The 115,343-nt window shown below is 55.3% G+C and carries 93 protein-coding genes and 1 pseudogene (2 of these 94 only partly in view); 51 read left to right on the top strand and 43 right to left on the bottom strand.

The genetic code is table 11. The annotated features are described in order from the left end of the window. The 6 genes from J2X14_RS04570 to rstA form a co-directional block, all read right to left on the bottom strand. Positions 1-800 carry the 5' portion of a trypsin-like serine peptidase gene (locus tag J2X14_RS04570; protein ID WP_352409997.1) on the bottom strand. The gene continues 16 nt to the left of window position 1, outside the view, so only the first 800 of its 816 coding nucleotides appear in the window; it begins with the start codon at positions 798-800; the stop codon falls past the left edge of the window. Between the two features lie 121 nt (positions 801-921). Next, entirely contained in the window at positions 922-1,002 is an 81-nt protein-coding gene (gene ydgU / locus J2X14_RS20995; RefSeq protein WP_502889967.1) for a small membrane protein YdgU, read from the bottom strand. Positions 1,003-1,145: 143 nt separating this feature from the next. Continuing rightward, positions 1,146-1,562, bottom strand: coding sequence for an acid resistance repetitive basic protein Asr (gene asr / locus J2X14_RS04565; RefSeq protein ID WP_352409996.1), 417 nt, complete (start codon positions 1,560-1,562; stop codon positions 1,146-1,148). A gap of 154 nt (positions 1,563-1,716) precedes the next feature. Then, positions 1,717-3,207: a carboxypeptidase M32 gene (locus J2X14_RS04560; protein WP_352409995.1), complete on the bottom strand. Its 1,491-nt coding sequence runs from the start codon at positions 3,205-3,207 to the stop codon at positions 1,717-1,719. Between the two features lie 18 nt (positions 3,208-3,225). Beyond that, positions 3,226-4,530: a two-component system sensor histidine kinase RstB gene (gene rstB / locus J2X14_RS04555; RefSeq protein ID WP_352409994.1), complete on the bottom strand. Its 1,305-nt coding sequence runs from the start codon at positions 4,528-4,530 to the stop codon at positions 3,226-3,228. Beyond that, positions 4,527-5,252: a two-component system response regulator RstA gene (rstA, locus tag J2X14_RS04550; RefSeq protein ID WP_352409993.1), complete on the bottom strand. Its 726-nt coding sequence runs from the start codon at positions 5,250-5,252 to the stop codon at positions 4,527-4,529. Before rstA ends, rstB begins: the two co-directional genes overlap by 4 nt. A 177-nt stretch (positions 5,253-5,429) precedes the next feature. Between rstA and J2X14_RS04545 the strand changes: the two genes are divergently transcribed. Further along, positions 5,430-5,843, top strand: a complete 414-nt coding sequence (locus J2X14_RS04545; RefSeq protein WP_352409992.1) for a hypothetical protein — start codon at positions 5,430-5,432, stop codon at positions 5,841-5,843. Here J2X14_RS04545 and J2X14_RS04540 read toward each other — a convergent pair whose 3' ends face one another. Then, on the bottom strand, positions 5,844-7,235 hold the full coding sequence (locus J2X14_RS04540; protein ID WP_352409991.1) for a basic amino acid/polyamine antiporter: 1,392 nt from the start codon (positions 7,233-7,235) through the stop codon (positions 5,844-5,846). A gap of 211 nt (positions 7,236-7,446) precedes the next feature. Next, positions 7,447-8,400 (bottom strand): DUF1471 family protein YdgH, encoded by a 954-nt coding sequence (gene ydgH / locus J2X14_RS04535; RefSeq protein ID WP_352409990.1) that lies wholly within the window; start codon positions 8,398-8,400, stop codon positions 7,447-7,449. A 513-nt stretch (positions 8,401-8,913) separates the two neighbouring features. On the opposite strand from ydgH, the gene pntA reads away from it, so the two are divergent. Both pntA and pntB read left to right on the top strand, forming a co-directional pair. Next, positions 8,914-10,443, top strand: coding sequence for a Re/Si-specific NAD(P)(+) transhydrogenase subunit alpha (pntA, locus tag J2X14_RS04530; RefSeq protein WP_352409989.1), 1,530 nt, complete (start codon positions 8,914-8,916; stop codon positions 10,441-10,443). An 11-nt stretch (positions 10,444-10,454) separates the two neighbouring features. Next, the gene (gene pntB / locus J2X14_RS04525; RefSeq protein ID WP_352409988.1) at positions 10,455-11,846 is read left to right on the top strand and encodes a Re/Si-specific NAD(P)(+) transhydrogenase subunit beta; all 1,392 of its coding nucleotides are present in this window, start codon (positions 10,455-10,457) and stop codon (positions 11,844-11,846) included. 124 nt (positions 11,847-11,970) lie between these two features. Here pntB and J2X14_RS04520 read toward each other — a convergent pair whose 3' ends face one another. The 4 genes from J2X14_RS04520 to fnr form a co-directional block, all read right to left on the bottom strand. Next, the gene (locus J2X14_RS04520; RefSeq protein ID WP_352409987.1) at positions 11,971-12,561 is read right to left on the bottom strand and encodes a hypothetical protein; all 591 of its coding nucleotides are present in this window, start codon (positions 12,559-12,561) and stop codon (positions 11,971-11,973) included. Next, a complete protein-coding gene (ssp4, locus tag J2X14_RS04515) occupies positions 12,561-13,520 on the bottom strand; it encodes an Ssp4 family T6SS effector (RefSeq protein ID WP_352409986.1) in 960 nt (319 codons plus the stop codon). Before ssp4 ends, J2X14_RS04520 begins: the two co-directional genes overlap by 1 nt. 261 nt (positions 13,521-13,781) lie before the next feature. Continuing rightward, the gene (uspE, locus tag J2X14_RS04510) at positions 13,782-14,732 is read right to left on the bottom strand and encodes a universal stress protein UspE (RefSeq protein WP_352409985.1); all 951 of its coding nucleotides are present in this window, start codon (positions 14,730-14,732) and stop codon (positions 13,782-13,784) included. Positions 14,733-14,850: 118 nt separating this feature from the next. Then, positions 14,851-15,603: a fumarate/nitrate reduction transcriptional regulator Fnr gene (gene fnr / locus J2X14_RS04505; RefSeq protein WP_085071672.1), complete on the bottom strand. Its 753-nt coding sequence runs from the start codon at positions 15,601-15,603 to the stop codon at positions 14,851-14,853. Positions 15,604-15,999: 396 nt separating this feature from the next. Between fnr and smrA the strand changes: the two genes are divergently transcribed. Next, a complete protein-coding gene (smrA, locus tag J2X14_RS04500; protein WP_352409984.1) occupies positions 16,000-16,563 on the top strand; it encodes a DNA endonuclease SmrA in 564 nt (187 codons plus the stop codon). Between the two features lie 63 nt (positions 16,564-16,626). Here the strand turns inward: smrA and J2X14_RS04495 are convergent, their stop codons facing one another. Beyond that, on the bottom strand, positions 16,627-17,550 hold the full coding sequence (locus J2X14_RS04495) for a LysR substrate-binding domain-containing protein (protein WP_352409983.1): 924 nt from the start codon (positions 17,548-17,550) through the stop codon (positions 16,627-16,629). Positions 17,551-17,909: 359 nt separating this feature from the next. Here J2X14_RS04495 and J2X14_RS04490 point away from each other — a divergent pair, with 359 nt between their 5' ends. Both J2X14_RS04490 and hglS read left to right on the top strand, forming a co-directional pair. Then, positions 17,910-19,220 (top strand): MFS transporter, encoded by a 1,311-nt coding sequence (locus tag J2X14_RS04490; protein ID WP_352410148.1) that lies wholly within the window; start codon positions 17,910-17,912, stop codon positions 19,218-19,220. A gap of 142 nt (positions 19,221-19,362) precedes the next feature. Beyond that, positions 19,363-20,700 carry a 2-oxoadipate dioxygenase/decarboxylase HglS gene (hglS, locus tag J2X14_RS04485; RefSeq protein WP_352409982.1) on the top strand — a complete coding sequence of 446 codons (1,338 nt, stop codon included), beginning with the start codon at positions 19,363-19,365 and terminating at the stop codon, positions 20,698-20,700. Between the two features lie 61 nt (positions 20,701-20,761). Here the strand turns inward: hglS and J2X14_RS04480 are convergent, their stop codons facing one another. Continuing rightward, a complete protein-coding gene (locus J2X14_RS04480) occupies positions 20,762-21,067 on the bottom strand; it encodes a hypothetical protein (RefSeq protein WP_352410154.1) in 306 nt (101 codons plus the stop codon). Between J2X14_RS04480 and J2X14_RS04475 the strand changes: the two genes are divergently transcribed. Together J2X14_RS04475 and J2X14_RS04470 are read left to right on the top strand one after the other, a co-directional pair. Then, positions 20,988-22,505 carry a carboxylesterase/lipase family protein gene (locus J2X14_RS04475; protein ID WP_352409981.1) on the top strand — a complete coding sequence of 506 codons (1,518 nt, stop codon included), beginning with the start codon at positions 20,988-20,990 and terminating at the stop codon, positions 22,503-22,505. The two genes, J2X14_RS04480 and J2X14_RS04475, sit on opposite strands and share 80 nt — an antisense overlap. A gap of 234 nt (positions 22,506-22,739) precedes the next feature. Then, positions 22,740-24,398, top strand: coding sequence for a methyl-accepting chemotaxis protein (locus J2X14_RS04470; protein WP_352409980.1), 1,659 nt, complete (start codon positions 22,740-22,742; stop codon positions 24,396-24,398). A 34-nt stretch (positions 24,399-24,432) separates the two neighbouring features. Here the strand turns inward: J2X14_RS04470 and J2X14_RS04465 are convergent, their stop codons facing one another. Next, on the bottom strand, positions 24,433-25,284 hold the full coding sequence (locus tag J2X14_RS04465; RefSeq protein ID WP_352409979.1) for a LysR substrate-binding domain-containing protein: 852 nt from the start codon (positions 25,282-25,284) through the stop codon (positions 24,433-24,435). 124 nt (positions 25,285-25,408) lie between these two features. Between J2X14_RS04465 and J2X14_RS04460 the strand changes: the two genes are divergently transcribed. Further along, positions 25,409-26,578: a methionine aminotransferase gene (locus J2X14_RS04460; RefSeq protein ID WP_352409978.1), complete on the top strand. Its 1,170-nt coding sequence runs from the start codon at positions 25,409-25,411 to the stop codon at positions 26,576-26,578. 63 nt (positions 26,579-26,641) lie between these two features. On the opposite strand, the gene pepT is transcribed toward J2X14_RS04460, so the two are convergent. Beyond that, positions 26,642-27,868 carry a peptidase T gene (pepT, locus tag J2X14_RS04455; protein WP_352409977.1) on the bottom strand — a complete coding sequence of 409 codons (1,227 nt, stop codon included), beginning with the start codon at positions 27,866-27,868 and terminating at the stop codon, positions 26,642-26,644. A gap of 124 nt (positions 27,869-27,992) precedes the next feature. On the opposite strand from pepT, the gene J2X14_RS04450 reads away from it, so the two are divergent. The 5 genes from J2X14_RS04450 (at position 27,993) to J2X14_RS04430 (ending at position 34,465) form a co-directional block, all read left to right on the top strand. After that, positions 27,993-29,579 (top strand): ABC transporter substrate-binding protein, encoded by a 1,587-nt coding sequence (locus J2X14_RS04450; RefSeq protein WP_352409976.1) that lies wholly within the window; start codon positions 27,993-27,995, stop codon positions 29,577-29,579. A gap of 887 nt (positions 29,580-30,466) precedes the next feature. Next, positions 30,467-30,787, top strand: coding sequence for a PTS sugar transporter subunit IIB (locus tag J2X14_RS04445; RefSeq protein WP_352409975.1), 321 nt, complete (start codon positions 30,467-30,469; stop codon positions 30,785-30,787). Then, positions 30,787-32,115: a PTS sugar transporter subunit IIC gene (locus J2X14_RS04440; RefSeq protein ID WP_352410147.1), complete on the top strand. Its 1,329-nt coding sequence runs from the start codon at positions 30,787-30,789 to the stop codon at positions 32,113-32,115. The genes J2X14_RS04445 and J2X14_RS04440 overlap by 1 nt, the downstream gene beginning before the upstream one ends. A gap of 11 nt (positions 32,116-32,126) precedes the next feature. After that, positions 32,127-33,521: a 6-phospho-beta-glucosidase GmuD gene (gene gmuD / locus J2X14_RS04435; protein WP_352409974.1), complete on the top strand. Its 1,395-nt coding sequence runs from the start codon at positions 32,127-32,129 to the stop codon at positions 33,519-33,521. A gap of 20 nt (positions 33,522-33,541) precedes the next feature. Continuing rightward, the gene (locus J2X14_RS04430; RefSeq protein ID WP_352409973.1) at positions 33,542-34,465 is read left to right on the top strand and encodes a LacI family DNA-binding transcriptional regulator; all 924 of its coding nucleotides are present in this window, start codon (positions 33,542-33,544) and stop codon (positions 34,463-34,465) included. A 108-nt stretch (positions 34,466-34,573) separates the two neighbouring features. Here the strand turns inward: J2X14_RS04430 and aldA are convergent, their stop codons facing one another. Next, positions 34,574-36,010 (bottom strand): aldehyde dehydrogenase, encoded by a 1,437-nt coding sequence (gene aldA, locus J2X14_RS04425; protein ID WP_352409972.1) that lies wholly within the window; start codon positions 36,008-36,010, stop codon positions 34,574-34,576. A 396-nt stretch (positions 36,011-36,406) separates the two neighbouring features. Here aldA and rhaT point away from each other — a divergent pair, with 396 nt between their 5' ends. Beyond that, positions 36,407-37,441, top strand: coding sequence for an L-rhamnose/proton symporter RhaT (gene rhaT / locus J2X14_RS04420; protein ID WP_352409971.1), 1,035 nt, complete (start codon positions 36,407-36,409; stop codon positions 37,439-37,441). Between the two features lie 101 nt (positions 37,442-37,542). Here the strand turns inward: rhaT and rhaR are convergent, their stop codons facing one another. Both rhaR and rhaS read right to left on the bottom strand, forming a co-directional pair. Further along, on the bottom strand, positions 37,543-38,412 hold the full coding sequence (rhaR, locus tag J2X14_RS04415; protein WP_352409970.1) for an HTH-type transcriptional activator RhaR: 870 nt from the start codon (positions 38,410-38,412) through the stop codon (positions 37,543-37,545). An 11-nt stretch (positions 38,413-38,423) separates the two neighbouring features. Next, positions 38,424-39,248 (bottom strand): HTH-type transcriptional activator RhaS, encoded by an 825-nt coding sequence (gene rhaS, locus J2X14_RS04410; protein WP_352409969.1) that lies wholly within the window; start codon positions 39,246-39,248, stop codon positions 38,424-38,426. A gap of 298 nt (positions 39,249-39,546) precedes the next feature. Between rhaS and rhaB the strand changes: the two genes are divergently transcribed. The 4 genes from rhaB to rhaM are packed head-to-tail and all read left to right on the top strand — an operon-like array spanning position 39,547 to position 43,430. Beyond that, entirely contained in the window at positions 39,547-41,019 is a 1,473-nt protein-coding gene (rhaB, locus tag J2X14_RS04405) for a rhamnulokinase (RefSeq protein ID WP_352409968.1), read from the top strand. Further along, complete coding sequence (locus J2X14_RS04400; protein ID WP_352409967.1) at positions 41,016-42,272, top strand: L-rhamnose isomerase; 1,257 nt, start codon at positions 41,016-41,018, stop codon at positions 42,270-42,272. The genes rhaB and J2X14_RS04400 overlap by 4 nt, the downstream gene beginning before the upstream one ends. Positions 42,273-42,283: 11 nt before the next feature. Then, on the top strand, positions 42,284-43,126 hold the full coding sequence (gene rhaD, locus J2X14_RS04395) for a rhamnulose-1-phosphate aldolase (protein ID WP_352409966.1): 843 nt from the start codon (positions 42,284-42,286) through the stop codon (positions 43,124-43,126). Next, positions 43,116-43,430, top strand: a complete 315-nt coding sequence (gene rhaM, locus J2X14_RS04390; protein WP_352409965.1) for an L-rhamnose mutarotase — start codon at positions 43,116-43,118, stop codon at positions 43,428-43,430. Before rhaD ends, rhaM begins: the two co-directional genes overlap by 11 nt. A 116-nt stretch (positions 43,431-43,546) precedes the next feature. On the opposite strand, the gene J2X14_RS04385 is transcribed toward rhaM, so the two are convergent. Next, entirely contained in the window at positions 43,547-44,728 is a 1,182-nt protein-coding gene (locus J2X14_RS04385) for a sugar transporter (protein ID WP_352409964.1), read from the bottom strand. An 866-nt stretch (positions 44,729-45,594) separates the two neighbouring features. Then, complete coding sequence (locus J2X14_RS04380; protein ID WP_352409963.1) at positions 45,595-47,016, bottom strand: MFS transporter; 1,422 nt, start codon at positions 47,014-47,016, stop codon at positions 45,595-45,597. Between the two features lie 116 nt (positions 47,017-47,132). On the opposite strand from J2X14_RS04380, the gene J2X14_RS04375 reads away from it, so the two are divergent. From J2X14_RS04375 to J2X14_RS04335, 9 genes are all read left to right on the top strand, one after another. Beyond that, positions 47,133-47,993, top strand: a complete 861-nt coding sequence (locus J2X14_RS04375; RefSeq protein ID WP_352409962.1) for a helix-turn-helix transcriptional regulator — start codon at positions 47,133-47,135, stop codon at positions 47,991-47,993. A 14-nt stretch (positions 47,994-48,007) separates the two neighbouring features. Continuing rightward, entirely contained in the window at positions 48,008-49,204 is a 1,197-nt protein-coding gene (locus J2X14_RS04370) for an MFS transporter (protein ID WP_352409961.1), read from the top strand. Positions 49,205-49,371: 167 nt separating this feature from the next. Next, positions 49,372-49,857: an efflux pump transcriptional repressor OqxR gene (gene oqxR, locus J2X14_RS04365; protein ID WP_352409960.1), complete on the top strand. Its 486-nt coding sequence runs from the start codon at positions 49,372-49,374 to the stop codon at positions 49,855-49,857. Between the two features lie 264 nt (positions 49,858-50,121). After that, positions 50,122-52,839: a hypothetical protein gene (locus J2X14_RS04360; RefSeq protein WP_352409959.1), complete on the top strand. Its 2,718-nt coding sequence runs from the start codon at positions 50,122-50,124 to the stop codon at positions 52,837-52,839. A gap of 801 nt (positions 52,840-53,640) precedes the next feature. Further along, positions 53,641-53,994: a helix-turn-helix domain-containing protein gene (locus J2X14_RS04355; protein WP_352409958.1), complete on the top strand. Its 354-nt coding sequence runs from the start codon at positions 53,641-53,643 to the stop codon at positions 53,992-53,994. Between the two features lie 136 nt (positions 53,995-54,130). Then, a complete protein-coding gene (locus J2X14_RS04350; protein WP_352409957.1) occupies positions 54,131-55,465 on the top strand; it encodes a glycoside hydrolase family 28 protein in 1,335 nt (444 codons plus the stop codon). Between the two features lie 110 nt (positions 55,466-55,575). Beyond that, positions 55,576-55,851 (top strand): barstar family protein, encoded by a 276-nt coding sequence (locus J2X14_RS04345; RefSeq protein ID WP_352410146.1) that lies wholly within the window; start codon positions 55,576-55,578, stop codon positions 55,849-55,851. Between the two features lie 144 nt (positions 55,852-55,995). Further along, complete coding sequence (locus J2X14_RS04340; protein WP_352409956.1) at positions 55,996-56,460, top strand: STM2901 family protein; 465 nt, start codon at positions 55,996-55,998, stop codon at positions 56,458-56,460. Beyond that, positions 56,451-56,747, top strand: a complete 297-nt coding sequence (locus tag J2X14_RS04335; RefSeq protein ID WP_352410145.1) for a DUF1493 family protein — start codon at positions 56,451-56,453, stop codon at positions 56,745-56,747. The genes J2X14_RS04340 and J2X14_RS04335 overlap by 10 nt, the downstream gene beginning before the upstream one ends. 54 nt (positions 56,748-56,801) lie before the next feature. On the opposite strand, the gene J2X14_RS04330 is transcribed toward J2X14_RS04335, so the two are convergent. Genes J2X14_RS04330 through J2X14_RS04320 form a run of 3 tightly spaced genes read right to left on the bottom strand, consistent with a single transcriptional unit; the run spans position 56,802 to position 63,666 of the window. Further along, on the bottom strand, positions 56,802-59,216 hold the full coding sequence (locus tag J2X14_RS04330) for a virulence factor SrfC family protein (RefSeq protein WP_352409955.1): 2,415 nt from the start codon (positions 59,214-59,216) through the stop codon (positions 56,802-56,804). Further along, complete coding sequence (locus J2X14_RS04325; RefSeq protein ID WP_352409954.1) at positions 59,213-62,227, bottom strand: virulence factor SrfB; 3,015 nt, start codon at positions 62,225-62,227, stop codon at positions 59,213-59,215. The genes J2X14_RS04330 and J2X14_RS04325 overlap by 4 nt, the downstream gene beginning before the upstream one ends. 2 nt (positions 62,228-62,229) lie before the next feature. Next, positions 62,230-63,666, bottom strand: a complete 1,437-nt coding sequence (locus tag J2X14_RS04320; protein ID WP_352409953.1) for an SrfA family protein — start codon at positions 63,664-63,666, stop codon at positions 62,230-62,232. Positions 63,667-64,213: 547 nt separating this feature from the next. Between J2X14_RS04320 and J2X14_RS04315 the strand changes: the two genes are divergently transcribed. Next, positions 64,214-64,396 carry a con-10 family general stress protein gene (locus tag J2X14_RS04315; RefSeq protein ID WP_038626107.1) on the top strand — a complete coding sequence of 61 codons (183 nt, stop codon included), beginning with the start codon at positions 64,214-64,216 and terminating at the stop codon, positions 64,394-64,396. A 310-nt stretch (positions 64,397-64,706) separates the two neighbouring features. Here J2X14_RS04315 and J2X14_RS04310 read toward each other — a convergent pair whose 3' ends face one another. Both J2X14_RS04310 and pqqU read right to left on the bottom strand, forming a co-directional pair. Next, the gene (locus J2X14_RS04310) at positions 64,707-65,885 is read right to left on the bottom strand and encodes a benzoate/H(+) symporter BenE family transporter (RefSeq protein WP_352409952.1); all 1,179 of its coding nucleotides are present in this window, start codon (positions 65,883-65,885) and stop codon (positions 64,707-64,709) included. 80 nt (positions 65,886-65,965) lie between these two features. Then, the gene (gene pqqU / locus J2X14_RS04305; protein ID WP_352409951.1) at positions 65,966-68,119 is read right to left on the bottom strand and encodes a TonB-dependent receptor PqqU; all 2,154 of its coding nucleotides are present in this window, start codon (positions 68,117-68,119) and stop codon (positions 65,966-65,968) included. 229 nt (positions 68,120-68,348) lie between these two features. On the opposite strand from pqqU, the gene J2X14_RS04300 reads away from it, so the two are divergent. Then, complete coding sequence (locus tag J2X14_RS04300; protein ID WP_352409950.1) at positions 68,349-69,218, top strand: NAD(P)-dependent oxidoreductase; 870 nt, start codon at positions 68,349-68,351, stop codon at positions 69,216-69,218. 113 nt (positions 69,219-69,331) lie between these two features. On the opposite strand, the gene J2X14_RS04295 is transcribed toward J2X14_RS04300, so the two are convergent. After that, positions 69,332-70,429 carry an NADH:flavin oxidoreductase gene (locus tag J2X14_RS04295; RefSeq protein WP_352409949.1) on the bottom strand — a complete coding sequence of 366 codons (1,098 nt, stop codon included), beginning with the start codon at positions 70,427-70,429 and terminating at the stop codon, positions 69,332-69,334. A 105-nt stretch (positions 70,430-70,534) separates the two neighbouring features. Between J2X14_RS04295 and J2X14_RS04290 the strand changes: the two genes are divergently transcribed. Then, positions 70,535-71,422 (top strand): LysR family transcriptional regulator, encoded by an 888-nt coding sequence (locus J2X14_RS04290; RefSeq protein ID WP_352409948.1) that lies wholly within the window; start codon positions 70,535-70,537, stop codon positions 71,420-71,422. A gap of 30 nt (positions 71,423-71,452) precedes the next feature. Here J2X14_RS04290 and J2X14_RS04285 read toward each other — a convergent pair whose 3' ends face one another. The 7 genes from J2X14_RS04285 to J2X14_RS04255 are packed head-to-tail and all read right to left on the bottom strand — an operon-like array spanning position 71,453 to position 82,919. Beyond that, positions 71,453-71,800, bottom strand: a complete 348-nt coding sequence (locus tag J2X14_RS04285) for a hypothetical protein (protein WP_352409947.1) — start codon at positions 71,798-71,800, stop codon at positions 71,453-71,455. A gap of 53 nt (positions 71,801-71,853) precedes the next feature. Beyond that, positions 71,854-74,058, bottom strand: a complete 2,205-nt coding sequence (locus J2X14_RS04280) for a glycoside hydrolase family 2 protein (protein ID WP_352409946.1) — start codon at positions 74,056-74,058, stop codon at positions 71,854-71,856. Further along, positions 74,055-76,760 (bottom strand): response regulator, encoded by a 2,706-nt coding sequence (locus J2X14_RS04275; RefSeq protein ID WP_352409945.1) that lies wholly within the window; start codon positions 76,758-76,760, stop codon positions 74,055-74,057. The genes J2X14_RS04280 and J2X14_RS04275 overlap by 4 nt, the downstream gene beginning before the upstream one ends. Positions 76,761-76,793: 33 nt before the next feature. Beyond that, complete coding sequence (locus J2X14_RS04270) at positions 76,794-78,194, bottom strand: DUF3131 domain-containing protein (RefSeq protein WP_502889966.1); 1,401 nt, start codon at positions 78,192-78,194, stop codon at positions 76,794-76,796. Then, positions 78,191-79,756, bottom strand: coding sequence for a DUF3131 domain-containing protein (locus tag J2X14_RS04265; protein ID WP_352409943.1), 1,566 nt, complete (start codon positions 79,754-79,756; stop codon positions 78,191-78,193). The genes J2X14_RS04270 and J2X14_RS04265 overlap by 4 nt, the downstream gene beginning before the upstream one ends. Further along, positions 79,753-81,108, bottom strand: coding sequence for a DUF3131 domain-containing protein (locus J2X14_RS04260; RefSeq protein WP_352409942.1), 1,356 nt, complete (start codon positions 81,106-81,108; stop codon positions 79,753-79,755). Before J2X14_RS04260 ends, J2X14_RS04265 begins: the two co-directional genes overlap by 4 nt. Beyond that, positions 81,105-82,919 carry a glycosyltransferase family 2 protein gene (locus J2X14_RS04255; RefSeq protein WP_352409941.1) on the bottom strand — a complete coding sequence of 605 codons (1,815 nt, stop codon included), beginning with the start codon at positions 82,917-82,919 and terminating at the stop codon, positions 81,105-81,107. The genes J2X14_RS04260 and J2X14_RS04255 overlap by 4 nt, the downstream gene beginning before the upstream one ends. 330 nt (positions 82,920-83,249) lie before the next feature. Here J2X14_RS04255 and opgC point away from each other — a divergent pair, with 330 nt between their 5' ends. The 5 genes from opgC to J2X14_RS04230 are packed head-to-tail and all read left to right on the top strand — an operon-like array spanning position 83,250 to position 87,416. Further along, complete coding sequence (gene opgC / locus J2X14_RS04250; protein WP_502889965.1) at positions 83,250-84,470, top strand: OpgC domain-containing protein; 1,221 nt, start codon at positions 83,250-83,252, stop codon at positions 84,468-84,470. Between the two features lie 14 nt (positions 84,471-84,484). Beyond that, a complete protein-coding gene (locus J2X14_RS04245; protein ID WP_352409939.1) occupies positions 84,485-85,399 on the top strand; it encodes a hypothetical protein in 915 nt (304 codons plus the stop codon). 10 nt (positions 85,400-85,409) lie between these two features. Continuing rightward, positions 85,410-86,651, top strand: a complete 1,242-nt coding sequence (locus J2X14_RS04240; RefSeq protein WP_352409938.1) for a SpoIIE family protein phosphatase — start codon at positions 85,410-85,412, stop codon at positions 86,649-86,651. Continuing rightward, a complete protein-coding gene (locus tag J2X14_RS04235; RefSeq protein WP_352410144.1) occupies positions 86,626-86,970 on the top strand; it encodes an STAS domain-containing protein in 345 nt (114 codons plus the stop codon). Before J2X14_RS04240 ends, J2X14_RS04235 begins: the two co-directional genes overlap by 26 nt. A gap of 2 nt (positions 86,971-86,972) precedes the next feature. Continuing rightward, positions 86,973-87,416, top strand: coding sequence for an ATP-binding protein (locus tag J2X14_RS04230; protein ID WP_352409937.1), 444 nt, complete (start codon positions 86,973-86,975; stop codon positions 87,414-87,416). Here J2X14_RS04230 and J2X14_RS04225 read toward each other — a convergent pair. Further along, complete coding sequence (locus tag J2X14_RS04225) at positions 87,413-88,576, bottom strand: alpha/beta hydrolase-fold protein (RefSeq protein WP_352409936.1); 1,164 nt, start codon at positions 88,574-88,576, stop codon at positions 87,413-87,415. The two genes, J2X14_RS04230 and J2X14_RS04225, sit on opposite strands and share 4 nt — an antisense overlap. A gap of 500 nt (positions 88,577-89,076) precedes the next feature. Between J2X14_RS04225 and J2X14_RS04220 the strand changes: the two genes are divergently transcribed. The 3 genes from J2X14_RS04220 to J2X14_RS04210 are packed head-to-tail and all read left to right on the top strand — an operon-like array spanning position 89,077 to position 90,778. After that, positions 89,077-89,904, top strand: a complete 828-nt coding sequence (locus J2X14_RS04220; RefSeq protein WP_352409935.1) for an arylamine N-acetyltransferase family protein — start codon at positions 89,077-89,079, stop codon at positions 89,902-89,904. Between the two features lie 57 nt (positions 89,905-89,961). After that, the gene (locus J2X14_RS04215; RefSeq protein WP_352409934.1) at positions 89,962-90,351 is read left to right on the top strand and encodes a hypothetical protein; all 390 of its coding nucleotides are present in this window, start codon (positions 89,962-89,964) and stop codon (positions 90,349-90,351) included. After that, positions 90,344-90,778, top strand: coding sequence for a thiol-disulfide oxidoreductase DCC family protein (locus tag J2X14_RS04210; RefSeq protein ID WP_352409933.1), 435 nt, complete (start codon positions 90,344-90,346; stop codon positions 90,776-90,778). Before J2X14_RS04215 ends, J2X14_RS04210 begins: the two co-directional genes overlap by 8 nt. Before the next feature lie 58 nt (positions 90,779-90,836). Here J2X14_RS04210 and ahpF read toward each other — a convergent pair whose 3' ends face one another. Beyond that, complete coding sequence (ahpF, locus tag J2X14_RS04205) at positions 90,837-92,405, bottom strand: alkyl hydroperoxide reductase subunit F (protein WP_352409932.1); 1,569 nt, start codon at positions 92,403-92,405, stop codon at positions 90,837-90,839. Between the two features lie 66 nt (positions 92,406-92,471). Beyond that, on the bottom strand, positions 92,472-93,035 hold the full coding sequence (gene ahpC, locus J2X14_RS04200; protein ID WP_352409931.1) for an alkyl hydroperoxide reductase subunit C: 564 nt from the start codon (positions 93,033-93,035) through the stop codon (positions 92,472-92,474). 737 nt (positions 93,036-93,772) lie between these two features. Here ahpC and J2X14_RS04195 point away from each other — a divergent pair. From J2X14_RS04195 to narI, 8 genes are all read left to right on the top strand, one after another. Further along, a complete protein-coding gene (locus J2X14_RS04195; protein ID WP_352409930.1) occupies positions 93,773-96,118 on the top strand; it encodes a membrane-bound PQQ-dependent dehydrogenase, glucose/quinate/shikimate family in 2,346 nt (781 codons plus the stop codon). Positions 96,119-96,487: 369 nt separating this feature from the next. Beyond that, a complete protein-coding gene (locus J2X14_RS04190; RefSeq protein ID WP_352409929.1) occupies positions 96,488-97,489 on the top strand; it encodes an SGNH/GDSL hydrolase family protein in 1,002 nt (333 codons plus the stop codon). 227 nt (positions 97,490-97,716) lie between these two features. Next, positions 97,717-98,895, top strand: a complete 1,179-nt coding sequence (gene araJ, locus J2X14_RS04185) for an MFS transporter AraJ (protein WP_352409928.1) — start codon at positions 97,717-97,719, stop codon at positions 98,893-98,895. Positions 98,896-99,292: 397 nt separating this feature from the next. Continuing rightward, a complete protein-coding gene (gene narU / locus J2X14_RS04180) occupies positions 99,293-100,675 on the top strand; it encodes a nitrate/nitrite transporter NarU (RefSeq protein WP_352409927.1) in 1,383 nt (460 codons plus the stop codon). A gap of 84 nt (positions 100,676-100,759) precedes the next feature. Beyond that, positions 100,760-104,500 carry a nitrate reductase subunit alpha gene (locus J2X14_RS04175; protein ID WP_352409926.1) on the top strand — a complete coding sequence of 1,247 codons (3,741 nt, stop codon included), beginning with the start codon at positions 100,760-100,762 and terminating at the stop codon, positions 104,498-104,500. After that, a complete protein-coding gene (gene narH, locus J2X14_RS04170) occupies positions 104,497-106,029 on the top strand; it encodes a nitrate reductase subunit beta (protein WP_352409925.1) in 1,533 nt (510 codons plus the stop codon). The genes J2X14_RS04175 and narH overlap by 4 nt, the downstream gene beginning before the upstream one ends. Then, entirely contained in the window at positions 106,029-106,724 is a 696-nt protein-coding gene (narJ, locus tag J2X14_RS04165; RefSeq protein ID WP_352409924.1) for a nitrate reductase molybdenum cofactor assembly chaperone, read from the top strand. The genes narH and narJ overlap by 1 nt, the downstream gene beginning before the upstream one ends. After that, positions 106,724-107,401: a respiratory nitrate reductase subunit gamma gene (narI, locus tag J2X14_RS04160; protein ID WP_352409923.1), complete on the top strand. Its 678-nt coding sequence runs from the start codon at positions 106,724-106,726 to the stop codon at positions 107,399-107,401. The genes narJ and narI overlap by 1 nt, the downstream gene beginning before the upstream one ends. 328 nt (positions 107,402-107,729) lie before the next feature. Here the strand turns inward: narI and J2X14_RS04155 are convergent, their stop codons facing one another. Then, positions 107,730-108,482, bottom strand: a complete 753-nt coding sequence (locus J2X14_RS04155; RefSeq protein WP_352409922.1) for a hypothetical protein — start codon at positions 108,480-108,482, stop codon at positions 107,730-107,732. 451 nt (positions 108,483-108,933) lie between these two features. Here J2X14_RS04155 and J2X14_RS04150 point away from each other — a divergent pair, with 451 nt between their 5' ends. Beyond that, positions 108,934-109,674 carry a nitroreductase family protein gene (locus tag J2X14_RS04150; RefSeq protein WP_352409921.1) on the top strand — a complete coding sequence of 247 codons (741 nt, stop codon included), beginning with the start codon at positions 108,934-108,936 and terminating at the stop codon, positions 109,672-109,674. Positions 109,675-109,871: 197 nt separating this feature from the next. Here J2X14_RS04150 and J2X14_RS04145 read toward each other — a convergent pair whose 3' ends face one another. From J2X14_RS04145 to J2X14_RS04130, 4 genes are all read right to left on the bottom strand, one after another. Next, positions 109,872-110,339: a hypothetical protein gene (locus tag J2X14_RS04145; protein ID WP_352409920.1), complete on the bottom strand. Its 468-nt coding sequence runs from the start codon at positions 110,337-110,339 to the stop codon at positions 109,872-109,874. Beyond that, on the bottom strand, positions 110,336-110,698 hold the full coding sequence (locus tag J2X14_RS04140; protein ID WP_352409919.1) for a tlde1 domain-containing protein: 363 nt from the start codon (positions 110,696-110,698) through the stop codon (positions 110,336-110,338). Before J2X14_RS04140 ends, J2X14_RS04145 begins: the two co-directional genes overlap by 4 nt. An 11-nt stretch (positions 110,699-110,709) precedes the next feature. After that, the gene (locus J2X14_RS04135) at positions 110,710-111,201 is read right to left on the bottom strand and encodes an Hcp family type VI secretion system effector (protein ID WP_352409918.1); all 492 of its coding nucleotides are present in this window, start codon (positions 111,199-111,201) and stop codon (positions 110,710-110,712) included. A gap of 79 nt (positions 111,202-111,280) precedes the next feature. Next, complete coding sequence (locus J2X14_RS04130; RefSeq protein WP_352409917.1) at positions 111,281-111,571, bottom strand: hypothetical protein; 291 nt, start codon at positions 111,569-111,571, stop codon at positions 111,281-111,283. Here J2X14_RS04130 and J2X14_RS04125 point away from each other — a divergent pair. Next, a pseudogene (locus tag J2X14_RS04125) lies at positions 111,494-111,883 on the top strand (Tn3 family transposase); the annotation flags it as partial. The gene J2X14_RS04130 and the pseudogene J2X14_RS04125 overlap by 78 nt on opposite strands. 39 nt (positions 111,884-111,922) lie before the next feature. Here J2X14_RS04125 and J2X14_RS04120 read toward each other — a convergent pair. Next, a complete protein-coding gene (locus J2X14_RS04120) occupies positions 111,923-113,083 on the bottom strand; it encodes an amidohydrolase (protein WP_352409916.1) in 1,161 nt (386 codons plus the stop codon). Positions 113,084-113,311: 228 nt separating this feature from the next. Between J2X14_RS04120 and J2X14_RS04115 the strand changes: the two genes are divergently transcribed. Beyond that, complete coding sequence (locus J2X14_RS04115; RefSeq protein ID WP_352409915.1) at positions 113,312-114,310, top strand: MsnO8 family LLM class oxidoreductase; 999 nt, start codon at positions 113,312-113,314, stop codon at positions 114,308-114,310. 94 nt (positions 114,311-114,404) lie between these two features. After that, positions 114,405-115,343: the 5' portion of an LLM class flavin-dependent oxidoreductase gene (locus tag J2X14_RS04110; RefSeq protein WP_352409914.1), read on the top strand. 375 nt of this gene lie beyond the right edge of the window; only the first 939 of its 1,314 coding nucleotides appear in the window; its start codon is at positions 114,405-114,407; its stop codon lies off the right edge, out of view.

Raw genomic sequence — 115,343 nt, 5'->3', positions numbered from 1 at the left:
GCGGCCAAATCGTCATGGAATGCGGTCACGGCAATCGCGCGGTTATCGGCGCGATAACGATCCGCCGCCGCCGGTGCCGAGCTTTGTACCGCAATCAGTCGCCAGCCATCGGCAGTTTGCAGCAGCAGCGGCGATCCGCTGTCGCCGGGCAGGGTATCGCACTGATGCGACAGCACCGAGCGCTGCGCCCAGCCGGTAATCAGGCAGTCGCGGTGTGACCAGAGCGCATCAAGGTGATCTTCCGGGTAGCCCGCCTGGGTGACTTTTCGGCCGGTAGTTTTTAAGGCCGCGGTCAGATCGCTGCGCGAACCGTCGAACAGCGGAATGGGCGCAATGCCGGACGGCGGGTTACGCAGCACAATCAGGCCGTAGTCGTAGGGCGCAGCCGCAGCCGGAACAATCCAGCCATCGCCATCCGCTTTCAGCTTTTTCCCCAGGCTTTCATCCACTCGCGCGTCAATATCATGAATTTCATACAGCCAGCCGCTATCGTTGGCGATAAAGCGCAGCGCAACCGGCTTATCGAGCTTGCCCGGCGGCGTCACCAGACAGTGCCCGGCGGTTAATGCCAGATGCGTTGAGATAAGCGTGGCGCTACAAAGATTACCGCTGGCGGTTTCCAGCTGGCCAATCGCTTCCCAGGGCACGCTGGCCGCGCGCTCAACCGGCTTACGATCGTCATGACCAAAGAACAGCATCTTGAGCTCTTCCGGCCCAGGGCCATCATCGCTCTCATCATCCGCATGAGAAAAGCAGGAAAAACAGAGTAAACCCACTACTAACACAGCCGTTATGCGCATATCTCGCTCAAAAAAGGGGAGAATTATAAGAATATAAAGGGTTAACACGCGTCATGCGTAACTATAGACGGTGAGCAGCAAAAAAGGGAGTTTAATTCGGAATATCAGTATGCTACAGGCTTTAAACATAGAAGCAGGCCGCAATGGCACCGCAGAGAAGCATAACGAAGAGAATAATTTCGAAACGATAGCGACGTACCATTTCTGCTACTCCAGGAAAAAACACCCGGTTTGCCGGGTGTTTGAGAAGGATAACAACGCGCCGACGCCCAGGTTGCGCGCTAATTTAGTAATGCCCGGTAAAACCGGGCATTATCAGTAGGTTAGTCAGGCGCGCGCCTGCTATTACTTAGCTGTAGGTTGAGCGGCGTGTACCGCTTTAGCCGCATGTTTGTGATGCTTTTTCGCTGCCTGGGCTTTCTGCGCTACCGGTTTAGCAGCATGTTTGTGGTGCTTTTTCGCGGCCTGGGCTTTCTGCGCTACTGGTTTAGCGGCATGTTTATGGTGCTTTTTTGCTGCCTGGGCTTTCTGCTCGGCTGCTGCCGGTTTAGCCGCTTTTTTATGATGCTTTTTCGCCGCCTGGGCTTTCTGAGCCACGGCTTTTTTATGTTTGTGATGCATGGCTTTATGCGTGGTTTTCGCCGGGGCCGAAGTGGTGGCAGCAGCAGCCGGTGCAGCCGGAGCGGCGGCGGTTTCGGCTGCGAATGCAACAGAAGAGATACCCATAGCAGCGGCTACAACCAGAGCAAATAATTTTTTCATTGCAAAACCCTCTATTTCTTCATCATTAGCCCACTGCGGGGCCGGTGAAGAGACTATAGAGAAACGCGCTTAAGCTTTCCGTGAGTGATTGGTATCGGCGTGTAACCGAATGTACTACGTTGGCCTGCCGCCCGGCAGGCCAACGTAGTGAAGGTTAGTTGGCGGCGAGGTAGCGCTGCTCCAGGTGGCGACGGAAATGCAGTGCGTTCAGATCTTCACCGCTTGCCTGGGTAATCAGCTGGGCAGTCGGGAAGCGGCTGCCGTGCTGCCAGATGTTCTGCGCAAGCCAGTCAAAAATCGGCTGCAGCTCGCCGTTGGCAATCTGCGTTTCCAGCTGCGGCAGGGCGCGCTTCACCGCCTGGAACAGCTGCGCCGCATACATCGCGCCCAGCGTATAGGTGGGGAAATAGCCGAAGGCGCCGTCGGTCCAGTGAATATCCTGCATACAGCCGTCACGGTAGTTGCCGGTGGTATCCAGGCCGAGGTAACGCTGCATCTTCTCATCCCACAGCGCTGGAATATCATCCACCTCGATATCACCGCCAATCAGGGCGCGTTCAATCTCATAACGCAGAATAACGTGCAGCGGATAACTTACCTCGTCGGCATCTACACGAATAAAGCCGCGCTTCACGCGCTGGTTAAGCCGGACAAAGTTCCTCGGGGTTAAGGCGGGCTGATCGCCCATCTGTGCCACCACCTGCGGCAAAATATGCTGTAAGAAAGGTGTGCTGCGTGCCAGCTGCATTTCAAAAAACAGGCTTTGCGACTCATGCACCGCCGTTGAGCGCGCCAGCGCCACCGGCTGACCACGCCAGGTCTTCGGCAGATTTTGCTCATAGCGGGCGTGTCCGGTTTCATGGATTACGCCCATCATGGCGCTGACAAACTCATTGTCGTTGTAGCGCGTGGTGATGCGCACATCGTCCGGCACGCCGCCGCAGAACGGATGCGCACTGACGTCCAGCCGACCGGCGTTAAAATCAAAGCCCAGCAGTTTCATCAGCTGTAAACCCAGCTGGCGCTGCGCCTCGATGGGGAAAGGGCCGACCGGCGTATCAACCGGCTCAGCGGCCTGCTTTGCCACCACGCGATCCAGCAGGTCGGGCAGCCAGGTGATCAGATCGCCAAACGTGGCGTCGAGCTGAGCGCTGGTCATGCCCGGCTCATAGAGATCGAGCAGGGCGTCATAGCGAGAACAGCCCGCCGCCTGCGCGCGAATTTCCGCTTCTTCACGGCTGAGGCGTACCACCTCTTTTAAATTAGCGGCAAAACCCTGCCAGTCATTCGCCGGGCGCTGTTGCCGCCACGCGTGCTCACAGCGCGAACCCGCCAGCGATTTCGCTTCCACCAGCGAAGCGGGCAGCAGCGCCGCCTGCTGCCAGGCGCGCTGCATCTCCAGCAGATTAGCCTGTTCCACATCATTCAGTGATTCCTGCGCTGCCGCTTGCAGCCAGGTTTTAACCCGACTGTCGGTAAGCAGCTGATGCTGTAATACGCTCAGCTCCGCCAGCGCTTCGCCGCGCACCTGGCTGCCTGCTGGCGGCATCATGGTCTGCATATCCCAGCCAGCAATTGCGGAAAGATGACCGAAGCGCGACAGGCGCTGAAAAGTTTGGGTAAGTTGTTGATAAGCGGATGTCACGCAGATCTCCTTGCTCAGTTAAGGGCGGTTCGCCGTATCCCGCAAGGGTAAATCAACCGGCCAGCAAAAGCGAACGCTGGCGCCGCCCAACGCACTGCTGTCGATCACTACGTGACCGCCAAGCGCCAGCGCCACCGACTGCACAATCGCCAAACCCAGGCCGCAGCCGCCGGTGGCGCGGTCGCGGCTGGGATCGAGACGCACAAAAGGCTCAAGCACGCGCTGACGCTCCTGCGCCGGAATGCCTGGGCCGTCATCTTCCACCTGCAAACAGGCCAGATTGCCGTCAAACCACAGACCAACCCGCAGCCGCTGCTGTGCATAGCGCAACGCGTTATTTACCAGGTTATCCAGCACGCGCTCCATTAACCGCGTATCGGAAACGCCAACATTTTCGCGCTGCGGCAGATCGAGCGCAATCTCATAGTCCGGATGCACCGAACGGATATCCGCAATACGTTCGCCGAGCCAGCTGGCAAGATCCACCGGTTGCAGGAACAGCTCTACCTGCGGACGATCGAGGCGGGCGTAGGTTAATAGCTCTTCAATTAAGGATTCCAGCTGGCCGATATCACGATTCAGCGCGGCAGATTCCGCCGCGCTGAGGTTATCGCTCATCTCCAGCCGGTAGCGCAGCCGTACCAGCGGCGTGCGCAGTTCATGGGCGATGTTATCGATCAGCTGCTTTTTACTGGCGACCAGCGTATTGATGTTGTCCGCCATTTGATTAAAGGCCACCCCCAGACGCAGCAGGCTGGAGGCGTTATCAAAATGAATGCGCTCATCAAGATGGCCTTTACCGAAGCGCTGCGCCGCCGATTCCAGCTTCAGCATATCTTTCCAGTAGGGACGCATCCAGATAAACACCGGCAGCGCCAGCGACATGCCGATAAACGCCAGCAGCGCGATATCCAGCAGCCGCATCTCATGCAGGTAGAACAGATAGGGAATCGGCCCCACCGCCAGCACATAATGGCTGCGCGGGATATGCTGCAAAAAGGTGTATTCATCATCCAGCGCCACAATCTCTCCGGCGCGCAGGCGACGCATACTGCCGGCATCCAGCTGATATTTGCTCATCGGCTCGATATGCAGTTTAAACGAGAGATTCAGGTCGAGATTGTTGATGGTTTTGTTCCAGTCGCGCGGCGGAATCTCACGCAGTTCGCTACGCATCAGATAGAGCGAACTTTTCATCAAATCATCCATCGACTGCCGTCCGGCGCGTTCGGCGGTAAATTTATACACCAGCCCCACCAGCATGGTCATCACCAGGAAGCAGACAAACAGCAGCAGATAAAACTGGATAAAAAGTTTTCTCATTGCGCGTCTCGGTCCCAGGCGTGCGGCGCAAACAGATAGCCTTTGTTACGAATGGTTTTGATACGGTAAGGTTCTGTTGCGCTGTCGTGCAGCTTTTTGCGCAGGCGCGAAATGGCGACGTCAATACTGCGATCCAGGCCGTCATAGCTCACGCCGCGCAGGGATTTCAGCAGGGCGTCGCGGTTAAGGATCTGCCCGGCGTGGATAGCCAGTTCCCAGAGCAGATCATAATCGGCGGTGGACAGGGCGATAACCTCATCACCCAGCGTGACCTGGCGATTCAGCGGATCAATAGTAAGCGAGCCGAAGCGCAGCGCTTTCTGGCTGTTCAGCGTTGGGGCGATTTCATCATGCTGCGCCACGCTCGCCTGGCGTAAATGCAGACGCAGGCGTGCCAGCAGCACCGCGGGCGGCGTGGTTTTCAGAATGTAATCATTTGCGCCCATTTCCAGCGACAGAATATGGTTCATATCGCTGTCCAGCGATGTCAGCAGAACAATCGGGCCCGGCCAGCTGGCACGCAGATCGCGACACAAGGTCATGCCATCTTTACCGGGCAGCATAATATCCAGCATCACCAGGTCAGGCTGTTCACGGGCAATAACCTCTTCAGCGCGATCGCCACGGCTTTCCACCACCACCTCCAGGCCATGACGGCTCAGCCAGGCGGCAATCAGTTCACCTACGTCGGGATCGTCTTCAACGAAAACTATTTTATTCATGATGGGAGATTCAGGCTACGGATGGCAGCAGCTTAACCTTTTCATTTAATAACAACCATCAACGTCAGTTAAATAACTTAAGATGTCTGTTACCAAGCCGGGCAATCTATGCCATTATATCTGCAGGGTTGTTGTTGTAGGTTGCGACCCTTTTTTCTGGCCAGGAGGAGAGTGAGGGTGTCAGATAAACAGCTGGCGTCTGCGGGTACCCATGACCGCATCTGCTTCAATTATACCGATTTTCTTGCTGCATCCTGTAAAAAGCGCTGGAGCTTTGTCGATGCCATTTATGGCGTTATGCCGATCTTTGGCATGGTCACCCGCAATCCAGCGGATTCGCAGCGGCCGCCTTCCGAGCGGTTAAAAGAGTTAGCGCTGCAAATCATTTCGACCCAGGTGAGCGATGAAATTAACATCGCCCGGCTGATCACCTTAGCCGAACAGCAACATATCGCGCAGTTTGATATTTTATTGCCTTATCCGCTTTCCAGCGATCAGCTTGACGCTATTCATCACGAATATCGCAAGCCGTTATCGCTGTCTCAGCAGGAGGAGCGGCTAACTATTCAGTTCCCCGCCGCCCCACATTAATCACTTCATTAATACCCAGGTCGCCGGGAAGGCACCGATCACCAGCAGAGCGATGGCGACACGTTCGACTACGCTGAGCGCACTGGATGCCCGACCGCCACGGCGGGCAAACAGAAACAGCAACATCCCCGGCGCATAGAGTATCACCGACAGCAGCAGATGCAGCGGGCCGGAGGCATACAGCAGCCACAGGCCGTAAAGGCAGGCGCCCAGCGCCACTGCCGTCATCCAGGCTTCACCCTTATGCCATACCAGCTTCAGCAAATAAGCGCCGACCAGGAAATAGGGCACCAGCACCATTTCTGAGGCGATAGTCAGCAGCGTGTTGTAATCCGAATTGGTTAACCAGATCAAAATCAGGCAAACCTGTACGCTGCCGTTGGTCAGCCACAGCGAAGCGGAAGGCGCATTATGGCGATTCTGGCGGCTCAGGCTGCGCGGAAACGCGCCCTGCTGTGCGGCGATTAACGGCACTTCGGCCGCCATAATCGTCCAGCTCAGATAGGCGCCGCAGACGGAAACCACCAGCCCCAGCGCGATCACCGCATTGCCCCATGAGCCAATCAGTTTGGTCATCAGCCCCGCCATAGAAGGGTTACGCATCTCTGCCAGCTCGGCGCGCGGCACAATACCCAACGACAGCAGGGTAACCAGCAGATAAACGGTCAGTGCCGCCAGCACCGCCAGCAGCGTCGCTTTGCCGACATCGCGCTTGTTACGCGCTCGCGCGGAGACCACCACCGCGCCCTCCACGCCGATAAACACCCACAGGGTAATCAGCATGGTTTGTTTCACCTGCTCCCATACCGGCTGCCCCAGCGCTACGCCGGTGAAATCAAAGCGGAAACGGTCAAGGTTAAACGCGACGATCGCCAGTACCACGAACAGGCCGAGCGGCACCAGTTTGCCCAGCGTAGCAAGCATATTGATGCTGGCCGCCGTCTGTACGCCGCGTAGCACCAGCCAGTGGACCAGCCACAGCAGCAGCGATGCGCCAAGCATCGCCTGCCAGGTGTTGCCATCACCAAAGATCACCCGTCCCGGCGAGTCGGTAAAAAAGCTCAGCGCCGAGAAAACGATCACCAGGTAAGAGACGTTAGCGATAACCGCGCACAGCCAGTAACCCCAGGCGGAGCTGAAGCCTACCAGTTCGCCGAAGCCATCGCGGGCATAGGTAAAAATGCCGCCGTCCAGTTCCGGTTTAAGACGCGTTAACAGCAGCAGCGCCAGCGAAAGAAACAGAATGCCCGCGCCGGTAATAGCCCAGCCGATAAGCAGCGCAGCGGGGCTGGCCACGGCCGCCATATTTTGCGGCAGGCTAAAAACGCCTGCGCCCAGCATAGAGCTGAGTACCAGCGCGGTCAGGGCGCTAAGGCCTAATTTTTTGTCCAAGAAACCGTCCTGAAACAGAATAAATAACCAGGGAACCGCGTAGCGGTTGACTTTTAATCAGGCAGGCAGAGAGATAATCCCTCTTTTCCGCTGAAATAAGGCCGGGATTTTACGGAGTGCGGAGGCGTCGCGCAATGCGTGTCTATGCAAAAAGCGCTACAGATTATTCAGAATATGACGGAGCGACGGATGCGCCGCTCCGGGGAGGAAATTATTTAAACAGATCGGCGGTCACGGTCAGGTTGCCGCCGCTCTGGTTCTGCCACTGACGGGTCACGTGATAGAACTTCGCGCCTTTCTCGGCGGCACGTTTGGCTACCGCTTCGGAGATCTCCGTTGGCGTACCGAAGTGGCCGGTGAACGTAACGGTATCAAACGGCTGCATTTGCGCCGCGGTAATCGCATTCACTTCCTGTATCTCTTTGCCGCTCGGCAGGCGCACGGTATAACGCTCGCCGGTGGAGCTCTGCGTTTCAAAGAAACGGCCGACTTTGTTGCTTGGCGTTTCTGACGAAGCCACGCCCGGCAGTTCAACCTGTTTCGCCGCGACACCGCCGGTAGCCAGCGCCGCTTTGCCCGCTTCAGAGTTACGCGGGATCACGTTAGGGCTTTGCACCTGACGTTTCGGCGCATCGGCTTTATAAACATAGGCGGTGATGTACTGGTTGCCGCCGCTGTTGGCATCGATCTGACGCACAATAAAGAACGAGGCCGCGCCTTTCGCTTTGGCTGCTTTACCAATCGCCTCATTGACTTCAGGCTGGCTGTGATAAAAGCCGCTGGCGGAAACGGTGTCATAAGGTTCCAGCTGGTAAGCCTCTGCCTTAGGCAGCTCTTTTACGCCGCTGAAAAAGCGATATTCGGGCGTTTTTTCCGCAGCGGGGGCATCGGCGTGATAGAGATCGGCGGTAACGCGCCAGTTGCCGCTGTTGCCGGTTGCATCGTTAATGCCCTGAATATAAAAGGCGGATGCGCCCTTGCTGTCTGCACGGCGGGAAACGGCTTCGCTGGCCTCGCCAATAGAATTAAAACGACCGCTAATATTAATACGTTCGAATGGTTTTAACGCGGCCGCTTTTTCTGGTGACAGCTCCTGCGCTGCCTGAGCGGTCAACGCCATTGATGACAGCAGAGCGGTCAACAGAAGAGTGTTCTTCAGCTTCATAAAAATGATCCTTCGCCTTACGCAAAAATTGAGTACGAAAACGTGCTGGACTCTTGATGTGTAACAGATTAGCTAAAGATTATTGCATGTAATAATGGCCGCTGTCTCAGTCAATTTATGCCATTCGGGCATGCGGGTTGCAACATTAAAAGGCGCGGTTAAAACGCACAGCTTTTGCTCTGGTTTAACGCGCCTTTATCGATTTAAGCGATTAATGTTAACGCTATTTTAGTTAATTAGTTGTTAAATAACAATAAACTTGTGGGCGATAAACTTTTTTATGCGCTTCTTCACAGAGGTTATGGCTGTTTAAACGTATTTAATACGGGGAAAATAGCGGGCGTTGCTGTCCAAAAGGGATTTTTGCGTAAAAACTTTTTGCGCAGCCTGAGGCGGGTAGATTACGCGACATATATTCAGTAGGTTATAAACACTTTGATACAAAACCGGAGACGCCTGGCGGCGCTGTCGTGGCGTTTCAATATCAATCACTAACCGATGAAAGGGAAAACTATGTTAATTGGAGTACCCAAAGAGCGGTTGCCGAATGAAGCGCGCGTAGCCGCGACGCCGAAAACGGTAGAGCAACTGCTAAAGCTGGGCTTTAGCGTGACAATTGAGCAACAGGCGGGCATCGCGGCCAGCTTTACCGATAGCGCTTATCAGCAGGCCGGTGCGACGTTAGTCGATCGTCAGCAAGCGTTGCAGGCGGATATTGTGCTGAAAGTTAACGCGCCGGATGATGAGGAGATTGCGCTACTGCGCGAGGGCAGCACGCTGGTAAGCTTTATCTGGCCTGCGCAGAATCCGCAGCTGATGGAAAAACTGGCTGCGCGCAAGGTTAACGTCATGGCGATGGATGCGGTGCCGCGTATTTCCCGCGCCCAGTCGCTGGATGCGCTGAGTTCCATGGCCAATATCGCCGGTTACCGCGCGGTGGTGGAGGCGGCGCATGAGTTCGGGCGGTTCTTTACCGGGCAGATCACCGCCGCCGGGAAAGTGCCGCCAGCCAAAGTGATGGTTATCGGCGCTGGCGTTGCGGGCCTGGCGGCCATCGGCGCGGCCGGTAGCCTGGGCGCCATTGTGCGTGCGTTCGATACCCGCCCGGAAGTGAAAGAGCAGGTTAAAAGCATGGGCGCGGAATTCCTCGAGCTTGATTTCAAAGAGGAAGCGGGCAGCGGCGACGGCTATGCCAAAGAGATGTCGCCGGCCTTTATTGAGGCGGAAATGGCGCTGTTCGCCGCTCAGGCCAAAGAGGTGGATATTATTATCACCACGGCGCTGATTCCCGGTAAACCTGCGCCGCGTCTGATTACCCGCGAGATGGTTGCCACCATGAAGCCGGGCAGCGTGGTGGTCGATCTGGCGGCGCAAACCGGCGGCAACTGTGAACTCACCGTCGCGGACCGCGTAACCACCACTGAAAACGGCGTTAAAATCATTGGCTATACCGATTTGCCCAGCCGTTTACCAACCCAATCTTCGCAGCTTTACAGCACCAACCTGGTTAACCTGTTAAAACTGTTGTGCAAAGAAAAAAATGGCGAAATCGACATTAACTTTGAGGATGTAGTTATCCGTGGCGTCACCACGGTGCGCGACGGTGAGGTAACCTGGCCTGCGCCGCCGATTCAGGTCTCCGCCGCGCCGAAAGCTGCTCAGCCCGCAGCCCAGCCGCAGGCGGTAGCGAGAGCGCCCGCCTCGCCGTGGCGCAAATATCTGCTGCTGGCGCTGGGGATTGTGCTGTTCGCCTGCCTCGCTAACGTCGCCCCGGCGGCTTTCCTTTCTCACTTTACCGTGTTCGCGCTCTCCTGCGTGGTGGGGTATTACGTGGTATGGAATGTCAGCCATTCATTGCACACGCCGCTGATGTCGGTGACCAACGCCATTTCCGGCATCATTGTCGTGGGCGCGCTGTTGCAGATTGGCCACGGCGGCTGGGTCACATTCCTGGCCTTTATTGCCGTACTCATTGCCAGCATTAATATCTTTGGCGGCTTTACCGTAACTCAGCGCATGCTGAAAATGTTTCGTAAAAACTAAGGGGCAACAACATGTCTGGCGGATTAGTGACTGCAGCATATATTGTTGCCGCGATTCTTTTTATCTGTAGCCTGGCGGGGCTTTCAAAGCATGAAACCTCGAAGCAGGGAAATATTTTCGGCATGACCGGGATGGGCATTGCGCTTTTTGCCACCATTTTCGGCCCGGATACCGGCAACATCGCCTGGATTTTACTGGCGATGGTAATCGGGGGCGCCATCGGCATCCATCTGGCGAAAAAAGTGGAAATGACGGAGATGCCGGAACTGGTGGCGATCCTGCACAGCTTTGTCGGGCTGGCGGCGGTGCTGGTGGGGTTAAACAGCTATATTGACCACGGCCCCGGCCTGGAACCGATAATGGAAAATATCCATCTGACGGAAATTTTCCTCGGCATTTTTATCGGTGCCGTTACCTTTACCGGTTCGCTGGTGGCATTTGGCAAGCTGTGCGGGAAAATTTCCTCGCGTCCGTTGATGCTGCCGCATCGCCATAAGCTGAACCTGCTGGCGCTGGTGGTCTCTTTCCTGCTGCTGTGGATATTTGTACGCACCGACAGCGCCGGGCTGCAGGTCTTTGCGCTGTTCATCATGATAGTGATTGCACTCGCCTTTGGCTGGCATCTGGTGGCCTCCATCGGTGGCGCGGATATGCCGGTAGTGGTTTCAATGTTGAACTCCTATTCCGGCTGGGCGGCAGCGGCGGCCGGTTTTATGCTGAGCAACGATTTGCTGATCGTGACCGGCGCGCTGGTGGGGTCGTCGGGCGCGATTCTCTCTTACATTATGTGTAAGGCGATGAACCGTTCATTTATCAGCGTGATCGCTGGCGGCTTCGGTACGGACAGCAGCGCGGCGCCAGGTGAGGGCGAAGAAAGCGGCGAGTATCGTGAGATTAACGCGCAGGATACGGCGGAGATGTTGAAAAACGCCTCATCGGTGATCATCACGCCGGGCTACGGCATGGCGGTGGCGCAGGCGCAATATCCGGTTGCGGAGATCACGGAAAAGCTACGCGCGCGCGGTATCAATGTGCGGTTTGGTATTCATCCGGTGGCCGGTCGTCTGCCGGGCCATATGAACGTACTGCTGGCGGAAGCCAAAGTGCCGTATGACGTGGTGCTGGAGATGGATGAGATCAACGATGATTTCGCGCATACCGATACGGTGCTGGTTATCGGTGCGAACGATACCGTTAACCCTGCTGCCCAGGAAGATCCGCGCAGCCCGATTGCCGGGATGCCGGTGCTGGAGGTCTGGAAGGCGCAAAACGTGGTGGTGTTCAAACGTTCCATGAATACCGGCTATGCGGGCGTGCAGAATCCGCTGTTCTTTAAAGAGAATACGCAGATGCTGTTTGGCGATGCCAAAGCAAGCGTAGAAGCGATCCTTAAAGCGCTGTAAGGCGATAAAAAAAGCCGCTGTCGGCATCGTTCGACAGCGGCTTTTCTTTTGCCCGCTTCTGCCCTAAACGCAGAAGCGGAGTCACCCGTAACAAGCTGATTCTGATGACGCGTCTGGCTGCTGATCAATTTTTTGCCTGCCGTCTGGTGCGCGCCAGCGTAGCGATACGCTGTGTGCGACAGAAAAGCACAAACGCCATAAATGCACGGCTGTTAAAGACATAGCGGCATCCGAGCAGCAAAAACAGTGCGATCAGCATTAAAAGGCCATGATGCCCGTTGCCCGCAAACAGTGTAGAACAGAGTAATAGCAGGGTGGCTAAACCAAGGCTGTGATAAACGCCGCTATACCAGCGCAAGCCAGCTGTTTTACCGCGCGCAATAAACCAGGTCGCGGTGAGGTTACTGAAGATAAACAGTATCGAGGGCGCGAAAAAAAACAGCGCCCGCAGCGGGGGCGATAACGACGGCGCTATGGCCAGCGTGGTCAGCAGATCCAGCGCAAAGATGAATAAAAACAGCAGCAGCGCCAGCGCTAAAGGAAAACCGTTCTGTTTCGGCAGCTCATGGGCCGGTTTTGCGAACCAGCGTTCCATATCCACGGTGGAATGCTGCAACAGGCTTGCGTCCTTACGCGCAATCGCCGTCTCCACTTCACGCCCATGTTGCAGCAGATCGCAGAAATAACGTCCGCAAAGAAAAGTGCTCAACGGCATTACAGCACCGCCAATGACTGAATAGTACCAATAATATAACGCCCGGTTTTCGGCACGTTGCTGGGCGCGGCAATTACGCCGCTTACGGCGCTGCCCGCCAGCGCGGCTGAGCTATTCACCACGTTTGCCAACTGACGCGTGAGTTCAGTCTGAATGGGTTGCACAGGGAAACGTTTTGGGTAAAGCCCGGCGCGAATCGCCGCTTTGATTTCTTTATTACTGATGCCCGGATTTTGCAGGCGAATAATCAGTTCAGTTAACCGCGCACGATCCTGGCGAGGGTAATTTTTTAACCATTCCGTTGCCTTAAGCGACGAGACGGATTTCATGGATCGCCAGGTGGCAAGCGCTTCTTTCAGCGCGCCGCCCGCACTGGCTAATGAGATGAGATCTAACGCGGTAGAGGTGGCGACGTACCAGTTCTGTGAATCAAGCCACTGCACAGAATCGCCGCCATTTTCCACCAAATCATATAGCCGATAAAGGCCATTGATGCATTGCAGGCCGCTGGCGGCGGCACCGGCATAACCAATGGCTACCAGCGCACCGCTGGCACCTGCTGTAAGCGGGGTAGCGGCGGCGGCAGAGGCCATGACGCCAGCGGTAATCAACATCGCGCCACAGGAAAGCACGGTGGAGGCGATTTCGGGACCTAAAGAGGTTGAAGAAACCGCGTTAGTCAGGGATTTTCCCACGCTAAGATCACCATTTTTTGCTGGCGCCTTGGTGACAACAACGTGCGTTACCACGCCGCTCTGGCCATTGGGATGGCGTTTCGTTGGGCGTACCAGATAACGTTGGGATCCTTCAGCATAAATAATGCCTGCCCGGCTGAAATCGCGCGAGCAGTCCATCGAAGCACCCAGCGCTGCAAAGTCAAAATCCGGTGCGCCTTTGCTGGTCAATCGGGCAAAACTGTAGTCAGGAAGATTATTTTCTGCGTATCCAGGCAGGGCCATATTGCTTTCCTTTGGGTCATCTTTATCAGCGGCATCGATGTTTACTCTGCAAGCGCTCTCCCGGCGAGGGCAAACCGATAGCTGATTAATCATTAATTTATATTAATACTTTACGCTACCTGTATGCGGTCAGTAAACCTGTCCGGCAGTAATTATTGGACCTGTTTTCGTGACGGACAACACGCGTCGTGCGAATAAAAAAGCCGCTGTCGGCATGATGTCGACAACGGCTTTGGTTTGCGCTGCGTTTACCCGCGCGGGTTAATCGTCTTCGTCGTCATCCAGTTCAATGGACGAAGCAAAGTTATCTGGCTTAATCACTAACAGATCGCAACGCAAATGGTCGATAACCTGTTCCGCGGTATTACCCAAAAACGCCGCTGACAGGCCGGTACGACCAATAGTGCCTAACACCACCACACCTGCGTTCAGGTGGTCGGCCAAATCCGGAATCACTTCCTCGGGCAGCCCTTTCGCCACATGGGTAAACTTCTCATCGATAGCGAATTTTTGCCGCAGCGCTTTCATCGCCACCAGGTGCTGACCGCGAATGGCATCGTTATAGATGCTGGGATCGAAATCGGGCAGCTCAATGGCGATATTGATGGGCGTAACCGGATAGGCGCCCACCAGATGCACCTCGGTATGGTTAACCATGGCGGCCAGCTCGGTGGTTTCACGTATCAGCTTTTGATTAAGGCCATCGTGGTGCGGCTCTTCGCTGGCAAGGTTCACGGCCACCACTGCTTTACCCTGTTCTGGCCAGGGCTGATCTTTCACCATCCAGACCGGGCAGGGACATTTACGTAGCAGATGCCAGTCGGTAGGGGTAAAAATAACCGACTCCAGCCGATCGTGCTGGTGGGCCATTTTTAACACTAAATCGTGCTGACCGGCGAGGACTTCCTGAATAATCGCTTCAAAGGGGCGGTTATGCCACACCACCTTGATATCGATAGCCACACCCGCGTCCAGATAAGCCTGAGCCTGTTCGCGAATCCATTCGGTGCGCTGGCTGATTACTCCCTGGCGCATCGTGGTGCGTTCATCGGGTGAAAGCAGGGTGGTCATCTCATAGGAAAAATCATAAATAGGCAAAAAAGCCTTAATTTTCCCGCCGATACGCTGGTTGAGGTAAACGGCCCGACGCAAAGCAGGCTGATCGTCCTGTTCCGGATCTATCGCCACCAGAATATTTTGATACTTAACCATAACGGCTTCTCCAAACACCAGAGCGTGTCAGGTAAAGATAGCCCATTAACAGGTCAGGCAAAAGAGGGAAAGTTCTAGCCGGATCAATAAAATAACAAATAGTGATCCGGCCAACTTATCAGGCCGCGCCGCGGCTTTGACCGGCCAGCTCGGCCAGCATTGGATGGTCTTCAATAGTAATATATTTACCTTTCACCGCCAGCATACCGCTTTTCTGGAAGCGTCCCAGCAGGCGGCTGATGGTTTCCACCGTCAGTCCCAGGTAGTTACCGATATCGCCACGCGTCATGGTCAGACGAAATTCGCGCTGTGAGAAACCGCGCTGGCCGAAACGACGCGCCAGGTTCCAGATAAAGGCGGCCAGGCGTTCTTCGGCGTTTTTCTTGGAAAGCAGCAGGATCATGTCCTGATCGCCTTTGATCTCGCCGCTCATCAAACGCATCATCTGCTGGCGCAGAGCAGGCATTTTACCGGAGAGATCATCTAATGTTTCGAAAGGAATCTCACACACCATTGAGGTTTCCAGCGCCTGCGCAAAGCTGGGGTGGTGCCCGGAGCCGATAGCGTCGAAGCCAACCAGGTCGCCCGCCAGGTGAAAGCCGGTGATTTGCTCATCGCCCTGTTCGGTAATGGTGTAACTTTTAATGGTTCCGGAGCGAATAGCATACAGCGAACGCAGCTCATCACCGGCCTTAAACAACGCCTGACCTTTCTGAATCGGTTTTTTACGCTCGATAATGTTGTCCAGCTGGTCCAGCTCGTGCTCATTCAGCGTAAAAGGAATACAGAGTTGGCTAATACTACAGTCCTGGCAATGAATTGCGCATCCACCAGACTGGATACGACGAATGCTGCGTTTTTCCGGGATCATGATACATCCTCGACAATAATTGACTGAGGTCAATTTTAACATTCTTCAGGCGCGAAATGGAATGCATAAGCGCACTTTTAACCGCATAAAAAGCAGGGACGTTATCGATTAATAACATCAATGTAACTGAGTGGATGAAATTTATGCGCTTTTTTGTTAATTAATGACGCGAAAGACCTTTTTAACCCTCCGGCGGATCTGAAACGGTGTTTAACACTTAACTGACCTGACAAAAAATAGCCGTTTCGCTGGTTGATAATCAAACAGCGATCGCGCTCATAGCGCGCGCTGGCATTGGTTTTGGCAACGCCTCGTCAATCAGTTAAACTGAGCGGGACGCACGGCTATTTTCTTCTTCGTGCATTGCCACGACATTTCAGGCGTGAGGTAAGCCCCATGAACCTTGACGATAAAGATCTGTTTCGTGACGCTATGGAAGATGTCACTCCGCTGAAAGATTGCGCGAATATTCACTGGCTCAAAGCGCCGACGCCAAAAACGCCGCGTCAGCCGGTGAATGAGGAAATGGAGAACTTCCTTACCCGAGGCTACCTCGATATTGTGCCGCTCAGCGATCCGCTGGAATATAAAGCCGAAGGCATTCAGCAGGGCGTGCTGGATAAACTGCGTCTGGGCAAATATAAGCTCGACGCCAGCCTGAACCTGCTGCGTCAGCCGGTGGAGGCGTGCCGCCAGGCGGTGTTTGCTTTTATGATGGAAGCGCGGAAGGATAATTTACGCAACCTGCTGATTGTGCATGGTAAAGGCAGGGAAGATGAATCCCATGCCAATATTGTACGCAGTTATCTGGCGCGCTGGTTGCAGCAGTTTGACGACGTACAGGCGTTCTGCATTGCTCAGCCACAGCATGGCGGCAGCGGCGCGATCTATGTCGGTATGCGTAAAACAGAACAGGCGCGGCTGGATAACCGCGAACGGCATGCGAAACGCAGCCGTTAATCTCTGCGGCTGGCCTTGTCCAGCCGTTGTTTTCCGCACCCGTGTTTAACTATTCCGCATCCGTTACCCTGAATGACACTTACGAATGGTCGCCAGCAGGATCTCTGCGCTAAGGCAGAGCGGATGGCCGGTGCGGGTAATAATGCCCACCGGTTCTCCTGGCCCGTGCGAAGCAATGGGCAACGCCACCAGCGCGCTGTGGGAAAGATCTTCTTTTACCGCGCCCGACGGCACAAACCAGACATAGTCATAACGCAGCGCCAGCTGACGCGCCAGCGAAGTGGACGAGGTCTCCACGCAGCTGGCGGGCAGGGTGCAGCCCTGTTGATCCATCATCGCCTGGGCGATACGGCGCGGCGCGGTGCCTTCCGGTGAAATCACCACCGGCCACTGTAGCGCGCGGGAAAGGGTGACGTTGTCACTTAAAAGCGGATGTTCCGGCCGTACCACCAGCCGTAACGATTCCAGAAATAGCAGCTCATAAGCGAGCCCGGTCATCATATCGGCATCCGCCATGCGGCCAATACCAATATCAAACTCACCGGCTTTGAGACCGGCCAGCAGCACATTATTGTGCAGCGTGGCGACCTGCACCGTGGCCTGCGGCTGCTGCTGGTGAAAACGGTCAAGAATTTGCGGCAGCATGCCCATCGCCGCCGTGGTCAATGCGCCCAACCGAATAATGACCGGGCGATCGCTCATCGGGCTGGAAAAAGACTGACCGGCATGGTTTAGCGCATCCAGCACCTTAATGGCATGGGTTAAGAACTGCTCGCCGAAGGTGGTAAGCTGCGCGCCCAATCGGCCACGCTCAAACAGACGCACGCCGGTCAGCTCTTCCAGTTCATTAAGGGTTTTCGAAAGCGCGGGCTGGCTCAGGCTGAGCGTTTCCGCCGCGCGGCCCAGCGTACCTTGCTGCGCGACCGCGACAAAAGTATGTAAATGACGCAGACGAATGCGCTGATTAAACAGATAGTTTTTATCCATAGGGCAAGAGTAAAGAGACCGTGAGAAGTTACGCAAGCAGCAGGCTGCAATTTTGTTAACTTTATTGCAAATTAAATTTAACATTATCGCCGGTTGCTCAGGAAAAGAACGGTATTCATCAACACGAAAGTAATTCTTTCCTGGAACGCCATAACTTTTTCGCATGGTTAACCGTAGCGGCAGCGGGCAAAAACGTATTGAGACAATTTCAGGCAACGGCAGCGGGCAAAAGAGCGTATTGAGAATATTTCAGGCAGCGGCAAAGTCATGGCGTCAGCGTATAGCGTTTCGCTATGATAGAGCGTTTTTTTATCATTACTGGACGCTTTATCTGTTAACAAACCACAGGGAGTCGAGTTCTGGACAGTACAACGGCCATTGACGTTCGCCAGCGCATTAACCAGCACGGCCTGAGCGCATTTCAACGACGCATTATCGCGCTCTGTTTTATTATCGTCGCGCTGGATGGCATGGATATCGCGCTGATGGGGTTTATTGCGCCCGCTCTGCGTAGCGCCTGGCAAATATCCAGCCATCAGCTTGGCATGGCGATTGGCGCGGCGCTGGTCGGGCTGGCGCTGGGCGCGATGTTTGCCGGCCCGCTGGCCGACCGCTACGGACGGCGCTGGATCATTATCAGCAGCGTCTTCTTTTTTGGTCTCTGGACGCTGGCGACGGCAATGGCGCAAAACATCGAACAGATGATGCTGTTCCGACTGCTGACCGGGCTGGGGCTGGGTGCCGCAATGCCAAACGTCGGTACGCTGGTCGCGGAATATGCCCCTGAGCGCCAGCGCGCATTTTTGATTACCGTGGTGTTCTGCGGCTTTACCTTCGGCGCGGCCAGCGGCGGTTTTGCCGCCTCATGGCTGATCCCAAATTTCGGCTGGCATGCGGTGCTGCTGTTAGGCGGCATTCTGCCTTTGATGCTGTTGCCGCTGCTGCTGCGCTACCTGCCTGAATCGGTGCGCTTTCTGCTGGCACAGCAGGCGGCGGACTGGCGCATTCGCGCTATTGTCGAAAAAATGTGGCCGGGCAGCACCACCCCCTATAGCACCTTTGTTTATCCTCTACCGATGCCGGGCGCAGGCGGTATCCGCACCGTGCTTTCCGTTCAGTACCGTTTCGGCAGCCTGATGCTGTGGGGCGGCTACTTTATGGGGCTGTTTCTGGTCTATCTGATTGGCAGCTGGATGCCAGCGCTGATTGGCGATATGGGATTAAGCGTTACCGCCGCCGCGCTGATTACCGCCATGTACCAGGCGGGTGGCACCGTAGGATCGCTGTTCGCCGGTTGGTTAATGGATCGGGTTAATGCCAATCGGGCGCTGGCGGCAATCTATTTTTGCGGCGGGCTGGCGGCGATTCTGCTTGGCTGCGCATCTGCCCAGCCGTTGCTAATGGCGCTTATCGCTTTTTGCTGCGGTTTTTGTTTCAACGGTGCCAATACCGGCATGAATGCGTTGGCCGCCAGCTATTATCCCACTTCGGCGCGCGCCACCGGTTCCAGCTGGATGCATGGCATCGGTCGTATCGGCGCGATTCTTAGCGCCTTCGCCGGGGCAGAAATGCTGGCGCTGGGCTGGTCGTTTAGCCAGATCTTTATGCTGCTGGCGTTGCCTGCGGCATTGACCACGCTGATGCTGCTGGCCAAACAGCGCTGGGGCTAAACACGATCCCGCTTGTAAAGGCGGCGTGACAGCCAGCGCCGCGTCGCTTTCACCGTCGCGATCACAAATTTAACACCTTTTTTCCGCCCGTTTTTTGCTTGCTCTACAGTGGCTGCAGAGCAAGGCAAAAAAAGGCGGAGTTATGCAAAAGTTTGTTAGCGCGGACGCGCTGCGGGATAGTTTTTCTCAGGCGATGTCGGCTATGTATCAGCAGGAGGTGCCACAGTACGGCACCTTGTTAACGCTGGTGGCGGAAGTCAACCAGCAGGTGCTGGCGCAGGATAGCGCGTTGGCCGAGCGGCTTGCGGCAGCAGATGAGCTGGCGCGCCTGAGCGTGGAGCGTCACGGCGCCATTCGGGTCGGCAGCGCTCAGGAGCTGAATACGCTGCGCCAGCTGTTTGCCATTATGGGCATGTACCCGGTAGGCTATTACGATCTTGCTCCGGCGGGCGTGCCGGTTCACTCCACCGCCTTTCGCCCGCTGGAAGGCGACGCGCTGCGCCGCAATCCGTTCCGGCTGTTTACCTCGTTGCTGCGGCTGGAGCTGATTGAAGACGCTACGCTGCGGCAGCAGGCGCAGGCGATCCTCGCCGCGCGGCAGATTTTCACGCCGCGCTGTCTGGCGCTGATTGCGCAGCATCAGCAGCAGGGCGGATTTGATGAACCGACCGCCGCTGAGTTTGTGCGCGAGGCGCTGGAAACCTTTCGCTGGCATCGACAAACCACCGTCGATCGCGCCACTTATCAGGCGCTGCATCAGCAGCATCGCTTAATTGCTGACGTGGTCTGTTTTCCGGGCTGTCATATTAATCACCTTACGCCGCGCACGCTGGATATCGATCGGGTGCAGGCGCTGATGCCTGAACGGGGCATTGTGCCCAAGGCGATTATCGAAGGGCCGCCGCGCCGTCAGGTACCGATTCTGCTGCGTCAGACCAGCTTTAAAGCGCTGGAAGAGCCGGTTATCTTTAGCGATGGCGGCGAAGGCAGCCACACGGCGCGCTTTGGCGAGATCGAACAGCGCGGGGTCGCGCTGACGCCTGCGGGAAGGCAGCGTTACGATAGCCTGCTGGCGCAGGCGGGCAGCGGGACGCAGAATCAGCAGCATCAACAACATCTGGCGGAGGTATTCCGCGATTTCCCCGATAATGAACGGCTGTTACGTCAGCAGCAGCTTGCCTGGTTTGAATATCGGCTAACGGAAAAGGGCCGACAGCAGGCCTTGCCGCCCGATGCGGATAAAGAGGCGCTGATTGACCAGGGATTGCTTGTGGCGGATCCTCAGGTTTATGAAGATTTCCTGCCGGTGAGCGCCGCCGGTATTTTTCAGTCCAATCTGGGCGGAGAAGCACAGGCCGCCTTTGCCGCAGCCGCCAGCCGGGCCAGTTTCGAGCAGGCGTTAGGCAGCGCGGTTACCGATGAGATGACACTCTATGCCGCGCGCCAGGCCGCCAGCCTGCAACGCTGCGGATTAAGCTAAATCATTAATCTTTCGCGCTGGCGGGTAGCAACGTTCCGCGCGAAAGATATCACGTCTCTTATCATTTCAGCGCGTTCGGCAGCGTGTTCGAGCGGTATGCCGCCGTGCGCTTTTCCCGCTTTTCCCACGTTAGCCCGTTTTTGCACGCCGTTAAGACCCTCTTTTTATCTGAAAATAGCGCAAACCGGGCGCATTTTTCCTCGGTATAATCTGCAAAATCGCCGTCAGCATAGACAATAAAACCGCACCTGCGAATAATAAGCCCGAGCTTCAGGTTGGAAAAAATAATGAAGAATGAGTCCTTAAGAATTAACACAGCAGAAGGTGCATTGCGCGGCGCAATTGATGAAGGCATTTTTGTTTTCAAAGGTATTCCTTATGCGGCACCGCCGGTAGGCGCGCTGCGCTGGCGCGCACCCAGACCCGCCGCGCCGTGGTCAGAGGTGCGTGACGCCACGCAATGGGGCAATGCCAGCTGGCAGTTACGCGAACATTGTGTGCTGGCGGGCGGCGGCGATCCCGGCAATATCAGCGAAGATTGCCTCTATCTTAACGTCTGGTCGCCGGATATTGAGCCGTCCAGCCCGCTGCCGGTGATGGTCTGGATCCACGGCGGCGGCTTTGTGCTTGGCGCTGGCAGCCTGCCGCCCTATAACGGGAAAGCGCTGGCGGCGCGCGGCGTCGTAGTGGTCACGCTGAACTATCGCCTGGGCCACTTAGGTTTCTTCGCCCACCCGGCGCTGGATGCGGAGTTTCCGCCTGGCGAAGCGGTAAATAACTTTGCGCTGCTCGATCAGATTGCGGCGCTGCAATGGGTACAGCGCAATATCGCCTCATTTGGCGGCGACCGCCGCAACGTGACGCTGTTTGGCGAATCTTCCGGTGGACGCAGCGTGCTGTCGCTGTTTGCCTCGCCGCTGGCGGCGGGGCTGTTTCACAAAGGTATCGTACAGAGCGCGTACAGTTTACCGGATAAAAAACGTGATGAGGCACTGAGCAATGGCGTCGCGGTGGCGCATCATCTGGGGCTGAAAAAAGCCAGCGCGGACGATCTGCGTGCGCTGCCGGCCGAGCATTTTTGTTCGCTGCCGTCGCAGCTGGGCAATGGGCCGGTTGCCATCGCGGGCGACAGGGTATTGCCGAAGCCCGTGGTTGAGGTATTTGCCGCCGCGCGTCAGCACCGTTATCCGCTGATGATTGGCTACAACAGCGATGAAGGCAGCGTGCTGGACTATTTTGGTATCGATCCCGCGACCACCATCACCCGTTTACGCCAGCGCCGCCCGCTGTTGCTGAAGCTGATCAAATCGCTGTATGACGAACATGACGATCGTCGTCTGGGGCGCAAAGTGGCGCGCGATATCGCTTTCGGCACCATTACCTGGCTGGCGGTACAGGCGCAGCATCGGCGCGGGGTGCCGGGCTGGCGCTATTATTTTGATTATGTCTCGGAAAACACCCGCGATCTCTGCCCGGACGGTAGCTGGCACGGCAACGAGATTCCTTACGTGATGGAAACCATGACGGCGGAAAATCCACAAATAGCGGAGCGTGAGTATAGCGCAGGCGACCGCGCTTTTGCCCGACGTATCAGCGAGTACTGGCTGCGTTTTGCCCAGGATGCGACGGAATTTTCGCATCAGCTCAACGGCGAAACCACCTGGCCTGCCTGGCACCCAGGTGCCGATGTCACGCTGCGTTTTGGCGTCAAAGGCGAGGCGGCCGTGGTGTTGCAGCACCGCTTTATGCGCATGCGTTTGCGCCTGTTGCGTTTGCTGATGCGGGCGATGGTCAAACTGCATTAGTTATTTAACAAAACATTATTTTAAATAACAAAAATGGCTATTTTTCACCGTGCTTAGCCATTAATGCCTTAACCGATCAATAAGTTAAACGGCAGCCGTTTGTTATCCCCTCAGTAAGCCAGCAGGGCGGATGTTATAAAACAGTATAATTTCCGCCATATCTGCCGATAACCGTCGATAAGCCCGTCAGAGTTGACGGAATTTTCAACGGTTAATGACCGAACTGAGGCAGCTATGCAGTTATTAAAAAACTTCACCATACGCACCGTTATGCTTTCGATCCTTGGCCTGTTTTGTTTGCTTTGGTCGGCAGTGGGTATGTACAGCGTTCACTCGTTAAACGCCCTGAGCGAAGGTAACAGCGTCGATCGACAGCTGGTGTCGCAGATGACTATCCTGAGCAAGGGCAACGACCAATACTTTCGTTTTGTTACGCGCCTGTCGCGCGTGATGGAGATTCGCGCCACGGGCGGTACGCCGGATGCCGCGGCGTTTGCCAACGTGCAAAAAGCGCTTGATGGTATGGCGGAGCAGCTGCAACAGTTTAAAGCCGCCGCGCCGGGGCCGATGGATAGCGCGGTTTCCACGGCGGTAGAAGAGAACTGGACCCGTCTGCTGGAACAGGGCATCAAACCGCAAATGCAGCTGGCGCAGCAGGCCTCGCTGGAAGATTACCGTCGTCACGCCAATAGCGTGACGCCGACGTTGAGCCGGGAATTTGGCGCGGTAGCGGAAAAATATAACGTTGCGGCGGGCCTGATGCTCGATCAAACCCGCGTCACCGTTGATCGCATTACCATTATTACCCGTATCACCATCATTGTTGCGGTGATCTGCGGCCTGTTGATTTTACTGTTTACCGATCGCTACCTGGTAACCATGCTGGCACGCCCGCTGGAAGTGCTGCGTGGTCATTTCAGTAAAATTGCCGAGGGTGATTTAAGCCAGCCGATTGATGAGATTGGCCGTAACTGCGTGGGTAAACTGGTGCCGCTGCTGCGTGCCATGCAGGATAGCCTGCGTGAAGCGGTCAGCGCGATCCGTAGCGGTACGGAAAATATCTATCGCGGCGCGGCAGAAATCTCAATGGGCAATAACGATCTCTCTTCACGCACCGAGCAGCAGGCGGCCGCGCTGGAGCAGACCGCAGCCAGCATGGAGCAGCTGACCGCTACCGTGAAGCTGAACGCCGATAACGCCCGTCAGGCCAGCGATCTGGCCGACAGCGCCTCGCTGACCGCCGGGCAGGGCGGCAGCCTGGTGAATGCGGTGGTGCAGACCATGTCCGGCATTTCCGACAGCTCGAAAAAAATCGCTGAAATCACCAGCGTGATTAACAGCATCGCCTTCCAGACCAATATTCTGGCGTTGAACGCGGCGGTTGAGGCGGCACGCGCGGGCGAACAGGGCCGCGGCTTTGCGGTTGTGGCCAGCGAAGTGCGTAACCTGGCAAGCCGCAGCGCCGGTGCCGCAAAAGAGATTGAATCGCTGATTGGTGATTCCGTAGCGCGAGTCGACAGCGGCTCGAAACTGGTTAACGAAGCAGGCAGTACCATGAGCGCCATCGTCAAGGCGGTCGGCGACGTAACGGAGATCATGAAGCAGATTGCCGCCGCGTCGGAAGAGCAGAGCAAAGGCATTGAACAGGTCGGCACCGCCGTGGCGGAGATGGACAGCGTAACGCAGCAAAACGCCTCGCTGGTGGAAGAGGTTTCCGCCGCCGCGACCGCGCTGGAACGTCAGACCGAAGATCTACAGCGTTCGGTCGCCCGCTTCCGTCTCTCTGAGCGTGATACCGCGCAGCCTGAGCCGGTTAAAACGCCGGTGCTGAAGAGTTCGCCCGTGCGCGCTGCGCCTGCCGCCAGCGCGGCGGATGAGTGGGTCTCTTTCTAAACTGGCACGCCCGTAGCCAGGGCGCGCGCCCTGGCTAATCAGGTTGACAGAGCCACGCCACCAGCGTCGCAAGATGCGGTGGCGTCTCTTTTCCTTCCCGACTGATTAAACTGTAAGCCGCACCGGTTTTCACCGCCGCGTCAAAAGGCGCGATCAGCCTCTGTGCCGCCAGATCGCTTTTCACCAGCGTAATATCCGCCATCGCTACGCCAAACCCCTGAATCGCCGCGCCGATCGCTAAATCCATGGTCGTGAAGTGCTGATTACGCCGCATCGCCAGTTCAACCTTTTGCGCATGCAGCCACAGTTGCCAGTCGCGCTCGTCATTAGTGGCATGCAAAAAAGTAAAGTTAGCGAGATCGGCCACGGTCAGCGGCTTATCGTCCAGCAGCGTTTTGGCTAACACCGGTGTCAGCTGCTCTTCAAACAGCGGATGGCTGCCCGGCGGTGCGTTGCCGTAGACAATGGCCGCATCGAAGTTTTCCAGTTGCTCATTCGGTGCCAGGATAGTGGTCAACTTAACGTGCAGGTCGGTATATTGCTGCTCCAGCTGAACCAGCTTAGGCAACAGCCAGCGCATAGAACAGCTTGGCGCGCGTAAACGCAGCACATCATCTGGCTGACGGGCCTGGTCCGTGGCGCTCTGCATCAGCTCATAACCCTGTTTCAGCTGCGGCAGCAGCAGCGCGCCGCGTACGGTTAAATGCAGGCCGCGCGCGTGACGTTCAAACAACGCAAAACCCAGCCACTGCTCCAGCGTAGCGATTTTACGGCTGACCGCCCCCTGCGTCAGGCAGAGTTCATCGGCGGCACGCGTTAAATTAAGATGGCGGGCGGTAACCAGAAAGGCATGAATGGCATTCAGCGGCAGCGGTTGATTCACCATAAGATAACCCTAAGCAATGAGTTTTACGCATAACTATTATGACAACAATTCGCTTGCTGTGACAGGATGGCTCGGTTTGAATGGATATATAATTATTATGTATATTTATTCATTGGGGTAGGGAATGACTTTGTCTTCAGGCGTAACGCATCGTTCAAAATTGCCGGATGTCGGCACCACCGTCTTTAGCGCGATCGAACAACTTTCTGCACAACATAATGCGATCGACCTGGCGCAGGGCGCGCCTAATTTCTCCTGTGATGAAGCGCTGATTGCCTGCGTTAATCAGGCGATGCTCGCCGGACATAATCAATATGCGCCGCTGACCGGCCACCCTGCGTTAAAGGAGGCGCTGGCGGAAAAGGTAAAGACGCTATATGGGCAGACCTATGATGTCGCCAGTGAGATCCTGATTACTGCCGGTGCCAGCGAAGGCTTGTATGCCGCCATTACCGGGCTGGTGCATGTCGGTGACGAAGTGATTTTTTTCGAGCCTGCCTTTGACAGCTACGCGCCGGTGATACGGTTGCAGGGCGCCACGCCGGTGGCGCTAAAGCTGAATGTACCGCAGTTTACTATCGACTGGGATGCGCTACGCGCCGCCATTTCGCCGCGTACCCGGATGATCATTATTAACACGCCGCATAATCCTGGCGGTCAGGCGCTGAGCGCTGGCGATCTGGCGCAGCTCGCGGCGCTAACGCGCAACAGTGACATTATCGTGCTGTCTGATGAGACATATGAACATCTGCTGTTCGACGGAAGACAGCATCATGGCATGGCGACCCACCCAGAACTGGCGCAGCGCAGCGTGATCGTTTCCTCTTTCGGCGAGACCTTTCATGTCACCGGCTGGCGCGTCGGCTATTGCCTGGCGCCTGCGGCGTTAATGGCGGAGGTGGTCAAGGTGCATCAGCTCTTGCGGTATGCCGCTGATACGCCAATGCAGGTTGCCTTCGCCCGCTGGCTGCGCGAGCCGTCTCACTACCATTCACCGGCGGGATTCTATCAGCAGAAGCGCGATCTGCTGGCATCGCTGCTACAGGAGTCACCGTTTGAACTGCTGCCCACCGCCGGTTCGTTTTTTATGCTGGCCAGCTATCGCCATTTTAGCGAGGAGAGCGATAGCGAGATGGTGAAGCGGCTGATTATCGAGCACGGCGTCGCCACCATACCGCTGTCACCATTTTATAGTGATGGCACCGATAACCGGCTTATCCGACTCTGTTTTGCCAAAGATGAGGCGACGTTGCAGGCGGGCGCACAGGCGCTCTGCTTGTTAAAAACGCGCTAACGGATCGCTTCTGTATAATGGAAAAGCCTTCAGAAAACGGCCACCCGTGGGTGACCGTTGGTTTTATTTGGCCGCCAGGTAGCAGAGCTTTTCCGCCACCAGATACGATTTTACAAACGAGGGAACCGGCAGGAACTCAAACGGCGAGTGAAAGTTATGCGCGCCGGTAAAAAAGTTGGGCGTCAGCAAGCCTTTGGCCGACAGCGCCGCGCCGTCGGTGCCGCCGCGCATCGGTATCACTTTCGCTTCAATATCGAGTTCCGCCAGCGCGGTAAAAATCAGATCGATCGCGCGTCGGTCGTCGCCAATGGCGTTGCTGATATTGCTGTAAATATCATTTATCGTCACGGCCACCTTGCCGGTGGGATAACGGGCGGCAATCTGCTGTTGCGCGTCAACAATCTGCTGTTTGCGCTGATTAAAGCGGGTTAAATCAAAATCACGAATTGAGGCTTTTAAGCGCGCCTCGCGGGCGTGAGCGTTGATTTCATTAAACCAGATATAGCCTTCGCGTTCGGCGGTATGCTCCGGCGTCTGCTGGCGATCGAAAAGGGCGATAAAGTCGTGCGCCATCAGCAACGGATTTACCAGCACGCCTTTTGCCGACATCGGATGAGCCGGTACGCCAGTAAATACAATCTCCGCCGCCGCGCCATTAAAGTTCTCATAAACCACTTCGCCCAGTTCGCAGCAGTCGATAGTCCAGGCGAAATCAACCTTGAAGCGCTTCTCCAGATCCAGCGCTTTTGCGCCGCGCAGGCCAATCTCTTCATCTGGCACAAAGGCCACCACCACGTCACCATGATCGCCGTTAAGGTTCTCCATCAGCGTCATTACTACGCTGACCGCCGCTTTATTGTCCGCGCCCAGCACGCTGGTGCCGTCGCTGAAGATAATTTCCTGGTCGCGGTAGGGCAGGATTTCGGGATGTTCGCTAACGCGTAGCCAGATATCCTGCTGCGCATTCAGGCAGAGATCCGCGCCGGTAAAGCGCAGCGTTTGCGGATGAATATGCGGCGACAGGCCAACATCAACGGTATCGATATGGGTGATAAAGCCAATACGCGGCGCGTTGCTGCGCCTGCCGGGCTTGACGGCGGTAACGGTGGCATATTCATCGATCTCCACCTGCTGCAGGCCGAGCGCCTCCAGCTCTGAGGCCAGCAAACGCGCCATCTGATGCTGCTCCGGCGTGCTGGGCAGCGTGCGCGCCGCGGCATCGCTCTGGCTGCTAACGGCGAGATAGCGGTAAAAGCGGTCGGTTAACTGGCGGGCCAGCCTGCTGTTCATAGCGCTTCCTTATTAATGATGATTAATGGTTCTGCGGTGGGAGAAAACATGTTATTTATTAACCAGATGTTAAATTGTTTTACACATTGCCAGCGGATTAAGTCAACTAAAAGCGAGGACGGAGATGAAAAAAACCGTAACGGGCGTAGCGCTAATGATGCTGTTCAGCACGGCGGCAGCGGCGAAAACGCTGGTTTATTGCGCCGAAGGATCGCCAGAAAACTTTAACCCCCAGCTTTACACCTCCGGCACCAGCGTGGATGCCAGCGCCGTGCCGGTTTTTAACCGGCTGGTGGAGTTTAAAACCGGCACTACCGAGCTGGAACCGAGCCTGGCGCAACGCTGGGATATCAGCCCCGACGGCACGGTTTATACGTTTCATTTGCGTCAGGGCGTGCAATTTCATAGCAATAAATATTTTAAGCCGACGCGCAATCTGAACGCTGACGACGTGATTTTTTCCTTTATGCGGCAAATGGATAGCAACAATCCTTATCACAACGTCTCTGGCGGCACCTACGCCAATTTCGAGAGCCTCGAGTTCGCCACCCTTATCAAAAAGATAGAAAAAGTGGATGCGCATACGGTGCGCTTTACGCTGGCTCATGCTGAAGCGCCGTTTCTCGCCGATCTGGCGTGGTATTTCGCGTCCATTCATTCCGCTGAATATGCCGATAAAATGCTAAAGGCGGGTACGCCGGAGCGCGTTGACCGCGATCCCATCGGCACCGGGCCTTTCCAGCTGATGCAGTATCAAAAAGATTCACGCATTCTCTATAAAGCTTTCCCTGAATACTGGCAGGGCAAGGCGAAACTGGATCGGCTGGTGTTTACCATTACGCCTGACGCCTCGGTGCGCTATGCCAAGCTGGAAAAAAATGAATGTCAGGTGATGCCGTTCCCGAATCCCGCCGATCTGCCGCGCATCGAGCAAAACCCGGATCTGGTGTTGATGCAAAAATCGGGACTGAATACCGGTTTCCTGGCGTTTAATACGCAAAAGCCGCCGCTGGATAATGTCAAAGTGCGTCAGGCGCTTACCATGGCGATCAATAAACCGGCCATTATTGAGGCGATTTTTCATGGCACTGGCAGCGTAGCGAAAAACCTGCTGCCGCCCGATGTCTGGAGCGCCGATAGCACGCTACAGGATTACGCATGGGATCCGGAGCAGGCAAAGCAGCTGCTGGCGCAGGCGGGCATCAAACCGGACACCACTATCGATCTCTGGGCGATGCCGGTGCAGCGCCCCTATAATCCCAACGCCCGTCGCATGGCGGAGATGATCCAGGCGGACTGGGCCAAAGTAGGCATCAAGGCGCAGATTGTCAGCTATGAATGGGGCGAATACCTTACGCGGGTGAAAAACGGCGAGCATCAGGCGGCGCTGATGGGCTGGACCACCGCCACTGGCGATCCGGATAATTTCTTTAGCCCGCTGTTTAGCTGTACCGCTGCTAACGGCGGTTCGAACTCGGCTAAATGGTGCTACCAGCCGTTTGAAAAGTTGATCAATCAGGCGCGCGTCGAGCAGGATCACAGCAAGCGCATCCAGCTTTATCAGCAGGCGCAGCAGGTTATGCACGAGCAGGCGCCCGCCGTGATGATCGCCCATTCCACGCTGTTCGAGCCGGTACGCAAGGAAGTCGTGGGTTATCAAATCGATCCTTTCGGCAAGCACATTTTTTATCAGGTCGATTTGAAACCCTAATTGGCGAGGCGCGACAAACTGACTAAAGCCAGGCGCGGGTAATATCCCGCGCCTGTTGTCGCAATATTTGCAGGTGTAATTATTTACTTTTTTATTACCTGGGAAATAATAATTTATCCTGCTACTTAAAAGCGCAATCTATGCCCGATAGAGGTTGTTAAATTAATAGGTTATCAATCGTCACGTGTTAAAAAACGGCGTAATGGGGATAAATTCAGCCATGTGTTTTGATTGAGCATAAAAGCTGATGAGGCAAGCCAGAAGGTTAAATGTGTCCTGTTAATTCGTGATGTGCAGGTTTAAACCTGCATGTAATGTTAAATTTAATTGATCATTGTCATTGGGTGAAAACCGATTGGTATTAATATCTCTGTGCGAATACGCAAACACATGGAGATTGTTAAATGGCTAATTATTATGTACATACTACAAAGGATGCGCAGGGCGACCATGAGGTTCATGTCGAAAATTGTACAAAACTACCATTAGTAACCAACCGGGAGCATTTAGGTAATTTTAATCATTGTCGGGATGCAGTAAGCAAGGCGAAAATGAAAGGATATAAGCCCGTTAATGGTTGTTATTGGTGCTGCAGGGAGTGTCATACCAGCTAAGCACACCGATTAATAACGTTTTATTTATCCAGGGACATCACGGCAGGCCTCTTTATTTATGCCTGTGTGCCATTTTCTGCGCAGTAGGCAGTAATGGGTTTTTGCTCTGCTTTAGTGTCCCTGGATTTAAATATATTCGTGAACAAAATCACAGCCCACTCTTTTTCCTGCTCGCAATTCATGAACTCTCTCGCAAAACCATACGCCTGCTATGGAAACCGGTTTCCGTTTTGTTTCCTATAGACAGGTCGAAACCGTGAGAAGGTAAAGGTCATGTATAAAATTATGCTTTGCTGTTCCGCCGGAATGTCCACCAGCATGCTGGTGAAAAAAATGCAGGATGAAGCCGCAGCGCGCGGGCTGGAAGCGGACATCGCCGCCTTCAGCGCCACCGAGTTTGATGAACGCTTTGCCGATTACGACGTGGTGCTGCTGGGGCCGCAGGTAAAATATATGCAGGAGAGCCTGGCAGCGAAAACGGTTAACCAGGGCATCCCGGTGGCCACCATCAACATGATGGATTACGGCACCATGCGCGGCGATAAAGTGCTGGATTACGCGCTACAGCTGATCGAGCAGAAAGGAGTGGCATGATGGCGTCACTTTATCAGGGCTTAATCGATATCATTGAGCGCAAGATTACTCCGCTGGCCGGTGCGGTTGGCCAGCAGCGCCATGTTATCGCTATCCGTGACGGCTTTGTTTCCGCGCTGCCGTTTATGATTATCGGCTCGTTTATGCTGGTATTTATTTTCCCGCCTTTCGCCGCCGACAGTCAGTGGGGCTTCGCGCGCGGCTGGCTTGATTTCTCCCTGCGCCATCGTGATCAGCTGATGCTGCCGTACTATCTCAGCATGGGCGTGATGACCTTTTTTATTTCGGTTGGCATCGGCGCCAGCCTGGGGCGGCACTATAAGCTCGATCCGGTGATGACCGGTCTGCTGGCCTTTATGGGCTTTTTGCTGGTGGCCGCGCCTTATCAGGATGGCAAAATCGCCACCGACTATTTCTCCGGGCAGGGCATCTTTACCGCTATCCTGACCGCCATTTATACCAGCGAAATCTATGCGCTGCTGAAAAGAAAAAATATCACCATCCGCCTGCCGAAAGAGGTGCCCACCGGCGTGGCGCGATCGTTTGAAATTTTGATCCCGGTCATTGTGATTGTCGCTACGCTGCATCCCCTTAATTTACTGGTCGCTTCGTGGACGGGCATGATCATCCCGCAGGCGATTATGCATCTGTTACAGCCGCTGGTTTCCGCCTCCGATTCCCTGCCTGCGGTGCTGCTGTCGGTGCTGATTTGCCAGATTCTGTGGTTTGCCGGGATTCATGGCGCGCTGATCGTTACCGGGATTATGAATCCGTTCTGGCTCACCAACCTGGCCGCTAACCAGGCGGCGCTGGAGGCGGGGCAGGTGCTGCCGCATACCTACCTGATGGGCTTCTGGGATTTCTATTTGTTGATTGGCGGCGTTGGCTCGACGTTGCCGCTGGCGTTTCTGCTGCTGAAAAGCCGGGCGGCGCACTTACGCACCATCGGCAAAATGGGCATCGTGCCGAGCTGCTTTAACATCAATGAGCCGATTTTGTTCGGCATGCCGATCATTATGAACCCGCTGTTTTTCCTGCCGTTTATTTTTGTGCCGATGATTAATGCCGTTTTCGCCTGGACCGCAACCAAACTGGGCTGGGTGGCTCAGGTGGTTTCCATGGCGCCCTGGACCACGCCTGCGCCGATTGGCGCCTCGTGGGCAGCAAACTGGGCGTTTAGTCCGGTCATTATGTGTTTGTTCTGTATGACGCTTTCCGCGCTGATCTATTTGCCGTTTGTCAAAGCGTGGGAGCGCAGCCTGTTACAGCAGGAAGCGCAGGCGAATCAAAGCGCAACGGCGCCCGGTGCCGGATTGCAAACCCCTTAAGGAGCAACAGGATGCATTATCAATTTCCCGCAGACTTTTGGTGGGGCAGCGCCAGCAGCGCGCCCCAGACCGAAGGCGAAAGCCTGAACTTTGGTAAAAGTGAAACCGTCTGGGATCGCTGGTTTGCCGAAGCGCCGACCCGTTTTCATCGCCAGGTAGGGCCCGCGCAGACCTCCGGTTTTTATCAGCACTGGCGCGAAGATATCGCCTTGCTGAAGCAGCTGGGGCACAACACCTTCCGCACCTCTATCGCCTGGTCGCGTTTAATTCCTGACGGGCGCGGCGCGGTCAATCCGGAAGCGGTACGCTTTTATAATCAGATCATCGATGAAATGCTCAGCCAGGGCATTACGCCCTTTATCAACCTGTTCCACTTTGATATGCCAATGGCGATGCAGCGGGCGGGCGGCTGGGAAAATCGCGAAGTGGTTGAGGCGTATGCGCAGTATGCGCAAACCTGTTTTCGCCTGTTCGGCGATCGGGTCACGCACTGGTTTACCTTTAACGAGCCGATTGTGCCGGTTGAGGGCGGTTATTTGTATGACTTCCATTACCCAAACGTGGTGGATTTTCGCCGTGCGGCGACCGTGGCCTATCATACGATGCTGGCGCATGCGCGTGCGGTACAGCTGTTCCGGGAAGGGCAATTTCCGGGTGAAATCGGCATTATCCTTAACCTGACGCCTTCTTACCCGCGCTCCGCGCATCCAGAGGATGAGAAGGCGGCGCGGATCGCCGATCTCTTCTTTAACCGCAGCTTTCTGGATCCGGCGCTGCTGGGCCACTACCCGGCGGAGCTGATCGCGCTGCTGGAGCAACATCAGCAGCTACCGGCGTGTCAGCCCGGCGATAAAGCGTTGCTGGCGGAAGGACGCGTTGATCTGCTGGGTATTAATTACTATCAGCCACGGCGGGTAAAATGCCGCGATTCGTTGGTGAATCCGCACAGCCCGTTTATGCCGGAGTGGTTTTTCGATCACTATGCGATGCCGGGGCGTAAAATGAACCCGTATCGCGGCTGGGAGATCTACGAAAAAGGCATCTATGACATTCTTACCAATCTGCGTCAGCATTATGGCAATCCGCGCTGTTTTATCTCAGAAAACGGCATGGGGGTAGAGGATGAGCAGCGCTTTGAGCAGCACGGGCAGATTCAAGATGATTACCGCATCGACTTTGTGCGCGAACATCTTATCTGGCTGCATCGGGCGCTGGAGGAGGGATCGCACTGTCTGGGTTACCATATGTGGACCTTTATCGATAACTGGTCATGGAGCAATGCTTATAAAAATCGTTATGGTTTTGTACAGCTGGATCTTGACAGCCAGCAGCGTCGCGTGAAAAAAAGCGGTGAGTGGTTTGCGCGCGTAGCCAGCGAGCATGGGTTTACGCAAAACAGCGATTGAGCAGAGAGATAAGCACCCCTATGGCGAGTATTAATGATGTTTCGCGCCTGGCTAAAGTATCAAAAGCGACCGTTTCCCGGGTGCTTAGCGGTAGCCGCGGCGTCAGGGAAGAGAGCCGTGACGCCGTGCTGCGCGCCGTGGAGAAGCTGAATTACAAGCCCAACGCCATTGCGCAGTCGTTGAGCTATCAGAAAACGCATTGTATCGGCGTTATCTGCGCCACGGAGCATGTGCAGCAGGCTACCGGCTATTTGCAGGCGCTGGAGAAGGCGCTGAGTCAGGATGGCCAGCATCTGCTGCTGCGCTTTGCCAACAGCGCGCCGGCGGTCGCGCAGGCGATGGAGGAGCTGGGATCGGGCCGCTGCGATGCGGTGATGGTGGTGGGCGCGCGCTTTGCGCTGCCGCCAGAAGCGAAACAGGCGGTGCTGATCGATTGCCTCGACGGCGGCGATGGGCCGCAGCTGGCGATCGATTATCAGTTTGCCAGCCTCACCGCCTGCCATTACCTTTTCAGCCAGCAGCGGCGCAAAATCGTGCTGTTTAACTTTAGCCACGGCGAGGCGGCGGAGCAGGTGCTGGCAGGCTATTGTGCGGCGCTGGAGGGGGCGGCGCTGCCCTATAATCGTCAGCTGATTTGCGGGCAGGAGGAGTCAGTTAGCGTTGCGCTGCAGGCGCTGATCAATCGCCATACCGCGTTCGATGCGCTGCTGGTCACCGACTATATCAAAAGCCGCGAGGCGATCGCGCTGCTGCGCCGCTATCAGCGTCAGGTGCCGCAGGAAGTGATGGTGTTCAGCCTCGACGGCGCGGTGCCGGTGGTCGGCGCGCCGGATATGCCGCAGATGGCGTGGCCGCTGGATATGCTGGCTCAGCGGGCGTTGCAGCTGATTCGCGGCGAGCAGCGTTGTTTCCCTCCGCTGCGCGGTAGTCTGGTTGCGCCTTAAGCGATGCGCTTAAATTTGAGTGACAACGTCACTTAACGGCAGCGTCGGGGCGCAATGGTAAGTAATAAAGCGCGGGGTATATTACGCCGCGCGTTCTTCGCTTACTGCTTAGTTAAACTGCAAATAGGCAACATGCGTTTGCAGATACTCCTCCAGGCCGTGACGCCCGTCCGCACCGCCAACGCCTGACTTGCGCCAGCCAGCATGAAAGCCCTGCATCGCCTCAAAGTTTTCGCGATTAATATAGGTTTCGCCAAATTTTAACTGACGCAGCGCGCGCATCGCGGTGTTCAGGTTTTGCGTATAAAGCGAAGAGGTCAGGCCATATTCGCTGTCGTTAGCCAGCGCGATCGCCTCGTCCAGCGTGCGGAAGGTGGCGATGGGCAACACCGGACCAAAGATCTCTTCCTGCATAATCGCCATATCCTGCTTTACGTTGCTCAGAATAGTGGGCTGGAAGAAGTAGCCGGTCTCACCGACGCGCTTACCGCCGGTCACCAGCTGAGCGCCCTGTTGCAGCGCATGCGCGACTTTCTCTTCCACACGTTGCAGGGCGGCGGCATTAATCAGCGGACCCATATCAACGTTGTGCTGTTCCGCCGGATTACCGCAGGTAATTTTGCTGAAGGCCTCAGTCAGGCGCGCCATAAAGGCATCATAAATCCCTTCCTGCACATAGACGCGTTCGGCGCAGTTACACACCTGGCCGGAATTAATGATGCGCGAGCTGACAATCGCTTTGACCGCCAGATCGAGATCGGCATCATCCATAACAATCGCCGGTGCTTTGCCGCCCAGCTCCAGCGACACTTTGGTGACGTTTTGCGCCGCCGCCGTCATGGTCTGAATACCGGCGTTGACGCTGCCGGTCAGGCTGACCATCCCGACTTTCGGATTTGCGGCCAGCTCCTGACCGACCACCGGGCCATAGCCGAAAACAATGTTAAACACGCCCTTCGGCAATCCCACCTGCTGCACGATCTCCGCAAAAATTACCGCGTTGAGCGGCGTCACTTCGCTGGGCTTCAGCACAATGGTGTTGCCGGTAATCAGCGCGGGAGCAGCTTTACGCGCAATCAAAAAGAAAGGGAAGTTCCACGGCAAAATACCGGTGGTGACGCCAATCGCTTTCTTAAACACAAAAATGTTCTCGTTGGGGCGATCGCTTTGGATGATTTCGCCTTCATAACGGCGCGCCCACTCCGCCATATAGTCAAGGTAGTCAGCAGTAAACAGCACTTCGGTCTGCGCCAGCCCCTGCGTTTTACCGCCTTCGGCCACAATCGTTGCGGTCAGTTCCGGCTCGCGCTGGCGAATGGCGGCGGCGATTTTATGCAGCCAGACGCCGCGCTCCACCGCAGGTAGGGCCTCCCACTGCGGCTGCGCGGCTTCAGCCGCATCGATAGCGCGTTGGGCATCTTCGCGGCTGCCTTCCGGCACCTGCGCAATAACGGCTTCCGTCGCCGGGTTGATCACCTCAATCCATGCGCCCTGATGCGACTGAAATTCACCGTCGATATACATTTGTTTTTGAATGGTTGCCATGCGCCCGCTCTCCGTTATCAATTCTGCTTTTTCTGGTTAATAAAAAGATATGAAAGTGTTTAATGTCACCACCCTGACCTGGATATAACCTTTTCACCTTCCGCTGAGTGCCACGCTTTTTAACCAACTGGCAAAAATACAGGGATCGGGCTGACGCCGCTGGCAGAAGCTGAAATAACCCTTTACAGCAAGGAATTAGCCACGAAACGGCCATCGGACGCGCAACAGGCATGGAGTGGTGAATTTGTGATCGCTATCGCGGGCATTTGCTGGTTTTTGCCATTGGGGACAGCAGGCGGGCAGTGAGCGAAAGGCTGCCAGGGAAATGAACTCTTTAGACTCGCGTTACCCGGGAGCAACTTCTCCTGCTGGCCTCAACCTTACTAAGGAATAACGATGAACAACGCAATCCTTGCCGGCATTCTCTGGCATCTGGTCGGTGCCGCCAGCGCCGCCTGTTTTTATGCCCCTTTTAAACGCGTCAGAAACTGGTCATGGGAAACCATGTGGTCCGTGGGCGGCATCATGTCATGGTTAATATTACCCTGGGCCGTCAGCGCGGTGCTGCTGCCCGATTTCTGGGGATACTTTCAACAGTTCAGTTTGTCGCAGCTGCTGCCGGTGTTTTTGTTTGGCGCCATGTGGGGCATCGGCAACGTTAACTACGGCTTAACCATGCGCTATCTCGGTATGTCGATGGGGATTGGCATCGCCATCGGTATTACGCTGGTGGTCGGGACGCTGATGACGCCGCTGTTGCAGGGTCGGTTTATGGTGTTGTTCAGCTCCGCCGGTGGCCGCATGACGCTGCTGGGCGTGTTGATTGCGCTGGTTGGCGTGATCATCGTCTCCCGCGCGGGTTTCCTGAAAGAGCGCGCGCTGGGCATCAGCGCAGAAGAGTTCAACCTGAAAAAAGGACTGGTGCTGGCGGTGCTGTGCGGCATCTTTTCCGCTGGTATGTCATTTGCGATGGATGCGGCAAAACCGATGCATGAAGCCGCTGCCGCTGCGGGCGTCAGTCCGCTCTACGTGGCGTTGCCGAGCTATGTGGTGATCATGGGCGGCGGGGCGTTGGTTAACCTGGCCTACTGTTTTGTGCGGCTGGCGGTGAAGCCCTCGCTGTCGCTCAAAGCGGACCTGTCGCTGGCGAAGCCGCTGCTGCTGGCAAATGCTGCCTTTGCCATGCTCGGCGGCCTGATGTGGTATCTGCAATTCTTCTTCTATGCCTGGGGCCACGCCAATATTCCGGCGCAGTATGACTTTGTCAGCTGGATGTTGCATATGAGCCTGTATGTACTGTGCGGCGGTATCGTTGGCTTACTGATGAAAGAGTGGCACGCGGTAGGACGTCGTCCGGTCAGGGTGCTTTCCGTGGGATGCCTGGTGATTATTCTGGCGGCGAACGTCGTCGGCATGGGCATGGCCGGTTAACCAGCGGGCGGCCTGGCAGTAGCGTCAGGCCGCCTTTAACCTGTTAGTGTGTTAGCAAGAACAGCCGCGCGTCAGGCGTGGCGCGTAACAGTCGAAAATGACTATTTTAGCTGCGCTGTAAGCGGCTGCGGCTCGCTGATACGCTCAAAGCGTTGACGCCAGGCGCTGGGGGTAAAACCGGTTTCACGGGTAAACACAGCGGAAAAATAGTTGCTGTCATCAAAGCCGCAGCGGGATGCCACTTCACCAATCATTAACGCCGTATTGCGCAGTAGATATTTCGCCTGACAGAGCTGCAGCTGACGCAGGTAATGGCCGATGGTCATGCCGGTTTGCTGACGAAACAGCTGTTTCAAGGCGCGTTCGCTGAGCCGGTTATGCTGACAGAAGGCGGCGAGATCGAAGGGGCGGGCGGTGCTGGCCTGGATCGCGGACATCAATAAATCAAGCTGCTCGCCTTCCGGCAATTCGCCCGCCCGTTCCGCCACATAGCGATGGCGCCGCAGGATCAGCGCCAGCTGCAAAAACAGCGCCTCCGCCAGCTGCATGGAGAGCAGATCGGTTTTACGGCTCTCCTGTTCCAGCTGAACAATCACGCCGCGCGCCAGCGCCATACCACGCGTGGTTAAGCGCCAGTGGGCGCGATAGTCGACGTCATCCAGCGGCAACAGCTGGCTCCAGTCCAGACCGAGGCGAAAGCGCTCCGGGCAATAAAGAATATTATCCAGTACCAGATCGTTAACCGATTCATAGCTATGGCAGTCGCTGTGCTGGATATAAAACAGATCGCCGCAGGTGACCAGCCACGGGCGATCGTTAAGCACATGCAGGCCGTTTCCGCGCCAGACGATCACAATCTCGCTGAACTCATGACGATGGGGCGGGAAAGAGGGCTGCGGCGCACGGTCAGCCACCGCCACCGGCATCGCTTCTGAGGGAAAATAGTCCGCCTTCGCCAGCGTTAACCCCATGCTCTCTCCTGTTACCACATCTGTTGCCGCTCGGTGCGCGGTGCGCAGCCAAACTCGCGCCGAAACAGCGTTGAAAAGTGATTGCTGTCGCCAAAGCCGCACTGAAACGCAATATCGGTAATACGCATTTCACTGTGGCGCAGCAGGTGACGCGCCTGTAAAAGACGCAGCCGGTTAAGGTAGCGCTGCGGCGTGCTGCCGGTTTGCTGTTTAAGCTGACGGTGCAGGGTGCGCAGCGACAGCGAAAAGCGATCGGCCAGCGCATCCCAGTCGATATCTTCGCTGTAATGTTCATTCAGCCAGTCCAGCAGCCGCAGCAGGCGCGCCTCCTGCGCATCGCTCTCTTGCTCGCGGCAGCCCTGACGCAGCAGCACCAGCAGCTGCATAAAGGTCAGCTCCTGCTGCACACGTTGCGCGGTGGCATCGCTGTGCTCAGCCACCTGCAGCTGCGCCACCAGCGCTCTGGCCTGCGTCATGACCCGGTTACTGATGCGCCAGTGTGAAGGATAACGACCATCGCGCTCCTGCGGCAGCAAATCCTGTAACCCGGTAAGGTAACGAAACGCCTGCGGGCCGCGCCACAGCACATTGGTCAGAAAAAGATTCTCCGTCTGCTCATAGAGATGACGATCGTGATCGCGGACAAAACAGACGCAGCCGCCGCACAACGACTGAGGCTGACCGTTAAAAATATGAATACCGGCGCCTTGTTCCACCAGCACGATCTCATGAAAGTCGTGATGATGCTCAGGAAATACGCCCTGCGGCGCGCGCGGTTCAATCGCTATCGGCAGATCGCCATCCGGAAAAAAATCGGCGCTGTGTAATACGGTCATGATGCGTCCTCGTTTGCCTCTGTGCGACCGATACTAGTCAGCGCGCGCCTAACTTACCTTGAATTTTGCACCGCAAAACAGGGTTAACCGGTTAATTTTTCCAGAAATAGCGGGCAATCTTCAAAATTGCGGCAAGGGTCACATCCCATTGCGGCGGCAGGGAAAAGTGGATTTGTGAGCTGCTTCACGTCCTTCTTGACGCCCCTGCCAGCCGGATAGAAACATTGGCACTGTCAGCAAGGTGCGGAATTCACAGCTTTTTACACTGGTGAGCATGTTTCATCAGGAAGCGAATCTTATGAGCCATCGTAATTTTGTTGCTATCGATCTCGGCGCCTCCAGCGGCCGTATTATGCTGGCGCGCTACCAGCCTGATAGCCAGGCGTTAACGCTGGAGCAGGTGAGCCGCTTTGCTAATCAACGTTGTCAGATTGACGGCTATGACTGCTGGGATATCGACGCGCTGGAGCAGGCGATTCGGGAAGGGTTGGAGCAGCTGCTGGCCAGCGGCGTGGTGCCAGACAGCATCGGCATCGATACCTGGGGCGTGGATATGATCATGCTTGACCAGGCGGGCGAACGCGTCGGCCTGCCGGTCTCCTATCGCGATAAGCGTACCCACGGGCTGATGGCGCAGGCGCAGCGCGAGCTGGGCCGCGATGTTATCTGGCAGCACACCGGCATTCAGTTCCTGCCTTTTAATACCCTTTATCAGCTGCGCGCCTTTAGCCAGGCGCATCCTGAACTGCGGGATCGCGTCGCGCACGCCCTGATGATCCCTGATTATTTGCAGTACCGTTTAACCGGTCAGCTGAATTGGGAATACACCAACGCCAGCACCACGCAACTGCTGAACCTGGCCACCGGCGAGTGGGATAGCGCGCTGCTGAACTGGGCGGGCGCGCGCGCCGAATGGTTTGGCAAGCCGCAACTGCCTGGCGCGCCGGTCGGCGAATGGCAAAGCCGCAGCGGCGTGCGTATTCCGGTTGTCGCCGTCGCCACGCACGATACCGCCAGCGCCGTGTTGGCGACGCCGCTCACCGATATTGATGAAGCGTATCTTTGCTCCGGCACCTGGTCGCTGTTGGGCTTTGAAAGCCGCACGCCGTTTAACGACGGCGCTGCGCTGGCGGCCAATATCACCAATGAAGGGGGCGCGGAAGGGCGCTATCGCGTGCTGAAAAATATCATGGGGCTGTGGCTGCTGCAGCGCGTCTGCGATGAACTGCAAATCAATGACCTTTGCGCCCTGATTGATGAAGCCACGCATTATCCCGCTTGCCTGGCGATTATTGACGCCAACGATGCGCGTTTTATCAATCCGGCCAGCATGGTACGGGAGATTCAGGACGCCTGCGCCGAACAATTGATGCCGATACCGCACAGCCCGGTTGCGCTGGCGCGCTGCATTTTCGATAGCCTGGCGCTGCTTTATCGTCAGGTCAGCGAGGAGCTGGCCGCACTGCGCGGCACCGCCTTTAAGCGGTTGCATATTGTCGGCGGCGGCAGCCAAAACCCGCTGCTGAATCAGCTCTGCGCCAACGCCTGTCAGCTACCGGTAAGCGTCGGCCCGATCGAAGCCTCGACGCTGGGCAACGTCGGCAGCCAGCTGATTGCGCACGGCGAAATGGCGGACGTTGACGCTTTCCGTCGCTGCGTGGCGCAAAATTTTCCGTCTCATTTTATTCAACCCATCTCAGACAGCGCGCTAACCGACGGCTGGTCGCGTTTTCAGGCGCTGAAACAACCGCGTAAGGAACTATGCTTATGACCAGGCTTACAGAACAGGCTTTTGAACTGGCGAAACAGCGTTATGCTGATAACGGCGTCGATGTCGAGGCCGCGATGCAGCAGCTGGATACCATTCCGGTATCGATGCACTGCTGGCAAGGAGACGATGTTCGCGGTTTCGAAAATCCGCAGGGCGCGCTGACCGGCGGCATCCAGGCCACCGGCAACTATCCGGGCCGCGCCCGTAATGCGCAGGAGCTGCGCGCCGATGTTGATGTCGCGCTGGGGCTGATTCCGGGGCCGAAGCGCTTTAACCTGCACGCCATCTATCTGGAAAGCGACGGGCCGGTGGATCGTAATGAGATCGAACCGCAGCACTTCGCCAACTGGGTCAGCTGGGCGAAAGAGCGCCAGCTGGGGCTGGACTTTAACCCAACCTGCTTTTCACATCCGCTCAGCGCCGACGGCTTTACGCTCTCTCATGCGGATAGCCAGATTCAGCAATTCTGGATCGATCACTGCAAAGCGAGCCGTAAAGTTTCCGCCTGGTTCGGCGAGCAGCTGGGCACGCCGTCGGTGATGAATATCTGGGTGCCGGACGGCATGAAAGATCTGACCGTGGATCGTCTGGCGCCGCGCCAGCGACTGATGCAGGCGCTGGATGAGGTGCTGAGCGAAAAACTCAATCCGGCGCACCATATTGATGCCGTCGAAAGCAAGCTGTTCGGTATCGGCGCGGAAAGCTACACCGTCGGCTCCAATGAGTTCTATCTGGGTTACGCCACCAGCCGCCAGACGGCGCTGACGCTGGACGCCGGCCATTTCCATCCCACCGAAATGATCTCGGACAAAATCTCTACTGTGATGCTCTATGTGCCGCGTCTGCTGCTGCACGTCAGCCGCCCGGTACGCTGGGACAGCGACCATGTGGTGCTGCTGGATGATGAAACCCAGGCCATCGCCCATGAGATCGTGCGCCAGAAGCTGTTTGATAAGGTGCATATCGGCCTCGATTTCTTCGATGCGTCAATCAACCGTATTGCCGCCTGGGTTATCGGTACGCGCAACGCGAAAAAAGCGCTGCTGCGCGCGCTGCTGGAGCCAACCGAGAAACTGCGCACGATTGAAGCCGCCGGTGATTTCACCACGCGTCTGGCGCTGCTGGAAGAACAAAAATCGCTGCCGTGGCAGGCGGTTTGGGAAAGTTACTGTCTGCGCCACGATGTCCCGGCGGACGCAGGCTGGCTGCGCAACGTGCGCGATTATGAAGAACAGATCCTCAGTCAACGGTAAGGATGAGACTTATGCAATCAATTCTATCTTCCTGGTTTGTGCAGGGAATGGTAAAGGCCACCAGCGATATGTGGCTGAAAGGCTGGGATGAGCGCAACGGCGGCAACGTAACCATGCGTCTGCTGCCAGAAGAGGTCGCGGCTTTTGCGCACGACTTCGTGGCGGAGCCGCGCTGCATTGAGCTGAGTCATCCGGCGCCAGGGCTGGCTAACGACTGGTTTATCGTCACCGGTTCCGGCAAGTTTTTCCGCAACGTTCAGCTCGATCCCGCGGACTGTCTGGCGCTGCTGCAGGTGGATGAGCAGGGCCTCTCCTATAAAATTCACTGGGGGCTGGTAAACGGCGGCGTGCCGACTTCGGAACTAGCTTCTCATTTCCAGTCGCACAGCGTGCGTAAACAGCTGACCAACGGCGTCGACCGCGTGATTATGCACTGTCACGCCACCAACTTTATGGCGCTGAGCTATGTGGTGGAGCTGGATTCAGCACGCTTTACCCGCCTGCTGTGGGAAGGCAGCACCGAATGTCTGGTGGTGTTCCCGGATGGCGTAGGTATCGTACCCTGGATGGTGCCCGGCACCGATGAGATTGGCGACGCCACCGCCAAACAGATGCAATCGCACAGCCTGGTGATGTGGCCTTTCCACGGGATTTTCGGCGCGGGGCCGACGCTGGACGAAACCTTCGGGTTGATCGATACCGCAGAGAAATCGTCGGAGGTGCTGGTAAAGGTGATCGCTATGGGCGGCCTGCGCCAGAGCATCACTACCGAGCAGCTGATCGCGCTGGGGAAACGCTTTAACGTGAATCCGTGGCAGGCTGCGCTGGATACGGGGCCGGCCAATGTTGCGTAAAGCCTTTGTGATGCAGGTCTACCCGGACTGCCACGCGGCCTATCAGCAGCGACATTCGCCTGTCTGGCCTGAGCTGGAGCAGACATTAAAGGCGCACGGCGCGCATCATTACGCGATTTTTCTCGATGAGCAGCGTCACCTGCTGTTCGCTTATGTCGAGATCGAGTCGGAAGCGCGCTGGGACGCGATAGCGCAAACCGAGGTATGCCAACGCTGGTGGGCCTCAATGCGCGAGCTGATGCCTTCCAATGCCGATAACAGCCCGGTAAGTCAGCCGCTGAAGCCGGTGTTCTGGCTGGAATAACCGGCAAGGTCACGCTCTGTAGCGCAGCGCAACGAACAAAAGGGGCCAATCGGCCCCTGAAATTTTTTCTGTTAACTGTCCTGAATAGCGGATTCTGATATCAGGACAGCTCACGGTTAACCGTTGCTGCGCAGCTGTGGGTAGCGCCGGAAAATAAAGATGCACCAGAACAGCGCCAGCAGGCCAAGGATCGCGCCCACGTTGCCAACGTCCGCCATTTTAAAATGCAGGCTGACCTGATTACCCAACAGCGCACCGGCACCAATGCCGATATTGTAAATGCCGGAGAACAGCGACATCGCCACGTCAGTGGCGTCCGGCGCCAGTGACAGCACGCGCACCTGCATCGCCAGGCCAATGGTCATCATGCCCATGCCCCAAACCACGCAGAGCACGGAAACCGCTACCGGATGAATGGCGGCAAACAGCAATAATCCCATGCACAGCGTAATCAGCCCGATAGCGCTAAGCAGCAGCGCGGAAGGGAACTTATTTCCCAGCAGGCTAAAGATAATGCTGCCTACGATGCCCGCCGTGCCGAAAATCAGCAGCAGAAACGTCGTAAAGTTCTCGCCCTGCGAGGCAATTACCTGCATAAACGGCTCGATATAGCTGTAGGCAGTATAGTGCGCGGTCACGACCAGCGTAACCAGCAAATACATGCCGACCAGCGCCGGACGCTTAAACAGCATCGGGACGCTACTGAGCGATCCGGTATGCTCGCTGGGCAGCTTCGGCAACAGCTTAATCAGCATCAGCAGCAGCACCAGCGCTGATGCGCCTATCATGCCAAAGGTGATACGCCAGCCCAGATACTGGCCGATAATGCGCCCAATCGGCACGCCCAGCACCATCGCCAGCGCGGTGCCGGTCGCCAGCATGCTGAGCGCCTGCGTTTTCTTACCGGCCGGGGCGACGCGGATCGCCAGCGAGGCGGTAATCGACCAGAACACCGCGTGCGACAGCGCAATGCCGATACGTGACAGCACCAGCACCGGGAAATTCCACGCCAGCAGTGAAAGAACATGGCTCAGGGTAAACAGCAGGAAAAGCACCGTCAGCAACAAGCGACGCTCGACATTCCGCGTCGCCAGCATCAGCGGTAACGACATCAACGCCACCACCCAGGCATAGATGGTTAACATAATGCCCACTTGCGGCGTGCTCATAGAAAAGGAGGCGGCGATATCAGAGAGCAGCCCCACCGGCACAAATTCGGTGGTATTAAAAATAAACGCTGCGACCGCCAGCAGTACAACGCGTAGCCAGGCCGTTTTACGGGAAACAGGTGTTTGCATAGGAATAAATGGATGCCAGACGTGTTAACAGAATTGATGGTTGCATCGCCAAAAGGTGATGTACATCACATTTAATCACTATTGTGGTCGATTTATGGCAAGAGTGAAACAGTACGGCAAAAAAATTATCGTTTAAGGCTTGCCCGAGCCAAACAGCAACGGGCAACGCGGCTGGCGCTGGCGAGGCACAGGCGTGCAGTGCAGATAGAGCCTGCACGCATCATGATGGCCAGAAACGTTAGCAAAAAGGGGAAGGCGCAGCGCTTTCCTGATTTTTAGCGGTTTCTTTCTTCTTTTTTCGCGTTGGGCAGCAGTTTTTACAGCCTTCCGCCTGGGGATAATATTTTCTTGCCTGCTTGATGGCATCAAGCGGCGCATAAAAAGTGCCGAGGAAAAAACGTTCGTTCAAAGAGGGAAGAGAAGGGCAGTCGGCGCAATGTACCCGATAAATACCCGACGAACCAGCCTTCGTATTAACGTAATAGAATTGCCCCATGAGTTACTCACTGTTGAAGTAATATTTTGCAACATGGCTATTTAATATAGTGAGTTTTTTTAAAAAGCCAAATAAAAAAGAGAGCAGAAGAGATGGAGAGACAATAAAAATAATTGGGCCGGCGTGTATTTTTTATAAATGATTTAAAAACAATAAGTTAAATGATAATTTGCGGTGAGGGTTACGCTGTGAATGGCCTGTGCAGAAAAAATGAGACGCTAATTTCCGGGAAGGCTAAGGCAAGGTCAAATTAATTGAATAAACCCTGTTAATATTTTTCAATATTTATGAGTGGTTGCGCGTTGTAAAAATTGCAGAGAATATTATCTCACCAATGAATAATAAAAGGCCGGACATACCGGCCTGAAGGTTACTTAAGCATACTTGTTACCGGACACGACGCTACAAAGGTACGTTTTGACCACAGCGTGCGCAGCAACAAAATCAACATCAACAGCCACTCTGCGACCAGCGTAGCCAGCACCGCCTGGCGATAATCTCCCTGCTGCAACATTTGGGTAAACAGCGATCCCAGCGCCATCGGCCCCATGCCAAAAGCTGCCTGCTGCACGGTGGACAGCGTAGCGCTACCGGCTCCGGCATAATTTGTCGGCACGTCCGCCATGCCAATGCGATAAAAAGTGCTGACAATCAACGCCTGACCGCCGCCAATAATCGAGGTCGCCGGTATCAGCGTGATAATGCCCACCGCCGCCCAGCCATAGTAAAACGTCGCTATCAGCAGCAGTAAACCACTCATCTGAATCATACAACCCAGCAGCAGGGTATGACGCTTGCCCAGTTTTTCTACAATGCGCGTCGAGCTGATGGAAACAATAAAGTAGGTTGCGCCCAACGCGATAAAGGCATTGCCCGATGAGAAGGCGCTCATGCCCACGCCCGACTGTAACGTCAGCGCAACGGCAAACATAAAACCGCTCCAGCAGCTAAAGAACAGTACTGCCAGGCTGATGCCAAAACGCATACTGGGCAGGCGCAACAGCGCTGGCGGCAGCAGCGGCGCACCGCCACGCTTTTCCAGAGCGACTTCCGTTCGCCATAGCTGAACCAGCAGCAGGGGAAACAGCATTAACAACAGCAGGCACGGCCATGACCAGTGCAATACCGGCCCGAGCGCCAGCGCCACCATCAAACTGCCGGTAGCGCTCGCCAGCAGCAGTGTTCCGGCTTTATCGATCGGCAGCGGCTCAGCGTTACGGGTCTCAGGAATAAAACGCGGCGCGGTAAGTAAAATAAGCAGGCACACCGGCAGATTGATCAAAAATACACTGCGCCAGCCATAGCCGCCAATATTTGCGCCAATCAAAAAACCGCCCATTACCTGGCCAATAATAAAGGCCAGTCCGCCGATCCCTCCATACAGTCCGATCGCGCGCGCATGGGCGCGCCCCTGTAGCGTGACGTGCAGCGTAGCCAGAATTTGCGGTACGACCAACGCGGCACCAATCCCCTGTAACGCCCGCGCCAGCAACAGGAGTTTGACGTTGCTTGCCAGGCCGCACAGCAGCGAGGCCAGCGCAAACAGCCAAACGCCGCTGATAAACAGTCTGCGACGGCCGACGTTATCGCCCAGGCGGCTACCCATCGCCAGGCAGACGGCAAACGCGATGCCGTAAATCGCCACTATCAACGCCAGCTCAATGGCGGTGGCATGCAGGCTGGCGGCCATGGCATCCAGCGCCACGTTAACAATGGAAAAATCAATCATTGGCAGCAGCTGTCCGGCCAGCAAAACCACCAGCCCGGCTCTTCCTAATGTTGTGGTATTCATCGTGCATCTCTTGTTTTTGTAACAGGTGAGGCTTAGCATCAACCATTGATTAAACGGGTACCAGTTTTTGCTTATCATGGTATTAACGCTACCAGCCTGCCTAAAGAGAGAACACCATGCCGCTCGCCACGCGCCCTGAAACACCGGAAAAATCCAGCAGCCGCCTGTTAGGCGATTTTTTACGTAGCCGACGCGAAAGCCTCGATCCGGTTCGGCTTGGGCTTCCGCGTATGCGTCATCGTCGTACGCCTGGCCTGCGGCGGGAAGAAGTGGCGCAGCTGGCCGACGTGGGTGTCACCTGGTATACCTGGCTGGAGCAGGGCAGAGAGATCAAGGCTTCCGCAAAAACGCTCATTGCTATTGCCGCTGCGTTACAGTGTAACGAGGCGGAGACCGAACACCTGTTTCGACTGGCGGGTCAGACCCATCCCACCACCCGCGCCGCAAAAGCCTGCGCCAAAATTTCCGCTCACACGCGCATCATGCTGGACAGCCTGAATCCGCTGCCTGCGGTAGTGCAAAATCAGCGCTTCGACATTATGGGCCATAACCAGGCCTGGGCACGGCTGATGAACGTGGATGTGGAAACGCTGCCCGAAGCGCAACGCAACTGCATGTGGCTGGCGTTTAATCACGCGGGATGGCGCAGCGCGGTCGCCGACTGGCATGAGGTTATGCCGCAAATGGTCGCGATGTTTCGCGCGCAAATGGGTGAACACCTGGGCGATCCGCACTGGGAGGATTTTCTGGCGCAACTGCTTGCCAGCTCCGATGAATTTCGTGATACCTGGCAACGTTATGAGCTGCGCAGCATTGAAAACCGGGTGAAATACTTTTCTCATCCGCAAACCGGCAGGCTGGCTTTGCGACAAAATAACTGGTGGTCGGCGCCGCGTAATGGCGATCGCTTGATGGTTTATATTCCAGATGATGAAGCCAGCGCGGCTGCGCTGGAGATCATAACTTCCGCTAACTAACTGAGAGCCACGGATTGCAACAGAAAATCGCTTACCCCGGTCTGGTCGGCATCATACTCTTAGGCGCTGTGCAGATCGTTGCCTGGGGCGGCTCATTTTATATTATGGCGGTGCTTGCCGCGCCGGTGAGCCGGGAAACCGGCTGGTCACAGCAATGGATTTATGGCGCACTGTCGCTGGCGATCCTGGTGTCCGGTATGCTGGCACCGCTAAGCGGTCGGATTATCGCCCGCACCGGCGGACGTTCAATGCTGGCCGCCAGCGGCAGCGTACTGGCTGTTGGGCTGGCGCTGGTCGGGCTTAGTCATGCGCTGTGGCTGTTTCTGCTGGCCTGGGCCATTATCGGCATCGGTATGGCGATGGGACTGTATGATGCGTTGTTCGCCACGCTTGGCACGCTGTATGGCGCAACGGCACGTCGCGCCATTACCAGCATCACGTTGATTTCCGGTTTCTGTACCACGCTGGTATGGCCGTTCTGCGCCTTGCTTATTGAATGGCTGGGCTGGCGGCAAGCCTGTTTTGCTTATGCTGCGCTGTTGCTGATTAGCGTGTTTCCCGCTTATTTGTTCGCGTTACCGCCAGGCGGCGGGCGAAAAATCAGTGCGGGCAGCGCCACGCCGTCAAGCAAGCCGCAGGCCATACCACGGGATCTCTTCTGGCTGCTGTGCGCCATTTTTACCCTGGCATCGGTGATTATGACCGCCATTTCAGTACAGCTGATTACGCTGTTGCAAAGCCAGGGCCATACGCTAGCCGCCGCGCTGGCGATTAGCGCCGTATTGGGACCGTGTCAGGTGGCTTCGCGTGTGCTGGATATGGCATTTCGGCGTGGGCATCCGGTCTGGACTACGCTATTTTCCGTGGGTCTGGTGGCGCTGGGGCTGATCATGCTGGTGCTGTTTCCCCAGCTGGCCATGCTCAGCATGCTGCTTTACGGTGCGGGCAACGGTTTACGGGCGATCGTGCGCGGAACGCTGCCGCTGGCGCTGGTAAAGCCGGAAGACTATGCGGTTGTCGTCGGGCGTATGGCGCGTCCGGCGTTAATTGGTCAGGCGCTTACGCCGCTGATGGGCGGCTGGGTTTTTCAGCACTTTAGCGCGCAGGCGACATTGCTGCTGCTGTGCGCACTGGCGTTAATCAATGTGTTGCTGACGCTGCTGCTGAAAATACGCATGCCGCAGCCTCAAACAACGCCTCAGGCATCGTAACGGCAGGGCGGCATATTGCTACTAAAAGTGGTGAAAAATTGTGATTATGTGCCTTGCCTCTGCGGCTGACTTCATAAAAGTAACCGTGTTTGTTATATTATTTCGCATGATTCTTCACAGCCGCGGTGCTAAAAAGAATAAGATTCACCGCAACTCAGGATGATGAAATGTTAGATTACCGCTTCCCGACAGCTTTGCAGATGGTTTTGAGCGTAGCGATGGCGGAGCAGTCGGGCAAACGTTCCACCAGCGCTATTTTAGCCTATGGTCTGGAAGCCAATCCAAGCTTTATCCGTAAGCTGATGGTGCCGCTGACGCGCGATGGAATTATCGTTTCCACGTTAGGGCGTACCGGCTCGATTCACCTTGGCCGTCCTGCCGAGCAAATCACGCTGCGTGATATCTATGTCTCAGTGATTGAGGATAAGAAAATCTGGGCCTCACGCCCGGAAGTGCCGGCACGCTGCGTGGTGAGCGCTAACGCCTGTTGGTATTTCAAAGCTATTGCTCACGAGGCGGAAGAGGCCTCGCTTAAGGTGCTGGCTAAGCGCACCGTCGCCGACGCGCTCGAAGAGCTAAAAAATAAAGATACCAGCGGCTGTGAGGCCGTTCCCGAACCGGAACCTGAAACATTGTGTAAAAAGAGCCGCTAAATGCGGCTTTTTTTATGTCTGTGTGGTGCGTAACAGGCAAGAGGGCTGAGCTGCACGCAATGATTTTAGTTACAACATACTATAGTAAAAATCAATAACGATGCCTCAACACCGAGTTAAAAGGGGCTTGGCAGGAAAAAAACGCTTTTGCCTGAGTTGTCACGAAATCGCTATTTTTTAATAGATCAATTTATTGTATGCCTTTATATTCGGGTTCGTTCAGGAATAACTATTTATTGCATTATCAATACATCAGGAGGATGTATGCTATCAAGGTCGAATAGCCAATATGGAATGGAAAATATTGCTAAAACCGGGGATCTGTTAAGAAGTTATTCGTTTTCAAAAGGGGATAATTATTCATTTTATAATGATTTAAATGGTATAAATAACTCACCGCTTGGCCTGAGACGTAGTAAAGCTGTTTCCAATCTGGCCTTATCTGATGGTTCAGATAAAGATTGTGGCCACATAAGGCTGGAATATAATAATTGCAATATAAAAGATATCAGTGCAAAGGATTATGTTAGTTGCGCCATGGTGTCAACTCTTCCCATTAATAACCTTGGCATGTCTATCGATAAGGACGGCCATCTGGTATTGATAAAAGGTAAAAGTCATAACTTTATCAAAGGCGTTATCAAAAAATACACGACGGGCTACACCTATAAAGTATCAAAATTATCACAAAACAACGCTGATAAAAAATTCCAGGATCTCTATATAGATGATAACGGTCTGTTAATAGGGAATGAGAAAGACACCGGTAAAAGCTATGTGATCAATATTTCCATTCCGGAAATTGTTAATCATAACAGCGAACAATTAATCGAGCTTGATTTTGAAGATTATCATCCACAAATAAGGCATGACGATCTAACGTTTAAAGTGGATGAAGATTATACGGTTTCGTATTTCGTGAAAGAGAATAAATTGTATTTAAAGACGATTGAAAAAGGGGAGTCGGTTAAAGATTACTCATTTTTCCTTTTTGAAATAAATATGCAATTAAGTTCAAAGCAGGTCATTTCAAGCATAAAAAGAGTCAATGGGATATTGCAGGTCGAAATAAAAAGTGAAGAAAAAAGAAGAATTTTTTATATCGATCCGAAGCATATATCGCACAGGGACCTATCAGTAAGAAAGATGAGCCATAAACCACCACAGATATTTTCATCGCGTTTAGGAAACGACCCGCATGAAAAATATCATGCCGGGCTTCCCTTTACTTCGGACCGAGCGGGTAACTTTAGCAGTGAATACATTCCTCTGGTTTCAACCATTATCGATAATATCAGAGGGAAAATTAAAAAAGGAAAACAAGCTTCGGCTGAAGGCGACTGTAAAGAGATGGCTAAAAATTTTGCTAAAGTCCTTGATCCCGTGTTCGAAAGCTCAATAAAAAGTAGTAAAGGACTAAGCCGATCGGCACAAACCGGTTCCGGTAAAAACATTAACGATAAAAACGAACTGTGTACAAACAGTCGTGAAAAGATAATGACCCGCGCAAAACCATTATCAAAGTTGATTGATGAGGCAGTCGGCGTAAAGGCAGAAAAAGAATTTTCAAAATCATTAATAAGGCTGGTTGATAACATAAAAACCAGAGAGACTGTACACTTGACCAGTGCTGACAGAATCGCCGCATTTTTCGGTATAGGTTCAGGTGGCCTCCCTTTTATGCCTGGCTGGTTCGCGGGTATTGTCATGGAGTTGTCAGAAAGATATAACCTGTCAATTGCTAAGACAGAAACGGGAAATATTAAAGTAGCTTTTAACCATCGGAAATCAAAGGCTCTCACTGCTTTAGCTGGCACGGGGCAGGGGCTGGAAAGAAGCTTACTGAATGCGAATAGTGTCGATTACATGACGGTTATGCCCTTTGAAGCGAATGCTATTATCACCATGCAGTCTGCTTTCGGTAGTAACTTTTCATTTGAACTGTCAGAAGAGCATTTCAAAGATTTCGCTGAGCAGTTTTGCAATCTGGAAGAAAGTTCTACATTCAACGATATGTTTGTAGATGAAGCTGAGGCTGAAAAGATAAAAGAAAAAGGATTGGTGGTTAAAGTTGAGGCTAAAAGCGAATTAAGGTTGCAGGCTGGGACGATGGTTAATCCCAATACCTATATGGTGATGCCGCGAACTGCCGTTGGTGGGCGCCTGGCAATGGATTTATTAAATGTAAAGAGCAGCTCGTCAGAATCAGTGGGAAAGAACGAAAAGGTTTTCGCATCCCCCAACGATACGTTGAAAATTACCACGCTTAATCATGAAGCTGCTCTTTTTGCTGAATGGAAAGTCATGCCGATAGCCATGCACGGAGGAGGGGATGATATCCTTTGGTGTTATCCTCTACCTTTGCTGGAAGAAGGGAAGACATTGGCGGAATATAAAAATGATAAGGGGGTGACTATTTATTCAAAAGGCGAAGAAAATAAACCCTCCGCCAATTTAACTCAGGGTTTTATTAGAGTAAACAATATTGCGGATGTTGCCCATACGCCAATGTTTATCAAGGTTAATGATAAGAAAGGCGCCAGGAAGGGGGTAGCATTAAAAAGAATCGCCACGGTGGATAAAGAAATGACGGTGGTAAATAGTATTCTTGCTGAATTAAAAAGTGCTTTAAAGAGGCAAGAACGATCCAGTCAGAATAAATCTTGCGTCATCGAGGTGGTCTCTCATTATGAACCTATCGCTACGCTTTCTCATTCTTCTGACGCAACGGATAATAATGAGGCCGATGCCAGTACAGCAACAGCGGAAAAAAACGATGCCTACCGGTTAAAGAAACTGGAATTCCGTAGGAATAGCTCCTTGCAGCATAAAACAGCATCAGTTCCTTTACCGCTTTTAAATTTCTCCACTGTCCATGCTATCAGTTACGATCAGCTTTTGGGCGAAATAGAGTTTCAATATCAAAACGAAAGTGATTTATCGCCTGTTAAGACAAAGCGTAAAATGAATATTTTGTACTGATCGGCTGTAAAAACAAACAGAGCACCTCCCGAGGAAACGGCGCTCTGTTTGTTATTTGCCCTACTATTTTTCTGGTAAGTTGGCTCAGCTATTTATCATCAAAAAGCTATAATGTCCATGATCTAAAAAGGAATTTTCTTGCTTTTGGCAAAGCGAATGTTTATAGCAAAGTAAATCAGACTGAGAATGCATCAATCAGAGGCGGAGTCATCTGTTAAGCGATTATAAAAATGGCCAATAACAAACCAAAAAAAACAGAAGAGAACAATCCACTTAATCATCGTCTTTATCCCTAAGATTGATATCAATGAGGGATAATAGCGAGTTTATAAAAAGAGCAACAATGTTTTATAACACAAATAAATAAATGCACGCTTATTAGCAGATTGCTCGGTTTCCCAGAAATTTACTCGGTTTTCCACACTTTCGCTTTCTTTCGCCAGCTCGCTGGATGACGCATCATTTCACTCCTTCACTCCTTCATTCCTTCACTCCTTCACTCCTTCACTCCTTCACTCCTTCACTCCTTCACTCCTTCAGCCAGCATCATCTCATGCCTTTTCCCTGCCAGATGATGCCTATCAATGCTATCGGCCGTAGCGTAGTAACTTTGGTGTTTCGAAATTTAAATACTTAATATCAAAAGGTTACGCCGATCTGCTCTACAGACATTACATAGCGGATCTATCCGCCCCTATTTAATGTATCAATATTATTTGCAATTTCCCGGAAATTGCGTCACCGTTAAATGTAATTGCAACTGATACTGATACTGTTAGCCCTGGCGACGGGAGAGAGAAGATGAGAAGTGACGCGTTTATTCACGATCTGATTGACTGGATTGATAACAACATCGAAGGCCGACTGGATCTGGACACCGTTTCCGAACGCGCAGGCTATTCTAAATGGCACCTGCAGCGCATGTTCAAGGAACACACCGGCCATCCGCTGGGCGAATATATTCGTTCGCAAAAGCTGAAAAAATCGGCCGATCGCCTGACCCGCAGCAACGAACCAATCCTTAACGTGGCTATCTCTTTGGGTTTTGATTCGCAGCAATCTTTTAACCGCAGCTTTAAACGTCAGTTCGGTAAAGCGCCAGGCGCATGGCGTCGTAGCGTGGTTCAGCAACACGGTAAATCATTACAAAGCTGATCGATCGCCAGGGCCGGGTTCTCCGGCCCGCGTTGTGAAACAGCGCACAATTCCCCGTGGTTTATTCCATAGTGAAATAGCGTTTCAATAAAATCTGTGTTGGGATTAACGCATCGTTTTTCCAGGAAAAGCACCGATGCTTATTTCAATGGATGACTATTGTCCCGCCGCCGATGGGCAAACTGTCGATACCCTGCATTTCCAACGCGCCATTAATGATATCGCCGCCAAAGGCGGTGGCACACTCTATGTGCCGCCCGGCCCCTATCTGATTGGCTCCCTGACGTTGCCGACAAACTTTACGCTGCACCTTGCTGCCGGTGCGACATTGATCGCCAGCCGCCGCCCTGAGGATTATCCAACGCAGGCGCAGAGCCAAGCGGAATGTTCCACGCGCGCGCTGCTTTACGCTTACGGCCAGAAAAATATCACCATTGAAGGAAAAGGGCGCATCGATGGCAATGCGGATGCCTGGTTTGCCGCGCAGGCGGATGAGATGGGCTATCGTTTGCCGCTGGCGCAGCGGCCACGCATGCTGGTGCTGGAAGCCTGTCGTCAGGTCACGCTGCAGGATTTCACTATTGAGCAGGCGCCGATGTGGACTATTCACCTGGTGAGCTGCGAACAGGTCAGAATCAGCCGTGTTTGCGTTGATAACGATTTAACCATGGCGAATACCGATGCGCTGGATATCGACAGCTGCCGTTATGTGCATATCAGCGACAGCTACTTTAGCGCGGCGGATGATGGGATCTGCATTAAAACCACCAATAAACCGGCACCGTTAAGAGGGCCAGCGGCCCACATTATCATTACCGGCACCATTATGCGTTCCAACAGCTGCGCGCTAAAAATCGGCACCGAGACCTGGGATGACATTGAAGATGTCGTGGTGACCGGCTGCACTATTATTGACTCGAACCGCGGCATCGGCCTGCTGAGTCGCGACGGCGGAAGCTTTCGCCGCCTTTCGTTCAGCCATATCACCTTTAATTGCGTCTACGGTCCGCCGGTTCACTGGGGAAAAGCCGATCCGGTATTTATTTCGGTGCGTCCGCGTCATCCCGATATCACGCCCGGCGAGATCGCCTGGGTGCAGTTCAGCCATCTTACCGGCACTACGCTGGGCGCAATCAATCTGCACTGTGAACGTCCCGGTGCGCTGCATCATATCAGCTTCGATCATCTGTTAATTAACCAGTTGCCCAGCGATCACCCGGAGCAGGGCTGGTACGATATCCGACCGCCCTGTAATCCAGCTAACCCAACGGGCGTGGGCCTGGATAACGCTTATGCCATCAATCCGGCCACAGGGCGGCCGTGGGGCGTGGAAGCCTGGCCTGGCGGCATGCCGGGGCTGTTTGCGCAGGGCGTGACGGCGCTGTCGCTCAATCAGATAACCATTAACCGGCCCGAGCCTTTGCCGCCAGGCTGGAATCCGCAGCTTATTGTTACGTTGGCGCAGGCTTAAAGAGATCGATTTCGCGCGCGCGGCAACGCACTTTATTTCTGCGATGGGCTAATCTATCTCTCAACCAACCTTAACCGCAATTTCACTGCGTGGAGTGATCTGTGCTGGAAATGCATTTCGATTTTTTAGCGATCCGCAGCGGCGAAGAGTTTTTCCGCTGCTTTACTGAACAGAGCGGCATCGCCGGAGAAGTCGGCGCTAACCTTGATGCGCTTTGGGAGATGCTAACGGGCGAATTACGGCTTCCGGCGCGCGCATGGCTCTATCATCTGCCTTCGGTGCAACAGCGTGGAGAGCTGGCGGCGATTATTGAATTGCTGGAAGCGGCGGCGCAACAGCTGCAGGGCGATTTTATCGTGCAGCGCGTTCAGGTTTGCCGGGGATAAACGCCACAGACGCAGGATGGCCCGTGACATGACTGGTTAGAAGGCCCCTTTAACGCTACGGGCCAAAATGTGACCGTGTCCATAGTTCTGCCATCAAGTATGTTGTTATGGTCCCCGGTGGGATGTATTCGAGGGACTGAGAATATGGACACAACAGAGCAGCTTAACGGCACTTATTTCTATGGCGGGCTGAGTAACCTGTCAGCGGGTGAGCTTTTCTTCTGGGTGATGGTTGATGTCACCGCAGAGCATTTCAGCGGAACGAAAGATGTTATCGCGGCCGCAGCGGTTTACAGCGGGCAAAATACTATCGTGGTGAAGGGGAAATTTGGCGGAGCGACAAAAGGAACCAGTTATGCCTCTAAGTACTCACGTAAACTGCTGAAAGATATAATGCTGCCATTCAAGCTGCCCACCTGGATTCATTCACCCACCCCGACGCACCCTTACCGTATTAAACAAATTATGACGCTGAAGCTGGCAACGTTTACAGGCCGAACTATCCCGGTTATTGGCTGGCTGGTGCTGGCATCAGACGTGGCGCAGATTACTTATGAAGCCGTGGAGCGTTATAACAGAATAGTTAAGAAAGAGGATAAATTGTGGTAGACGATACGGATAAGGCGGTATTTGCTCTGGTGGAAAAATACAATGCCCCCAGTATTTTTACATTCAGACGCTTCAGCCTGAAACATGACACCGACCTGAATAATGACTTTCGTATGGACCCGCTGGATGCCTATGATTTAATGGATGAATATACGGATAAGTTTGGTATAGAGCCAAAGCAAATCAACTTTGAACACTATTTTCCTGAATACGGTGACGCGCAAGAGCCGCTTACTATTCAGCTGCTGATAGATTCGGCAAAGGCCGGGCGCTGGCTTGGTGCATAAAAAAACGCCTGACTGTGCAGGCGCTTTGCTAGATATTCTCTTTTCCAACGCATGTTAAGCGCGAATAAGCTTCAGCGCTTGTTTTAGCGGCAGGCGCGCGCTGTCGGCGATCTCACTGCCGCCCGCATAGCCGTTGTTTTCCACAATCAGCGTATTCAGGCCAACCAGCCAGTCATAAATATAAAAGGCGGTAGTGTTCGCGGGCGCGGCGGAAAGGCGCGTCAGGCGCTGCGCGCTGCCGAAGGTAACCGTAGGCGTTTGCGGCTGAGCAAAAATTTTCTGACCGCGGTTGACCCGGCTGTCCGGGCGTTCAGCCGTATCACGCTTCAGGAAACCGAGCCAGGCAACAAAATCACCCAGCACCGTCAACGCCCGCGATACCTGACGATCAACCTTGCCTTCGCGCGGCGCGTTAGCTGCTTCATGTTCGGTCAGCGTGCGCAGCAGGTTGCCCGCGACATCCATGCGGAAACTGGCGGTAATCAGCTCTTCAATCAGCATCTGCAGCGTGCTTTTGCTTACGCCCAACAGCGTCAGCAGGCCGTCGTTATCGGGCAGGCTGCGCAGATGGTAAATCCAGTAGCGCTGCACGTTGTGCGCAAACAGGCTGTCGTTATCCAGACCCGGCTCTTCGTTTTCAACATCCAGCGTCGGCTCCGGCTGATTGCTGAACAGATCGAACTCAAAACCAATACCAAAATGGCTGCCCGGTAAATTAGGTACCGCTGGCGTCACATGGGATCCGGTGGTAGCGGACTGCTGCTGCTGTGGCAGCAGGTAAAGCGCGCGCAGCTGCTCACGCGAAGGCTGAAGCCGCTCCAGCAGTTCGCCGTGCAGGCCAGTCCGGGTTTGCAACGCTTTCAGCAGCTTATCGGCAATCTGCTGTTTCTGCTGCACATCATCAACCGGCTGCGCCCAGTTAGCCAGCAGACGGTCGCTCAGTTCACGGCTCAGGCGCTGCTGCTGTTCCTGCAGGCGTTGTTGTTTATTTTCCGGTTTGATCTCGTCTTGTAGCCAGCTCGCCATTCGTTCAATACCGCCCGCATCCTGCGCCAGCATTGAGCCCCAGTCGCGCCCGGCCACGCCGGTTTGTCGCTGTACCGCTTCGTCGATATTGGCGGCCTGAAGATAGCGGCCATCGAAGCGGGTGACCGCCCAAATCAGCATCAGCTTTTGCCCGTTTTGCTGTTCGCTTTCGCCGCGCCGCATGGTTTTCAGCCACTGTGTCAACATGCGTCCAACGATGCTGGCGTCCTGGCGCTGGCTGGCCGCGGTACAGACCAGCAGCATATCCAGCGCATGACGTTCACCATAAAAATCCAATAACAGCGCACGTCGGGCCTGCATCAATCGCGCCGTTAGCGGGTCGCGCTGGGCGGCCTGTGCCTGCTCCTGACGCGCATCTTCATCCAGCGCGGCGCCGTAACCAGGGATATCCACCACATCCACCTGATCGAACAATGCCTGACGCGGCGGGGCAGATAACGGGATCAGCACTTCCAGCGTTAACAGCTGTAGCTCGTTTAACGACAGCGTTACCGGGCTGGCGGGGCGGCCAGCCAGCCAGGGCACTACTTCCGCCCGGCGCGAGGCGATGCCTGGCGTGGCGGCGCTGCTGAACAATAGCTCGGCAGGCAACAGCGATTCATCAACCAGCAGCGAAAGCGGCGCCAGCACGTAGGGCGCATGCTGTAGCGCGTACAGCGTATGTGCCAGCTGACGCCACAGCGAGGTCAGCGCCTCATCATCATTCCACAGCAGCGCGAACAGCTGGGCGCGATCGTCCACGCTCAGCAACGGCGCCAGCTCACAGGCCTGCGGCCAAAAGTGGCGGTTTAGCAGCGCGGCGCGGCCCGCATCCTGACGGCGACAGAAATCCCACAGCGCAACCAGCTCGTCGCTGGTGACGCCTTTAACCGGCTGCGGCTGGCGCAGGCGCTGAAGATGTTCCAGACGCGCCTCCAGCTGTTTCGCTTCCGGCTCGCCTTTCGGCTGCTGAAAAGCGGCCATCAACACCATGCGCGTCATTTCCGCTTCGCTCAACAGCGTTAAGGTTAACGGACGGCTGGCATCTTGCGGTTCACGGCAATGGCTAAAGCGCGTCGCCATACCGTAATCCTGATTGCCGGGGTTGATGTGCGTCAGATAGTTCAGGGCTTTACTGCCCAACGTCGTGGTTAACTTTCCCTGCACGTCGCCCACCAGCGCCTGTAGCAGTGAGGCTTTGCCCGCCTGTGAAAGCCCATAAAAACCGATCGTATTCTCATCAGGCTGCGTTTGTTGCATTTGACGCAGCTGATATTTACCCCGGCGCAGAGAGAGCTTCAGGCCATCTGCTTCCATATCAAGGCGCGGCGACTGCGCGCGTTGAGCATCGATCCATGAAAGGGCGAGGTCGATGCCTTCGTTTATTTCCGCTACCTGCTGGCTGAACGGAGAAGCCTGCTGTTTCAGCGTCAAGGCTGTCATTTCTTAAATACGCTCCCGCTGTCGATCCAGTATTGGGCATTGGCATTGCCGCTGGCAGACAATGTATTCAGTTTAAGGCTGAGCTGTGAAAGCGGCACGCGCGTACCGTCATCAAGCCGCGCATCGGCCAGAACAAACCGCTCGGGCGATCCTGACTGCGTGCCTGGCTCCACCGCCAGTTTCACGCGCAGTATGCTGTCACCCGCGACTTTACGCGCCAGCTGCGCATCGTTGATGGTCAGGCTATAAAGCGGCGATGCCAGCCAGCGGTCATTATCCAGCTGACGGAAACCAAGGCAAACATTGCCACGGATTTGGAAGCTGCTCTTGCGATCGGGCGTCCAGCTGGGATCGTCGAGATCGATTTCACTGTAGCAGACGTTTTCGCTGCTCAGGGCGTGGTTATCATCCAGCATGCCGAGATAGCGAATCGTGGAGTAGGGCTGGAAATCTCCCGCCTTAAACCAGAAGCTCGACAGGCGTAAATCGAGCGCCAGCAAGCAGAGCATCGCGCCCACCGCCGCGGTGGATTTCGGGTTATCGATGCGGCCCATTTTATTAAACGGATACCAGTCGCTGGTGTGATAGCCCTCCAGCGACAGAATGCGGCTGCCCGGCAGCGGCTGCAGATGGCGGAACAGCGCCTGCACGCCAGGGAAACGCGCCGGGCGGCCGGTCAGCAGCAGCACGTCGCAGCTGTACAGGGAGATCACTTCCGCCATCGAGCGCAGCGCAGGCACAATCGCCATGCGGTGCGACAAAAATTCGCCGTGCAGCTGGCTGAGGCTCACTACCATCGGCACCTGCAGAATATCGAATGCCACCTGGCCGCCCAGCGCCCGCTGCACTTCGCCGTTGATATAATCCAGCACCGCCGCGCCGGGACGCTGCGTTAACAGTTCGCCATACAGCGCTTCGATTTCCGCGCTGACGTCCAGCGGATCGTAACTTTCATAGCGCTCGAGTATCGCCTGCGCCAGCGGAATAAACAGCTGTAGCGTTGCCTGCTGGCGCAGCGTGGAAAAGCCATCCATTCGTCCGTCATAGCCGAACAGTTTATCCAGCAAAATATCGGGGTTAGCCAGTCCGGCCTGCTTCAGCGCGGCGTGCAGCGCGGGCAGCACATAAAGCTGGATCACATCCAGCAGAATATCGTCGCCGGCCACCTTAAAACCTTCGCGGAACAGCAGGCGCGGGTTGATTTTGACGTTGTTGCCCTGGCCATCGTCCAGCGCGTAATGGGTAATCGCCAGGTCCGTGGTGCCGCCACCGATATCAATCGACGCGATACGCAGCGTTTTACCGGCAGGCTCGTTGGCGTCGCGCAAACGGTCGGGACGCGCCATGCTGGCAAAAAAGGCTTCCGCGCGACCGGCAAAATTCACCTGGGTTTCATTAAACAGATAAACCATCTGGCCGCAGGTGGCTTCATCCCACTCCATCTGTACATCCGGCACTGGGCGGCGGCTCTGCGCTTTATCGTTAAGGTTGTCAAACGGCGCATTGCTCTGTGCTTTGTCGTTGACGCTGTCAAACGGCGCATCGGCGGGATGCCAGCCCATCGCTTTCCAGACCAGGCCAATGGCATCCTGCATCCGGCTGCGGAAAATTTCCCGCTCGGGTTTCGGCATCGCCGAGGGCAGGGTAAGAATGATATGACGCAGCTGGCGCGGCGCGTAGCTGTGCGGCATTTTCTGGCGCTGAGCCGCGCTGTTCATCTGCATCATCGCCTGGGCCAGCAGCTCGCTGAGCATAAAGGTCATCAGAGAACTGCGGCTGTAGTGCGCGGAAAACGCTGGCAGGCGCTCATCTTCTTCGATCTGCCACAGCGGTTCGCCTTCATCGTTGATCAGGGTCATCAGCGGCTCGGCAATGGCCTGCGGCTCCGCGCCTGCACGATCGTTGCGATTGAAGCGCCAGCCTGCGGCATAGCGCGCCTCATCCCACAAATAGCGGCGCGGGCTGGAGATGCCAGTGGTGCCTTCGGTACCGGCGCGTTGCAGCGCCATGCGGCTCGCTTCACGTCCCACGCGCGTCAGCGAGGGCCAGGTAAATGCCTCTTCCCGGCCGCTTTCCACGGAAAAGTTCTTTTTGCCGAAATGCGCTTCGGCGAACTCAACCCGACTATCGAACATTTCGTTATAAACCCGATGCGGCTGCGACAGATCGCGCAGCTGCAGCTCGTAGGTCTGCTTCAGGCCGTTGACTTCGTCCGGGTGATCTTCCACCAGGATGCCACAGGTGTGGGAGTTGCCAACGTCGAGGATCAGATCGACATTCACCACCGGTTCCTGCAGCGTGGCGGTCAGGATACGCATATCCGTCAACGCCAGCTGCGAGCCCAGCAGCTCAAGCAGGTTAAGGTAGTGCGCCTGATATTCAAATTCGCGCAGCGCCATTTTGATGTCGCTGTCGTGACGTGATTCCTGTTCCGTGGCGCGCTGAATAAACACCTCACGCAGCCAGCCATCAACCCAGGTCAGATCGAGAAAATCGCCCAGTTCGTAGTTTTGCCAGGCAAGGGCGAAGCCCACGCCGTTATTGGCGTCGGACGGGGTCAGCGCCAGCTGCGCCTGATCGCTGTCGTCGGGCACGGTTTGCGTATCAAACGCCAGGATCACGCGATGGGTATGGCCTTCCACGTCCGGCTTATCCAGCGCGACGACCTGCATACGCGCCCAGTTTTCCGGGCCGCCGATAAACTGACGCGGCGGGGCGCAGCGCAAAACCGGCACCGGTAGCCAAATGCCGTTAAGCAGTTCCAGCGACTGCGCCTGGGTGGTGCTGCACTCTGGCTTCACCACTTCCGGCGCGGCGCCATCTTGCAGCGGCAGCAGAAAACGGCCGCTGGCGACGTCATGGGTAATGCGCAGCAGCGGGCCATTCGCCGTTTGCCGCACAAATTTGCGCGGCTGGCTTTCCTGAACGGCGATAGCGAAATCAAGAAACTGAATACCGCTTTCGGCAATCAGGGTAATCTTCTGTTTAAAATCGGTGATGGGCGCCAGCATTGTTATTTACTCTCACGCTTGATCGTCATTGGATATGCGGCATCGTTGCCAAATTGCGCTTCGCACACGGCGGCGCCATCCCCCTGTTTACACACCATCTGCGGCATTTTATAGCGCGTACCGTTGGCGCAGCGGGCAGTATAACGACTGTTGATAATCAGATTGCCTGAGCTCATCAGGCCCGCGGTGGCTTCAGCTTTACAGCGCGTGCCGTCGCCCTGGATCAGCGTGGCGGAGCCTTTGCCGTTGCGGAACTGATAGCGCAGGCTGGGCGCCTTAAAGCCAGGCATATTGCTGAGCTGCAGCGAAACGCGCCAGTTGCCGTCAAGGAATTTGATCGAGCCAACGCGTACCGCATCGGAGGGCATCACCAGCGCATCGGCCGGAACCGGTGTGGTCGTGGCGGGCACCGGCGCGCTTTCCGTGACCGCAGGTGTTTCCGGCGCGGCCGCCACCACCGCCGCATTGCTCAGCGGCAAGGTTTTCGGCAGCGCAAGGGTTTGCGCCTGAGTCGCCGCCGGAATGATCACCCGTGGGGTCATCTCCGGCAGTTTTTCCGCCGGTTTTTCAGGCGCGCTGGCCATAGGCTCAGGCGCAGGTTCCGGCTGCTGCGGCCAGAAGTTATAAGCCAGCGCAGCGGCAATAGCCAGCGCCAGCGGCGCAGCGACCCACATCAGGCGACGCTTAGGTTTTGGCTGCGGCGGCGGCGTTTGCTGCGCCTCAACAGCAGGTTCATCTTCTTCATGCAGTTCGGTGATCGCCTGATAAGCGCTCACCGAAGCGGCAGGCGCGACCGGCAATGGCGCGGGCGTCGGTTCAGCTTTCGGTTTAGCTTCAGGTTTCGTTTCTGTTTTGGGTTTAGGTTCTGCTTTCGGCTCAGCTTTTGGCGGCGCTAAAACGTCCGCCATCGGAGCGCTAAGCAAAGGCGCATCGGAGAGGGGTTCCGGCTCTGGCTGCAGCGAATCGCGCAGGCAGTCAAGCGCATCGCTGCGTGAGCGCTTATCCAAATCAACGAAGCCCCAAAAGGTCAGCACCGGACGGCCATTTACCAGATAGAGATATTGGCGATCGGGAAACTGAAAGGCTTTGCTCAGCAGCGCGCCGAACAGCTTAAGCGCGGGTTTGTCCGCGCTGAGCGCGCGCTGGCTCATGGCGTTCAGCGTTTGCTGATAGCTTTCCAGTTCGGCCAGCGCCTGACGACGTTCGCTTTCGCTGGCGCTAAGCCAGGTTTTGACCCGACCATTAAACGGAGAGTACCAGTCGAGGCGGTCGCCGCGCTCGTTGGCTTGCGGGATCGCCAGACAATCGGCCAGTTTTTGCTGCTTGCGCAGGCGCAGAGTCTCGCGCAGTTGCAGCGCCGACAGGTAAACCGGTTGGCCGTTTTCACCTAAAGCGAGTACGGCATCCAAATTCCCACTGCGTAAAAATGTTTTTGCCACCTGTGAGGGCCCTTATTTGACGCTGCCAGAGGCAGAAAATCGTGTGGTATCAGCTATTCGGATGATTTTATCTTTACATGAGATAAATCAAACGCCGGAAAAGAGCGCGTATTTGATTGATATTCCTCTGGCAAAGGCAATCAACACAAAAGCCACCACAGGTGGCTGTTAAGTAAGGCATCAGGATGCAGCGGCACTGCGGAAAATGCGCGTTTTGTCTCAGGCACGCTCAGGCGCGTCTATATGAGTAACTATAGATGAATGTTAACAAAATTGAGATTATCTAAAAAAATCAGTCACGCGCCTTGACGGGCTTATTTTTAGGAAAAATCTTAAACAGGGTTTTTTATTATGTCTTTGCAGGCTAATTATTTAATTAAAACAATTGCGGCATGAAGAAATTTATGCGTTAAGCGCGTTTTAAGGCCGATTAAAAATAGTTGCACTTCGTTACTCAGCTTCTACATTTAATAACGTTGTTACGCTTGCTTATCTCCCATCGGGGGAGTGAGTTGACCACTTGAATGTTAAGAAAAGAGGAATTGTTATGACTCAGTATCGCGGTGGAGCAGGTAATTTCGCAAACGATCGGCAGCGTGCTTCCGAGGCTGGCAAAAAAGGCGGTCAGCGTAGCGGAGGCAATTTCAAGAACAACCCGCAAAAGGCTTCTGAAGCTGGGCGCAAAGGCGGCCAGAACAGCCATGGCGGAGGCCGCAAGCCAGCAGAATAACGTGACTGGCAATTCCATTTTTTAACGCCTCTCACTCCGACCTAATCTGCGTAAATTAGGTCGGAGTGGTTTTTTTATCTTTTCCCACTCCCTTATTAACTGACTCTTTATAGTTAATTGCGCTTATTCACCTTTCATTACCTGATTGAATATTTAGCGCGAAAATAATGGTCGGGTAATTTAATGGTTATGCTTTAATCCGCTCAACATCATCGCAACAGCAGGGTTTATAGTTGTACAGGTTTTGATAAACCTGTACAGATATTTTCGGCGCAAATAAAGAATCGCATTAAATAAACGCTTGTTCTTGTTAGCGAAGCCGGTTGACCGATAATATTAACCATACCAGCATGCCGGTTAATAATCCCCAAAATGGTGCGCCTACGCCTGCCAGCGTAATGCCGGAAGCGGTCACTAAAAAGGTAACCATCGCCGCATCGCGCGTCTCTTCCTGATGCAGCGCCCGCTGAATACTGTTGGTGAGCGTGGTCAGCAAGGCCAACCCCGCCAGCGTATGGATCAGTACCATCGGCAGGGCGGTCAACAGCAGGCCAACGGCACCGCCAAACAGGCCCGCCAGCAGATAGAAAAAGCCTGCGCAGGCCGCCGCCAGCCAGCGTTTGCGGCGATCGGCATGCACCTCTTCGCCCATACAGATAGCAGCGGTAATCGCGGCAAGGCAAACGGAAAAGCCGCCAAACGGCGAGAGCAGCAGGGCAATCAGGCCGCTCCAGCCAATAAGCGGCGAAACGGGCGCGTCAAAGCCGTGCGCCTGCAAGGTGGCGATGCCCGGCGCGTTTTGTGAAGCCATTGTCACCAGAAAAAAGGGCAAACCCACGCCCAACAGCGCCGACAGAGAAAAGGTAGGCATAATAAACGTTGGCCAGCTCAGCGTAAGCAGCGGCTGGCTTAAATGCAGATCGCCGCGCGCCAGCGTTACCAGCAGGCCTGCCAGCAGCGTAATGATAATCGCATAGCGCGGCAGCAGACGCCGCGCCAGCAGCCAGCTGATGCACATTATCCCGCACAGCAGCACATCGGTGGGCAAGGCGCCAAACGCCTGCAGGCCAAAGCGCAACAGAATCCCGGCGAGCATGGCAGCGGTGACCGCCTGTGGGATCACCTTCATTAAACGGGCAAACAGCCCGGTTAGTGCGCACAGCACAATCAACAGGTTGGTAAAGACAAAGATGCCGATGGTTTGCGACAGCGTAATGCCATCCAGGCTGGTGGCCAGCATGGCGGCGCCGGGCGTCGACCAGGCGGTAAGAATTGGCTGACGATACCAAAGCGAAAGGCCGAGCGAGCTGATACCCATTGCCAAACCCAGAGCGGTAAACCAGCCGCCGATTTCATGCGCGCTGGCACCTGCGGCAGCGGCAGCCTGATAGACAATCGCCGCAGAGCTGGCGTAGCCGATAAGCGTCGCGATAAAACCGGCGATTGCGGCGGGAAAAGCGATCTGACGTACCTGCTGCACCGCTATCATGTTGTTTCTCCTGTGGGCTGTAAGCGCTACACAGTAGCATCGCGCGTTACGGCCCACAATTTCACGGTTTAACAACAGGGTTAATCAAATTCCCAGCTCAGAGAGGCGCCCACGCCATAATTGCGGCCTGGTGCCGGCTCGAAGTAGCGACCGTTGCCTTCATTGACAATCACCGAACCGACATAGCTGCGGTCAAACAGGTTATCCACGCGGCCAAACAGATCCAGCACCCAGTTGCCGGTACGCCATTTATAGCCGCCGTTCAGGGCGGTCACCGCGTAAGCCGGGGCCTGCTCACTATTGCTGTCGTTGGTCTGAATCTCGCTGATATAACGCAGATCGATACCGCCGTACCAGCCCGCTTCCGGCGCATACTCCAGCGCAGCAAAAGCCATATTACGCGCCACGCCCGGCAGGCGATTGCCGCGCGTCACCGGATTTTTTTCGCTCTCTACGCTGTCGCGATAGGTGGCATCCAGCAAAGTCCAGGAGGCGCGCAGCCGCCAGTCGAGGGCAAATTGCTGGTCCAGCGCCAGCTCCAGGCCGCGTCGCCGCGTCTGTCCGGCATTTTTATAGCTGCTGCGTCTGCCTTCACTGTTGGCGACAACAATTTCGCTTTTGGTATCGGTCTGGAACAGCGCCGCGCTGAGCAGGCCGTTGCCAATGCGGGTTTTACTGCCGATCTCCAGCGTATCGCTGGTTGAAGGCTGCAACCGATTATTCAGGCCACCCTGATCGTCGTTGCGGTAAGAAAGTTCAGTAATGGTCGGCGACTCAAAGCCGCGTCCGGCGGAGGCGTAGATATTCCAGGCATCGGTCAGCGCATATTTCAGCGCGGCGGCAGGCAGCCAGCGGTGATAGCGCGCTTCGCCGCTGTCGTCACCGTTGTCAGGATCGGTCACGCTGTTGCTTCCGCGCCGCGTATAGAAATCATTATCATCGAAATTCACCGTACTGAAGCGCACGCCTGCGTCCAGCGTCAGTTTTGGCGTCAGCTGCCATGAAGTTTGCAGATAGGGATCCAGGTTCCACATCAGGTTGCGCTCGTTACGGCGCAGGTCGCCTTTATGACCGTAGCTGGGCGTATTGTTCTGTAGCACGAAGTTTTCAAAACCTTTGCGGCGCTCGCTCATGGTTTCATAATCCAGCCCGCCGGTTAGCGTAACCGGCACCGCGCCGATAGCGTCACGGTGCGTCCAGCGTGCATCAATACCTTGATAATGGCGGGTTAAATCGATCACGCCACCGGCGTGCGTTGCCTTCCGCTGCGGCGCACGTGGGATCGACTGGTACTGCACCGTTTCGCGTTCGCCCGCCCAGGCCATCAGGCTGAGATCGTCATTTTCGCTCATCTGACGTTCATAGCGCAGCCCGGCCTGCGTTTGTTTGGTGGTTTTACGCGTGTTGTACTGCTCCGCACGCGGCGACTGGCGCGGGTTGGCGTGCCATTCCGCGTTGGTCAGGCCGCCCGCATCCTGAGCGTTAATATCCACGCTGTTAAACAGCAGCGTCAGCGTACTGACATCATTAATACGTACGCCCAGCCGCGCATTGCCCAGATTCTTTTGCGCGCTGCTGTGGTCGCGGTAGCCGTGGGTGCTGAAACGCGTGGCCGAAACCGCGTAATCCACATCGCCCGCCTGGCTGCCATCGCCGGTAGCACCCTGAGCTTTTAATCCATAGCGCCAGCTGCCGAAACTGCCATAGTAGCTGCTGGCCTCAACGCTGGCGGGCTGGCTGCCTTTTTGGCTGGCAATATTAATCACGCCGCCAGAGGCGTTGCCATACAGCGCGGAAAAGGGGCCGCGCAGCACTTCCACGCGATCGACCGAGTTCAGGTCGATATTGGAGGTTTGCCCCTGGCCGTCCGGCATGGTCGCCGGGATGCCATCCACATAAATGCGCATACCGCGTACGCCGTAAGTGGAGCGTGAACCAAAGCCGCGAATGGAAATTTGCAAATCCTGCGCATAGTTTTGCCGGTTCTGGATTTGCACCCCCGGCAGGCCAGAAAGGTTCTCCGACAGATTAACGCGCGGCGCGGCCAGACGCAGGTCGTCGCCGTCCACCACGCTTACCGCCGCAGGCGTATCCAGTTCAGAAAGCCCATCGGACGAGGCGCTGACCACCAGCGTTGATTCATTACCGGCGGCGGCACAAGCCGCGCTGACAGCCAGCAGGGCGGGCACGGCCACAAAACGGACGGAGAAAGAAGAAATGCGGATGATGTTCATAAAGGCGTCCTGCGACAGAAATATTCAATAACGTTCCGTAACGAATGCGCATAAGCCTGGCAGGCTTGACACATTTTGCAAAAAAAACCGGTCGTCAGGCCGCCAGAGTACTGGCGCTGCGCAACCGGTAGCAGGCAGAAAAGGCATGATCATCTGCCTGAGATAAAACGAGACTATTATCAGGTGGTAAGCCAGAATTAACCAACACTAATAAAGAAGGATTTACACCATGAATCAACGTCCCGCAGTTGCGGTATTGGGATTAGGCGCCATGGGGCACGCTTTTGCGGCTAACCTGGTCAAGAACGATTTTCAGGTCGCGGGCTGGAACCGCACCCGAGCGCGCGGTGACGATCTGGCGGCGGCGGGCATGCAGCTGTGTGATGAGCCGCAGCAGGCGGCAGCGCAGGCAGAAGTCGTAGTGGCGATGCTGTCAGACGGCGCGACCACCGAAAGCGTGCTGCAACAGATTACCCCGGCGCTGAAACCCAACGCCGTTTTCTGTCAGATGGGCACCATCGGCGTGGAAGCCACCGACCGGTTAGTTGCCCAGCTGGCCGCCGCGCGCCCGGATGTGGTCTATATTGATGCGCCGGTTTCCGGCACCAAAGCGCCCGCGGAAAACGCACAGATTCTGATTCTGGCCAGCGGCGATCGTCAGCGCGCGGCGGATCTGGAGCCGGTTTTCGCCGCCATCAGCAAAGGCGCGCGTTGGTTAGGCGAGGCGGGCGCAGGATCCCGCATGAAGCTGGTAGTAAATGCCTGGCTGATCGCGATGATGCAGGGGCTGGCGGAAAGCACCAGCCTGGCGCAGCAGTTTGGCTTTACGCCTGACGATCTCTGGTCGGTGCTGGAGGGCGGGCCGCTAGCTGCGCCTTATGCCAAAGTGAAGCTGGATACCATCAAGGGCGGCGACTATACGCCGCAGATGCAGCTGACCTGGGCGCTGAAAGATGCGCAGCTGGCGCTGAGCGCGGCGGAAGATCAGTCGATGCCGGGGCTGCAACATATTGCGAAGCTGTGGCAACAGGCGATCGATGCGGGTTATGGCGAGCAGGATCTGGCGGTGATTTATCGTTTTTTAACCGGTAAAGAGTAACCAACCTGAACAAAAAGCCGCCCGTTAATGACAGTACCGGATGACTTCAGGCAGGCGGCTTTTTGTTGTCGAACAACGCAGGGCGGTTCAGCTGATAAACGGCGTTAGCATGTTCAGTCAGGCAATTCGCACGCTTTAATATCCGCCAGCGGCGCCAGAATGCTGCGATCGAACTCGCGTAACGGCTGCTGATTGGCAACCCGTTGCGGCCAGTCATGGTTAGCCAGCGCTCCGCGCCCCAGCGCAATTAAATCCGCTCCCTGAGCCAGCACCTCTTCGGCTCTGGCGACATCATGCAGGCTGCCATTAGCAATGATCGTCAGCTGCGGCGCATATTTACGCGCCAGCGCAACGAAGGTCGCCGCGTTGTCCGGAAATGCCGGTTGCCAGGCTTCATATTCGGTTACGTGAATGTAATCCACGCCAGAATCTGCCAGCAAGGTAAACACGGTGCGTGCATCTTCTTCGCCGTTTTCCCATTTATGGGTAAAGTCATTCACTTTTCCCTGCGAGATACGAATACCCACGCAGGCTTCTTCACCGACGCGCGCACGGACGGCGTTGATTACCTCTCGCGCCAGCGTCAGACGCTGAGCGGTGTCGCCGCCCCATTTATCCGTACGTTGGTTCAGCGGTTTGGTCAGAAACTGATCCAGCAGATAGCCATTGGCCCCGTGGATTTCCACGCCGTCAAAACCAGCTTCATCGACGGCGCGCCCGGCGGCATCGGCAAAGCTGGCAATAATATCCTGAATTTCGGCGTCGCTCAGTTCACGCGGCAGAGGATATTTTCCCGCGCCGCGATAGAAAGTGAGCTGCTCGCCCGCAGGCTGTACGGCGGAAGGCGCGACCGTATCCATGCGATAATAGTTTCCCTGCGACAGCGCGCCTGCGTGCTGAATTTGGGCAATAATTTTAGCGCCATGACTGTGGACGGCGCGGGTAATGCTCAACCAGGCTTCCGCCTGAGATGCATTTACCATGCCTGACTGAAACGCATATGTTTGCGACCATTGGGTATCAACGTAAATACCTTCGGTAATCACCAGTCCAAAGCCGCCGCGGGCGAAGTCCTGATAATAGCGTTTCATTTTCAGGCTGGCGATGCCATCCTCAGTGGCCGTTACGCGCGTCATCGGCGCCACCACCAGTCGGTTTTTGAGTATCTCTTTTTTAAGGGGCAAGGGCGTAAAAAGCGGGGAGGCAGACATGGTTTCTCCTGATTGGTCTTTATCTCTAAGAAGAATATAATCCGTCTGCCACAGCGGTTAAATAGCGGCTCAGGATAGGGCGGAATAACGGAAAGCGATATAATCATGAACGTCAACGATCTTCACCTTTTCCTGGCGGTAACGGAAAGCGACAGTCTGGCGCAGGCGGCGCGGCGGCTAAATATCACCCCGATGGCGGCCTCACGGCGGCTTGCGGCGCTGGAGCAGGAACTCGGCAGGCGTCTAATTCAACGCACCACCCGTTCACTGTCGCTGACGCAGGAAGGCGCCGAGTTTATTCCCTATGCCCGCACCATCACCGAAGCCGAAGAGAGCGCAAAGGCGCTTTTTCTACCGGCCGCAACCGGCGCGGGGGGCTTGCTGCGCATCACCGCGCCTTCTGGACTGGGGCGTCGTCATATCCTGCCGCTTATTCCCGATCTGCTGAGCGCGAACCCGGAAATGCGCATTGATTTGCAGCTTAGCGATGAGGTGGTGGATATTGTCGGCAGCGGCATTGATATTGCGGTGCGCGTCGCCCCGCTGCGCGACTCCACGCTTATTGCGCGCAAGATCGCCGATAATCCGCGCGTACTTTGCGCCTCGCCGCATTATCTGGCGCGCTGCGGCACGCCACGCTCGGTGAGTGAGCTGGCGCATCATAACTGCCTGCGACTTTCCAGCGTGCTGCAGTGGTCATTTGAAAACCAGGGAGAAATCGAGAGCGTGAGCGTTGAAGGGCGCTTTAGCGCCAGCAACGTAGACGGCATCAGAGCGTTATGCGTGCAGGGCTTAGGACTGGCGCAGCTCGCCTGGTGGGATGTGAAAGATGAAATCGCTCAGGGTCTGCTACAGGAAGTGGTGCTGACCGGGGTGAGTCCGCAGCGGCTTTCAATTTGGGCGGTGCTGCCGACCGTGCGCTATCTGCCCAGGCGCGTCACGCTGTTTATCGCTGCGCTAAAAGCCGCCTTTGCCGAGCCGGATAACCGGTAAAGCGGGCAGTTGCCCGCTCGGTTAAGCCGCTTATTCCGCTTTCTGATACTGCGCCAGCGTCGCCTTTTTACAGGCCTCGGCGTCTTTAAGGTTACGCTGCTTCACGTCCTCAGGCAGCTTGCTATAGGCATCAGCGACCTTTTCCGCTTCATCCTGATTAAATTCAGGTTTGTCCATACCGTAAGGAGCCGATCCGCGCATGATCATGTTTTTAAGCTGCTGCACATAATCCTCTTTGGATGCGCTTGTTGTCTGCTGCTCGCCGTTTAAGGCACAGAGACCCGCAATATAGGTTTCCGCTTCGCTGCCAGCCTGATCCGCCGCCTGCGCTACGCCGCAGCTTGCCATAAACAGCATTATCGCCAGTCGCTTTTTCATTACCGCTCCTTTTTTCTTGTTAAATCGTTATTAAGCATAGTTGATATCCGCTTTTACGGGGCGGCGGCGGGGCGCAGCTCAATAACGTTCTCTGCTTTAACCCGGCCCTGCGCATCGCTAATTTTTGCCGTGACCTTTATCGGGGCGGTGGTGCGCGGCGTAAAAGAGAGGTCAACCTGCTTGCTGCCGGAATCCGCAGCGATATCCACTGTGCGGCTGCCTTTATTCAGTGTCTCGCGTTGCTGGCTTACCGACCAGCTCAGCGTCGCGCCCTTGAGCGCTTCCCAGCTATCGTTAATCGTCCACAAGCGGATTTGCCCTGGTTTTCCCGCCTGCCATTGTAGCGTCACCGGCTCGATGGAAGGCAACAGCGGCTGATAGGCGCGCTGCAACGCGTAATAGCCTGCTTTCGGCTGGCGCAGATAATCCACCACGCCCCAGTTAATCGAAGGCCAGGTTTCCACAAACATAAACTGGAACAGGGCGGTGACCGGCTGGAAGCGCTGACGGCGATAGCTTTCCGCTGCCATCGCCACCAGCTCCGCCTGATAGCGCTGGGTATTGGCGATAAAGGTCGCCATGTTGTCGCCGCGCGCAATTTTGGCGAACTGGAACGTCTGAATCGGCTGGAAGTTATGGTATTTCCAGCGGGTCCATTTGGCATCGCCCGGCGCGGTGCTGGCAGGCCACCTATCTTTTGCCGGAATAATGGTTTTTAAGGTTGAGAGCTTTGGCAACGCCTGTGCGCCGAACTCGGTAATAATGCCGGTTTTGGCCGGTTGCAGCACATCGGTCGGCACGCCGAAATACCAGCCCTGCCAGTAGTGTTCTTCCACTGAAGAGAAGGGATGCACAATGCGCGAGCGATCTTCCGCCAGCGTCTCCGCCACCTTTTGCGTCAAATGGCGATTCAGATCTTTGTGCCAGTCGGGAAAGCGCTTTTCCATCCACGGCGAGTTAAACGGCGGTTCGTTTTGCCCGCCCCAAACTACAATCGCCGGAGAGTTACCAAACTGCTCCACCATCTGACGCGTCTGGCGGGCGGCATTTTCCGCAAACTCCTGGCTGTCGTTATAGCCCCACTGCAGCGGCACATCCTGCCAGATCATCATGCCCAGTTCGTCCGCCTGACGATAAAGCGCGCGTCCGGCGACGTGCCCATGTACGCGAATGGCGTTGCCGTTCATCTGCTGCACCATGTTCAGATCGCGGCGATACTTTTTATCGTTCATGGTGCCAAGCCAGGGCGAACCAATATAGTTGGTGCCGCGCAGGTAGATGCGCTTGCCGTTCAGCAGCCAGCCGCGGTTTTCAGGCTGCTCTTCCACCTTGCGCAGGCCGGTGCGGCTGCTTTGCCGATCCATGATTCCTTGCTCATCGCTTAACGTGGCGGTGATGCGATATAGATGCGGCTTGCCGTAGCCGGTGGCCCACCACAGCTTCGCGTCAGGCATCGGCAGGGTTAACGACAGGGACTTTGTTTCCTTCTCAGGTGACAACGTCACGGTTACGCTTTTTTCATACGGCTCACCGCTGAAATTATCCGGTGTGGCGCGCACTTTTAACGTGGCGCTGCCTGCTTTTAGCGCACGGTAAGGAAGGTCGACTTTAAGCTGTGGATGATCTAACCCCTGTGACCAGTCGGGCCGCAGAATAAGGTTATCTATGGTTGCCCCTCGGCTAAGATGCAGGCGTACCGGTGCCCAGATGCCGCCGGAGTTAGCGTCCTGACCCTGCGGTGACCAGGCGCCGCCCGGCCGCGAATCGTGCTGGTTCAGCACCCCTTTCATCAGGTTTTTACGCAGCGGCCAGTTCTTGTTGGGATCTTCAAACGGGCTGTCCACGCGTACTGCCAGCCGATTATATTTTGTGACGTTGTCACTGATATCCACGGAAAAACGCTGGAAATAGCCCTCATGCTGCGCCAGACGTTGGCGGTTAAACCAGACGTCAGCAAAATAATCGACGCCGTCAAAAACCAGTGTCGTCATGGTTTCTTCAGGCAGCGGTGGCAGAGAAAATTCAGTGCGATACCAGAGCGCGCCCTGATGATCCCAGCCTGCGCTGTACCAGTTGGCGGGAACGCGCAGCTTACGCCAGTCGCTATCACTGCCGCGCCAGCCGGGGAAATCGTTATCGTTAGCGTCATGCGCGCGCCATTCTCCGGCCAGCGACAGGCTAATGGGCGGCGCAACGGCAGAAGCCGCCTGAGCGGAACAGCAAACCGTGCACAGCACGGCGATGCAGCATACTTTCATCCTTCCTCCTGGAGCCGATGCAGGGCCAGCAGAATTTGTTCACGCTGCTCATCCAGCAGGCTTACCAGCGCGTCGTAATCGAGTGGCAGGTCATGATCGGCGGCCTGTTCTATCTCATGCAGCAGCGTAACGAAATGGCCAAAGCCAAACGTCGCGGATTCACCGCGCAGCTTGTGCGCCAGGCGACGAATGGAATCGCGATGACGCGCGCGCAGCGCCTGCTGTAGCTGGTCGAGTAACGTGGGCAATTCACTGGAAAACAGGGCCAGCAGCTCTTTCAGCAGCGGAATATCCACCCCAAGCTGGCTACTGAGCGTGGTGAGATCGGCAAGCGGGGCGGCGGACGGCGGCGGCGAGGCGCCAGGGATCTCAAGCGCCATCACGCGGGCGATCTCCTGTTGCAGCACATCGGGCGCAACCGGTTTGGCAATATAGCCATCGAAACCGTGCTGCAAACAGAACTCCCGATCGCCCTGCATGGCGTGCGCGGTCATGGCGATAATTTTTTGGCGCGGCAGGCGCGGATTGCGCGCTTCTCTTTCCCGAATCAGCGCGGTGGCGCGTTCGCCATCCATCTCCGGCATCTGTAAATCCATCAAAATCAGATCCCAGCGCTGTTGATCCAGTTTTTCCAGCGCTTCGATGCCGTTAGCGACAATGTCAAAGCGGTGTCCCATCTTTTGCAGCAGAAAGCCTGCCAGCTTCTGATTTACCAGGTTATCTTCCGCCAGCAGAATATGCAGCGCGATCTCATCAGGTTTGAGCGCCGGTTCGGCAGGAATAAAACGCGCTGGCGCTTCGCTATCGACCACGGCCAGCGTTGCCAGCAGCGTATCCTGTAGCTCTTTCTGATCCACCGGCTTGCTGAGAAAACGGGTCACGCCGATTTTTTTCAGTTCGGCGGCATCCATAAAGCGGCTCATCGAACTGAGCATAATAATTTTGCTGTGGCTTAAGGCAGGATTGGCCTTTAACTCCTGCGCCAGCGACATGCCATCCTGTTCCGGCATCTGCGCATCCAGCAGAATCAGCGGAAAATCGTGATTCTCTTCCAGCAGCGCCAGTGCCTCGGCCGCGCTGCTGGTGGTCATGGGACGCAGCCCCATATTACGCAACATATCGCGCATCAGCCGCCGGTTGGTGGCGTTATCATCCACCACCAATACGTTCAGACCGTTGAGCAACGGAGAGAGCACCGCCGGGGCAATCTGCTGCGCCTGTTCAGGCAGCGGCAGGGAAAAACTGAAGACGCTGCCTTTGCCCGGCTCGCTGTAAACCGTTAACGCGCCGCCCATCATCTCAACCAGCCGGGCGGAGATGGTCAGCCCAAGGCCGGTGCCGCCATAGCGCCGGGTGGTTGAAGCATCTGCCTGACTGAAGGATTCAAAGATCAGCTGCTGTTTTTCTGCGGGAATGCCAATGCCGGTATCACAGACTTCAAAACCCAGGCGATGCCCCGGCTGCTGAATCTGCAGCTTTAGCTCCACCTCGCCGTGAGGCGTGAATTTCAGGGCGTTGCTCACCAGATTGGTCAACACCTGACGCAGACGCACGGTGTCACCGCTGATGCTGTGCGGCACATCGTCGCCGATATTAACCAGCAGCTCGACCGATTTCTCGCTGGCGGCAGGCATCAGCGGCCGCACGATAGACTGGATAAACGGCCGCAGTTCAAAAATCTCTTCATCAAACTCCATTTTTCCCGCTTCGATTTTTGAAAAGTCGAGAATGTCATTGATGATGCGCAGCAGCGATTTCGCTGAGTGCAGCACCAGCGTCATATAATCGCGCTGCTCATCGGTCAGCGAGGTGTCCAGACAGAGCTGCGTCATGCCGAGAATGCCGTTCATTGGCGTGCGGATTTCGTGGCTCATATTGGCGAGAAAGGCGCTTTTCGCCTCGTTGGCCGCCTGCGCGGCGGCGGCGGCCTGCTGCGACAGCTGCTCCGCCTCTTTACGTTTGGTAATGTCCTGCAGGGTGCCGATGGCGCGTTCCATATCGCCGCTAATATTCAGGCTGACCACCTGACCTGACAGCAGCATCCAGCGATATTCGCCGCTGTGATGCAGCAGACGGATCTCACAGTCAAACACCGGCACGCTGTCGTTGCTGGCGCGTTGCAGCATCGATCGCACGCGCTGGCGATCGTCCGGGTGAACCAACGTATCGAGAAAGGTGGCGCTGTAGTGCCAGGTTTCGCGCGGGTAGCCCAGCATGGTCAGCAGCGCATCGTTAACCTGCAAAATATCGGCGCTGACCTGCCAGTCCCAGATGCCGATATGGGTCGATTCCGCCGCCAGCAGGAAATCGTCGTGCAGCTGCTGGCGCGACTGGCTGGCGAGATCGAAATCGGAAAGGTCGGTGTGCAGCGCCACAATGCCGCCTTCCGGGGTGCGGTTATGCTGAATAAACACCTTACGATCCACCAACTGACGCAGCTCGCACTGGTTATCGATACGGCTACGGTTGATCAGGCTGGCGGCATACTCCGCTTTGCCGCGCGCATCCTCAGACATATAGGTGGCTTCGGTAAAGTCTTCCACCAGTTCGCTCAGGGTAATTCCCAGGCGCAGCTTGTCGCGAATAGAGGGATAAAAGCGGCTCACCTGCTGATTCCAGCCGACCAGCCGCTCTCTGGCGTCAAACACGAAAATGGCGGCGCGCAGGGAATCAAGCTCGGCGGGGAGATGGCGCTGGGTCATAACGGCTCCTTATGGCCGGGGCGGCTGGCGCGGTTACGGCACATCAGGCCGCTCCGTGGCGTGACGCTCCGGTGGCAAACACTGGCCTGGCCGATTGAAAACATCGGCAAGCCGCCGGGAGAAATAACTGTCTGCGGTTAACTGACCGGCCGGCAACAGCGGACCCATATTGGCTTTGTACCAGAGCGCCTCGAGTACCGTCGCGTTGGTCGAGAGGGTAATGGCGCGGTTATAGTCGCCGGTCGCCTCGGTGCGGCCTTCAAACCAGCCGCGCTGCGCATCATATTGCAGGCGCGTCATGCGCATCAGCGCATCGGTAAAGTCGCTATCCCACAGCGCCCACAGGCCAAAAACGGCGCGGGTAGAGACCTGCGCCAGGCGCGGATAGTAGTTGCCGTCGTCGCCCAGGGTGTTCCAGGCGTAGCCGTTGGCATAGAGCGTATCGTTGACGTGCCATGGCGCGGCGGCGAGGGTAAAGTCGCTACGGGCGGTGAGGATGTTTTCACGCCGCCAGCGCTGTTCCTGCGTCTGGTAAACCAGGCTGGCGCGCTGACGCAGCAGTTTGCCGGTTTCGCGTCCGGCGCCCGGCAAATCCCAGCCATATTCCAGTCCGCTCAGGGCATAGGGCATGGTGGTAATGGCGGAAGGCGTCCAGGTGGTGCGCGGGTCACGCGCATCGATATCCAGCGCCGTGCCGTATATGATCACATGCTGCGCAGGCGGTCGCAGCGATAGCTGATTCGCGAATCCCCATAACCCGAAACCGGCGGCGCTGTATTCGCTGTCGCCCAGGCGTCCCTCCTGACGCGCGGTCAGCTGGCCGTTTTGCAGCAGCCCGGCGTAAAGCTGCCCCTGGTCATCAACGATGCGGCAGAAGTTCCAGCGCAGCACCACGCGTTCCAGATATTCCGCCCAGGCGGGATGGCGTACCGCCACGATGCGCAGCGCCATCAGTAAACGCGCAATATCCTGTGCAGACCAGCCGATGCTTTTCGGCTGATTGCTGTAATCCACCATGGTGTTGCTGCGGCTGTTGTAAAGGCGGTTAGGCAATCCGGCTGAGGAAAGCGGCAACCGGTTAAGCGTGCCGACAATGCGCGTCAGCCGCCGGTCGAATTCGCTTTCATCAATCAGCTTCAGTTCGCGGGCGGCGGTGAGCGCAACCAGCGTATCGCCGATTTGCCAGACGCTCACCAGCGGACGCCGATCGCTGCCGTTGATCAGGCCGGTTTCCGGCTGGGTATTATTGCTGAAGTAGCGCCAGGCCACCTGCGCCCAGCGTTGCTCTTCGGGCGTCAGCGCGCCCATGCGCGCGCTGCTGTGCCAGCCGCCCTGAACCAGCCAGCGCCAGCCCGCGCCGTTGTGATGCGCCAGCGCGACAATCGCCAGCAGCAGCGCCGCCAGCAGCAGAAACAGCGCGCGTCGGCGCATCACTGTTTGAGGCATGAGGTAGCCACCGGCGGTAATTTCACAGGCGCATCGTCATTTTTACAGCTGGGACACTTGCACGATTGGCAGGCAGGCGCGCTGCGTACCGCGGTGCCGCTTTGATCGCACCAGGTTTTTACCGGCGGCGTCATTTCAAGGAACGGCCGGTTGCGGCGGGTATTGTTTGGCTCGAACAGATCGACCAGACGGCGCTCCCAGAGCGATGGCGCGTAGTCCGGCTTACGCGGGTTATCGGTGTTGAACTTCAGCAGCTTGCCTTCTTTTTTAAACAGCAGCGCTTCCATCATGATGCCGTTGTTATTGGCGGTAAACTCCTTGATCGGGCCATCGCCGTTTTCATACAGCCCTTCGTAAAAGCCTTTGCCTTCCTCATCGGCGTTTTCAATGGCGTCCAGCAGGCGATCGGTATAGGGCGAATCCCACAGCACCCACATGCCCAGCGCCGCTTTTAGCGAGACCGCCGCCACTTCCGGCACATATTTGCCGCGATCGGTAATGGTATTCCAGTTAAAGCCGTCGCTGAAAACGGTGTCGTAAACAAAGTAGGGCGCTTTATCAAGCTGATGCTCCGAGCGCGCCGTGAGCGTGCCGGTGATCATGTAACGGTTTTCCTGCGCCTGATACACGCGATCGGCAAAGTCTTTCATCCAGGGATGGCTGAAATCACGCGGGCCGTTGCTGCGATCGTCGCTTTTGTCCCAGCCCATCTCCAGTCCGTGCAGCAGATAAGATTCGGTCACCACGTAGTTATGCTGATTGGTCAGGCGCGGATCGCGTGAATCGTAGGGCACCAGCACACAGTAAATGTCGGCCAGCGCATAAGGTTCCGGGCGGCTGCCCTGGCAGGTGGAAAAGCCCCACAGCTGATAGCCCGCAGCGGCATACTCTTCATAGCCGAGACGACCCTCCTGGACATATTTCGGCTGTTTGCTTTGATCAAGATAGGCGCCGTAGAGCGTGCCGCAGTCATCCACCACGTTGGTGAAATCCCAGCCCAGCACCACGTTATCAATGCTGTTGCCATATTCGGGATAGCGCTCTTTAATGATTTTCAGCCACAGCAGCATGCGGCCAATATCGATAGCGGAAAACCCGATTTCGCCGGGTTTATTCAGGTAGTCCACTTTTTGCGCGGTAATGGTGTTATAGGCTTTGTTCGGCACCTGATCGCGAAACAGCGAAAGCCGGTTGAGGGTGCCCATAAATTGCAGCAGACGACGATCGAATTCCGCCTTGTCGATAATTCCCAGCTCGCGCGCGGCGGTCAGTGCCGCCAGATAGGAGCCGCTGTCCCACATGGTGGTCGAGGGGTATTTGTTTACTGCATTGACCAGACCGGTTTTGGGCTGCGTATTGGCCACGAAATATTGCCAGGCGTGCTTCGCAATGGCCATCTCACGCGGCGTCAGCTCGCCGTGGCGTACCGGATAATCCGCCGCTGGCAGGCTGACCGCCTGGCTCAGCGTGGGCAGCAGCAGTAGCCCCGCCAGCAGATAGCACAGCCAGCGATGAGCGGTTAGCGGTCGGGAATAGATGGCCTGTTTCATTCAGCGTTCACTCTTTGGTTAGGGTCCGATACCGTTGCGGCAGGCGACCAGAGGCAGGCAAGGCAAAGTAACTGGCCGTGGGAAATGTAGGTCAGGCTCTCCAGCACCACGGCATTGGTATCCGCATCGATGCGGGTATTGATGCTGTTATCAGGATTAAAGCCCGCTTTCCAGCCGCGGCCCGGCTCCAGCATCGGCAACATCAGCTGGCGCTTCTCTTCGCTCCAGCGGTTGCGAAACAGCGCATACCAGCTAAAGGCGGAGCGGGTAGATTGCAGCGGGTGGGCGGTAAGCGGCTCTTGCGGCAAATTGTCGTTCTGTTCATCGCGTGGCAGCGGCTGCGCGCCCGGCAGCGCATTAACATAATCGGGCGCCTGTTCAGCGTAATCGGTACTGATCGCCGGACGGCGTGTGGATTCGCCGGTACGCTGCTGCTGAATCTGCATAATTCGCCAGGCAATTTCGCCGCTGCGCGCATCAAAGCCCAACTCCAGGCCGCTCAGCAAATAGGGCAGGCTGATTAACGAAGGCTGCTTGCCCCACGGCGTACGCAATCCCTCATCCGGCACCGAAATGCCGTCAATTTCGACCATTTTAATGCCGTCTGGTGGTTGGGTAACCGCAAGGCCGGAAACGGTATTGATCATGCGCAGCATCATGGCGGCGTACAGGCGATAGCCATAGCTGCTGCGCGGATCGTCATCGCGTAGCTGCCAGCGGCTTACCGGCACGCTGGCTCCCTGCGGCGCGCCCGCTTCCAGCAACGCGGAAAGCTGCCAGCGCGCCAGCAGTTCGCTGACGGCGAAAGCATGCTGCGGATAGCGCCACTGTAAGATTTGTAGCGGCACCAGCAGGCGGGCAACATCCACCGCCGGTGCGCTGGCGCTGCTGGCTGGCTCCAGCGAATCGGCGTGGTAAAGGCTGGCGGGCAGGCGATCCTGCTGTAGCGGCAGCTCGCTCAAAGTGATGAGCGCGGCGGCGATGCGCTGATCGAATTCCTGACTGGAGATAATATTTAGCTGACGGGCGGAAATAATCGCCAGCAGGGTGCTGCCGCTGCTCCACAGGCTGAGCCAGGGTTTACCATCTTCGCCATTCGCCAGGCCGTTTACCTGGGTGTTGTTAACAAAGTATTGCCAGGCGACGCGCGCCCAGACCGCCTCGTCAAAGGTCAGCTCACGCGCCTGCGGCAGCGGCGGAAAGTTTTTGCTCAGCACAATGCCTTCGCTGGTTTCCACCCGTTTCGGCATCTGATGTTCAACCCACAGCACAATGGCGAAGCCGATTAAAAAGCCGATAAGAATGGTCAGATAGCTGCGGGCGTTCAACAGACCCGCTTTCAGGCTGGTCATGATGCGCTCTCCTGCGCGGGCGGCGTCCAAATCGCGGCCAGAATCATTGGCAGCATGGCGGCAATATTGACGCCGCCCCAGAAAATGTTGATGACATAGCCGGAAGGATCATCAATATTGCCAAGCGCAATCTGAATGCCGCCCCAGACCAGCCCGAGAATCGTCAGCAGCACAATGGCGATTTGCGGCTTGACCAGATAGAGAAAGCGTCCGCTCTGGCGCTCTTTTGGCGTCACGTCAAACTTGATTTTTTCTCCTTTCAGCACCGTGTTTAACGCGCGCAGATTCACCGAGAAAAAGGATAAATAGGAGGCGCGTCCATCCCAGGCGGAGATCCCCCAGGTGCCAAACATAAACGCCAGCTCAGAGACAATAAAGAAAGGCAGAAAATGCAGGTAAAAAGGAGTGGAATAGGCGGAAACCGGCGGAATGCCGGTAAACAGGTAGATCAGCGGCGAAATCAAAAACACGGCGTTCCAGACGCAGGCCAGATAAGACCAAAAGGTCGTGGCGTACATCAGCGTTTGCGGCAGGCTGAGGCGAAAGCGCTTGCGGCTGAAGATTTGGTCATGGAACAGAATATCGATAGAGCCTGCGGCATATTTAAAGCGCTGGATCATCCAGGTCAGCAGATCCTGCGGCGAAAGCATTTTCGATTCAATGCCAGGATGCATCACCGAGCGCCAGCGCCGTTCGCTGTCGCCATGCAGCACAATCGAGGTATAGATATCTTCTGAGACGTGAAATTTATAGGGCGTCAGTTCGGTGTCGGCAATCACATGCGGTCGCATCGCCATGCTTAAGGCATTACGCGTCTCTTCGTCATGAATATCACGGGTAAAACGACCGATCTCCTGCTCGATGCTGAAAACGTAAGCGCGCAGCGCCGCCTGCATAATCGCTTCACGACGGTGAATCGATGCCGCCCCGCAGCAGAAAGCGGCGTTGGCCCAGTTGCGGCGGCGCAGGATCACATCATAAAACATGCGCGGATCGTTAAAGAAAGGGTCGCTCCCCAGCGTCAGCGGGCCGGTAACGCACTCCAGCAGGCGACCCGCGCCGTAGCCGATCGTTCCGCCGTGCCGCCGCAGCTTATCCGGCAGGCGCTCGCCTTCCGGCAGATCAAAAAACCACTGTGGCGTCTGTACCCAGGCGACATCGGGATCGCGGAAATAGCCCAGCGTGTGGGTCAGCAGCGTGGGGAAGACGCGCGTATCGGCATCGCAAATCACCAGGAAATCGCCGTCAGTTTGCTCCAGCCCGTTACGCAAATTCCCCGCTTTGTAACCGATATTGTTATCGCGGGTAATATAGTTAACGCCTTCCTCTTCACAGACGGCGCGCATCGCCGGACGGCGACCGTCGTCCAGCACGTGAATGCGATAATCGATCGTTACCGGGCAGCTGACCTTCAGCGCATCGCGAATCGAAAGGCGTACCAGCTCCACATCTTCCGAGTAGGTCGCGATAAACAGATCGACTTTAACCGGGCGCGCGTCGCCTTGCTCCTGCGGCGGCAGACACTGGTTTATATCATCCGGCGGCAGCTGCGGATCGGGGTCTTGCTCTTGCCACAGGTTGATGGTGAACAGCAGTGTGCCGATCCACGCCAGCGTCTCCGCCAGCGCCAGCGGCACCGCATACCAGAGCGCGTCCATATTCAGCGAAGCGGTCCAGCGCCAGCGAATATAGTTTGCGCCAAGCACCAGCCCGGCAATAGCCAATACCTGCCATAAAATCCGCACCGCATTTGGCGTACGCAGCGGCGGTGGAGGGCGACGGTGTTCAAACTTCGAGAAATAAAAATCCATTGGCATCCCGCTAACGCATGCTGATACGTAAGTTTTGGTTATGCCCTGGTAATTGAATATCAACAAAAAATAATGAAAGCGAAGCGTGTAACTGGTCTCTTTCTGTTTGAAATAGTAGTTGAGTAACCAACTGTTTCAAGATGCGCTACGTCTTGATTTAAATCTTGTTCAATTAACGTATTGAAAAGTAAATGTTAAATTTAGAAAAATTAAATTATCTGCTCGCTGGTTATCTCTTTTAGTACAGCGGATCTACACTTTGTTACGAGGCGGTATTTATCAGTATTACTTTAAAACCAGCAATTTAACCATACAGGAAGGTTAATGATTATGGTGGATGTGACCCGGCTCCCGGCCCAGAGCACCTCTGCATCATCTTTTTCCCGCTGGGCTTACGCGGTGCCTGGGCGGCGGGATCTGCGTATCGATATGCTCAGGGGTATCGCGCTGGTGATGATGATTGTCGCCCACACCGAGGTGATGTCGGTGCTGAACATCCTGACCTGGGAACGTTTTGGCCTGACCACCGGTGCGGAAGGCTTTGTGATCATGGCGGGGTTTATGCTGGGGATGCTGAATCGCCAGCGTCTGCAAAAAGAGGTGATGCTGACGCTGGGCTGGAGCCTCTGGCGACGCGCCGGAAAAATTTACCTGGTCAACATTGTTATTATTTTGTCGATCCTGCTGCTGTCGCAGCTTCCCTGGCTTAACACCTTTGAGGTGACTCACTTTGTCGATCGCTATTCCGGTACCCGCTGGGCGCTGTTTCCCACCACGCCGCAGATCAAAGAGACCTGGTTTAACATTATTCTTTACCTGCAAATCGGCCCACACCAGACGCAGATCCTCGGGCTGTATGTCTTTCTGCTGTTAGCCAGCCCGCTGTTTTTAAGCCTGCTGAACGCCGGTCGCGTCGGCATTTTGCTGCTGCTGTCGCTGTGCGGCTACGTCAGCTACCAGTTCTGGCCGCTGCGGCTGACGGTGGCGGAGTTTGAGTTCGCCTTTCCGCTGCTGGCCTGGCAGCTGATCTATATTCTGGGCATGTGCTGCGGTTGGTATAAAGATGAGCTGATGTCGCTGGCGCGTACCGGGCCGGGGCGGGCGGTGATGGTGGTGATGGTCTGCTATGCGCTGGTGATGATGTTTATCGCGCAGAATCATACCAACCCTTTTATGCCGCCTGCGCTGCTGATGCATGTGATTCCACCCGCGGATTTCAACTGGTTTTACCATCATCTGGCGGGCAAAAACGCGCTCGGCCCGCTGCGGGTGCTGAATGACTTTTGCCTGATCCTCAGCGTCTATCTGGTGCTGACCTTCTGCTGGCAACCGCTTAACCGGGCGTTTGGCTGGTTTTTAATCCCGCTGGGGCAGCATTCGCTCTACACCTTTATTCTTCATGTCTATTTCGTGCTGGCGGTGAGCCAGCTGGTGCATTTCGATTTATGGCATCAGGCCTGGCTGCGCAACACGCTGGTGCACCTCTCTATTTTGGGCGCGCTGTGGTTTATGGCGAAGAAAGAGATTGGCGGCAGTTTTATTCCTAACTGACAGGGGAAGCACAGATGCGAAACGGCAGGTTGGCAGGCTGGCAAGGTGGGTTGCTGATAGCGCTTGGCGCTGCGGCGCTGCCCGCCGTTGGCGCGACGCCCACCACCAATAAAAGCGCGCAGATCACCGGAACCGAGGGCGAAGAAGCGGTGCAGCCAGGGGTGTTTACCACCCGCTGGGGACGCCTTTTTTCCGGTAATAAAGATAAGTTTTCCGGCGCGCTCAGCGTCAGCAGCGGCCTGAAAGAGCAGCGCCTGACGATTCCCAACGGCTCTGATACCGCGCAGCAGAAAAAGAAAATCAACCAGCTGATGAACCTCAGCCTGCAATATTCGCCCTATAGCTACTGGTTTGCCAACGCTACGCTGCGCGCGCCGATCAGCGATGCGGGAAAATACACCACCAACTTTCGCTACAGTTTTGGCTATGACGACTGGCATGCCAATACCTTCAGCCTGGTCTACAGCAACTATGGCGATAACTACCTGTTTCCCTCGGGCGATAAACGGCGCACCTATTTTGAACAGGGAGGCGTGACCTTTGCCTATAAATTCACCTTGCCGAAAGCGATTGAACCGCATCTGCTGATCAACAAAGGCGATTCGATTGTCTGCCAGGTGGGTTATACCTGGGTGCCGCGCTACTATTCGCTGGCGGATAATGACCTGAAATCGAATAAAAACGTCTTTCTTGGCGGCTGCGGCTACACCTTTAAACAGCACTTTTTCGTGCGCGCCACCGCGTTCTGGTTTCCCGATCGTGAGCAGCAGCAGCCGTGGAATGGCGATTTCAGCTACAGCTTTGGCTATGCAGGCTATAAGCCGGGCACCTTTTCCCTTCAGTATGCTAACTACAGCGGTACGCGCTTTTCCGGCAATGCCAAATTTCGCGAAGGCACCGTTAGCCTGATTTGGTATTTGCCGTTTTAAGGGGCGACTGATGCTAACTGAGCAGACCATCCTGATCGTCGATGACTCCACCACCTACCGCAAACTGATTGCCGGTCTGCTGAAAAAGTGGGGCTATAACGTTTACGAAGCGGAAAACGGCGAAGAGGCGCTACAGGCGCTGCAAAGCTGGCCGATTAACCTGATGATCACCGACTGGGAAATGCCGGTAATGGATGGCCTGACGCTCTGTCGTCAGGTGCGCCAGCAGTTTAGCGATCGCTATATTTATCTGATTTTGCTCACCGCGCGCGAAAGCATTGATGACCTGCGCGCCGGGTTTGAAGCGGGCGCCAATGATTTTCTGCGCAAGCCCGCCAACCAGATTGAGCTACAGGCGCGTCTGCATGCCGGGCAGCGCATTCTTGATTTGGAGCTGACGCTGGCGGCACGCAACGCGCGGCTGAGCGAAGCCTTGAAACAAATTGAAGTCGATTTGCAGGCGGCGGCCCATCTCCAGCAGTCGATTCTGCCGCCGCATAATTTGCGCTACGGGCCTTATCGCGCCGACTGGCTGTTTATTCCCTCCGCCTATGTCTCCGGCGACATTTTCCATTTTTTCCCGTTGAACGATCGGTTCGTCGGCTTTTACTGCGTGGATGTCGCCGGACACGGCGTCAGCGCGGCGATGGTTTCGCTGGCGGTGGCGCGTCAGTTTTTACATGGCCGCACGGTCGAGCCGTTTCTGTTCGAGGCGGGCCAGCCCACGGCGCCGAATGAGGTGGTGCGTATTCTTAACCAGCGCTTTTGCGCCGAGACGGAAGAGGTGCTGAGCTATTTCACCATGGTTTACGGCATCCTGGATATTACCAGCGGTGAAGGGCGGCTGTGCCAGGCCGGGCATCCCACGCCGCTGCTGGTGCGCGCCGGTGGCGAAGCCGTTGCCGTTGGCGAGGGCGGAATGCCGGTTGGGCTGATGGAAGGATTAAGCTGGGATGAACAAGCGTTTACCCTGGAACCCGGTGACCGCCTTTGCCTTTACAGTGACGGCATAACCGAGTGTGAGAACCCGCAGCATCAGCTGTTTGGTCAGCAGCGGCTGGAAGCGCTACTTAATGAAACCGCACAAATGCCGCTGCCCGGGCTGTTTCCGCACGTCAGTCATGCGCTGGCCGCATGGCAAACCCAGCAGGGAAGCGCGGCGGTGACGGCGATGGATGATATTTCACTCTTTGTTATCGAACACTTACCCTGTCAGGAGAAAAATGATGAACCTGGAAACAGCGCAGCATGAAGATATTACGGTTTTGACGCCGGTCACGCGCAGGCTGGATGCGTCGGTCGCCCGCTCCTTTCGTGAAGCGGTGATGAAGCATATTGACGCGGGGCAAACGCGGCTGCTGTTTGATTTTTCGCGCGTGGATTTCATCGACAGCAGCTGTCTGGGTTCGCTGATTTCGCTGTTGAAAGCGATTAACGGCAAAGGCGAAATGGCGCTTTGCGACCTTAACCCGAATATTCAGACCATGTTTAAACTCACCCGCATGGATCGCGTTTTTACGCTGTACGGCACGGAAAATGACGCGTTAACGGCGATGCAGGGGAGAACCTAACCATGGAAGAGATATCACCGCTCACGCTCACCTTACCGGCACGATTAAACAGCCTACCGCTGCTGGGCGAGCAGCTGCGCCACTATTTAGCGCCGTTGGCGCTGCCGGAAAACTGGATTTTTATGCTGGATCTGGCGCTGTGCGAAGCGGCAACCAATATCATTCTTCATGGCTATGAGCAGAATCTCGGTAAAAGTTACGGCGTCACCTTTAGCCTGCAGGGCGATGAAGTGTACGCCTCTCTAAAAGATGGCGGCGAGCCGATTCCGGCCGAACAGCTGGCGGCGGCGCAGGTGCCGGTGGCGGAGAGTTCAGCAAGCGCAATGCTGGCGGAAAGCGGGCGCGGCCTGCGGCTGCTGTATGATTGCGTGGATGAAGTGCATTATCAGCAGGGGCGTCAGGAGAATGTCCTGACGCTGGTGAAACGTCTGCCGCAGGCGGTTTAGCGAAACAGTTTCTGCACGAATTTAATCCATGCTGGACGCCAGACGGCCATTTCGTGGCCCCGTTGCGGATAGGCATCGTAATCAAACCGGATGCCCTGTTGCTCAAGCTGTTTTTTCAAACCGGCAATATCCGCGCCGGTAATCCGATCCCGCTCGCCAATCGCCAGAGTAAAGTTCTTGAGCTGCTGATTCACCTGTTGCGGTTGCGCCAGCTGCGCGCTGACTGCCGGGTCGGGCACTGTTTCCGTAGTGACACCGCTAAAGCTGCCCAGCCAGCTAAATTGATCCAGATGACGCATCCCGCTGACCAGTACCTGATAGCCGCCCTGTGACAATCCCGCCAGCGCACGGCCATCGGCATCCTGACGCACGTGATAGCGCTGTGCAATCAACGGCATAATATCCTGCACCAGCTCGCGATCGAGCAGGTCAGCATTGCGTGGGTAAAACACCTTACGCCGCTCGGCCGGGATATACTCTTCCGGGATTACGCCCGGCGCATCGATTTCCGTATCCGGCATCACCACCAGCATCGGCACAATCTTCTTTTCAGCCAGCAAATTATCCATGATTTGCGGCATGCGCCCCTGCACCACGGCGGAAAGTCCGCTGTCGCCAAAACCGTGCCAGAAATAAACCACCGGCAGCGGCGCGTGCATTTTCTCCATGCCGGGCGGCGTCCAGACCCAAAGCTGGCGTTCGGTGTTGATCGCCCCGGAATGATACGTCAGCAGATGAAGCTCGCCGTGCGGCACCTGACGCACATCTAATACCGAACCCGGCACCAGAATCAGACTGGTATTGACCTGACGCTGCGGTTTGGGCATCGCGCCAGAAGGATCGATAGTGCGCAGGCCGTCAACGTTGAAAAAGTATTCATAGAGATCCGGCTCCAGCGGCGCGCTGGTCCATGACCAGATGCCGCGACCATCGCGCTGCATCGGATGGCTCACATAGACATCCGGCGTCGCGCCGGTCACCACCGACACCGCTTTGGCCTGCGGCGCATACAGACGCCAGCTGATGCTGCGGTCCGCATTCACACGGGTTTGCCAGGCGCTGACCGGTAGATCCTGCGGCGGCGGAGCGGGCAGGGTATCTGCTGCAAAAACGGGGCAGCCTAAAGCAAAAAGCAGGGGCGCAGAGCGGATTATTTTCATTTTTACCTCTTTTGGGTCAACGTTAGCCAGGTTATTAAATTGTTATAGTTTTTTCCGCGCGTTTCGCCCAGCAGCGGCTGCGCCTTAACGCTTTTTCCTGTGAGATAAATCTCAGAAATCGATTACAGGGTTACCCAAATTTTTTGAGCGTTCATAGTTAAGGGGTGTTTTTTTAACCGAAGGAGGAAAGAAATTGTCCTGGTTATCTGAAGATGTTGAACATGACTCAGAGTTTTTGGCGTTGGTAGGCCGGGCTGTCGTAGCGTTAGCACAGGAAAGGCGGGCACTCAGTTACGATGCGCTCTGTTCGCGTTTAGGCGGTCTCGCCGATAGCGCGGACGATGATGAACTGGTCATTAGCTGTTGGCGGGCGCGTCAGTTGTTGAAGAGTAGCGTGGGATTAATCAAATAAAATGAATGGATGCCTTCGCGCACCTGGTATCAAACCCCGCGCCAGAAATTAGCTATAAGATAAGCATTATTTTCACCAGGAAGAATTTATGCCGTTTGATCTTCACGCTTATCTGGCGCGTATCGGTTTCACCGGCGCGACGCGCCCTACGCTGACAACGCTTGCCGAACTGCACCAGGCGCATGTCTGCGCTATTCCGTTTGAAAACCTTGATGTGCTGCTCGATCGTCCCGTTCACCTTGAAACCGAAGCGATTCAGGAGAAGCTGGTGGTGGCGCGCCGCGGCGGCTATTGCTACGAGCAAAATGCGTTGTTCCTGCTGGCGCTGCAACAGATGGGCTTTGATGCGCGTGGGCTGGCCGCCAGAGTGGTGATCGCCCAGCCGCCCTCGGTGCCGCCGCGCACCCACATGCTGTTGCTGGTGCAGCTGGAAGAAACGTTCTGGATTGCGGATGTCGGTTTTGGCGGCCCGACGCTCAGCGCGCCGATTCGCCTGCTGGCCGACCAGGTGCAGAGCACGCCGCACGGCGACTATCAGCTGCAGTCGCTGGGCGAAGAGTGGCTATTATGCCAGCGCCACCACGCAGAGTGGCTGCCGCTTTATCGCTTTGACCTGGTCACGCAGTTTCCTTCTGATTATCTGATGGCCAACCATTTTGTCTCTACCTGGCCCCATTCACATTTTCGTCATCATCTGCTGGCTGCGCGTTATCTGCCGGACGGCGGCCAGCTGGCGCTGGAAAACCGCCGCTTTAGCCGTTACGGCACCCAGCCGGAACGGCGCACGCTGGATGATCTGCGCGCCCTGTATCAGCTGCTGCAGGACGAATTTCGCCTCGGCGTAAAACATTCGCTGTATGGCATAAGCGAAGAGGAGTTTATCGCGGCGATGGCGCGACTGGATCAGGCGCAATAAAGCGTCCTTGCTGAGCCTGGCTATACTTATCAACCTGAATGCCATACAGGAGGAACTATGCCCGATAATCGTAACCAGGACTTAATGCCCTATAACCTTTTCTACTGCGACGGCACGCTGCTGGCGCAGAATATCGATGGTCATATTATTGAACTGGGCCAGGCGAACGTACATGACGGGCTGATCGGGTATCAACTTGATGGCAGCGATCTGCATGGCGAAAACTACAGCGCGCCGGAAGAGTTGCTGGAAGATTTGGGCGAGCAGCTCGATTTTCTGTTTCTCGATGGGCAGTTTACCAGCCTGCCGGACGTCAGCGAGCGCTGGCTGGATCGGCTGGAGGATGCGCCTGTGCAGCTGATTAGCCTGCATGAGCTGGCGAGCGGCACGGAAGAAGAAGATCCGGTGCCGACCAGCGACGAGGATCCCGGCATCCGTAATGACTGATCGCGCCGCGCCGCCGCTGATAGCCTTCGACGAGCAGGTGGTGCTGTATGACGGCACCTGCAAGTTATGCAACGGCTGGGTTAATTTCCTGCTGCGCTATGATAAATATCGCACCGTGCGGCTGGCGGCGGTGCAAAGCGAAGAGGGCAAAGCGCTGCTGCGTTGGGCAGGGCTGTCGACCGAAAATATCAGCACCATCGTGCTGATTCGGCGGGGTCAGGTCTGGCTACGGGCGGAGGCGATTTTTCGCGTGATGGCCGGGCTGCCCTGGCCGTGGCGTGCGCTGACGTTGTTGCGCTTGCTGCCTGCGGCGCTGAGCAACCGTTGCTACGATCTTATCGCTCGTAACCGCTATCGGCTTTTTGGCCGCTATGACCAGGTCCACGCGGTCAGGGCCGATCATCCGCAGCGCTTTCTTGACCGCTGAACCACAGGCAAAAAAAAGCGGCATCACAGGATGCCGCTATGCTTTTCGCAGGTTAGCCTTAGCCGACCGGCTGAGTACGAATCAGATAATCAAACGCGCTCAGTGAGGCTTTTGCGCCTTCACCGCTGGCGATAATGATCTGTTTGTACGGCACGGTGGTGCAGTCGCCAGCGGCAAAAACGCCTTTAACGCTGGTTTCGCATTTCGCGTCGATCAGAACTTCGCCCATCTGGTTGCGCTCAACGGCGCCTTCCAGCCAGCTGGTGTTCGGCAGCAGACCAATCTGAACAAAAATACCCGCCAGCGCCACTTCATGTTCTGTTTCGCTTACGCGGTCTTTATACAGCAGGCCGGTAACCTTGCTGCCATCGCCTTTCACTTCCAGCGTCTGCGCATTCAGGATGATGGTCACGTTCTCCAGGCTGCGTACTTTTTCCTGCAGCACCGCATCCGCCTTCATCGCCGGCGCGAATTCCAGCAGCGTGACGTGTTCAACAATACCTGCCAGATCGATTGCCGCTTCCACGCCGGAGTTACCGCCGCCAACCACGGCCACACGCTTGCCTTTATAGAGCGGGCCGTCGCAGTGCGGGCAGTAGGCCACGCCGCGCGTACGGTATTGATCTTCGCCCGGCACGTTCATGCTACGCCAGCGTGCGCCGGTGGCAATGATCAGGCTACGGGTTTTCAGCTCGGCGCCAGACGCGGTGGTAATGGTGTGCAGGCCGCCTTCAGCGCTTGCTGGCGTCAGTTTGGTGGCGCTCTGGCTATCGATTACGTCAATAGCATAGTCGTCAACGTGCGCTTTCAGCGCGCCCGCCAGCTTCGCGCCTTCGGTTTTCGGTACGGAGATATAGTTTTCAATATCAACCGTATCCAGTACCTGGCCGCCAAAGCGTTCGCCCATCAGGCCGGTGCGGATGCCTTTACGCGCCGAGTAGATCGCCGCTGCTGCGCCCGCCGGGCCGCTGCCGACAATCAGCACATCATAAGCGTCACGCTTATTCAGCTCTTCCGCCGCGCGTTTATCGGCATTAACGTCGACTTTGCTGACGATTTCCGCCAGGCTCATGCGTCCCTGACCAAACTCTTTGCCGTTCAGGAATACCGCAGGCACGCCCATGACGTTGCGATCCTGAATCTCGTTCTGGAACACGCCGCCATCAACCGCGGTGTGGCTGATGCGCGGGTTCAAAATCGCCATCAGGTTCAGCGCCTGCACCACGTCCGGACAGTTATGGCAGGAGAGCGAATAATAGGTTTCAAAATGCAGGTCGCTATCCAGCTGGCGGATTTGCTCCAGCAGCGACTGTGTCTCTTTTGACGGATGTCCGCCGGTCTGCAGCAGAGCCAGCACCAGCGAAGTAAATTCGTGACCCAGCGGCGAACCAGCAAAACGCGGGCCGGTAGTGCTGCCTGGGTTAGTAATCAGGAAAGAAGGTTTACGCGCCGCCAGCGTATTATCTTCACGGAACGTCACTTTCTCCGACAGCTCAGCAATTTCCGTCAGCAGTTCTTTGATTTCAGCGGATTTCGCGCCGTCGTCCAGCGTAGCGATTAACTCAACAGGCTTAGTTAATTTCTCAAGATAGGCCTTGAGTTGGTTTTTCATCGTTGTGTCGAGCATAAGGGTCTCCAGGCAAAAAATCGGGTGCCGCAGCACCCGATGAAAAGAACAAACAGCAGCTGGTTGTTAGATTTTGCCAACCAGGTCGAGAGAAGGAGCCAGCGTCGCTTCGCCTTCTTTCCATTTTGCCGGGCACACTTCACCCGGGTGGCTGGCAACGTACTGAGCAGCCTTCACTTTACGCAGCAGGTCAGAGGCGTCACGGCCAATGCCTTCAGCGGTGATTTCTACTGCCTGGATGATGCCTTCCGGGTCAACGATGAAGGTACCACGGTCAGCCAGACCCTGATCTTCGCGCATGATGTCGAAGTTACGGGTCAGCGCGCCGGTCGGGTCGCCGATCATCGCGTACTGAATTTTTGCGATGGTGTCAGAGCTACCGTGCCATGCTTTATGGGTAAAGTGGGTATCGGTAGAAACAGAGTAGATGTCTACGCCCATTTTCTGGAATTCTGCGTAGTGGTCAGCCACGTCACCCAGTTCAGTCGGGCAAACAAAGGTGAAGTCAGCCGGGTAGAAGAAGAATACACTCCATTTACCTTCAACATCTTTCTCAGTCACTTCGATGAACTCACCGTTTTTGAACGCGCTGTTTTTAAACGGTTTGATTTTGGTGTTAATGATAGACATCAGTTACTCCTTCATATTGGTTAGCGTGAAAGTTACCGAAAAATGTGATTGAGATCTAATGCGTATCCATTATTGAATCAATAAGTAAAACCTAACAAGCAGTAAGGCGCAGCCTATTGTAGATACTTTTGATCTTGCGCCACTCTTTCCGGCCTTACGCGCTGTAACAGCTTAACGGCGTTAACAAAGCACCATTACGCTGCGTGCGATGGATACAGGAAATCCCTGTCTGGGTCAGCAGGGTAAAGACACTGCCTGACCAGCGTCATCATACGTTGTTCATGGCCTGACAATCCAGCCTGATAACAGCGCAGAGATAAACCATGAATTTCCGTCAGATTGTGACGTTGTCACAACAGGCATTTGCCCGGCGGGTGACACGAATTGATTAACTGTTTGCATCTCTGGTTATCTATAAGGGGTTAATCAGACGAAAAATCCTTTTTTTATCAATGCTTCCCCCGGACGGTTCAATATTTTTTTAGCATAACGTGGCAATTTTCTCCTCGTTTTTGCAGGTTGTCTTATTATTTTCCCTGCTTAATTAATTCAGATGCTGCGCCTGGCGCTGCCGTTTACAGCTGCGGGCCGCTTTCAGACACCGAATCATCAAAAAAACTTAACAGATAAAATTTAGTGTAATTTTATTAACTGTGTATCGAAGTTAAAATTGTGTTGATTTGATGTAATGTTTTTTGAATTTAATTTCAGTTTTTGTAAATTGTTACGAGGGAAATATGGTTAACAAACTTACCGGCATCGTTCTCGCCCTGATTGGCGTAGCGATGCTTTATATGGGCGGCAGGCTGTTACTGCTGGGGGGAAGCCCATTTTACGCCATTATGGCCGTTGGACTGCTGATCATCGCAGTGACACTGGCGATGAATAAAAAAATCGCCTTAACGGCCTGTGCCGTTTTGCTGTGGATTACGCTGTTCTGGATTATTTATGAGGTCGGTTTCGACAAATGGCAGTGGATCCCGCGTGGCGATATTCTCGGCCTGGTGGGTCTGTGGCTGGCGATGCCGTGGGTGGTACGCCCGCTGACCGGCCGCAAATTTCATCCGTTCTTGGGTTCTACGCTGATTATTATCGTTGCGGTAGTGATTGGCCTGATGTTCTACGATCCGTTGCCGCAGACAGGCAACATCACCAATGCCCGTGAGACCAGCGACGTCCCGGCGGCGCATAATGACTGGGTGGCATACGGCGGCAATACTAACGGTCAGCGTTTCTCCGCACTCAACCAGATTAATAAACAAAACGTGAATAATCTGGAGGTCGCCTGGACCTATCACACCGGCGATCTGCGTCAAAGCGACGATGCGACAGAATATACCTTCGAAGCCACGCCGCTGAAGGCAAATAACACGCTCTATGTCTGTACCCCGCATAACGAAATTCATGCGCTGGTGCCGGAAACCGGCAAGCTGAAATGGAAATATGTGCCGCAGAAAGATCGCTCTTATCTGCAACAGCATCAGACCTGCCGTGGCGTGAGCTATTACGAAGCAAGCGCCGCTCAGCCGCAGGATGCCGCTCCGGCCATCTGCCGCAAGCGTATCTTTAACGCTACCACCGATGCCAAACTGATCGCGCTGGATGCGGATACCGGTAAGCGCTGCGCTGATTTCGGCCAGGACGGTATTATCGATCTGAGCGCTAACATGGGCAAAATCCGTCCGCATGCGCTGATGCAGACCGCCGCGCCGCTGGTGGCGGGCAATCTGGTTATCGTTGGCGGCTCGGTGATGGATAACGGATTCGACAGCGGCAACCCGTCTGGCGTTATTCGCGCCTATGATGTGCAGAGCGGTCGTCTGGTATGGAATTTCGATCCGGCTAATCCGCAGCAGACGCAGCCCATCGCGGCGGATCAGAACTATCCGTACGATACCCCGGTGGCCTGGGGCACGCTGAGCGCCGATCTGCATAACGGACTGGTTTATGTGCCGTTTGGCAACGCCTCGCCGGATGAGCTGGGTATCGAGCGTGATGCTAACAGCAACACCGAGAAGTTCCGTGATGCGCTGGTCGCGCTGGATCTGAAAACCGGTGCCTTTAAATGGCGCTTCCAGAGCTCTAACCACGATTTGTGGGATCGCGATAACCCGTCTCAGCCGTCGCTGCTTGATATCGATTATCAGGGCAGCAAACAGCCGGTGGTGATCCTGCCGACCAAAACCGGCAACCTGTTCGTACTTAACCGTCTGACCGGTCAACCGGTTTATCCGATTAAGCAGGTTCCGGTCTCTACCGATGGCGTCGCCGGTGAGAAATTTGCCGCCACCCAGCCGGTTTCCAGCCTGAACTTCCTGCCGGAGCCGCTGAGTGAAAAATCGATGTGGGGCATTACGCCGTTCGATCAGATGGCCTGCCGTATCGATTTCAAATCGCTGCGCTATGACGGCAATCCCTGGACGCCGTCCACCGAGCAGGGTTCCATTGTTTTCCCGGGCAATATCGGCGTCTTTAACTGGGGCTCCGTCGCGGTGGATCCGCAGCGGCAGATTCTGATCGCCTCACCGGTGCGTCTGGCTTATAAATATACCTTGATCAAGCGTACGCCGGAGACCGCGACTAAGCGTATGTTTACCGCAGATGGACAGCCTTACTGGAATGAAAACTTCCACGGCGACTATGCCATCCATATTCAGCAGCTCTCTTCTGACCTCGGCATTCCCTGTATCGCACCGCCGTGGGGACGTATGGTTGGCGTGGATCTGAAAACCGGTAAAACCGAATGGCTGCGCCGCGTAGGCACCACGAAAAACCTGAACACCAGCTTCCTGCCGGGCCGTTTCCCGATCGGTTTCCCGATGGGAATGGTGGCGCACGGTGGTCCGCTGGTGACGGCGGGTGACGTGGTGTTCCACGGCGCGACGGCGGATAACTTCTTCCGCGCCTATGACATCAACACCGGCGAGCTGCTGTGGCAGACCGAACTGAGCGCTGGCGCGCAGGCCACGCCATCAACCTGGCAGGGCAACGATGGCAAACAGTACGTGGTGATTGCCGCAGGCGGCCACGGTTCGCTGGGCACCAAACAGGGCGATAGCGTAGTGGCGTTCCGCCTGAAATAAGCTTTCGCCATAAATTAAAAAGCGCCTGTAAGGGCGCTTTTTTTTATCTCTGAATTCGGGCGTCAGAGCGGTTTTTGATAGCATTTATCGCTGTAAATATGGAAAGCTTATTTTATGCCTCGCGCCTTAATACGGCATCAAATTATACCCTGGTCAATATCGCACTATATTGGCAATCACCTGAACGTGTCAGGCAAACAACAGGGGAGTCAATAAAGACAGAATAAACGCTTTCAGTTATTGCCTTACAGCCTGGAATTATACAGGCAGCGAAAACGCTTATCACCAGAAACAGACGAGGCCTTGCGCTCACCCAATATTAAGTGAGATTTTCCTTTTTTTTATATCAACTAATCAGCGAGTAATAGTATGAATATACAATTCAAGCAGGGGCCAGTATTCCACCAGCCCGCTCATAACCCCAAAGCCGATGATACTGCTAAATCCGCCCGTAGTTTTATAGCATACGACGCTATTAACACGGCTAAACCCGCTCATTTTAATCTGTCAAAAGAATTCATTGCTTTAGAAAATGTCCCGACCAAAATGGAGACGATGCCATTTAAAAAGATCGTGGTCATTGGTGATAGTTTGTCTGACTCGACAGGAAGAATGCTTGCTAAAACCTCTGGATTGATGCCTTCCTCATCACAGTATTACGATGGTAGATTTACCAATGGTTATACCTGGGTTGATTTTCTATCGTCACCCGCCTATATGAACGCCACTGTGGAAACCAGAGCGGAAGGGGGTGCGGTGGCTGGGAGCTATAGTAAATTCAACCCCGTATTTATGTTTATCTCCAGTATGAAAAAACAAGTTAGCCGACTTAAATTTAGCAAGGACAGCCTTGTTTTTTCCTCTATTGGCTCAAATGATTATATAACCTTTAATAAAAAGAATGTTGATAAGGTTGTAAGCGACCAGATAAAAAACATAAAAAAGATGATTGAAAAAGGGGCCAGGAATATCATAGTCATGGGCGTGCCGGACTTTTCACAAACCCCCTTCGCTGAAAATGAAACGCAAGAATCCAGAGATAAATTAAAAAATTTAACAAGATCTCACAATAAAATGTTATCTGAGGAAATTAATAAAATTGATGGCCAGGATGGAGCGAAGGTAAAATTTTTTGATCTTAATGAGGTGCTTGCGTCATCACTCGTTATCGCAAGTTGCATCGGCTATAACACTGACGAGCCTTTTCATCAAGGATATATTGGCGGTAAAGATGCATTAAATATTGCGCCACATTATTTTTTTAATGATAGCGTTCACCCAACCCAAGAGGTTCACGCTATTTTTGCCATAAAAATACAGGAATTTATCGCCAGAGAGTTTGGCAACAACAAGGTAAATGCGAGTCGGTAACCTTTCGATGGCGAGCCGTTACAGGTAACTCAGCGCCACGTTGAGATTTTAAGCGATAAAACGGCCTACGCCACGATTAAAGGCATTGAAGCAATATACGCGCTGCCCCATCACATCCCCCTGGCGCAAGCGATTAGCAAGATTATTAATAACATCGCGAGAATCGTGAATGCTTCGCTAAACCCGCCCATGCGATGATAAAGAAAATGGATAAAAGGGTTAGCGGTATGAATAAGGTGATTATTTCACTGGCGCTGGGAACGTTTGGTCTGGGGATGGCCGAATTCGGCATTATGGGCATTTTGACCGAACTGGCGCATGACAGGCATCTTCCGGTCTCTTCCGCAGGCCATATGATCTCGTTTTATGCGCTTGGCGTGGTTATCGGCGCGCCAGTGATTGCCGTGGTTTCCAGTAAATTTTCGCTGAAGCGCATTATGATATTTTTAGCTGCGCTGTGCATTATCGGCAACGCCGCGTTCGGCTTCGCTTCATCTTATACAACGCTGGTTATTGCCCGTCTGGTTTCGGGGTTTCCGCACGGTGCGTTTTTCGGCGTCGGCGCGATTATCCTGACCAGGGTTATCAGCCCAGGCAAAGTCACTGCGGCGGTGGCGGGCATGGTTTCCGGCATGACGCTGGCTAACCTGATTGGTATTCCGCTGGGAACGTTTTTAAGCCATGAGTTCAGCTGGCGCTCAACGTTTTTACTGATTGCCGTGTTTAATGTTGCCGTTATGGCGGCGATTATTTGCTGGATCCCTGATATTTCCGACCGCGCACCCGGTAAAATCAGCGAACAGTTCCACTTCCTGAAATCCGCCGCGCCGTGGCTGATTTTTCTCGCTACCCTGTGCAGCAACGCCGGGGTTTTTGCCTGGTTCAGCTATATCAAACCGGTGATGATTTACGTTTCTGGCTTTTCGGAAAGCACGATGCCGCTGATTATGATGCTGGCAGGCCTGGGAATGGTGCTGGGTAATATGGTCAGCGGGAAAATATCTGGTCGCTTTTCGCCGCTGCGTATTGCGGCGATAACTAACCTGACGATTGCCGCTGCCCTGGCGCTAACGCTGTTTTTCGCTTATCAACAAAGCGCCGCGCTTAGTCTGGCCTTTATCACCTGTGCCGGGTTATTCGCGCTCTCTGCGCCGCTGCAAATTCTCCTGCTGCAAAATGCCAAAGGCGGTGAAATGCTGGGCGCGGCAGGCGGGCAAATTGCCTTTAACCTCGGCAGCGCCGTGGGCGCATTCTGCGGCGGCATGATGCTCGATGCCGGTTTACCTTACAACTACGTTGCGCTGCCAGCGGCGCTGCTCTCTCTTTCGGCGATGCTGTCGCTACTCTGTTATGGCCGGGTGAAATCCCGTTCTGCCTTGCGTTCTGCAGCGGGTGCCATGGGGTAAAAGTGTGACATTGTTCAATTAAATTACAGCAGCAAGGCCATCTTCACCTCATACCGCGCAAGCAGAGCGTCAGGCTATGCCGATGCCCTAAATCCTGCCGTGTTGCGTAAAATTTCTTCATTATTCAAAGCAATGATTACCGTCCCTGGCTGAAAACGTGAAAAACGCCCGTCATAATTGCATGCTAAAAAAGAGATAACCGATTTTGCGACGTAGGGAAAAATATTGAATTAACTTTTTGTTTATTAATGCTTTTATTTTGTTTAGCAGCCTGATCGTTATCTGAATCATAATTTCGAATTGATTATTGATCACTCTAAATAACCTGACTACGCTTACGGGAATTTGTCGCTTTGCTTTAGTCCGCTTTCGTTGCTTCTGACCAGGGAACGTGAATATGGCTACACATGAAAAATCGACGCATGCCGCGCTGCGCGGCTGGGATGCCGAAAACCCGCGCTATTGGGAAAAGACCGGCAAAAAGATTGCGCAGCGTAATTTATGGACCTCTGTTTTTGCTTTGCTGTTAGCCTTCTGCGTCTGGATGTTATTCAGCGCCGTGGCGGTTAACCTGAATAAAGTTGGCTTTCATTTCACAACCGATCAGCTGTTCCTGCTTACCGCGCTGCCTTCACTTTCCGGGGCGATCCTGCGCGTGCCTTATTCTTTCGCCGTGCCGCTGTTTGGCGGACGTCAATGGACCGTCATCAGCACCGCTATCCTGATTATTCCCTGCGTCTGGCTGGGTTTTGCCGTGCAGAATCCGGCAACGCCCTATGGCGTATTTATTGTTATTTCGTTGCTGTGCGGCTTTGCTGGCGCGAACTTCGCCTCCAGCATGGGCAATATCAGTTTTTTCTTTCCGCGCGCGCGTCAGGGCAGTGCGCTGGGGATCAATGGCGGGCTGGGTAATTTAGGCGTCAGCGTCATGCAGCTGTTAACGCCGGTGGTGATCTCGTTACCTATTTTTACTTTCCTCGGCGTGCAGGGCATCGAACAGGCGGACGGCGGTCGCTTGTGGTTAGCCAATGCTGCCTGGCTGTGGGTGCCGCTGCTGGTCATGGCGGTGCTGGCCGCCTGGTTTTGTATGGATACGCTGGCGGGTGCCCAGGCTTCGCTACGGGAACAGCTCACGGTACTGAAGCGCGGCCATATGTGGCTGCTGAGTTTGCTCTATCTGGCGACCTTTGGCTCCTTTATCGGTTTTTCCGCCGGTTTCGGCATGCTGGCGAAAACGCAGTTTCCCAATGTCGATATTCTCAAGCTGGCCTTTTTCGGGCCGTTTCTTGGCGCGCTGGCGCGTTCTGCGGGCGGGATTATCTCTGACAAGCTCGGCGGCATCCGCGTAACCCTGGTGAACTTTATTCTGATGGCGCTGTTCACGCTGCTGCTGTTTTCAACGCTGCCGGGCTACGGCACTGGCAACTTTACTGCCTTTTACGCCGTGTTTATGGGCCTGTTTCTCACGGCGGGCCTCGGCAGCGGCTCTACCTTTCAAATGATTGCCGTGATTTTCCGTACCCTGACGCGCAAAAGAATTCTGGCGGAAGGTGGCAGTGAAGCGCAGGCGCAACATGTGGCGGTGACCGAAACCGCTGCGGCGCTGGGCTTTATCTCTGCCATTGGCGCGATCGGCGGTTTCTTTATTCCTAAAGCCTTCGGCACATCGCTGGCGATGACCGGTTCGCCGGTCGGGGCGATGAAAGTCTTTCTGGTTTTCTACATTGTCTGCACCTTGGTGACCTGGCTGGTTTACGGGCGCCGTTTTTCTAAAGGCTAAGCACGGTATCTCCTTCGATCTGTTTTTCAGATCTTGCAATTTGAGCCATGTAACCGCAGGGAAACTCTCTGCCAGGAGTGGGTAATGAGCAAGTTAGTGGACAAGTTTCGCTATTTCCGTCAGAAAAGCGACACCTTCTCGGATGGACACGGGCAGTTGATGAACAGCAACCGCGATTGGGAAGACAGCTATCGCCAGCGCTGGCAGTACGACAAAATTGTGCGCTCAACGCACGGCGTAAACTGTACCGGCTCCTGTAGCTGGAAGATTTATGTGAAAAACGGGCTGGTTACCTGGGAAACGCAGCAGACCGACTATCCGCGAACCCGTCCCGATTTACCCAACCATGAACCACGCGGCTGCCCGCGCGGCGCCAGCTACTCCTGGTATATTTATAGCGCCAACCGGCTGAAATATCCGCTGGTGCGCCGCCGTCTGGTGGAGCTGTGGCGCGAAGCGCTGGCGCAGTATACCGATCCGGTGCTGGCCTGGAACGCTATCGTCACCGATCCGGAAAAAAGCCGCAGCTATAAACAGGCACGCGGCCACGGCGGCTTTATTCGCTCTGACTGGAAAGAGCTGAATACGCTGATCGCTGCCGCCAATATCTGGACCATCAAACACTGCGGCCCCGATCGCGTGGCGGGTTTCTCGCCGATCCCGGCGATGTCAATGATCTCCTACGCCGCCGGAACGCGTTATCTTTCGCTGATTGGCGCCACCAGCCTGAGCTTTTATGACTGGTATTGCGATCTGCCGCCCGCCTCGCCGATGACCTGGGGCGAGCAGACCGACGTGCCGGAATCTGCCGACTGGTACAACTCCAGCTATATCATTGCCTGGGGCTCTAACGTGCCGCAGACGCGCACCCCGGACGCCCATTTCTTTACCGAAGTGCGTTACAAAGGCACCAAAACTATCGCCATCAGCCCGGACTATTCAGAAGTCGCCAAGCTGTGCGATCAGTGGCTGTCGCCCAAACAGGGCACCGACAGCGCGCTGGCCATGGCGATGGGCCATGTGATTCTGAAAGAGTTTCACCTGGACAATCCCAGCGAATATTTCCTTAGCTATGCGCGCCGCTATACCGACATGCCGATGCTGGTGCTGCTGGAGCCGGACGAGAGTGGTTACTACACCTCTGGCCGCCTGCTGCGCGCCGCCGATCTCAGCGATGCGCTGAACGAAACCAATAACCCCGACTGGAAAACCGTCGCCCTGAGCGAAAGCGGCGATCTGGTGGTGCCTAACGGTTCCATCGGTTTCCGCTGGGGCGAAAAAGGGAAATGGAACCTGGAGCCGCAGGCGGCCGGTAGCGAAGTTACGCTGCGCCTTTCGCTGATTGAGGATCGCGATGAAGTGGTTTCGGTAGCGTTTCCCTATTATGGCGGCAATGAAAGCCCCAACTTCCGCCATGTGAAGCAGGATCCGATCCTGCTGCATCAGCTGCCGGTAAAACATATTACCCTGGCGGACGGCAGCGCCGGACGCGTGGTCACGGTTTACGATCTGATGCTGGCGAATTACGGGCTGGATCGTGGTCTGGACGATGCCAACTGCGCGCAAAGCTATGATGACATCAAGGCTTATACGCCCGCCTGGGCGGAGCAAATCAGCGGCGTGCCGCGCAAAAACCTTGAGCATATTGCACGGGAATTCGCCGAGACCGCGCACAAAACGCGCGGGCGCTCAATGATTATCGTGGGAGCCGGTCTCAACCACTGGTATCACATGGATATGAACTACCGCGGCCTGATTAATATGCTGGTGTTCTGCGGCTGCGTAGGGCAAACCGGCGGCGGCTGGGCGCATTACGTCGGCCAGGAGAAGCTGCGCCCGCAAACCGGCTGGATGCCGCTGGCGTTTGCGCTGGACTGGACGCGTCCACCGCGCCAGATGAATAGCACCTCCTATTTTTACGCCCATGCCAGCCAATGGCGTTTTGAAAAGCTGAGCATCGGCGAGCTGCTGTCGCCCATCGCTCAGAAGCAAAAATTCACCGGTCAGCTGATCGATTTCAACGTGCGCGCCGAGCGTATGGGCTGGCTGCCTTCGGCGCCGCAGCTGAATATTAACCCGCTGCGCATCGCCGGGTTGGCGAAAGAGGCAGGGCAGCCGCCGGTTGACTATACCGTTGCAGCGCTGAAAAGCGGCAAGCTGCGCTTCGCCTGTGAACAACCGGACGACGGCAATAACCATCCGCGCAACCTGTTTATCTGGCGCTCGAATCTGCTCGGCTCCTCCGGGAAAGGCCACGAGTATCTGCTGAAATATCTGCTTGGCACCGACAGCGGCATTCAGGGTGAAGAGTGCATCGGCAAAGGCGATGCGATCCCGGAAGAGGTGGAGTGGCAGACCAAAGCGCTGGAGGGCAAGCTGGATCTGCTGGTAACGCTCGACTTCCGCATGTCCACCACCTGTCTCTATTCCGATATCGTTTTGCCGACTGCTTCCTGGTATGAAAAAGATGATATGAACACCACGGATATGCATCCGTTTATTCATCCGCTTTCTGCCGCGGTGGATCCGGTCTGGGAGTCACGCTCGGACTGGGAAATCTATAAAGATATCGCCAAAACCTTCTCCGCGCTCTGCGTCGGCCATCTGGGGAAAGAGATCGATGTGGTGCTCCAGCCGATTCAGCATGACTCGCCCGCCGAGCTGGCGCAGCCTTATGAAATTAAAGAGTGGCATAAAGGCGAATGCGATCTGATCCCCGGTAAAACCGCCCCGAATATCATCACCATTGAACGGGACTATCCGGCGACCTGGGAGCGCTTTACCTCAGTCGGCCCGCTGCTGGAAAGCATCGGCAACGGCGGCAAAGGCATTAACTGGCAGACGGCGAATGAGGTCGAACTGCTGCGCAAGCTGAACTATGTCAAAGCGGATGGCCCGGCGAAAGGGCAGCCGATGATCAACAGCGCCATTGACGCGGCAGAGATGATTTTGACGCTGGCGCCGGAGACCAACGGCCAGGTGGCAGTGAAAGCCTGGGAGGCGCTGGGCGAAATCACCGGCCGCGAGCATACCCACCTGGCGCGCCGCAAAGAAGAGGAGAAAATCCGCTTCCGCGATATTCAGGCGCAGCCGCGCAAAATCATCTCCAGCCCGACCTGGTCCGGCCTGGAGGATGAGCATGTCTCCTATAACGCCAGCTATACCAACGTGCATGAGCTAATCCCGTGGCGCACCATCAGCGGGCGACAGCAGCTTTATCAGGATCATCCGTGGATGCGCGCCTTTGGCGAAAGCCTGGTTTCCTACCGGCCGCCGATCGATACGCGCAGCGTTACCCAGCTGCAGCATATTCCGTCGAACGGCTTCCCGGAAAAGGCGCTGAACTTCCTGACGCCGCACCAGAAATGGGGGATTCACTCCACCTATAGTGAAAACCTGCTGATGCTGACCATGTCACGCGGCGGGCCAATTATCTGGATGAGTGAAGACGACGCGCGTGAACTGCAAATCAAGGATAACGACTGGGTGGAAGTGTTTAATGCCAACGGCGCATTGACCTGTCGCGCGGTGGTGAGCCAGCGCGTGAAGCCCGGCTCTACCATGATGTATCACGCTCAGGAGCGCATCACCAATATCCCTGGTTCAGAAGTTACCGGCATTCGCGGCGGCTTCCACAACTCTGTTACGCGCATCTGTCCAAAACCGACCCATATGATCGGCGGCTATGCGCATCTGGCCTACAGCTTCAACTATTACGGCACCGTCGGCTCTAACCGCGACGAATTCATCATGATCCGCAAAATGAAAAACATTAACTGGCTGGATGGCGAAGGCCAGGACCAGGTGCAGGGGGAGGCGCAATGAAAATACGTTCACAGGTCGGCATGGTGATGAATCTCGACAAATGTATCGGCTGTCATACCTGCTCCATTACCTGCAAAAACGTCTGGACCGGGCGTGAAGGCATGGAGTACGCCTGGTTTAATAATGTCGAAACCAAACCGGGCATCGGCTATCCCAAAGCCTGGGAAGATCAGGATAAATGGAAGGGCGGCTGGATCCGCAAAATCAACGGCAAGCTGGAGCCGCGGTTAGGCGGTAAGGCGGGCGTAATGGCTAAAATTTTCGCTAACCCGGAAGTGCCGGGTATCGATGATTATTACGAACCGTTCAGCTTTGACTATCAGCATCTGCACAACGCGAAAGAGGGCAAACACCAGCCGATCGCCCGACCGCGTTCGCTGATCAGCGGCAAGCGCATGAACAAAGTGGAATGGGGACCGAACTGGGAAGAGATTCTGGGCGGCGAGTTCAGCCTGCGCTCGCAGGACAGCAACTTCGTGGCGATGCAAAAGGAGATGTATGGCCAGTTTGAAAACACTTTTATGATGTATCTGCCGCGCCTGTGCGAACACTGCCTGAACCCCAGCTGCGTGGCGACCTGTCCCAGCGGCGCGATTTACAAGCGCGAAGAGGATGGCATCGTACTGATCGATCAGGATAAGTGTCGCGGCTGGCGCTTGTGCATCAGCGGCTGTCCTTACAAAAAAATCTACTTCAACTGGAAAAGCGGCAAATCAGAGAAGTGCATTTTCTGCTATCCGCGTATCGAATCGGGCATGCCGACCGTCTGCTCTGAAACCTGCGTCGGCCGTATTCGTTACCTTGGCGTGGTGCTGTATGACGCCGACCGCATCGCCGATGCCGCCAGCGCAGAGAATGAAACCGATCTCTATGAGCGTCAGCTGGAAGTGTTTCTCGATCCGAATGACCCGGAAGTGATTGCTGAAGCGCTGGCGCAGGGCATTCCGCAAAACGTTATTGAGGCGGCGCAGCAGTCGCCGGTGTGGAAGCTGGCGATGGACTGGAAACTGGCGCTGCCGCTGCATCCCGAATACCGCACGCTGCCGATGGTCTGGTATGTGCCGCCCTTGTCGCCGATTCAGTCGGTGGCCGACGCGGGCGCGCTGCCGATGGATGGCGCGCTGCCAGCGGTGGAAACCCTGCGCATTCCGGTGCAGTACCTGGCAAACCTGCTAAGCGCGGGCGATACCGCGCCGGTGCTGCGCGCGCTGAAAAGAATGATGGCGATGCGTCATTACAAACGTGCGCAAACGGTGGATGGCACTACCGACACCCGCGCCATTGAACAGGTCGGCCTGAGCGTGGCGCAGGTGGAAGAGATGTATCGCTACCTGGCGATTGCCAACTACGAAGATCGGTTTGTGATCCCCACCAGCCACCGCGAACTGGCGGCTGACGCCTTCCCGGAACGCAACGGCTGCGGCTTTACCTTTGGCGATGGCTGCCACGGCAGCGACAGCAAATTCAACCTGTTCAACAGCCGCCGCATCGATGCCATTAACATTACCCATCGGGCGGAGGGCGAATAATGCTGATGCTAAAAGTGGTGGCGTTGCTGCTGGAGTACCCCGATAAGGCGTTGTGGGAGGAAAAGGATGAACTGAATGCGCTGGTCGCCCGGCAGGCACCGATGCTACAGCCTTTTGCCCATTTCTGGCTGAGCGGCGGCTTGCTGGATCGCCAGTCGGAATGGTGTGAAACCTTCGATCGCGGTTGCGCCACCTCGCTGCTGCTGTTTGAGCATGTGCATGGCGAATCGCGCGATCGCGGCCAGGCGATGGTCGATCTACTGGCGCAGTATGAGCAGGCGGGCCTGTTTCTCGACTGCCGCGAGCTGCCGGACTATTTGCCGCTCTATCTTGAGTATCTCAGTCAGCAGCCGGAGGCGGCAGCGCGGCAGGGATTACAGGACGTCGCGCCAATTCTGGCGCTGATTGGCGGGCGGCTACAGCAGCGCGACAGCGCCTTTAGCCAGCTGTTCGATATGCTGCTGACGTGGGCAGGGAGCCCGCTGCGCAGCAGCAGCGTAGCCGGGCAGGTGAGCAAAGAGCCGCGTGACGATACCCGTCAGGCGCTGGATGCCGTCTGGGAAGAGGCACAGATTAAATTTATCGACGACCAGGCGCAAACGTGCGACACCTCGCAGGAAAAGGCGCATCAGCAGCGTTTTCAGCAGCAGCCTATTCCACAGTATCTGGATTTGTCAGCCGGAGGATCGAAATAATGCACTATCTGAACATCTTCTTTTTCGAGATTTATCCCTATCTGTGCGGGACGGTGTTTCTGATTGGCAGCTGGTTGCGCTATGACTACGGGCAGTACACCTGGCGCGCCGGATCGAGCCAGATGCTGGATAAAGGCAACTTCCGTCTGGCGTCGAACCTGTTCCACATCGGTATTATCGGCATCTTCTTCGGTCATCTGTTTGGCCTGCTGACGCCGCACTGGGTCTATGAACCTTTCCTGGCGATAGCGACCAAGCAGAAACTGGCAATGATCGCGGGCGGGGTATTTGGCCTGATGGCGCTGGTTGGCGGCCTGATGCTGCTGAAGCGGCGCATGTTTAACCCACGCGTACGCGCTACCTCAACCCGTGCCGACATTGTGATTCTCGGGATCCTGATGATTCAGCTCATTCTGGGACTGACCTCGATTTTGTTCTCGTTGCGTCATATGGACGGCGTCGGCATGATGAAACTGGTTGGCTGGGCGCAGTCGGTGGTGACGTTCCAGGGCAACGCCTCGACCTGGCTGGATGGCGTGGAGTGGATCTATCGCGTTCATCTGGTACTGGGCATGACAATTTTCCTGGTGTTTCCCTTTACCCGCCTGGTACACGTCTGGAGCGCGCCGCTGGAGTACTTTAGCCGCCGCTATCAGCTGGTGCGGGCGCGCCGTTAAGGCATAAAAAAAATCCGGCACCGTGGCAATGAGCGGTGCCGGACGACGAAAAGCGTCTACAGCAAAGGGGTTACACAGGAACTCATGAATAAAGTTAGTAAAGATTGCCCGGAAAGCAATGTCCTTACTGTTTGAGTGGTTATTTTTTATCCAGTTATTATTGGACCTGAAAGCGTAATTTCCCCTAAGCGATTATTAGTAAAAGGTTTTCAGTTCACAAATTACTCTAATGTTTTACTGCTTTTTTCACTATTCTCCTGCTGTTGCGCCAGCTTTCCTGTGCTGTCGGCACCGTCAGAACTTTTTAGCGTGCTGGCAGCACTATCCGCTACTTCCATAATCTCTCTTTGATGATGTGGTGATGCTCGGGTGTTAACTCTTCATAATTCCAGATAAACAGCCCGCCAAGGTTAAAATCCAGCACCTGATCGATGAAGTAATTCAGGTTCCAGTCAGTCAGGCCCCGGGTAGTCAGGGCAAGTATGCATTGCTTGTTTTTCGCGCCGTTGCGCAATGTGTTTTTAAGCGCTGGAATAACGTTGCCAATAATGTCCTGTTTACTCCACATCGCCGTCGCGTAGCAGTAATGGATCAAACGATCGCATTGTTCCGACAGAATAAGCTTTCTTATTTTATCGTTTAATTTAATGCCGTTTTTTGTGGCGGGATGATTATAGGCGTAGCCGGAAATAAAACCAAAACTGGTCTCTTTTTGGCATTTTTTTAATTCTTTCATCGCCTCAATAACCAAATCAATATTCATATTGCACTCATCATCAAAATCCACGCCGTCCCAACCGCGGCTTTTGGTGGCTGCAGCTATTTTCAATACAGCATGTTGATTTTCCGGCCTGCCTTCAGGCGAACATCCACCGCCGCCATATACCCAAAGCGTTTTGCCTTTAAAATCGGGGTTATTTTCGGGTTTATTTTGTTGTTGCGGGCTCCAGCCTGGATTGGCGGCGGTGCCGGTGGTTAAGCCGTCGAGGTTAGTTACCATGCCGTACATCATGATATCGAACGTACTCAGCGGTTGAGCAGAAAGTGACTGGCTCCAGCCGCCCAAAATGAATTTATTCATTGTCTATCTCCCTATAGATTGGTCATCATGATTTATATTTGCTACCAGCGCATAAAGAATCGCTGCCGTTTCGGTGTCTATTTTCCGTGCGAAAACTATTATAATCAACTTGGTACATAGGGGAATATTTTATAGAGAATAATGATGGGGAAATAGTGAGGCCGAACGTAACAGTGAAAATTGATTAACCTGTGGCTTATTAGCGCTGTTCTGGTGATTATTGTTAGTTTTAAATTAACGATATTCACCCAAGAGTCTGTGTCTTTAATGATGATTATATTTTTTAAATACATTGGTAAATTTTTGCGGCGCGTATGCGCAAATGCAGGTCATTTTATTTTCGGCTGCGCCACTGGCGTGCGTCAGCGAAGCATAGGGCGGCACAGAGTGCGAAGCCGCTAAAATCAGGCTCATCTACACTGCGGCTGAATCTTATTACAAGGAAAATGTCATGAACCCGGTTATTGAAACACTTATTAATCACCGCAGCGACCGCAGCTATCTGGACAAGGCCATTCCGGATACCGTGCTGGATAATATTATTCTGTCCGCTTACCGTGCGCCGACCTCGGTCCACTCACAGCAGGTTTCAGTGATTGTCACGCGCGACAAAGCCACCAAAGCTAAAATCGCCGAACTGGCGGGCGGCCAGCCGTGGATTGCGCAGGCGCCGGTGTTTATCACTTTTGTGCTGGATATGCATAAAACGCGTGAGGCGATGAATCTGATTGATGAGCAGCACATTGCCCATGAAAGTATTGAAAGCATTGTTTCCGGCAGCACCGACGTCGGGATTGCGCTGGCTTCGGCGATGGCCGCCGCGCATGCGCAGGGCCTGGGCGTGGTGCCGATTGGCGGTATGCGCAGAAGCCCGGCGGCGTTTATCGAACTGTTTGAGCTGCCGCCGCTGACCTTCCCGCTGGTGGGCCTGGCGCTGGGCTATGTCGATCGTCCCGCCGATCTCAAACCGCGTCTGCCGATGTCTACATTCCGTCATGAAGAGAAATATCAGACCGAAGGCATGGCTGAGAAAATTGGTGCGTTTAACCAGCAGCTGGAGCAGCACTGGCGCGATATTCAGCGCGACGGCGGCGAAAACTGGAGCCAGACGGTTGCCAACTACTATAAAAACATCTACTTCCCGGATGTGTTGCCTGCGCTGTTAAAACAGGGTTTCGGCAAAGATAAATAATTCTGTTGCTACTCATAAAAAACGGAGGCCTGCCTCCGTTTTTTATTGCCTGCTTAATCCACCGTTTCCCGTTTGATGGATTTGAGAGTCAACCGTGTAAAAAACCATGCTAAGTACATAATCTATTGTTTTTATTAAATTTAATTAATTGATCATTCGTTAAGAAAACCCGGCAAGCGCCAGGTTTGTTCTGAGGATTACTTTGCTGGGTTTTGTGCGGTTTCTTGTCTGACCTCGTCAATCGTGTCACGCATATTGCTCAGACATTCTGCGGCAGCAGCTCCAGCCTTTTCCAGCACGGGTTCTGCCTTCGCGAAATACTCCTCAATCTTCATCTGATTAGCATGTGTGATTAAAGGTATACCGCATATCATTGATGTGCCGAACCGCTGCTTTAAGGAGTCGGTACTCTTGTCCAGCGAGTTGGTTGCGTTAATTACAGATATTGGATCTTTAATCAACGCCATGCTAAGAGCTGTAGTCAATTCCTCTGTATGAGCAGCGTCAAGGGTATCACCAATACTGTCAATTTTCCCCGGAAACGCATGGAGTGTTTTGTTATCTGCCTGCTCTATCAGTTGGATATAAGCTTTCCATTCATTTGATGATGCTATGCAGGAGGACGAGATAATGCAGGCGGTCAGCAAGATGATTCGCAAAATCATCTTACTACCTCCAGCGTTTTATCTGTTGACTGAATGATTTTTGTGCGAATAACCGGCCCAATTATGATGCAACCCTCAGAAGCGAATCCAGGTACTTTTGGCGGCTTCCTTTCCCCGTGTATACGAAATAAAGAGCGGCCATAACTTTCGCCAGAGGTCTGTGTCAAAATTATGGTAAATGGTCCCTTTGAATTGGTATGTCCGCCAATATGCCAGGTACCGCGAGGAATTGGCCCCATACCTTTAACGTGTTGACGATCCGGGTTGTTTTTGTTGGTAAGGCTCCCTGAATAACCTTTACCTATTAACTTTCCGTTGTGCCACAGTTCTCCGGTACTCTGGTGGTATATCCATGCCATATGTTGTTCTCCTATGCCGCGCTGCGCTCTTTCCAGGAATCAGAGTGAATAATATTGCCGTCCAGATATTTCCAGGTGATTTTTTCATACGTCATTTCGAGCACTTCAAGGTGATCGTGACGTTCGTAGTCCGGATCCTTAACATCTTCCATAAAGGGTATGACACAGGTAATGCGGGCATTTTCAAGAAATACGTTAAAATATTCTTCTTCCTGTCCGGCGTAATTAATGCGATAGAATTTAAGTTCGGCAGACTTTAAAAGCTTTCCGGAGCTGACGAACTGATAAAGGTATGGACTGGAAGAGTCCAGCGCTTTGGTCAGGATAAAGGGCGCATGTTCGCGAGTTGCCGTTATCTTACCGGACAGATCATCCGTGGGGAGTGATACGCCGTGAGCCAGTGCGGTTATTTCTATACTTCCCTCGCGTTGCTGCACATCAACAGAGCCTTTGACGGGATTTCCACCATCATCCTTCAGCCATAAATAAACAGGTATAGCCATTCTGTGAACTCCTTTTTCGTGATTAAAGAGCAGTGATTATCGCCTTCTGTTCCTTGATGGCGGAATGTCACTTAAGTTTTTATTGATTTAAATCAATGAAATGAATTGTTTTTAATTTTCGTTTCAGACGGAAATATGTGGCGCGGGATATGCCCATTTTCTCTGCCAGCGTTTTAAATGACTGCCGCTGCCGGATGAGTCCGAGTGCTGATACCGTCGCACTGTGTGGTTTTCTGCCGAACTTCACACCGGACGCCATTGCAGCGGCCCGACCGTCATTGGTCCGCTCCAGTATCTGCTTAATTATATCGATGATGAGGATTACCGCCGCCGTATCCTGACGCAACTGAATCGGGGAGAGGGGCGTCATGCTGTTGCCAGAGCCATCTGTTATGGTCAACGCGGAGAGATCAGAAAACGCTATCGTGAAGGTCAGGAAGATCAACTGGGGGCGCTGGGGCTGGTCACAAACGCGGTGGTACTGTGGAACTCACTCTATATGCAGGAGGCACTTGTACATATCAGGACAACCACGGGTGTGACGCCGGATGATGAGCATATTGCCCGGCTGTCGTCACTGATGCCCCAGCATATCAATATGCTGGGGCATTACATATTCACACTATCGGATGGCATTTTAAAAGGAGAACTTCTCCCATTAAAACTTAGTACAAACAATTAGTTGTCGCCTTAGCGTGGTTTTTTACATCATTATTGACCGTCAAACCATTCTGATGTTTGCCGGTTGTTCTGTCGCCACCTGTTGTAGCGCCTGTTGCGCCAGCGAGGAAAAGTAGTCAATCGCCGGGGCGATCGCCGCCTCGCTGGGGTCGAAGGCGGGATGATGCAGGCCATAGTCGCTGGCGCTGCCGATGCTGACAAACACGCCCGGCACATGATGCAGATACTCAGCGAAATCCTCGCCGCCCATCATCGGCGCGGCCTGTTGGCTACGGTAGCCGCTCTCCGTAGCATGGCGCAGCGCGAAATCGGCCCATTCAGGTGAATTAATTAGCGCAGGCGGCCCGGCCAGCCACTCCAGCTCAACGCTGGCACCGAAACCTGCCGCAATGCCGCCCGCCAGCGCGCGGATTTTCTCCGGGATCCGGGTGCGAATGGCGGTGTTATGCGTACGCACCGTGCCTTCCAGCTCCACCGTCTGCGGCAGCACGTTCCAGGTGTTGCCTGCGGTAAAACGCGTCACGCTCACCACTACCGACTCCAGCGCGCTAAACGTGCGGCCCGGCAGCGTTTGCAGCGCGGTCACGATCTGGCTGGCGACCACAATCGCATCGATGCCCTCATGGGGACGCGCGGCGTGTGCGCCTTTGCCGGTCACGCGCAACACGAAGCGATCGACATTAGCGTAAAAAGCGCCGCCGCGCGTCTCCAGCGTGCCCAGCGACAGTTCCGGCGCATTATGCATACCGAAAATGGCCTGCACGTCGTCCAGCGCGCCTGCCGCAATCAGCTGTTGCGCGCCGGTAAAAGTCTCTTCAGCGGGCTGAAACAACACGCGCACGCGCCCCGGCAGCGCGGCTTCCTGCTGCTTCAGACGATACGCCGCCCCAAGCATCACGGCAGTATGCAGATCGTGCCCGCAGGCGTGCATCACGCCATGATTACGCGACGCCCAGGGGCGATCAACGGCTTCGGTAATGGGCAACGCATCAATATCGGCGCGTAGCGCAATCAGCGGCGCGCCCTGGCCCAGCTCCGCCACAACGCCGGTTTTCAGCGCCAGCGGCAGCAGGCGAATATCCGCCTGTTGCAGCCAGTGCCGGATGCGCTCGGTGGTGGCAAATTCTTCGCCCGAAAGCTCCGGATATTGATGCAGTTCGCGTCGCCAGGCGACAGGTTGGTCAGGGGATAACAGGTTCATTGTCGTCCTTTAGCAGCTATCAACAGACAGAAAAGTATCGGCAGGAACCGAGGCCAGGGGAACGAAAGAATAGCGCTAAGCTTTTGCAACCACTGCAAATAACGTGTTTTCGCCAGCAAAACCCGCCTTTGCCATTTTCCGGCATCGCTTACGCAGATTTGTTGTTTGGCAGATGCGATGCGCCACGACACTATGACCACCATTCCCCCAGGCAAAAGGACAGGGTAAATGTCATACCAACTCAGCGTATTAGATAAATCGCCGGTTGCCGCCGGTGAGAGCGCCGCCGCCGCGCTACAGCGAACGCTGCTGCTGGCGCAGCAGGCGGAACAGTGGGGCTATCACCGTTTTTGGCTGGCTGAACATCATAACAGCAGCCAGCTGGCCAGCCCGTCGCCGGAGCTGATGATCGCCTGGATTCTGGCTCAGACGCGCCATATTCGTGTAGGCTCCGGCGGCGTCATGCTGCAACATTACAGCCCTTACAAGGTGGCGGAAAACTTTAATCTGCTGGCGTCGCTGGCGCCGGGGCGGGTGGATATCGGCGTGGGTAAAGCGCCGGGCGGCCTGCCGCTTTCGACCCGCGCCCTACAGCAGGGCGTTGATGCCGCAGCGAAAGGCAGCTTTGCTGAACAGCTGCGTCAGCTTAACGGCTGGCTGCTTGATTCCCCGACGCGGGAAGAGGAAGAGGAACTGCGCGCGACGCCGCTGCCCGCACGTCCGGCGCAACGCTTTCTGCTGGGTGCCAGCGAAGAAAGCGCCCGGCTGGCCGCCGCGCTGGGCTGGCAGCTGGTGTTTGCCGCTCATTTAAACGGCGACCGCACGCTGCTGGAAAGGGTGTTGAATACCTACGCTCAGGCGAGCGGCGGCCAGCGTGCGCTGGTTGCGGTACAGGCGGTGGTTGCGGACTCACCGGCGGAAGCGGACTTTCTGGCTGGCACGCTGCGTCACTATCACGTCAGGGTGGCCGGTGGGCAAAGCGTGAATGTCGGCAGCCTTGAACAGGCGGAACGCTATGTACGGCAGGGCGGTTATCAGGATTACCTGATCGAACCGCGCACGCCTTCGCTGGTCAAGGGAACCGCCGCGCAGGTTCATGCCCAGCTGGCGTCGCTGCATCAGCGCTTCGCGATTGATGAATTTATTATCGATACGCCGCTGGCGGAGTCGCAGGCGCGGCTGAAATCTCTGGCATTGCTGGCGACCGCGCGATCGCTGGCTGCCTGATACGCCTTATTACTGACACGCCATTTTGCTTGCCGCCCGCTACCTGCTGCCATGCGGGTACGGCCCGGCTATGCCTGAAAAAAGAGAATCTATTATGACAATCAGACAGCTTCGACTCGGCACCATGCTGCACGGCGCCGCCGGTAATATGTCCGCCTGGCGTCATCCGCTGGCGCAGGCCGATGCCAGCATCAGCTTTGATTACGCCCATCATATTGCCCGCAAGGCAGAAGCGGGCAAGCTCGATTTCCTGTTTGTTGCCGACGGGCTTTATATCAATGAGAAGTCCATTCCCCATTTCCTCAATCGTTTTGAGCCGCTGACGCTGCTGTCGGCGCTGGCGAGCGTGACGCAGCATATTGGCCTGGTGGGTACGGTTTCCACCTCCTACAGCGAACCCTTTACCGTCGCGCGGCAGTTTGCCAGCCTCGATCATCTCAGCGGCGGCCGCGCGGGCTGGAATGTGGTGACCTCGCCGCTGGAGGGATCGGCGAAAAACTTTTCCCGCCAGCAGCATCCGGAACATGCGCTGCGCTACCGCATTGCCGATGAGTATTTGCAGGTGGTGAAAGGGCTTTGGGACTCGTGGGAAGAGGATGCCTTTGTGCGCAACAAGCAGAGCGGCGAATTTTTTGCCGCCGGTAAGCTGCATACCCTTAATCATCACGGCGATTTCTTTCAGGTTCAGGGACCGCTGAATATTGGCCGCACGCCACAGGGCCGTCCGATTATCTTTCAGGCGGGCGCTTCGGAAGATGGCAAGAAGCTGGCTGCCCGCCATGCCGACGCCATTTTTACCCATCATGCCACGCAGCAAGAGGCGCAGGCGTTCTATCAGGATGTAAAACAACAGCTGGTGCAGAACGGACGTCGTCCGCAGGATCTGCATATTTTTCAGGGCGTCAGCGTGATTGTCGGCGACAGCGCAGCGGATGTGGAGCAGCAGTATCAAGCCACGGCGGCGCTGGTTTCGCTGCCGGAAGCGCTCAACTATCTGGGACGCTATTTCGAGCATCATGACTTCACGCAATAC

The sequence above is a fragment of the Mixta sp. BE291 genome (genome assembly GCF_031457955.1).
Taxonomy (GTDB): Bacteria; Pseudomonadota; Gammaproteobacteria; order Enterobacterales; family Enterobacteriaceae; genus Mixta.
Note: the sequence above shows the minus strand (reverse complement) of the source record. Positions and strands in the feature narration are given on the sequence as shown.

Bases quoted from the DNA above. Each gene is read 5' to 3' on its own strand.
- ydgU (WP_502889967.1), bottom strand. From the start codon at position 1,002: ATGGTACGTCGCTATCGTTTCGAAATTATTCTCTTCGTTATGCTTCTC.
- asr (WP_352409996.1), bottom strand. From the start codon at position 1,562: ATGAAAAAATTATTTGCTCTGGTTGTAGCCGCTGCTATGGGTATCTCT.
- rstB (WP_352409994.1), bottom strand. From the start codon at position 4,530: ATGAGAAAACTTTTTATCCAGTTTTATCTGCTGCTGTTTGTCTGCTTC.
- rstA (WP_352409993.1), bottom strand. From the start codon at position 5,252: ATGAATAAAATAGTTTTCGTTGAAGACGATCCCGACGTAGGTGAACTG.
- ydgH (WP_352409990.1), bottom strand. From the start codon at position 8,400: ATGAAGCTGAAGAACACTCTTCTGTTGACCGCTCTGCTGTCATCAATG.
- pntA (WP_352409989.1), top strand. From the start codon at position 8,914: ATGTTAATTGGAGTACCCAAAGAGCGGTTGCCGAATGAAGCGCGCGTA.
- pntB (WP_352409988.1), top strand. From the start codon at position 10,455: ATGTCTGGCGGATTAGTGACTGCAGCATATATTGTTGCCGCGATTCTT.
- J2X14_RS04520 (WP_352409987.1), bottom strand. From the start codon at position 12,561: ATGCCGTTGAGCACTTTTCTTTGCGGACGTTATTTCTGCGATCTGCTG.
- ssp4 (WP_352409986.1), bottom strand. From the start codon at position 13,520: ATGGCCCTGCCTGGATACGCAGAAAATAATCTTCCTGACTACAGTTTT.
- uspE (WP_352409985.1), bottom strand. From the start codon at position 14,732: ATGGTTAAGTATCAAAATATTCTGGTGGCGATAGATCCGGAACAGGAC.
- fnr (WP_085071672.1), bottom strand. From the start codon at position 15,603: ATGATCCCGGAAAAACGCAGCATTCGTCGTATCCAGTCTGGTGGATGC.
- smrA (WP_352409984.1), top strand. From the start codon at position 16,000: ATGAACCTTGACGATAAAGATCTGTTTCGTGACGCTATGGAAGATGTC.
- J2X14_RS04495 (WP_352409983.1), bottom strand. From the start codon at position 17,550: ATGGATAAAAACTATCTGTTTAATCAGCGCATTCGTCTGCGTCATTTA.
- hglS (WP_352409982.1), top strand. From the start codon at position 19,363: ATGCAAAAGTTTGTTAGCGCGGACGCGCTGCGGGATAGTTTTTCTCAG.
- J2X14_RS04475 (WP_352409981.1), top strand. From the start codon at position 20,988: ATGAAGAATGAGTCCTTAAGAATTAACACAGCAGAAGGTGCATTGCGC.
- J2X14_RS04470 (WP_352409980.1), top strand. From the start codon at position 22,740: ATGCAGTTATTAAAAAACTTCACCATACGCACCGTTATGCTTTCGATC.
- J2X14_RS04465 (WP_352409979.1), bottom strand. From the start codon at position 25,284: ATGGTGAATCAACCGCTGCCGCTGAATGCCATTCATGCCTTTCTGGTT.
- J2X14_RS04460 (WP_352409978.1), top strand. From the start codon at position 25,409: ATGACTTTGTCTTCAGGCGTAACGCATCGTTCAAAATTGCCGGATGTC.
- pepT (WP_352409977.1), bottom strand. From the start codon at position 27,868: ATGAACAGCAGGCTGGCCCGCCAGTTAACCGACCGCTTTTACCGCTAT.
- J2X14_RS04450 (WP_352409976.1), top strand. From the start codon at position 27,993: ATGAAAAAAACCGTAACGGGCGTAGCGCTAATGATGCTGTTCAGCACG.
- J2X14_RS04445 (WP_352409975.1), top strand. From the start codon at position 30,467: ATGTATAAAATTATGCTTTGCTGTTCCGCCGGAATGTCCACCAGCATG.
- J2X14_RS04440 (WP_352410147.1), top strand. From the start codon at position 30,787: ATGGCGTCACTTTATCAGGGCTTAATCGATATCATTGAGCGCAAGATT.
- gmuD (WP_352409974.1), top strand. From the start codon at position 32,127: ATGCATTATCAATTTCCCGCAGACTTTTGGTGGGGCAGCGCCAGCAGC.
- J2X14_RS04430 (WP_352409973.1), top strand. From the start codon at position 33,542: ATGGCGAGTATTAATGATGTTTCGCGCCTGGCTAAAGTATCAAAAGCG.
- aldA (WP_352409972.1), bottom strand. From the start codon at position 36,010: ATGGCAACCATTCAAAAACAAATGTATATCGACGGTGAATTTCAGTCG.
- rhaT (WP_352409971.1), top strand. From the start codon at position 36,407: ATGAACAACGCAATCCTTGCCGGCATTCTCTGGCATCTGGTCGGTGCC.
- rhaR (WP_352409970.1), bottom strand. From the start codon at position 38,412: ATGGGGTTAACGCTGGCGAAGGCGGACTATTTTCCCTCAGAAGCGATG.
- rhaS (WP_352409969.1), bottom strand. From the start codon at position 39,248: ATGACCGTATTACACAGCGCCGATTTTTTTCCGGATGGCGATCTGCCG.
- rhaB (WP_352409968.1), top strand. From the start codon at position 39,547: ATGAGCCATCGTAATTTTGTTGCTATCGATCTCGGCGCCTCCAGCGGC.
- J2X14_RS04400 (WP_352409967.1), top strand. From the start codon at position 41,016: ATGACCAGGCTTACAGAACAGGCTTTTGAACTGGCGAAACAGCGTTAT.
- rhaD (WP_352409966.1), top strand. From the start codon at position 42,284: ATGCAATCAATTCTATCTTCCTGGTTTGTGCAGGGAATGGTAAAGGCC.
- rhaM (WP_352409965.1), top strand. From the start codon at position 43,116: ATGTTGCGTAAAGCCTTTGTGATGCAGGTCTACCCGGACTGCCACGCG.
- J2X14_RS04385 (WP_352409964.1), bottom strand. From the start codon at position 44,728: ATGCAAACACCTGTTTCCCGTAAAACGGCCTGGCTACGCGTTGTACTG.
- J2X14_RS04380 (WP_352409963.1), bottom strand. From the start codon at position 47,016: ATGAATACCACAACATTAGGAAGAGCCGGGCTGGTGGTTTTGCTGGCC.
- J2X14_RS04375 (WP_352409962.1), top strand. From the start codon at position 47,133: ATGCCGCTCGCCACGCGCCCTGAAACACCGGAAAAATCCAGCAGCCGC.
- oqxR (WP_352409960.1), top strand. From the start codon at position 49,372: ATGTTAGATTACCGCTTCCCGACAGCTTTGCAGATGGTTTTGAGCGTA.
- J2X14_RS04360 (WP_352409959.1), top strand. From the start codon at position 50,122: ATGCTATCAAGGTCGAATAGCCAATATGGAATGGAAAATATTGCTAAA.
- J2X14_RS04355 (WP_352409958.1), top strand. From the start codon at position 53,641: ATGAGAAGTGACGCGTTTATTCACGATCTGATTGACTGGATTGATAAC.
- J2X14_RS04350 (WP_352409957.1), top strand. From the start codon at position 54,131: ATGCTTATTTCAATGGATGACTATTGTCCCGCCGCCGATGGGCAAACT.
- J2X14_RS04345 (WP_352410146.1), top strand. From the start codon at position 55,576: ATGCATTTCGATTTTTTAGCGATCCGCAGCGGCGAAGAGTTTTTCCGC.
- J2X14_RS04340 (WP_352409956.1), top strand. From the start codon at position 55,996: ATGGACACAACAGAGCAGCTTAACGGCACTTATTTCTATGGCGGGCTG.
- J2X14_RS04330 (WP_352409955.1), bottom strand. From the start codon at position 59,216: ATGACAGCCTTGACGCTGAAACAGCAGGCTTCTCCGTTCAGCCAGCAG.
- J2X14_RS04325 (WP_352409954.1), bottom strand. From the start codon at position 62,227: ATGCTGGCGCCCATCACCGATTTTAAACAGAAGATTACCCTGATTGCC.
- J2X14_RS04315 (WP_038626107.1), top strand. From the start codon at position 64,214: ATGACTCAGTATCGCGGTGGAGCAGGTAATTTCGCAAACGATCGGCAG.
- J2X14_RS04310 (WP_352409952.1), bottom strand. From the start codon at position 65,885: ATGATAGCGGTGCAGCAGGTACGTCAGATCGCTTTTCCCGCCGCAATC.
- pqqU (WP_352409951.1), bottom strand. From the start codon at position 68,119: ATGAACATCATCCGCATTTCTTCTTTCTCCGTCCGTTTTGTGGCCGTG.
- J2X14_RS04300 (WP_352409950.1), top strand. From the start codon at position 68,349: ATGAATCAACGTCCCGCAGTTGCGGTATTGGGATTAGGCGCCATGGGG.
- J2X14_RS04295 (WP_352409949.1), bottom strand. From the start codon at position 70,429: ATGTCTGCCTCCCCGCTTTTTACGCCCTTGCCCCTTAAAAAAGAGATA.
- J2X14_RS04290 (WP_352409948.1), top strand. From the start codon at position 70,535: ATGAACGTCAACGATCTTCACCTTTTCCTGGCGGTAACGGAAAGCGAC.
- J2X14_RS04285 (WP_352409947.1), bottom strand. From the start codon at position 71,800: ATGAAAAAGCGACTGGCGATAATGCTGTTTATGGCAAGCTGCGGCGTA.
- J2X14_RS04280 (WP_352409946.1), bottom strand. From the start codon at position 74,058: ATGAAAGTATGCTGCATCGCCGTGCTGTGCACGGTTTGCTGTTCCGCT.
- J2X14_RS04275 (WP_352409945.1), bottom strand. From the start codon at position 76,760: ATGACCCAGCGCCATCTCCCCGCCGAGCTTGATTCCCTGCGCGCCGCC.
- J2X14_RS04265 (WP_352409943.1), bottom strand. From the start codon at position 79,756: ATGAAACAGGCCATCTATTCCCGACCGCTAACCGCTCATCGCTGGCTG.
- J2X14_RS04260 (WP_352409942.1), bottom strand. From the start codon at position 81,108: ATGACCAGCCTGAAAGCGGGTCTGTTGAACGCCCGCAGCTATCTGACC.
- J2X14_RS04255 (WP_352409941.1), bottom strand. From the start codon at position 82,919: ATGGATTTTTATTTCTCGAAGTTTGAACACCGTCGCCCTCCACCGCCG.
- opgC (WP_502889965.1), top strand. From the start codon at position 83,250: ATGGTGGATGTGACCCGGCTCCCGGCCCAGAGCACCTCTGCATCATCT.
- J2X14_RS04245 (WP_352409939.1), top strand. From the start codon at position 84,485: ATGCGAAACGGCAGGTTGGCAGGCTGGCAAGGTGGGTTGCTGATAGCG.
- J2X14_RS04240 (WP_352409938.1), top strand. From the start codon at position 85,410: ATGCTAACTGAGCAGACCATCCTGATCGTCGATGACTCCACCACCTAC.
- J2X14_RS04235 (WP_352410144.1), top strand. From the start codon at position 86,626: ATGAACCTGGAAACAGCGCAGCATGAAGATATTACGGTTTTGACGCCG.
- J2X14_RS04230 (WP_352409937.1), top strand. From the start codon at position 86,973: ATGGAAGAGATATCACCGCTCACGCTCACCTTACCGGCACGATTAAAC.
- J2X14_RS04225 (WP_352409936.1), bottom strand. From the start codon at position 88,576: ATGAAAATAATCCGCTCTGCGCCCCTGCTTTTTGCTTTAGGCTGCCCC.
- J2X14_RS04220 (WP_352409935.1), top strand. From the start codon at position 89,077: ATGCCGTTTGATCTTCACGCTTATCTGGCGCGTATCGGTTTCACCGGC.
- J2X14_RS04215 (WP_352409934.1), top strand. From the start codon at position 89,962: ATGCCCGATAATCGTAACCAGGACTTAATGCCCTATAACCTTTTCTAC.
- J2X14_RS04210 (WP_352409933.1), top strand. From the start codon at position 90,344: ATGACTGATCGCGCCGCGCCGCCGCTGATAGCCTTCGACGAGCAGGTG.
- ahpF (WP_352409932.1), bottom strand. From the start codon at position 92,405: ATGCTCGACACAACGATGAAAAACCAACTCAAGGCCTATCTTGAGAAA.
- ahpC (WP_352409931.1), bottom strand. From the start codon at position 93,035: ATGTCTATCATTAACACCAAAATCAAACCGTTTAAAAACAGCGCGTTC.
- J2X14_RS04195 (WP_352409930.1), top strand. From the start codon at position 93,773: ATGGTTAACAAACTTACCGGCATCGTTCTCGCCCTGATTGGCGTAGCG.
- J2X14_RS04190 (WP_352409929.1), top strand. From the start codon at position 96,488: ATGAATATACAATTCAAGCAGGGGCCAGTATTCCACCAGCCCGCTCAT.
- araJ (WP_352409928.1), top strand. From the start codon at position 97,717: ATGAATAAGGTGATTATTTCACTGGCGCTGGGAACGTTTGGTCTGGGG.
- narU (WP_352409927.1), top strand. From the start codon at position 99,293: ATGGCTACACATGAAAAATCGACGCATGCCGCGCTGCGCGGCTGGGAT.
- J2X14_RS04175 (WP_352409926.1), top strand. From the start codon at position 100,760: ATGAGCAAGTTAGTGGACAAGTTTCGCTATTTCCGTCAGAAAAGCGAC.
- narH (WP_352409925.1), top strand. From the start codon at position 104,497: ATGAAAATACGTTCACAGGTCGGCATGGTGATGAATCTCGACAAATGT.
- narJ (WP_352409924.1), top strand. From the start codon at position 106,029: ATGCTGATGCTAAAAGTGGTGGCGTTGCTGCTGGAGTACCCCGATAAG.
- narI (WP_352409923.1), top strand. From the start codon at position 106,724: ATGCACTATCTGAACATCTTCTTTTTCGAGATTTATCCCTATCTGTGC.
- J2X14_RS04155 (WP_352409922.1), bottom strand. From the start codon at position 108,482: ATGAATAAATTCATTTTGGGCGGCTGGAGCCAGTCACTTTCTGCTCAA.
- J2X14_RS04150 (WP_352409921.1), top strand. From the start codon at position 108,934: ATGAACCCGGTTATTGAAACACTTATTAATCACCGCAGCGACCGCAGC.
- J2X14_RS04145 (WP_352409920.1), bottom strand. From the start codon at position 110,339: ATGATTTTGCGAATCATCTTGCTGACCGCCTGCATTATCTCGTCCTCC.
- J2X14_RS04140 (WP_352409919.1), bottom strand. From the start codon at position 110,698: ATGGCATGGATATACCACCAGAGTACCGGAGAACTGTGGCACAACGGA.
- J2X14_RS04135 (WP_352409918.1), bottom strand. From the start codon at position 111,201: ATGGCTATACCTGTTTATTTATGGCTGAAGGATGATGGTGGAAATCCC.
- J2X14_RS04130 (WP_352409917.1), bottom strand. From the start codon at position 111,571: ATGACGCCCCTCTCCCCGATTCAGTTGCGTCAGGATACGGCGGCGGTA.
- J2X14_RS04120 (WP_352409916.1), bottom strand. From the start codon at position 113,083: ATGAACCTGTTATCCCCTGACCAACCTGTCGCCTGGCGACGCGAACTG.
- J2X14_RS04115 (WP_352409915.1), top strand. From the start codon at position 113,312: ATGTCATACCAACTCAGCGTATTAGATAAATCGCCGGTTGCCGCCGGT.